Raw genomic sequence first — 115,343 nt, 5'->3', positions numbered from 1 at the left:
GTCGTGGACACGGAGGACCCGCTCTACCTGGACGCCAACACCACCGGCGCGACGCTGTCGCTCGGCGGGCCGTCCTGGTTGGACCTGCCGACGCGCTGACCACCGCGTGATGGGGACGGAGGGCGCTTCCGGGCGCCCTCCGTCGTTCCAGGGGGACTGTCGGTGTGTTAACGCTCCCGGCGCCCATGGGAACCGCCGTCACGGAACGCACCCGCGTCGCCCTGCTTGTCCTCGCTGGCGGCGTGCTGGCCCTGTTGCTGTCGCACCATCCCGCCATCCTGTCCGGGCTGCGCCTCGTACAGGGTGACGAGGGCGACGTGCGCTTCAACCACTACGTCCTGGAGCACGGCTGGCGCTTCGTGACCGGCGACCCGGCGCACGCGCGCTTCTGGGATCCGCCGATGTTCTACCCGGAGCTCAACGTCGCCGCGTACTCCGACGTACTCCTGGGCGTGGCCCCGTTCTACTGGCTGTGGCGCGCGCTGGGCCTTGGCGCGGACCTGTCGTGGCAGGCGTGGTCGCTCACCATGGCGGCGCTCAACTACGCCGCGGCGGTGTGGCTGCTGCGGCGAGGCTTTGGCCTGCGCGTCTTTCCCGCCGTGGTGGGCGCGGTGCTCTTCACGGCCGGCGCGCCGCGCATCAACCAGCTCAACCATCCGCAGCTGGAAGGACAGTTCTTCGCGCTCATCGCCGTGGGCGCGGTCATCGCGCTGACGCGGCCGGAGACGGACCGGCGGCGTGGGATGGCCTGGTCCGCGCTACTGGTGGGCGCGTTCGTGGCCCAGCTCTACGCGGGCTTCTACTGGGGCTGGTTCCTCTTCTTCTTCCTGCTGCTGGCGTTCATCGCCGGGCTCGTCTTCCGGGACACGCGCGGTCCGCTGCTGACGGCGCTGCGCCGCCACCTCCCGGCGCTCGCGGGCTTCGGAGTCTTGGGGCTGGCGCTGCTCGCGCCGCTCGTCCTGCACTCACGTCAGGCCATTGGCACGGTGGGGCTGCGCACCTTCGCGGAAGTCTCGCCCATGGTGCCGCGCTTCTGGAGCTGGTTCTTCGTGGGCCAGGACAGCTGGCTGTACGGGTGGACGAACGGCTTCTCCAAGTTCCAGCGCATGCCCGTGGCGTGGGAGCACCGCCTGGGCTTCGGCTTCGTCACCCCGGTGCTGGCTGCCATCGGCCTGTGGCAGGCGCGCTCACGGCCCGCGGTGCGACTGCTGCTCGTCGTGGCGGTGGCCACCGTGGTGCTCGCATCGCGCTACACCGGCGGCTACACGCCCTGGTGGCTCGTCTTCCACGGCGTGCCCGGTGCGGCGGCCATCCGGGCCCTGGCCCGCATTGGCATGTGGCTGCTGGTGCCCGCGGCCGTGGGGCTGGCCCTGTACCTCCAGCGGCAGTGGGACTCCGGACGCGCGGCGCTGGCGGTGGGCCTGGGCGCGCTGTGCCTCCTGGAGCAGGGACTCGCCAGTCCCGCCTATGACCGGCACGAAGCCCGCGCGGACGTGGAGGCGGTGGCCGCGCGCATCGCACCGGGCTGCGCGACCTTCTTCTACGCGCCGACGTCCGGCGAGGCCCAGGAGTGGAAGTACCAGTTGGACGCCGTGTGGGCGTCCGGCGAGCACGGCGTGCCCACGGTGAATGGCTACTCGGGCAACTACCCGCAGGGCTGGAAGCTCCAGGACAACCGTCGCTTCAACGCGGAGGCCTCGGCGCGCATCGACCGCGACCTGGAGGACTGGATGCGCTCGCGGAACCTGGCGCCCGGGAGCGTCTGCCGCATCGAGGTGCCCGCGCGGCGGTAGGACCCACCGCGCGGAACAGCCTGCGGGACTACCTGGCGATGGTGGCGTAGTCGCCCTTGAGCGCGACGCCGGTGACGAAGCTGCCGGCGTGGCACTCGATTTCGGTGGCGCTCTTGAACTCCACCTTCTTGTAGTAGCTGACGACGTTGACCACCGCGTTGGCGCCGTTCTTCTTCGCGCCCTCCTGCAGGGCGATGATCGCGGAGAGGGCGGCCCACTTGCAGGCGTAGTCGTCCGACTTGCCCACGCCGTTGGTCTTCTTGTTCGAGGTGTCGCTGCCCAGCGTCTTCAGCACGTTGGGCGTCTTCGCGCCCGCCATGAAGAACTTCACCGAGCCGTCCAGCTTCTGCTTGGCCTCGGGCAGGGCCATCACGTCCGCCAGCTTCACCTTCGTCACGGTGTCGCGCGCCAGGGCGGGGCTCGCGGCGGTCAGAGCCAGCAACAGGAGGGCTTTCTTCATGGCGGTGTCTCCAGGCATCAAGGCCAGCGGCGGAAGATCAACGATGTGTTGATGCCACCGAAGGCGAAGTTGTTGCTCATCACCAGGTCCGTCTGCAACGCACGTCCCTCACCCACGACATAGTCCAGGGGCGCGCACTTCGGATCCACTGAGTCCGCGGTCAGGTGCAGCGTGGGCGCGAACCAGTCCGAGCGCATCATCTGGATGGTCATCCACGCCTCCAGCGCGCCGCAGGCCCCCAGCGTGTGGCCCATGTAGCTCTTGAGGCTGGAGATGGCGACCTTCTCCCCGAAGACGCTCTTCGTCGCCGCGCTCTCCGCCACGTCGCCCGTGTCCGTCGCCGTGCCGTGCGCGTTGACGTAGGGGATGGCGGAAGCAGGCACGCCCGCGTCCTCCAGCGCCAGCCGCATGGCCTCCGCCATGGTGTCCGCGTTGGGCTGAGTCACGTGGCGGCCATCGCTGTTGGTGCCGTACCCCAACAGCTCCGCGTGGATGGTGGCTCCGCGAGCCTTCGCGTGCTCCAGCTCCTCCAGCACCAGCGTGCACGCGCCCTCGCCCAGCACCAGCCCGTCGCGCTCGGCGTGGAAGGGGCGGGGGGACTGGTGCGGCGCTTCGTTGTGCTTGGTGCTGGTGGCGAAGAGGGTGTCGAACACCGCCGCGCCCGTGGCGTCCAGCTCCTCCGCGCCGCCCGCGAGCATCGCCACCTGGCGGCCCAACTTGATGGCTTCATACGCGTAGCCGATGCCCTGGCTGCCGGAGGTGCATGCGCTGGACGTGGTGATGATGCGCCCGGTGACGCCGAAGAAGACGCCGATGTTCACCGCCGCCGTATGGGACATCATCCGCAGGTACGTCGTCGCGGTGATGCCCTCCGTCGTCTTGTGGGTGATCATCTTTCCGAAGTCGCCCATGTTCTCCGGCGTCCCCGCGGAGGAGCCGTAGGCAATGCCCATCTTCCCGCTCTTCACCAGGGGGCTGCCCAACAGGCCCGCGTCCTGGAGCGCCAGCTCGCTGGCCCGCGTCGCCATCAGCGCCACGCGGCCCATGGTGCGCGTCGTCTTGCGCGAGTACGCGGACGGCGGCAGCTCGAAGGGCAGGGCGGGCGCGCCCAGCCGCGTGTTCAGACCTTCGTAGGCCTTCCAGGGCTCCATCACCTGGACGGCGTTCTGGCGCGCATGCAGCCGCGCCTCGACCGTCTTCCAGTCATGGCCCAGGGGGCTCAGCGCACCGACTCCGGTGACGACTACGCGCTTCATCCGATCATCCCCCCGTTCACCGAAATCACCTGCCGCGTGATGTAGGCCGCGTCCTCGGACATGAGGAAGGCCACCGCGGCGGCGACCTCCTCGGGCTTGCCCATTCGGCGGGCGGGAATGATTTTGAGCGCCTCCTCCAGGACCTCCGGAGGCACCATCTCCGTGTCGATGAGGCCCGGCGCCACGCAGTTGACGGTGATGTCGCGCTTGGCCAGCTCCACCGCCAGCGCCTTCGTCGCGCCGATGATGCCCGCCTTGGCGGCGCTGTAGTTCACCTGGCCCCGGTTGCCCATGAGCCCGGACACGGACGACAGCGTGACGATGCGGCCCGGCTTCTTGCGGCGCACCAGGGGCATCGTGAGCGGGTTGAGCACGTTGTAGAACGCGTCCAGGTTGGTGTGGATGACGCCGTCCCACTCTTCCGCCGTCATCGCGGGGAAGGCGTTGTCGCGAGCGATGCCCGCGTTGCACACCACGCCGTAGTAGCAGCCGTGGGCCTCCACGTCCGAAAGCAGCGCGGCCTGCGTGGCGGCGCGGTCCGCCACGTCGAACTGGAGCACGCGGGACTCGCGGCCGGCCTCACGGACCTGGGCGGCCACCGCGTCCGCCTCCTCGCGCTTGCTGCGGCAGTGCACCACGACGTCGTAGCCGTCGCGGGCCAGGCGCAGCGCGATGGCGCGGCCGATGCCCCGGCTGGAGCCCGTCACCAGCACCGTCTTGTCACCCATCTGTGTTGCCCCTTCCCAGGTCCTGCCCCGGTTGCGGCTCGTAGACCGTCAGCGCCGCCGTGGCCACCTGCTCCGTCCCGATGCGCAAGGTGCAGTCGAACTGGCCCAGCCCGTTGTCCGCGGAGAACTGGCGGTGGACCTCGATGCGCAGGGTTTCGCCCAGCTTGAAGGTGGGGCGGCTGCACTCGTAGCGGCGCGTGCCCAGCAGGAAGCCCACCCGGGGCGTGCCGCCGCGCTTGCGCGCATGCCACCCGGCCCACGCGGCCACGGCCTGCGCCATGTACTCGATGCCCACCCAGCCGCCCACGACTCCGTCCGCGTAGAAGAGGCTGTCCTCGCGCACGGTGACCTCCGCGAGCAGCGAGTCCGCGTCGCCTTCCAGGACGCGGTCGAGCAGCCGCATGCGCCCCTGATGGGGCACCAGCTCCTCGACGGGCTGATCAATCACGATGCGCATCATGCGCGCTCCAGCACGAGGGCGGCGTTGCTGCCCCCGAAGGCGAACGAATTGCTCAGCACGCTCTTCACCGGGCGCCCCAGCGACTCCCCCGGCTTCACCAGCGACAGCGCCGGCAGCGAATCGTCCACGGCCCCGTCCCAGAAGTGCCCGGGCAGTTTGCCGTGCGGGTTGTCCACCAGCGTGAGGAACGCGAAGGCCGCCTCCAGCGCGCCCGCGGCCCCCAGCGTGTGGCCGGTGAGCGGCTTGGTGGAGCTGGCCTTCACGCCCGGCCCCAGCAGCGCGTGCACGGCGCGGGTCTCCATGGCGTCGTTCTGCGGCGTGGCGGTGCCGTGCAGGTTCACGTAGTCCACCTGCTCCGGCGAAAGCCCCGCGCGCTTCAGGGCCTCCTGGATGGCGGCCATGGCGCCCTTGCCGCCGGGCTCGGGCGCGGAGATGTGATGCGCGTCCGAGGACTCGCCCCATCCGGACAGGCGCACCGGCCCCGGCTCGCGCGTCATCAGGAACAGCGCCGCCGCTTCGCCGATGTTGATGCCATGGCGGTGGGCGCTCATCGGGTTGCAGCGCTCCTCGCTCACGGAGTCCAGCGAGCGGAAGCCCGCCACGGTGAAGCCGCACAGCGAATCCACGCCGCCCGTCAGCACCGCGTCCACGGTGCCCGTGCGCAGCATCCGTGCCGCGCTGGCCAGGGCCTTGGCGCTGGAGGAGCACGCGGTGGAGATGACATATGCGGGGCCCCGGGTGCCCAGCACGTGCGAGAGCGCCAGCGCTGGGGAGCCCAGCTCCTGCTGCTGCAGATGGAAGCGGGGCGGCAGCTCGCCCGTGGCCAGGTGGCCGGCGATGGCTGACTCGCTTTCACCGATGCCGGAGGTGCTGGTGCCCATCACCACCGCCACGCGCGAGGGACCGAAGCGGGCCACGGCCGCGTCAATCTCGGCGCGCACCTGCTCCAATGCCGTGAGCAGGAGCGCGTTGTTGCGGCTGTGCTGCGAAGGGGGCAGGGCGTCCTGCGCCGCGAGCGGTGCGGTGACGACGCCCAGGTGCAGCGGACGGTCCGCGTACCCGGCATGCGAGGCGACGCCGGAGACGGTGTCCGCGAACAGCGCCCGGGCCACCTCCTGCTTCCCGGAGCCCAATGCGCAGACGAGGCCCAGTTGGTTGAGGAAGACAGGAGGAGGCATGGGCTGTCACTCGTCCGCGACGTGCGATTCGATGGTGAGCTGGTAGTGCTCGGAGTGGTTGGTGAGCTGCGTGCGCCCTTCCCAGCGCGGGGTGCCATCGTAGCGCACCGACACCCATTCCCTGCCGTTCTTCGACAGGGTCCGCTGTCCCGGTCCGTCCTCCAGCGTCCAGCCCGCGGGCAGGGCGGCGCGCACGGCGTCGGCCGGCCAGTAGACGAGCTGCACGTCCCGGATGACGAGCGCGGAGTTGAACTGGGCGGGCAGGCGGGGGTCCCGCTCCTCGTCCAGGTGGCTGCCGTCCCAGCGCAGCGTGAGGATGCGGTGCCCCATGGCCAACCCGGCCAGCTGCATCTGGGCCGGGTCCACCTCCAGGAGGGCCTCCAGGGAGCGGGGGCCTCCGGGGTCCTGCTCGTGCGCGAAGACCAGCTGCTGCGCCAGGCTCACGGACGCCCCGAGGGCGGCGGGAGCCAGGCGCAGCTCCGGCAACGGCTCGCCAGGAGCGGCGGGCCGGGGCCGGGGCGTGCTGGTGCAGGCCACCAGCCCCGCGACGAGCAGGGCGGTGACTACGCCGCGCACAGCGCCTCGAGGACGGTCAGGCGCCGCTTGCTGTCCGCCACGTAGGGGTTGTTCTTGTCCCACGCGTAGCCCGCGAGGATGGCGGAGATCATCCGGCGCACGTCTTCCGACGGGTTCGGGTGGAAGATGATGTCCTGGAAGCCGCCCTCGTACCAGGACTCCACGAAGGTGCGGAAGGTGTCCACGCCGGCCTTGAGCGGCTTCGCGTAGTCGTTCTCCCAGTCCACCTTCTCCCCCGCGAACTCCCGGGCGATACAGGCGGAGGCGAGGCTCGCGGACTTGAAGGCGATGGTGACGCCCGAGGAGAACACGGGGTCCAGGAACTCGCCCGCGTTGCCCAACAGCGCGAAGCCCGGGCCCCACAGCGACTTCACGTTGGCCGCGTAGCCGGTGAGCTTGCGCGCGGGCGTGTCCCAGACGGCGTCCTTCAGGAGGTTCTGCAGCGACGGCGCCTCCTTCACGATGGCCTGGAGCCGCTCCGTGTCCGTGCCGGTGTACTGGTCCAGGAACTCCTTCTTCGCGACCACGCCCAGCGAGCAGCGGCCGTCGGAGAAGGGGATGGTCCAGTACCAGACGTGCACGTGCTCCGGGTGCGTCGTGACGCGGATCTTGTTCCGGTCGAAGGTGCCGAGCGGAACGTTGTCCACCACGTGCGTGAAGATGGCGCCGCGCACGGGGAAGTTCGACGGCGTCTCCAGGTTCAACATGCGCGGCAGCACGCGGCCGAAGCCGCTCGCGTCCAGGAGGAAGCGCGCCTTCACCTGGTACGTCTCGCCTTCAGGGGAGCGCGCCGTCACCACCGGCTGCCCGCTGGAGAAGTCCACGGTCAGCACCTCGTGGCGGAAGCGCACGGTGGCGCCCTTCTTCTCCGCGGCCTTGGCCAGGATCTCGTCGAAGCGGGCGCGCTGCACCTGGTAGGTGGTGCCCCAGCCGGGGCTGAACTTGTCGCGGAAGTCGAAGTCCGTGTACCTGCCGGCGCGCTCGAAGGCCGCGCCGTTCTTGTACTGGAAGCCGGCCTGCACCACGTCCTGGAGGAAGCCCGCCTCCTCGATGTACTCCATGCTCTGCGGCAGCAGGCTCTCGCCAATGGAGAAGCGCGGGAACTGCTCGCGCTCCAGCACGAGGACGTCACGGCCCTGCTTGCGAAGAAGACCCGCCGCGACGGAGCCCGCGGGGCCCGCGCCGATGATGAGGATGTCCGCAGTTTCAGTTTTCAATGTGTGGCTTTCCCGGGTGGTAGTCGGAAACAAGGGGTGAGGATCCAGATGGTGACCTCGCCGAGCAGCATGGCGAGGCCGAACGAGCGCAGCGCGGGCGTGGCGGAGAGGCCCAACAGCCCGAAGGAGAGGAGCGTGCTTACGCCGGCCAACGCCACCGCGAGCCACGCGGAGCCGTCACCGGGGTGCTCCAAAAGGAAGATGCCGTAGTCCACGCCCATGCCCAGCAGCAGCACCAGCCCCAGCACGGTGAACAGCTGCAGCGGCGCGCCCGCCCACCCGAAGATGGCGAGCGTCAGCAGCGTGCCCAGCACGGAGGGAACCCACGCGCGCCACGCCTGGCGCCCGAAGCGAGCCACCAACGTGAGCAACACCGCGAAGTAACCCGCGACGATGAGCCCGCCCATGATGCGGCGGTAGCGGCTGAGCAGGCCGGAAATCTCCGCCGTCTTGTCCACCCAGCGGACGCCCTCCAGGCCCTGGGCCACCTCTTCCAGACGGGGCAGCACCTTGGGGTCGTTGAGGCCGCGCAGCATGAGGACGCTGTATTGCGCCTTGCCCAGCGTCCCCAGCCACTGCTGCCGGATGACCGCCGCGGCGGGCCCGGCGAGGAATTGCTTGGGCGTGAGCGGCTCCGGGGAGAACGCGGCACGCGTGGGGGCTTCACCCGTGGATTCGCTGACGGCGGCGACCGCATGGGCCTCCGCGCGGGCGCTCAGGGCCGAGTCCTCGCGCTGCTGTGCTTCGGACGGAAGCCAATCAGACACGGCGCGGTAGCCTGCGAACACCTTCTCCGAGACCAGCGCGTCCAGCTTCGTCTTCAGCACGGCCTCGCGCGCGAGCACCTGTTCGTCGTTGTCTCCCTGCACCAGGAAGAACTGCGCCGGGCTGGGTAGTCCCAGCAGGCGTCCCAGTTCACGCTGATCCGAGATGAGGTTCGCGGGTGCGCCCTGCAGCTGGCGCAGGTCGTCCCGGGGCTCCAGCTTCCAGATGCCCACGGCCACGAGCACCGTGACGACCGCGCCGGACAGCCACCACGCCGGGGTGGACGCAATGCGCGGCCAGCGGGTGATGGACGCGGAGAAGCGCTCCGCGAAGGGCGTGATGGGCAGGGCGCCCGTGTCCAGCGAGGGGAACCAGCACACCACGGTGAGGAACGCGGCGGTGAGGCCCGCGGCGGAGAACACCGCCATCTGCCGCAGGCCCGGGAAGGGCGCCACGCCCAGCGCCAGGTATGCCACCACGCTGGTGACGAGCGCGAGCACCATGCCGGGCAGCAGCGCGCGCATCACCGGACCGCGCTCCGAAGGGGCCTTGCCCTGGCGCGCGGCGAAGTAGTGGAAGCCGTAGTCCTCCGCCACGCCCACCAGGCTGGAGCCGAAGACGAGCGTGAGCAGGTGCACCCGGTCGAACACCAGCGCGGTGACCGTGAGCGCCACCGCGCAGCCCAGCGTGAGCGACACGCCCACGAGGAGGATGGGCCGCAGCGAGCGGAAGGTGAGCCATACGAGGATGAGCACCGCCGCCAGCGACCCGAAGCCGATGGTGGACATCTCCCAGCTCGCCTGCGCCGCGGCGGCCTCCGCGTACAGCGGCACGCCCGCGGCCACCAGCCGTCCGCCGGGCACCGAGGCCTCCACCTTCGCGCGCGCCCGCTCCACCGTGGCGGTGACGCGCGAGCCGTCTCCCAGCGCGAAGGCGGACACCTTGCTCTTCCACATGAGGAGCACCCACTCGCGCTCCTCGCCGGACAGCCACATCCGTCCGTCGCGGGGCCGGGCGGACGTCTCCGCCGCGCGGGCCTGCCACCAGTCCTGCCACAGGCCCAGCGGATCCGCGTTCCAGTCCGTCAGCTGCGCGCCCGCGGGCTGATACAGCTTCATCAGCGCCGTGCCGCCCAGCTCCTCCGGCGTTGCGTGCGCCAGCCACTTGCGCTGCGCGGGCGTGAGCAACCGGTCGCGATAGGGACGGTAGAAGTCCACCGCCTGCTCCAGCGTGGAGGTGTCCACCACCGCCGGCTCCAGCAGGTCCGAGGACTCCGTGAGCACGCGCGTGGCCTCGTCCGCGGCCTTCTGCGCGGACGGCCAGTCCTTGGCGCCCACCAGCAGCACGAGCTGCCGTCCGGCTTCGTCCGCGAGCTTGCGCGTGGCGGCGTCCACCTCCGGCGCCTGCTCGTCCTCCGGCAGGAGCGCGAGCACGTCCGTGTCCAGGCTCGCGGAACGCCAGAACTGCACCTGGTGAATGCCCACGGCGAGCACCACCAGCGCCCACAGGATGGCCAGCTTATTTGCCAAGGCGTTCCGCTTCCGTGGCGTCGGGAGGAGGCGTCTGCGCGAGCTGCTCGAACGTGATGACGCTGCTGTCGCCGCGCGTCTCGTCCAACTGCACCTGCCGCACGTACCCGTCACCCTCCAGGTGGATGTGCTTGAAGACGCGCGCGAGCCCCGCGTCCGTGGGCGTCAAATCCAGCTTCCAGCCCTTGTCGCCGACCAGCGCGCCCTCGACCGTGAAGCGCTTCTGGAGCGCCGCGACGTCGCCCGACAAGAGCGCGAAGAGCAGCTCGTTCACCGCCGCCAGCGCGGGCTCCTTGGTGGAGTCCAGGTGATAGGCCGCGCCGCCCGTGGCCTGCTGCGCGCTCAGCGACTTGCGCGTGAGCGTCAGCGTGGAGGCGAACGGCGTGCGCGTGTTCCAGAGCACGCCCTGGTCGCGGGCGAGGAGGAAGTCTCCCTTGGACACGAGCGGCTTCTTGAAGCCCTGCACGGTCTTCTTCTGTTCGAACTGGCCGCGCACCAGCGGCGCGTCCACCAGGCGCGCGCGCACGTCCTTCACCAGGTCCGCGGCGTGGGCGCTCAGGGACAGCAGCGACAGCATCAACACGAGGAAGGGCTTCATCCCGGCCACACTCCCAGCTTCTTCCAGAGGACTTCCGGGCAGACGTATTCCATCTCGCCCGTCTTCAAGGACACCGCGACCTGGATGGTGTGGGCCTGGTTCACCTTGCGCCCGGTGTCCGCGTCGCGCAGCAGGTAGTCGAAGCGCAGCCGGTTCTCCCACTCGGTGATTTCGGCGCGCACGATGATGCGCTGCTTGTAGGAGATGGGGGAGACGTACTTGAGCTTCATCTCCACCACGGGCCAGCCGTACCCGGACTCGCGCATCTGCGGCCAGTCGTAGTCGTGCTTGCGCAGGATGACGGCGCGCGCCAGCTCCAGGTACTTCACGTAGTGGCCGTGCCAGACGATCTCCATCATGTCGAGATCGTGGAACGCCGGGTCGATCTCCAGCTCGCAGCTCAGGTCAGGCTTCATGCAGCCTCCACTCCCGACGGCGGATGGCGGTGATAAGGCCCTGCAGCTCACCGTCCAGCGCCCGGTCCTCCACCAGCAAGGGGATGCGTGCTTCCAGGTCCGCGTGCATCGCGGCCAGGGCGGGGCCGGGCTTCGCGTCCGCGTCAATCCGCTGACGCAGGGTGACGCCCTGGCGCGCCGCGATGAGCATGGCCGCGACGACCTGCTCCGTCAGCTCCAGCACGCGCAGGCAGTCGCGCGCGGCGATGGTGCCCATGCTCACCTTGTCCTGGTTGTGGCACTCGGTGGAGCGGGAGAAGACGGACGCGGGCATGGTCTGCTTCAGCGCTTCCGCGGTCCACGCGGAGACGCTGATCTGCGCCGCCTTGAGGCCGTGGTTGATGGCCGCGCGGGCGCCGGTGGACGCGGAGAGGTTCGCGGGCAGCCCGTGGTTGAAGCGCGGGTCCACCAGCAGCGCCAGCTGACGGTCCAGCAGGTCCGCCACGTTGGCCACCGCGGTCTTCAGCCCGTCCATGGCGAAGGCGATGTGGCCGCCGTAGAAGTGGCCGCCGTGCAGCACCCGCTCCCCGTCCGGGTCGATGAGCGGGTTGTCGTTGGCGCTGTTCAGCTCGTTCTCGATGAGCGTGCGGAAGTACGGCAGCGCGTCCTCCAGCACGCCGATGACGTGCGGCGCGCACCGCAGCGAGTACCGGTCCTGGAGCCGCTGCTCGTTGCGCGGCGGCCGGTCCGTGACCAGGTCCGCGCGCAGCCGGGCCGCCACGCGCTGCTGGCCCGCGTGGGGCTTCGCCGCGAAGAGCGTCTCGTCGTAGTGGTGCGCGTTGCCAGCGCTCGCCAGCACGTTGAAGGCAGTCAGGCGCGTGGCGAGCCGGGACACGTACTCCGCCCGCTCCCACGCCAGGCACGCCAGGGCCGTCATCACGGCGGTGCCGTTCATGATGGCCAGGCCTTCCTTCGGCCGCAGCTTGAGGGGCGCGATGCCCAGCTCCTTCAGCACTTGCGCCGCGGGCTTGCGCTCGCCCCGGTGCCACACGTCGCGCTCGCCGCAGAGCACCGCCGCCACGTAGGACAGGGGCGTCAGGTCGCCGGATGCGCCCACGGAGCCTTCCGCGGGAATCATGGGCAGCACGTCGTGTTGGAGCAGCAGCTCCAACTGGGTGAGCAGCGGCACGCCCACGCCGGAGAAGCCTTGCGACAGCGACGCCAGCCGAGTGGCCAGCACCGCGCGCGTCTCTTCCGGGGTGAGGAACCGGCCCGCGCCGATGCCGTGGTACGTGTAGAGGTGGTGCGGCAGCTCCGCGACGAGCGCGGGCGGGATGGACACCGTGACGGAGTCGCCGTAGCCGGTGGTGACGCCGTAGATGACGCCGTCCTCCGCCAGCAGCCGGTCCAGGAACGCGGCGCCCTTGGCGATGCGCTGGCGGAAGGCCGGGGCCGTGCCCAGCTCCGCGGGGCGCTCGCGGCGCGACAGGGCGCTCACGTCCTCGAGCGTCAGCCGTCCGCCGTCGAAGCGGACCGGGGTGTCAGAAAGTGGGGGGCTTCGCGGAGACATGCACCTGATCCCAGAAGGGAAAGAAGTTGAACCAGTCGTAGGGCGCGCGCTGGAGGAGCGCCGTCACCCGGGCTGCGTAGTGCTGCGCGCAGTCGGTGAGCGCCTGCTCGCGCTTGCCCCGAGGCAGCACGACGCGCTCGAAGAGGCGCTCGAAGTGGATGGTGTAGCCCTTGCCCTCATGGATGCAGCCCAGCAGGTAGAGCGGACACTTGAGCAGCGCCGCCAGTACGTAGGGGCCCACCGGAAATGGCGCCGGGTGGCCGAGGAAGTCGACGCTCACGGTCTGGGCGGAATTCACCGGGATGCGGTCGCCCGCGATGACCACGAACTCTCCGGCCTCCACGCGCTCGTTCAGCGCGACCGCGGTGGCCGGGCCCATGTCCGTGACCTCCATCAGCCGGAAGTCGTTCTCCGGGTTGAGCCGCTTGAGCAGGCGGTTGAACTGCTCCGCGTGCAGCGTGTGCACCAGGATGTTGAGCTTCACCTCGCCCCGGCGCTCCGCCATGGTGCGGCACAGCTCCAGGCAGCCCATGTGCGCGGTGACGATGATGCCGCCCTTGCCGGACTTCGCCGCCTCGTAGAGCTCCTCGCGGCCTTCGGTGCGGACGCTCTCGAAGCGGTAGCGCCCGCTCACCGCGAGCAGCTTGTCCAGCATGGTCTCCGCGAACATCAGCACGTGACGCACACTGTCGCGCCAGTGGGGCTCGTGCCCCAGGGCCCCGGTCGCGGTCTGCATCCGCTTCAGGTACTGGCGCGACGAGTGCTGCAGCACCGGCCGCCGGAGCCAGTTCACCAGCACCACCGGGTAGAGGCAGACGCGGAAGGGCCAGCGCCCCAGCAGCCGGTGGACCCAGTAGAGGATCCAGATGCCAGCCACGAAGGTGGTTTCCCCCATCTCCGCCCAGTGGCGGGACTTCATTTCGCCACCTTGTTCCAGAGGAGCACGGGCAGCCGCACCAACATCCCGAAGAAGAGCCGGGCGTGCATGCCGGAGATGCGCACGTTGTCCCAGAGCACGTCGAAGTGGGAGATGCCGTCGGTGGGGTAGCGCACCTGGGTGGGCTGGTTGAGGATGCGCATGCCGCGCCAGAACAGGCGCACCAGCACCTCCACGTCGAAGTCCATCCGCTTGCCGATCTTCACCGAGTCGATGAGCGCCACGGTGGGCTGCAGCGGATACACGCGGAAGCCGCACATGGAATCGCGGATGGCGAACGACAGCGTGTTGATCCACACCCAGATGTGCGTGGCGTAGCGGCCGTACAGCCGGCCCTTGGGCACGGACTCGTCATAGACGGGCGTGCCGCACACCATCATGTCCGGCTGCGCCTTCGCCAGCTCCAGGAAGCGCGGGATGTCGTTGGCGTTGTGCTGGCCGTCCGCGTCGATTTGCAGCGCGTGGCTGTAGCCCCGGGAGAGGGCCGCGCGCAGGCCCGCCATCATCGCGCCGCCCTTGCCCTCGTTCTGGGGCAGGCGGACCACCTCCACGTGCTCGCTGTCCTCGCGCGCCAGGCCGTCCAGCACCGCCGCGCAGCCGGGCTCGCTGCCGTCGTCCACCAGCACGCAGGGCAGCCCGTGGCTGCGCACCGCCTTCACCACCGCGCCCACGGCCTCGCCGTGGTTGTAGACCGGAATCACCGCGCAGACCTTCATCCTGCCCCTCCCCCCAACACGATGCGGCCGCTCGCGTGCGAGCCCGCGGCCGACGTCAACTTGAACCCCAGCCGCCCGGACTCCTTCGCCCAGGTGAGCTCCAGCGACAGCAGCGTGCCGGGTGGAATGACCTGCTGGAACTTCAGCGTCTCGATGCGGAGGAAGTCCGGCGGCAGCGCGAAGTGCTCGCGGCCCAGCAGCAGTGACCACTCCACCTGCACGACGCCGGGCAGGATGGGCGAGCCCGGGAAGTGCCCTTCGAAGTAGGGCGAATTCGCGGGGACCTCCACCGCCAGCAGCACGCGCTCGTCGCAGCGCTCCAGCACGCGGAACGGGGGACGCTTCGGGTCGAAGAGCGCGGTGAGCGCCGCCTCGGTGGATTTGCCCTGGGAGTTGACCGGCATGGCCTCCAGATACCGGAACCGGCGCGGCAAGGCACTGGACTCGAAATGCGGGGCCAACTTCTCGCGCAGCGCCTGGCTCAGGGACCGCCTGCCCCCCGACTCCTGGAGCCGCCAGCCTTCCGCGTCCGGAACTCCCACCACCGCCAGAATCACCCGGTGGCCTTCCGTGAGGGGCAGCACCCGGGCCTCGCGCAACAGGCCCCCGGCCACCAGGGTCCGCTCCATGGCGGAGAGCGACACGCGCTTCTCCTCCAGCTTGAGCAGCCGGTCGCGGCGCCCCAACAGCTCGAAGCCGCCGGGCACGGGCCGCGCGCGGTCCTCCGTGGTGAACCACTCGCCCGGGGGCAGGTCCAGGTGGGGGGATTGGACGCGGAGCGCGTCGTCTTCCGCGCGCACCTCCACGCCCGGCATCGTGCGCCAGGACGCGCTGTCGTCCGTGTCGCGCCTGCGCCATGCGACGCCGCCCGTCTCCGAGCTGCCGTAGACCTCCACCGGCGCCCGGCCCAAGAGGTCGCGGCAGGCCTGGAGCGCTTCGGGGGTGAGCGGCCCGCCGGAGGAGAACAGCCCGCGCAGGTTCCCGCGCACGGCCGCCCAGTCCAGCGTGGCCGGCAAGCGCTTCAGGTGCGCGGGGCTCGCCACCAACAGGCCGGGGCCGGTCTGGAGCGCGGCCAGGATGTCCTCCGGATAGGGCAGGGCATTCGCATCGAACGGGCGTCCGGACGTCAGCGGCCACAGCACCCGGAACAGCAGTCCGTAGATGTGCTGGTGAGACACGGTGGCCAGCACCGGCACGTCCCCCACGGCCTCGTCGAACAGCCGGCCCAGCGTGGCCACCTCGCTGGACAGCTGCGACAGGCGCTTGGGGATGGCGGTGGGCTCTCCGCTGGAGCCCGACGTGTAGACGACCAGCGCGGCGAGCCCGGGTGACAATGCCTGGAACGCGGCGGCGGTCCCGTCCTCGTTCATCGCGGGCGCGAGCGGCCCCTGTCCCTGGGGGGCCCGGCCCGCGAAGCCGTCCACGTGGGCCTTCAGCGCGTCCAGCGTGGCGGGGCGCGCGTCCGCGGGCAGGTAGATGCACACCCCCGCGTGCCAGGCGCCCAGGAGCGCGGCGGCGAACTCGAAGGTGTCCTCGGTGAAGAGGGCGTAGCGCTGGCCTCCGTGCGCCGCGAAGGCCGAGCGCCAGCCGGCGACCCGGGCGCGGAACGCACCGAAGTCCCGCACGCCGTCCTCGCTCCGGGCCACGGGGTGCCCGGCGGGACGGCCGTGGACGAGGAGGGTTTCGAGCGCGAGCGGCTCAGCCATGGGCGTGCCGTGCGCGCACCCGCTGCCGCACCACCCACTCGCCCGCGAACAGCAGGCCCATGAGGCCGTAGGCGATGAGGCCGTTGTAGAGCGCCCAGGTCGCGTCGCTCGCGAAGAGCGCCGTGGTGAGCGCGAGCGCGCCGTTGAGGACGAAGAAGCCGCACCACACCTGCGTCACCCGGCGCGTGTACGCCACGCCCGACGGTGGCAGGTCCTTCTCCCGAAGCCGCGCCAGTCGCTCAATCACGCTGGGTGGATACACCAGGCTGGTGAGGAATACGGTGAGGAGCACCGCGTTCACCAGCACCGGGTAGAGCTTCAGGGGCAGGGCGTTGTTGCCCAGCATGCTGGAGCCCGCGAGCACCAGGGCGCCCACCGCGGCCGCGAGCCACATCTTCTCCCGCGTGGCCACCGCGCGCACCACCGCCATGGCCGCCAGGGGCAGCGCCATCCAGCGGGGCTCGAAGTGGCCCAGGCCCAGATAGACGAGCGGGGGGTAGGCGAGGCTCAAGAGCCCCAACAGCACCGGACGCAGACGTTTCACGCCGCGGCGGAGTCGCTGCCGAGCAGACCGTACAGCGCGTCCACCACGTCCTGGATGGTCCGCACGGAGCGGAAGACTTCCGGCGGAACGCGCTGGCCCGTCACCGGCTTCAGGCGCACCAGCAGGTCGATGGCGTCGATGCTGTCGATGTCGAGGTCGTCGTGCAGACGCGCCTCCGGGACGATGCGGGACGGCTCGATGTCGAAGGTTTCCTGGAGGATGGCGCTCAGGCGCTCGAACAGCTCGTGCTTGGTCATGGGGTGAGTCCTCGCTTTGGTTTTGACGGGGGCTGCTTAGGAACGGGTGCGGTGGGTGCTGACGAAGTCCGCGAGCGCCCGAACACTGGCGAAGTGACGGCGATTCTCCTTGGAGTCGCTCGCCAGCACGACGCCATAGGACTTCTGCAACGCGAGGCCGAGCTCCAGGGCGTCAATGGAGTCCAGCCCCAGCCCTTCGACGAACAGCGGCGCCGCCGGATCGATGTCGTCCGGCTTCAGGTCCTCGAGGTTCAGCGTGTCGATGACCAGCCGCTTTATTTCCTGCTCAAGCTCCAACATGTTCCTGGCTCCCCCTGGAGAAATGGTCGTGCAGCCGGGTGGTGAGCTGGCGCGCGGCCTTCGCCGCCTCGCCCGCTTCCGCGTCCTGGGCGGACACGTGGATGTCGTCCTCCACGCGGATGACGTAGTGCATGGGCTTTTCCGGCACCTTCCACCAGGGCATGCCCTTGGTGAGGCCCCGAGGCTCGCAGCGGATGATGACCGGCGTGATGTCGCACGGGCCGCGCACCGCGATGTTGGCGGCGCCTCGCTGCAGCTGCATGTTCCCGTCGAGCGGTGTGCGCGAGCCCTCCGGGAAGATGATGAGGTTGTTGCCGGCCTTCACGGACTCGATGCAGTCCTGGACGAGCCCGGGCCCGGAGTCGTTGCTCAGGTAGCGCGTCGCCCGGATGGGGCCGCGTGTGAACGGGTTGTTCGCCAGGCTCGCCTTCACCACGCAGTCCGCGTTGGGGACCAGCGAGATGAGGAACACCACGTCGATGAGCGACGGGTGGTTGGCCAGGATGAGCAGCCCGGAGCGCGCCAGCTTCTCCACGCCTTGCAGCTCGTAGCGCAGCACGCCCAGCGCGCGCATGTAGCCGATGAAGAAGCGGAACGTGTAGTGCACCGCGAGCCGCGCCAGCCGCTGCTGCCGCTTCGGTTCGCGCACGAAGAGCGCGAGCAGCGGGAAGTAGAGGAGCCGCAGCGCCAGCCCCCCCAGGCCGAAGGTGGCGAAGGACAACCCGGTGGCGAAGATGCGCCACGGCCGGTCGAGCTTCTCAAGCATGGCGCGCCCACCGCCAACACCGGCCGTCCGTCGCGTGCTCCCACCGCGAGGCTCCGGAAACGAGGAAGCGCAGGGCGCGCAGGTCCGCCGGGAGCTCCGCCGCATCCAACGGCGCGACGGGCGCGTTCGGGGCGCTGGCCGCGCAGTCCAGGTGGATGGCGTCCGCGCCCGTGCTGGCGGAGAGGAGGCAGGCCCATGCGTGGGGAAACGCCACGTCCCGGGAGAAGTGTTCCCACGGCGTGGGCACGGGCTCTTCGTAGACGACGACCATCACCCGGGGGACGCCGTCCGACAGCAGGCCGCACGCCTCCGTGAAGGCGGCCTCCACCGTCTCTTCTCCCGCGGCGATGGCGGCGTAGGCGGACGTGTCCCCCCGAGCGATGGAGTAGAGCGCGCCGATGGCGTTGTGCACCGACAGGCTGAAGGAGGTGGGCGACAGCGGCTCCGAGCGCGCCAGCTGCGTGAGCAGCTCCACCGAGCGGCCCAGGTCGCCATAACGCGATGCGAAGATGACGGGCGCGTCCGGCGCGTCCACGTGCGCGTCATACGCAGCCTGCAACGCGATGCGGCCCAGCCGGTCCACCCGGCGGCGCATCATCGCGGGCATCGCCGCGAGCGCGGGCGTGCCTTCCGCGGGGAGCGGATGCGGGGTCGCGAGCCACGTTTCCCAGGAAGCAGGATGGACGAGCCCGGGGGCCCAGGCGGCCCAGCGCTGTACGGAGAATCCCACCATCGTGACGGAGAGGCCCCAATCGCCCCCAAAGACAACCTTTACCAAACCATTCACAGGGTGACAATTGGGCGGCCGACCCGAGCGGGCCAGACGCCGGGAGCCCGCCCTGTCGCCTGCCCTGTGTCCGTTACAACCCCAGGGTCTTGTTGATGAAAGACGCAACGCGGCCTCGGCCTTCACGTTCTTCCGGGTTTGTCCAGGGAGGTGACGCGCCCGTGTGTCGCGCGGAGCGTGAAGCGCCCCGCGAGTCATTCGAAATGGGCGGTGGAAACGGGTTGTGACGGCGGCTTGCGTGACGTGGCGGCGGGCGCGCCTATTCACGCGGCGCGTGCTTCCTTCGCGTGTTTCAGGACTCGGAGGGGAAGAGGGCGCGCAGCTCGCGGAGCGTGCGGGGGCTGGCGCCGCGGGGGCCGGTGACCCAGATGCGCTCGGGCTCCAGCGCCAGCTCACGCCAGGACACGGCGCCGCCGTCGGGCAGCAGCACCTCGCCGTCCAGGCGCACCACCGAGTGGCGCCGGGACACCGCTTCCAGGCCGAACAGCAGCCGCTCCACGTCCGACCAGCGCGCGGGGGCGAACAGCAGGTCCACGTCCGACAGCGGCCGCACGAAGGGCACGCCCGAGCGGTGCTGCCAGGCCAGCGAACCGAACACGCCCACCGTCAAATCCAGCGCGGTGCCCAGGGCGATGACGTCATCCAGGGCAGGGCCCCAGGCCGCGGGGGCGGAGGCGCGCACCTCCTGCACCGTGGGCGGCGGCAGGTGGCGCTCCACGGCGGACAGGGCCCCGTGCAGCGACAGGTGGCGGCGGTCGGGCAGGGTGAGCCCCAGCCTCAGGTCGTCCTCCTGGTCCGGCGGCTCCTGCCGGGCGACGGCGAAGGGCCGGCCCTGATCCCTCCACGCCGTGATGTGCGCGAGGACGTCCGGGACCAGGGGCGAGCGCAGGGCCTCCGCCCAGTTGGCGCCCAGGTACACCCAGTCGTGCCGCACCGGACGTTCACCGCCCATCAGCGGGCATCTCCTGCCGCCAGGGGGAAGCCGTGCCCGCTTCCGCGACGCGGGACGGGGCTGCCCCCGGGACATGCGGAAGCGGAAGCGGTGGAACTCACTCCTCGATTCATTACCCGGATTCACGCCGCCGGTGGGAGCGATCCTGCACCGCTCGGTGCCGGTTGCTCCCGGCCGCGCGAATCTCCCCGGAAATCCGGGTGGGAGCCGAGCGCACGCCTCAGGGATTCCCCTGACGCGCGGGGAGCTAGCGGGGTTTCTGGAGAATGGGGTTTACGGCGCTCACGTGCTGGCGGCGCATGTCGATGAGGATGTCGTAGTTGCGCGGCTCCGGGGCGACGGGGCCGGCGGCGAAGCGGTAGAGGCCGCTCACGTCGCGCTCGCGGGGGAAGCGCTCCTTCACCAGGGCCTTGAGCATCTCCTTGGCCACCCACTCCGCGTCCACGGAGACGGAGCCGAACTCGTCCAGATAGTGGAAGGGCGCGGTGGAGTCCGACTGCTTCGCGGTGAGGACGAAGACGCGCGGCTTCCTGTCCGGGACGACGAGGCTCGCGCCCTGCGCCATCACCGCCAGCTCCCGGCCCTGGGGCAGGGCGAACAGCTCCAGGGACTGCTCGTGCGCGAGCAGGGCGCTGAAGGCCACGAACGCGGTGAGCAGGCCCGTGGCCATGCGCGGGCCATGCCTGGGCCAGATGGTGCCCAGGTTCACCAGCGACGCGGCGAAGAACACGGCCCACACGCCCGTGAGCGCGTTGAGCGTGCGGTAGGTGGGCCACCGCTCCCCGGCGAGGAAGCTCACCGAGTACGCCACGCCCGACAGCGTCACCAGCGCCAGCAGCCAGCGCCCCACGCCTCCGAGCCCCGAGCGGCGCCCCTCCACCGCGATGCCCACGCCCAGGAGCGTCAGCGTCAGCACCACCATGGCCCAGTAGCCGTCCATATCGCCCAGCGGCGCCTCGTTGAGCGCGGACAGCGCGAGCGCGTTGGGGAACACGTGCATGAGCGCCCAGACGGTCTTGTCCACCCAGTGCTTCTCGAAGCTGAGCCGGGGCGAGGGCGGGAAGATGCCCGCCTTGAACAGCACCTGCGTGACGGCGTACGCGAGCGCCAGGCCCGCGGCCATCACCAGCAGGTGCTTGAGCATCCATCGCGCCGTGTCCTTCAGCGACACGTCGCGGTGCACCACCAGCGCCGCCGCCAGCAGCACCGCGGAGAACAGGCCGCTCACCTGATAGATGAGCGTCGCGCTTGCCATGCTCCCCACCGCGGCCACCGCGTACGGCCACCGGACGGAGGCCTCCGCTCCCGGCGGACCGATGGCGCGGCGGGCGAAGGCGAACGCGCCCAGGCCCAGCATCAGCGCCAGGGCCTGCGGCCAGCAGATGCTCCAGTTGGCGATGACCTGCGCGGACGGCGTGACCGTGAGGAACCCCGCCAGCAGCGCGGCGGAGCCCGTCCGCCAGCCCTCCTTGCGCAGCAGCAGGAACACCGCCGCCGCGAGCACTCCCAGGCCGGCCACGCCCATCAGCCGCAGTCCCACCAGCCCGTCGATGCCGTTGGCCGCCTTCGCGGACACCTCCAGCATCCAGCCGTAGAGCGGGCGGCCCTGCGACGCGCAGAAACGGAGGATCTTCCCTGGCTCCTCGCGCGCCTCGCGCAGGATGGCGTAGTCGTCACGCAGGCCATACCGGTGGATGACCGCGCTCCAATAGATGAGCCAGGGAAGCAGGAGCAGCAGGGCCACGGTGCCGGGAACCACCAGCGCGCGCGGCGGGAGACGCTTCATCAACGAGAAGACCATCGAAGTTGACGCAACGTAGCAGAAGCCTCCCACTGACTCCCGGAGCAACCGGGACACGGCAGGGTTCCAGTCACGGTGAGAAGGGCGGGGCTCCAACCACCTGGCTGTCCTCACCGAACTCCGGGCCTCGGGGCTCTCTCACGACGGTGAGCACGGGCCGCGCGTCCGCGAGCGACGGAGTGAAGAGGGAGGGCTGGTCGGGGTCCGCGAACACGGTGGCGAAGTCCTCCGGGGCCAGGCCTCGCGCGAGCCGGGCCGCGAACGAGTCCTTGAGCTGGCGCACGTAGTACTCGACGTCGTAGTCGCGCGCGTCGTCGCCCGCGGGCTCGCCTGGAGCGGGGCGCGGGGCGATTTCGCCGTCCTCGGTGAGTGCTTCCGGGAGCAGGCCCGCGCGGCCGCCGGTGGCGCGGTAGATGCGCACGCGCTCGCCCAGGGACCAGTGCTCGCGGCCGTTCGTGAGCAGCGCTTCGTACGGCAGCTCCCTGCGCTGCTTGCGCGTGGCCAGGTACTGCGAGGGGGACTTGGTCAGCCGCACCTGCGCGGAGACCTCGAAGGTGGGCACCCGGCGCCGCCGGAGCGCCATCACCGCGTCCACGTACGTGTCGCGCACGGTGCGCACGTCGCCGGCCAGCAGGTGCTGGAGGGCCCGGCGCAGGAAGTCTTCTCCATAGGGCTCCGCGCGGCTGGAGCGGAAGGCCACGCCGCGCAGCAGCAGGGGCCCGGTGTAGGGCTGGAGCGCGTAGTTCTTCGGTTCGTGCGACAGCATGGCGGCGTAGCGCCCGTCGAACTCCAGCTTCACGCGCGGCGGCAGCAGGGCCGCGACTTCGGACACCACGCGGCGCTCGTCGGTCTCCGCCCAGGTTTCTGGCACCGCGAAGTAGACGCCGTCCGTGTCGGCCTCCAGCAGTGTCACGCCCCGTTGGGCCAGCTCGCGGCACATCAGGCCCAAGAGTTCGCGTCCGCGCCGCGTCACCTCGTTGGCGGCGTGCACGTCCGAGAAGCGGGTGAGGCCCACCGCGCCCATGTAGCCGTAGGCGGAGTTGATCAGCAGCTTCATCGCCGCGGAGATGGCTTCGTATGTGTGGCGCTCCGGAGAGCCGGGCGGGGCCTTCTTCCCCTTGGCCTTCGCGTCCAGGCGCTGATCCACCAGCCGGTCCACCAGCGCGAGCAGCGCGTTCAGCCGGTCGCGCTTCGGCCCGATGCGGTACTGGCGCATCAGCGACGGGTAGAGGCTTGCCACGTCCGCCTTCACGATGTGCCGCGCGACGCCGGTGGCGAACAGGTGCAGCGCCGCGCCGCTGTGGGACGTGCCGTCGCCGGATTCGTGCCCGGGCAGCGCCGCGCCCGAGCGCACGTAGGCGCGCACCAGCAGCGGATCCAACACGCCCGTCGCCGGTCCCGCGTCCGCCAGCCGCTCGTAGCGCCGGGGGGCCATGCGCGCGAGCGCGAACGCCGCGCCGCCCATGAGGTGCGCCAGCCCCGCGGCCTCCGTCACGTCCTCGCGCGCGTAGCGGCGCACGCGCTCCGGGTCCTTCAGGAAGACCTCGTGCACGCGCGCGCCGGGGATGAGCTCGCGGTCGGGCCCGGACAGGCCCAGGTGCCGCGCCACCGCCTTGAGTCCGTGGCCGGGCAGGTCGCGGGCGGCGAAGTCGTGGCGGCGCACGGCGTCCAGCGTGTCGATGAACTCGCGGCCGGGGACGGTGTAGCGCGCGCGGCGCATGGCGTCCGCGTCACGGCCTCCGGGCCCTCGGTTCAGCGCGGCGCCCCTCGCGGACGGGCGATGGCGCAGGCCCGGCAGCCCCGCTCGGCCCAGCGCCAGCGACACGTTCAGCCGCTTCGCGCGTTGGTCCAGGAAGGGCAGGTCGAAGCCGTGCAGGTTGTGGTTCTCCACCACGTCGGGGTCGGCCTCTCGGATGCGCGCGACCAGCCGGCGCAACAGGTCCGCCTCTCCCGCGTCTCCGTCCGCCGTCACCTCCAGCGTCTCCGCTCGGCCGTCCGGATCCCTCACCGCCACGAGGAAGATGCGGTCCCTGGAGGGGTCCAGGCCGGTGGTCTCCAGGTCGAACTGGAGCCTTCGCAGGTCGTCGAAGACCAGGTCGCGAAAATATGTGCGGCCGGTGGCCACCAGGTACTGCTCCTCCGGAGGCAGCACCAGCGCCGCGGCCGGGCCCAGGTCGCGCAGGTGACCCACGCGTTGATCCAACCGCTTCGATGCGCCCTTGAGCACCGCGGACGCCAGCGCGCGGCCGTCATCCGCGCTGACGAGGAAGCGCAGCGCGCCGGGGCCCTCCAGTTCACGGAAAGTCATCGCGCCCGGCACCGGCGGCATGCCTTCCGGGCGGAGCGCGTCCCCCAGGTGCTCCAGGTCTTGAAGCGACGCGAGCAGCACCCAGGGCCGGTACCTCGCGTCCTCGCGCAGCCTCGCGTGCGTGCCCTGCTGCCGCTTCCAGATGAAGGCTCGCCCGTCCGGCTCCGCCCAGACGGACACGATGCCCGGCGTGGGGTCCCATCCCCACAACCACTCGTCCTCCAGCGGATGGGGCGGCGGGACCATGGGCGGGGACTCAAGGGACGGAAGGCGCGGCGCGCGGGCGCTGCTCCGGGCGCTCATAGGCGCGCGAGGGCCCGCTTCGCAAGGGTGGGCGGACAGGAGCGGCATGGCGCTGTCGGAAGGGCTTCGCATCGCTGGGGCTCGGCCCCAGCTTGAGGGCACCGGCTGACAGCGGTATGTCAGGATTCATCGTCATGCAGCGCACCGAGCGACTCTTCGCCCTCGCCGAGTACCTGAGGGGCCGCCGTACCGGCGTCACCGCGGAGGTGCTGGCGGAGCGCTTCAGCGTGACGGTGCGGACCATCTACCGGGACCTGGACGCGTTGCGCGCCGCGGCGCTGCCGGTGGGCGCGGAGCGGGGCCGGGGCGGTGGCTACGCGCTGGACCGGGGCTACAGCCTGCCGCCGGTGAACTTCACCGCGCGCGAGGCGGCGCTGGTGGTGGCGCTGGGGAGATTCGCCATCGACATGCGGCTGTTGCCCTTCACGGGGACGCTGGAGTCGGCGCTGGACAAGGTGCGCTCCGCGCTGTCCACGTCCGCGCAGCGGGAGCTGCTGGCCCGGCTTCGTGAGCTGACGTTCCTGGGCGTGCCGTCCCTGCCCACTCGCAAGCCCGTGCGCGAGGCCCTGGAGCGCGCGTGGTTCGAGCGCCAGCCGCTGCGCATCACCTACGTGGACAGCAACTTCCTGGAGACGGTGCGCGAGGTGCGCGTCGAGTCCGTGGTGATGGACCGGCACGAGACCCGGCTGGACGCGGTGGACCTCGCGTCCGGAGAGCGGCGCCACTTCCGGTTGGACCGCATCACGCGGGCGGAAGTGGTGGGGCCCTGAAGCGCGAAAGAGGGGCCGTGCTGCTGGCGTGGCGCCCTCCTGCGGTGGGCTTCAGCCGCGCGAGGGGAAGACGCCTTCGATCGCGATGATGAAGTTCACGCAGAGGTACGGGTTCTCGATGGGCACCGGCTGGTTGCCGCCAGCGATGCCCACGGCCTGGTGGCCCATCACCGTGCTGGGGGTCGTGACATAAGGCGCGGGGAGGGTGCCGGGGGGGACGGCCGCGAGGTACGCGCCCTCCGGGCTCTCCGTGTTGCCTTCCTGCATGCTGGCCATCAGCGGGTGGGTGTGCGCGGGCATCTGGGAGGAGAGGAGCGTCACCTGCTGCTGGCCGGCCATCTCACCCAGCGAGTGCGGCGCGAGACCGGGGCCCTGGCCGGGCTGCATGGGGAAGCGGCCGCGCAGGTCCGGCAGCGCGAACGTCGTTATCCCGTCGCCGCCGTAGGTGGTCCCCAGGATGGCGAAGAGCGCCTGGTTCTGCGCGATGGACAGCAGCGCACCGTTGCAGGGCATCCAACCCTTCGGCGCGAAGTCGCCTCCAAACATGATGATCTGCCCAATGTACGGCGTGGACATGGTGCCCCCTGGTGTGACGGCTGGTGTGTGCCAGCGAACAGACCATGGGCAGCCCCCTGATGAAAGACCGCGGCGCGTCATCAGGCAAACCAACCCAACGTGTGCGAAGCTTCACGCTCCGTGACGGCCCTTTTTCCTACGCCGCACGTCGCCGCACCGCCTGTCGTTGGGGAGGACCTGGTCCATGTCGCTTCGAGCTTTCTTGCCCATTCGTGGGGCGTTCTCGCGTTTTGGTGTGCTGTCGCTCTGCGCGACGTTGATGGTGTCCGCCTGCACGGGAGAGACGGGCGATGGGCCGGTGGGACCGGAAGGGCCTCCGGGGCCCGCGGGAGCGACAGGTCCCCAGGGGTCGGCCGGCCCACGAGGTGAGAAGGGCGCCACGGGTGAACCCGGCCTGCTGGGCCCCGAGGGTCCGCAGGGCCTGTCGGGTGCTGCTGGCGCGCCCGGTCCCCAGGGGTCTCAGGGCGTGCAGGGCCCGGCGGGCGCGACAGGTCCCCAGGGTCCCATCGGGTTGATGGGCCCCATGGGGCCGCAGGGCGCCTCGGGGCCCACCGGTCCTGCGGGAGCGAAGGGCGACACGGGCCCCGCGGGCGCGAAGGGCGACGTGGGGGCGAAGGGCGACACGGGTGCTGTCGGTCCCGCGGGTCCGACGGGAGCGAAGGGCGACACGGGAGCGAAGGGAGATACGGGCTCGGTGGGAGCCACAGGCCCTGCTGGCGCGAAGGGTGACACGGGCGCCACGGGCGCGGCAGGTCCCACTGGAGCCACGGGTGCGACCGGCGCGGTCGGACCCGCTGGCGCGACCGGCCCCGCGGGTCCGAAGGGTGACACGGGCACCACGGGCTCGGCAGGGCCCACGGGAGCGACTGGCGCGATTGGACCCGCCGGTGCGACCGGCCCTGCTGGCGCGAAGGGCGACACGGGCGCGGCAGGGCCCACGGGAGCGACTGGCGCGATTGGACCTGCCGGTGCGACCGGCCCCGCGGGTCCGAAGGGTGACACGGGCGCGGCGGGGCCCACGGGAGCGACTGGCGCGATTGGACCTGCCGGTGCGACCGGCCCCGCGGGTCCCCAGGGTTCCACGGGCGCCTCGGGGGCGCAGGGGCCGCAGGGCCCGGCGGGCACGCAGGGGCTCTACGGCGACGGTTCGGCGGGGGCGTTCAACGTGAGCGTGGGCCAGACGGTGGACCTCTCCAGTTCGACGGGCGTGTCCCAGCTGCCGTCGGGGTTCAACCTCCAGTTCAGCAACATCAACATCGCCGGGACGTTGATCCTCCCGAGTGGCACGGTGCTGCGCTCCACTGGCGACATCACGGTGAGCGGCAAGGTGACCGTGCTGCCCGGAGCGGAGGACCTGGGCGGCGGTGAGGCCCCTCCAGGCGTCGCCCGGACGGCGGCGACCACGTACAACGGTGGCGCGGGGCTGACGTCGTTCCAGGGCGCCCAGGTGCGCCGGGTGCAGTCGGCGTCAGGCGGAGCCGGTGCGCGAATCTACGCGGGGCCCAATGCCGATGGTGGCGCGGGGGGCGGCGCGCTGATGCTGGCGGCTCGCGGCAACATCCGCATCCCCGTGGGTGGGTCCATCGACGCGTTCGGTGAGGACGGTGTGAACCCGGGGACCAGCGGCGTGTCCATCGTGGGCACGGGCGGCGGCGGTGGCGGCATCGTCGTGGTCGCGGCCAAGGGAAGCATCACGCTGGGGGGGACCATCAAGGCGATGGGCGGCAAGGGCGCGAATGGCTTCAACGGCAACGGCGGCACGGGTGAAGGCGGTGGTGGCGGCGGCGGAGGTGGCATCGTCCACTTCATCTCCTCGACGACCCCCAGCGTGACGGGCTCCGTGGCGGTGGCGGGAGGCGCGGCGGGGACCAATGCGGATCCTTCGGGAGGCCCGACCACCATCGTTCCGGGCGGCGGAGGGGGCGGCAGCGGCGGGAGTGGTGGCAACGGGGGCGGAACCGTCCCGGGCACGACGTCGAACGTCAACGCCACCGTGGGCATGGGCGGCTACTTCCTCCAGACCATCGCCCCGGAACCCGAGACGCTGCTGGGGCTGTAGGCGCGGGGCCTCACGGGACCGGCGTGCTCACCTGCCGCCGGTTCATGCGTCGCCCTCTAGAGCCCGCCACTGGAGCTCCAGGTACGGCGACGCCGGGTCGCTTCCCGGCACGAGCGTGAAGCCGTGCCGGGTGTAGAGCCGCAGCGCCGGATTGTCGCGCGTGACGTGCAACCGCACCGGCACGCGCGCCCGCGCTGACTCCGCTTGAATCGCGTTCAGCAGGTGCGTGCCCAGGCCTTGTCCCCGCCGCGTGGGAAGCAGGGTCACGTCCAGGAGCAGCAGCTCCGCGGAGGTGCGCACCAGCCACTGGCGGCCCACGGGCACTCCCTCCACTTCGATGATGGCGTGGCCCTCCGGGGAATAGGTCGCCGCGTAGTGGCGGGCCTGTGCCTGGTGCTGCATGCGCAGGAACAGTTCCGCTTGCGCGGGCGGCCAGCCCCACGCGGACAGCTCCTGCTCGCGCGTGCTCGCGTAGAGCGTGAAGAGGAACGGTTCGTCCGCTGACGTGACCGTGCGCAGGCGGGGCGCGAAGGGCGGAGGTGTCGTCACGGCGGGGCATCCTACGCCTCGCGAACCTATCCGACAGTCGGACAGGCTTGGGGACGCGCGTGGGCAGGCCCCTCGACCCGGGGGGCCGAGCCGGGTGGAATGTGCACAGCATGAAGGTCGGGGGCTTCGCGCCCCTTCGCATCCAGGAGGTCCATCCGGTGGCTCCCCGTCTTCCGCAGCACGTGCGCGTCGCCATCGTGGGCGCGGGCTTCGCAGGGTTGGGCATGGCCATCCGTTTGAGGCAGGAAGGCAACGACGACTTCGTCGTCCTGGAGCGCGCGGATGACGTGGGGGGCGTCTGGCGTGACAACGTCTACCCCGGCTGCGCGTGCGACGTGCAATCGCTGCTGTATTCGTTCTCCTTCGCGCCGAACCCCGGCTGGTCGCGCGCCTACTCACCGGGCTGGGAGATCCAGGAGTACCTGCGCGACTGTGTGCGGCACTTCCAGCTCGCGCCCTTCCTACGCTTGGGGCACGCGGTCCTCCGCGCGAAGTGGGACGTGACGGCTCGGCGCTGGGTGCTGGAGACATCTCACGGCACCCTCACCGCGGACGCTCTCGTGGCGGCGGTGGGCACGTTGAGCGAGCCCGTGATTCCACCCCTGCCCGGGTTGGAGCGCTTCCGGGGCAAGGTGATGCACTCGGCGCGGTGGGATGCGGGCTACGCGCTGGCTGGGCGTCAGGTGGGGGTGGTGGGCACGGGCGCGTCGGCGGTGCAGATCGTGCCGGCCATCCAGCCGGAGGTGGGCCGGCTCGTCCTCTTCCAGCGCACGCCCGCATGGGTCTTGCCCCGGGGCGACAAACCCAACAGCGCCCTGCGAAAGGCCCTGTACCGGTGGGTGCCGGGCGCGCGGTGGCTCCTTCGTGGGGCGCTGCGCATCCTGCGCGAAAGCCTGGCCCTGGGCTTCCAGCACCCGTGGATCCTCCGGCTCGCGCAGCCCTGGGTGCTCCGGCACATGCTGAAGACGGTGAAGGATCCTTCGCTGCGCGACCGGCTCACGCCCCGGTACACGATGGGGTGCAAGCGCATCCTCGTCTCAGACGACTATCTGCCGGCCCTCACGCGCCCGAACGTGGAGGTCGTCACCGCGTCCATCTGCGAGGTGCGCGAGGACGCGGTCGTCACCGGCGATGGCGCCGTCCATCCGGTGGACACGCTCATCTTCGGCACCGGGTTCCAGGCGACGGACATGCCCATGGGGCACCACATCCACGGCCGTGACGGCCGGACGCTCGCGCAGGTGTGGGCGGGCAGCCCCCGGGCCTTCCTGGGCACCACCGTGAGCGGCTTCCCCAACCTCTTCCTGCTTCAGGGGCCCCACACCACCCTGGGCCACACCTCCGTGCTGTTGATGATGGAGGCCCAGGTGGAGCACGTGCTGGGCGCGCTGCGCTACCTGGAGGCCCGGGGCGCCGCCGCCGTGGAGCCGGATCCAGGAGCCCAGGACGCCTTCGTGCGCGACCTGGAGGCGCGACTGTCCAGCACGGTGTGGAACCAGGGGGGATGCCGGAGCTGGTACATGGATGCCTCGGGGCGAAACTCCGCCCTCTGGCCCGGCTCCACCACAGCCTTCCGCCACCGGGTGGAGCACTTCGAACCGTCGGACTACGTCACGCTTCCTCGGGCAGGTGTCCCTCGCGCGCTCCGGCGGTGAGGCGATGGCGCGGCTTCAGGAAAGCTTCGCGCGCTTCCGGGTCGCGGTCTTCCTCGCGGTGGGGGACGCGCGCTTCTTCGCCGTCGCCCTGCGGGCCGCGACGGCGGTCCGCGTCTTCTTGGCGCCGGAGCGTTTTGCGGCGGGCTTCGCGCGCTCCTGCGTCGCGTGGTAGCGCTCCAGCAGCTTCGTGCCCTTGGTGGCGAGCCGCTTCGCTCCCGCGTTGTCCTTCGGCACGGGTTCGCCCCATGCGCGAGCGGACAGGGCAAGGCGCGTGGGCTTGCCCTTGGCATCCACCATGGGCCCGCGCGGATGCGCGAAGTGGCGGCGCAGGAAGCTGCCCTTTCTGCGCATCTTCTCCGGCGTGTCCGCCTCGCCCTTCACACCGGGCTTGAGGTTCGCGCCTTCCTTCTCGTGGAACCACTCGCGGCCCGCCGCGGTGAGGCCGCCCTTCGGATCCTTCAGGCGCCGCGTGCGCGTGACGCTCTTGCGAGTGGGGGACCGGGTCGGCATCGGACGTGCTCCTCTTCGAACGGAGGTGAAGGCTTCCGCATGAGAGGTAGGTCGCCCCGGCCCCGATGGCACGACGTGACAGGCTGCCTGCTTCCTAGGGCGTGGTCTTCGCCTCCGGGGCACCAGCGAATCCGCCAGCGCACGGAGGGCGCGCGCATGCGAGTGCCAGAGGTCCTTGCCGTCGCTGAAGACCTCCAACGGCCGCTGCGGCGGTAGGCCCCGTGCCTCGAAGTTCTGACTCTCCACGTTGGTGTAGAACTCATTCGACAGGGAGACCGTCCACCCGTTGGGCAGCGGCTTGATGAGCATGTCGGAGAACGCGCCCCGCGTCGGAGTCCCTACCAGGGTGATATGGGGCAAGGCGCGCAGGGACAGCGCGAGGACCTCACCCGCGCTGACGGTGACGTCGCTCGTCACCACGTAGACCGGGCCCTCGAAGGACGGAAGGGGCCAGCGGCTCACGACGAACGCCTGGAGGGGCGCGCCCTTCGCTCCCTTTGCCTCCTTGTAGTACGCGAGCCGGGGTCTCCCGCCCGCGAAGCGGACCGCGATGTCATGGGCGACGCCATCGTAGCCACCCCGGTTGTTGCTCACGTCCAGGATGAGCGCCTCCGCTCCCTCGAAGGCCGTCATCGCTTCGTCCAGGACCGGTTGTAGCGTGGCGCGCTCCTCTGCCAGCGTGGGCGTCCTGCCCTCTACCTGGTCGATGAATCCGCCCAGGGTGAGCACGTTGAGGTAGGCGACGCGGGGGGCCGCGAAGCCCCAGAAGACGCGTTGGTTCGCTGCGACGTGCCCCTCTCCTCGCAGCACGGTCTGGAGGATGCCGTCGCGATAGGCGCGCATCCATTCCCGCTGCACCTCTTTCGGCGGACGACCCAGGGCCGAGGCCGCTTGTTCCAGCATGGCGAAGGTGCCCGTGGCGGCCGGCTCGTACTGGAGCGTCTCCACGGAGGACTCGTCCGCCAGCAGTTCCACATGCGGGTCGTTGAGCGAACGGAGTGCATCCGCGAAGAGGGTGAACAGCGCGCGGCCGTCCATGTCCGGGGTCACCCGCGAGCGCTGGGCATCCAGCCGCGCGAGCCAGTCCGGTCCGCGCTCGGGGAAATAGGCGTAGTGCTCCGCGAAGGTCGCCCGGAAGACGTCGAACACATCCAGGGCGCTCCACGCGCGGACCGCGTCGCAGCCGGCGGGAAGGGCAGGCACCCTGTCGAACCAGTAGTCCGACCGGTTCTTCTCCGCGGCGACGACCAGGGTCTTCCCGTCATGCTTCGGATATCGGAACGGAAACAGTGCCTCCACTTCCGCCGGTGTCGCTGGATCCGGATAGCACCCCGCCGCCGTCTCGTGGTGCAGGCGCAGGCCCTCCGGCGTCACCGTGAGCAGCCATCCGTACCCGCGCGAGCGCCATACTCCGTACCCGTCCGCGGCGCTGGCCTTCGACACGGCCTGCGGCGTGGCGCACGCGGCGAGCAGGCCCGTGAGGACGAGGAGAACGGCTACGCGCCGACTTCCTCCACCACCCGACACCCCACCGCGAGCGGAACGGGTGGACGCGGGGCGTGCGCTATAAACCGCGCGCGGGGTAGGGGTGGCCTGCCCGCTGATGGGAGACATCATGGGTGGAGTCGCTCGGAAGTTGGGATGGGTGGCCCTGGCGCTGGTCGGGGCCTTCTGTCTGGGCGTGGTGGCGCTGCACCGGGGAGAGTCCATCAGTGCCATCTGGCTGGTGGTCGCCTCGGTCGCGGTCTTCATGCTGGGATATCGCTTCTACGGCCGTTTCATTGCCGAAAAAGCGCTCCAGGTGGACCCCTCGCGCGCCACCCCCGCCGAGCGCCGCAACGACGGCCTGGACTACGTGCCCACGGACCGGTGGGTCGTGTTCGGCCACCACTTCGCGGCCATCGCGGGCGCGGGTCCGCTGGTGGGCCCGGTGCTCGCGGCGCAGATGGGCTACCTGCCCGGCACGCTGTGGATCCTGGCGGGCGTGGTGGTGGCCGGCGCGGTGCAGGACTTCGTGACGCTGTTCCTGTCCGTGCGCCGCGACGGCAAGTCGCTGGGCGACATGGTGCGCATGGAGTTGGGGCCCGCGGCCGGCGTGACGGCCATGGTGGGCGTGCTGATGATCATGATGATCATCCTCGCGGTGCTGGCGCTGGTCGTGGTGAAGGCGCTGACGCACAGCCCGTGGGGCACCTTCACCGTGGCGATGACCATCCCCATCGCGGTGGCCATGGGCCTGTACCTGCGCTACGTGCGGCCCGGCAAGGTGCTGGAGGTGTCCATCGTCGGCTTCGTGCTGCTGATGCTCAGCATCTGGCTGGGTGGCCAGGTCTCCGAGTCCGCGACCTGGGGCCCCTGGTTCACCTTCGACAGCCGCACGCTGGCGTGGCTGCTCATCGGCTACGGGTTCTGCGCGGCGGTGCTGCCGGTGTGGCTGTTGCTCGCGCCGCGCGACTACCTGTCCACCTTCCTCAAGATTGGCACCGTGCTGCTGCTGGCGGTGGGCATCGTGCTGGCGGCGCCGCACCTGAAGATGCCGGCGGTGACGCGGTTCGTGGACGGCTCCGGCCCGGTGTTCTCCGGCAGTCTGTTCCCGTTCCTCTTCATCACCATCGCGTGCGGCGCGGTGTCCGGGTGGCACTCGCTCATCGCGTCCGGCACCACGCCGAAGATGCTCGCCACAGAGGGCGACGCGAAGCTCGTGGGTTACGGCGCCATGTTGATGGAGGCCTTCGTGGCCATCATGGCGCTCATCGCCGCGTCGGTGCTGGAGCCGGGCGTCTACTTCGCCATGAACTCGCCGGCGGCGCTCATCGGCACCGAAGCGGCGCAGGCGGCGGCGACGCTCAGCCAGTGGGGCTTCGTCGTCACCCCGGAGGTGCTGGAGCAGACGGCGCGCGACATCGGTGAGACAACCATCCTCTCCCGCGCGGGCGGCGCGCCCACGCTGGCGGTGGGCATGGCGCAGATCCTCCACGGGCTGGTGTCCGGGAAGGGGATGATGGCCTTCTGGTACCACTACGCCATCCTCTTCGAGGCCCTCTTCATCCTCACCACCGTGGACGCCGGCACGCGCGTGGGGCGCTTCATGATTCAGGAGCTGGCGGGCCTGGTGTACGCGCCGCTCAAGCGCACCGAGTCCTGGGGCGCGAACCTGCTGGCCACCGCGCTGTGCGTGGCCGCCTGGGGCTACTTCCTCTACCAGGGCGTGGTGGATCCGCTGGGCGGCATCAACACGCTGTGGCCGCTGTTCGGCATCGCCAACCAGATGCTCGCCGCGGTGGCGCTCACGCTGGGCTGCGTGGCGCTGGTGAAGATGAAGCGCGAGCGCTACGTCTGGGTGCCCGGCATCCCCGCCGCGTGGCTGGTGCTGTGCACGCTCACCGCCGGCTTCCAGAAGGTGTTCGGCGGTGACGTGCGTGTGAGCTTCGTGGCCCACGCGCGGGCCTTCTCCCTGGCGGTGGCCGAAGGGCGTCTCATCGCCCCGGCGAAGTCCGTGGAGGAGATGGAAGCCATCATCCACAATGACTACCTGGATGCCGGCCTCACCGTGTTCTTCATGGGGGTGGTGGTGGCGACCATCCTCTTCGGCGTGCGTGCCGCGCTCCGGGCCCGAAGCTCGCCGGTGCCCACGTCGCACGAGACGCCCTACGTGGCCGCCGCCGTCCCGGTGAAGCCGTGAGGCGCGCACTCACGCAGGCGCTCCAGCGCGGCTGGCGGCAGGCCGTGCGCACCGCGCGGTCGATGATTGGCGTGCCGGATTACGACACCTACGTCGCCCACATGCGCCGTCACCATCCGGACAAAGCGGTGATGACCTACGCGGAGTTTTTCAACGACCGCCTCCAGGCCCGCTACCGCGGAGGTGGCGGCCGGTGCTGCTGAGAGGATGAGTCGTTGAGTCTTCCGGATAAAACTGCTTAGTGGGTTTTACGGGTCAAGCCCGTTCAACCCCTTCGCAGGAGTCTGCTGTGTCTCGTACCTCGACGCCGTTCCGGACGTGGGCGCTGGGCGCCGTGTTTCTCGCATCGTTGGGAGGCTGCTCGGGCCCGGAGGACGCTCCTGTCGTTGGGGAGCCGGTAGGCAAGGTGGAGGCGGCCGCGCTGTCCACGCGCGTGGTGGGCTACCTGCCGACGTGGGCGGGGGATGTGAATGCCCTGCAGTACTCGAAGCTGTCTCACATCAACTACGCGTTCGCGTTGCCCACGGCGTCCGGTGGGCTCACGGGGGTGAGCAGCTCTGACGCTCGGCTGCGCTCGCTGGTGACGCAGGCGCATGCGCAGGGTGTGAAGGTGCTCATCGCCGTAGGCGGCTGGAACGACGGCAACGACAGCGGCTTCGAGCAGATGGCGGCCAACGCGGGCACGCGCACGGCGTTCGTGAACACGGTGGTGAACTTCGTCAACGCGGCCGGGCTGGACGGCGTGGACATCGACTGGGAGTACCCGGACCCCGGCACGTCGGGGAACAACTACGCGGCGCTGATGCGCGAGCTGGGCACGGCCATGCACAGCCGGGGCAAGCTGCTCACGGCGGCGGTGGTGGCCAACGGCTACACGGGCGGCGGCGTGCAGGCGTCCGTGTTCAGCGACGTCGATTTCCTCAACATCATGGCGTACGACGGCGGGCAGCCGCATTCGACGTATGACCTGGCGGTCCAGTCGCTGAACTACTGGAAGGGGCGCGGGCTGCCGGCGTCGAAGGCGGTGCTGGGCGTGCCGTTCTACGGGCGCTCGCCGTCGAGCTACGTGGGCTATTCGGAACTCGTCGCGCGCGACTCGCAGGCGCCCTACAAGGACAACGTGGGGGACGTCTATTACAACGGCATCTCGACCATCCAGGCGAAGACGCAGCTGGGGAAGCAGAACGGCGGCGTGATGATCTGGGAGCTGTCCCAGGACACGTCCGGGAGCACGTCGCTGCTCAACGCCATCTACTCCGTGGCGCAGGGCACGGGCGGCACGGGGGCGTACCGGCTGGTGAACAAGGCCTCTGGCCGGTGCGTGGACATCAGCGGCCCCAGCACGGCGGACGGCGCTACCATCCACCAGTGGGCGTGCCACACGGGCGCGAGCCAGCAGTGGTCCATGGAGGCCACGGACAGCGGCTTCTACCGCTTCGTGTCGCGCCACAGTGGCAAGGCGCTGGACGTGAAGGACGTGAGCACGGCGGACGGCGCGGGGCTCCAGCAGTGGTCCTACGGCGGCGGGAGCAACCAGCAGTTCAAGCCGGTGGCGCTGGGCAACGGCTTCCACCGGCTGGAGGCGCGCCACAGCGGCAAGGTGCTGGACGTGACGGGCTGCCAGCAGGGCAGCGGTGACGGCACCTTGCTTCAGCAGTGGACCTGGTCCAACAACGACTGCCAGCAGTTCCGGCTGGAAGCGCTGTAGCCCCTTGGAGGGAGGCGGGACCGGCGCCGCGCCGGCCCCGTCGTGCATCGGGATCGGGGCGGATGATATAGGGGTGCCCTCGATGATTGACTCATTCGCCCGGTGGGGACACCTGCTCCGTCGTCCCATCCACCTGGGGTGGGAGCGCCTGCGCTCCCCGTATGCGACGGCGCTCGGGATGTGCTTCGCATTGCTGCTGTTGCGCTCGCACGCCCGGCTCGCGCAGGCGCACCTCTGGGCGGAAGACGGAGGGAGGTTCCTGGCGGATGTGCTCGAACACGGCCTGGGCTCCACGTTCATGCCCTACGCGGGCTATTTGCATGTCGTCCCGCGACTGCTGGCGTGGGGCGTGGCGCTCCTGCCCATCGAAGCGTTCGCGCTGGGGGTGGCGTTCGTCACCCTGGCCCTCAACGCGGCACTGTTCGCGCTCATCGCGCGGGACGGCTGCCGCTGGCTGGTGCCCCATGACGGCGTGCGGATCTTCACCGCCGTGGCGTTCTGCTTCCTGTCGGGCACCTGGGAGGTGACGGGCAACCTCGCCAACCTCCACTCCGTCCTCTTCTACGGAGTCATGCTGGTGGCGCTCCAGGACCTGGACCGCCCGCTGGGATTCGCCGACGGGCTGGTGCTGCTCGCGGTGGCCACGAGCGCGGGCGAAGGCGTGTTGCTGGCGCCGGTCTTTCTGCTGCGCGGGGTGATGCGGTGGCGCGATGGCCGGCCCCTGCGCGAAGTGGTGGTGGAGGCACTGGCGGCGGCGGTGCTGACCGTGCCGGCCGGGGTGAACGCGGTGCTCCTCCGCCAGGCCGACTTGCCCGCCGCGGACTTCTCCACCTGGCCGCTGTCCCGCATGGCGGAGCACCTCTGGATCACGTTCAACGACCGCTATGTGCTGCACCCGGTGCTGGGCGACAGAGGGGCGATGGCCTATTTCTTCTGGCCGTTCGCGGTGCGGATGGCGGTGGTGTCCGGGTTCGTCGCCGTGCTCGTCCTGGGGCTTCGCCGGTTGCCCGCGCGTCCGCGCGTGTTGCTGCTGGCCGCCTGCGCCTGCGTCTCCGTGTTGATCCCGCTCACCTGGTATGTGCGCGCCGACGCGGCTGAATTCCCCACGTTCGGCGTGCTCCGGGATCCGGACGTGATGGATGCCCGCTACATGCTGTTCGCGCTCCCGGCGGGGCTCACCCTCTGGGTGGCGGCGCTGGGGCGGATCCGGACCGTCTTCGCCGGGGGCCTGTGCGTCTGCGTGGTGGTGCTGGCCCATCCACGCTGGACCTTCGAGCCGTGGGGGCCCGAGCGCGACTGGGCCCAGACCGCCCGACGCATCCGAGAGGTCCGCGAGACGCCAGGGGCGGAGGCGAGCGTGCGCATCAATCCCAAGGGATGGGCGATGCGGATCCGAGGCGCCTCGCGCCCCGGGCCGTGATCGCGCTCAGGGCTCCTGTGCCTTCGCGAGCGCGTCGCGCAGCCTGGCGGCGAGCACCTGGAGATGCGGAGGCTTGAGGAAGGAGTAGTGGTCTCCGGGCACCGTGTGCATGTCCAGTCCGCCGGGCGCGTAGGCGGCCCAGCCGTGGTCCCAGCGGGAGGCCTCCGCTTCGAAGAGCGTGAAGGGGCCGCTGGCCGGCGGCGGTTCGTAGACCCAGCCCGCGTTCAGGTGGACCTCGAACGCGTGACGCAGCTGGTGCAGCGACTGCTCCGCGGCGAAGAGCGGCTGGCTCGCCTCTTCCAGCACCTCCATCCACCGGCTGGGTGAGAGCCCTTCGTTCGGCGGCAGCGGCTGTCCCGAGGCGCGCAGCAGGTCCTCCAGGAACAGCGCGCTCAGCCGCGCCTTCGCGTTCATGTCATCCGGGTTGCCGAAGTGCAGGCTCGCGGAGGTGTCCAGCAGCGCGAGCAACGCCACCGTCTCGCCTTCACGCCGCAGCTGGTGGGCCATCTCCCACGCGACGCTGCCGCCCATGGACCAGCCGCCCAGCAGGTAGGGGCCGTGCGGTTGGACCTCTCGCACCGCGCGCACGTACAGGGTCGCCATCTCCGGAATGGAGTCGCAAGGAGGGCCCTCGCCGTCCAGGCCGCGGGCCTGGAGTCCGTAGAACGGCTGCTCCGGTCCCAGCGCCCGCGCCAGCTCCGCGTAGGGCACGACGCTGCCGCCTACGGCATGGACGCAGAAGAAGGGGCGCACGCCCTTGCGGCCCTTCTGGAGCGCGACCCGAGGTGTCCAGGGCGCCGCGTCCCGGAGCAGGCCCGCGAGGTGTTCCACGGTGGCGTTCTGGAAGAGCGCCGCCACCGGCAGCGTCCGGCCCAGCCGGGCGTGGATGGCCGACTGCACGCGCAGCGTCAGCAGCGAGTGGCCACCCAGCTCGAAGAAGTTGTCGCGCACGCCGATGGGATGCACGCCCAGCACCTCCTCCCAGATGCGCACGAGCTGGAGCTCCAGCGGCGTGCGGGGACCCACCAGGGTTCGCGTGGGCTCGCGGCCTGCCTCCGGTGCGGGCAGCGCCTTGCGGTTCACCTTGCCCGAGGGCGTCAGCGGGAACCGCTCCATCGCGACCCAGCGCGCGGGCACCATGTATTCCGGCAGCCGCTGTCGCAGGAAGCTCCGCAGTGCTCCGACGTCCAGGGACTTCCCTCCGGCATCCACCACCCAGCCCACCAGCTGCTTCTGGCCGCTTCCGTCATCCCTCGCGTCGACGACGCAGTCGCGCACCGACGGGTGCTGCGCCAGCGCTGCTTCAATCTCTCCCAGCTCGATGCGGAAGCCGCGCACCTTGAGCTGCGCGTCACGCCGGCCCAGGTACTCCAGCGTGCCGTCCGGAAGAAGCCGCGCCCAGTCGCCCGTGCGGTACAGCCGGCCTCCGGGCGTGGCGCCGAGCGGATCCGGGATGAAGCGGTCGGCGGTGAGGCCGGGCTGGTTCAGGTAACCGCGGCAGACCTGCACGCCGCCCACGTACACCTCGCCCGTGACGCCCTGGGGCACCGGCTGGAGATTCGCGTCCAGCACGTGCACGGGCACGTTGATCAGGGGCCGGCCGATGGAGGGCAGTGCCGGCCAGATGTCCGGATCTCCCTTCAGCGACAGGGACGTCACCGCGTGGGCTTCGGATGGGCCGTAGTGGTTGTGCAGCACCGCGCCCGTGCGCTTCATGAAGCTGCGGATCGCCGGAGTCATGCGCAGCTGCTCTCCCGCGACCATGATCTCCCGGACGCGCGTGGGGAAGGTGCCCTCGCGCTCGGCCACCTCCGCCAGGTTCTGGAGTGCGACGAAGGGCATGAAGAACCGCTCGATGCCCGCACCCTCCAACAGGGCCAGCAGTTGGCTGGCATCGCGGCGGACCTCGTCGGTGAGCAGCACCAGTTCACCGCCCGCGGCCCAGGTCGCGAAGAGTTCCTGGAAGGACACGTCGAAGCTCAGCGCGGAGAACTGGAGCGTGCGTGCCCCGGGCGCCACCGCGTCCCCCAGCTGCCAGTGCAGCAGGTTCACCAGCGCCGCGTGGTGCATCGCGATGCCCTTGGGCGTGCCGGTGGAGCCGGAGGTGAAGATGACGTAGGCGAGCGCCTGCGCGTTGCCTCGGGATTCTGGCCGCGTGTCGGGTTCCCGGGCCAGGGCTTCCGTCCGCGTGTCGAGCTCCAGCACTCGCGCCGCGCTGGACCCCAGGACCTCGCGCAGCTCGTGCGAGGTGAGCAGCACCGCCGCGCCTGACGCCTGGAGCATCGCGGCGAGCCGCTCCGGCGGATAGGCCGGATCCAGGGGGACGTAGGCGCCTCCCGCCTTGAGCGTGCCCAGCACCGCCACGGGCAACTCCAGCGAGCGCCGCAGGTGGATGCCCACGCGGACATCCGTCCCCACGCCCAGGCCGCGCAGTTGGTGCGCGAGCTGGTTCGAGCGCCGCTCCAGCTCCCCGTAGGTGAGCGCCTCATCTCCGAAGCGCACCGCGATGGCGTCAGGCGTCCGCGAGGCAGTGGCTTCGAAGAACGCGTGGATGCCCGGCATGGCGGGAAAGGCCGCCGGCCGGAGCGCCCACGCCGCCAGCTGTCGCCGCTCCGCGTCCGCGAGCATGGGCAGCGTGCCCAGGGGCGCGTCCGGCGCCGCGAGCGCGCCTTCGAGCAGCCGCGTGTAGTGATCCGCGAACCGCGCCACCGTGGCCTCGTCGAAGAGGGCGGTGTTGTACTCCCAGAGGATGGACACGCCCTCCGGCGCTTCCCGCACGAAGAGGGTGAGGTCGAACTTCGCCATGCCGGGCTCGAAGGCCAGGGCGCTGACGTGGACGCCGGGCAGCTCCCAGGGCGCGCCCCCGTTCTGGAAGACGAACATGACCTGGAACAGCGGCGAGCGGCCCAGGTCCCGCGTGGGGACCAGCGCGTCCACGAGCTGTTCGAACGGCATGTCCTGGTGGGCATAGGCGCCCAGGCAGGCCTCGCGTACGCGGCCCAGGAGCGCGCGGAAGCTCTCCGCCCCAGTGGCATCCACGCGCAGGGCCAGGGTGTTGGTGAAGAAGCCGATGAGGTTCTCCACCTCGCGCTGGCCGCGCCCCGCGATGGGCGTGCCGATGACGAGGTCGTCCTGTCCGCTGTGCCGCGCGAGCAGCGCGTGAAATCCCGCGAGCAGCAACATGAAGGGCGTGACGCCCGCGTCGCGTGCCAGGGCCTGCACCGCGGCGGGAATCGAGGCGGGCAGGGGGCGCGAAAGCTGGAGGCCCTGGTAGGTCTGCACGGTCGGCCGTGGCCGGTCGGTGGGCAGCTCCAGCGTCGGCGGAGCGCCTTCCAGGTGCTGCTTCCACCACGCGCGCTGGGCCTCCAGCGTCTCGCCCGCCATCACCTGACGCTGCCACGCGGCGAAGTCCGGGTACTGCACGGACAGGGGCGGCAGGGTCAGCGATTCGCCCTGGTGACGTGCCGTGTAGAGGGCCTTCAGCTCGCGCACCAGGATGTCGATGGACCAGAAGTCACACACGATGTGGTGCATGACCATCAGCAGCGCGTGTCGCTCCGGCGCCGTGTGTACCAGGGTGGCGCGCACCAGCGGGCCGCGCTCCAGGTCGAAGGGCTTCTTCGCCTCCGCCTCCGCGCGCGAGCGCAGCAGCGCGTCCCCGTCCAGGGACTCGAGGGCGAGCGTGAACGGCCGATGCTCCACGACGTGTTGGACCGGCTGACCCTCGCCGTCGCTGAACGTGGTCCTCAAGGCCTCATGCCGTTGGATGAGCGCATCCAGCGCGCCCTCCAGCGCTGGGACGTCCAGCGAGCCGTCGAGGTGGAAGAAGAAGGGCACGTTGTACGCGCTTCCGTGGGGATCCAAGCGCGCGAGGAACCACAGGCGCTGCTGCGCGAAGGACAAGGGCCGCGGCTTGTCCCGCGACCCCGCGACGATGGGCGGCACCGGCGGACCGTGGCCTCCCTTCTGGAGCGCCTCCAGCCGCTCCGCGAACCGGGACACCGTCGGGGACTCCAGGAGCAGGCGCAGGGGCACGTCCCGCTGGAGCACGTCCCGCAGCCGCGACACCACCCGCGTGGCGAGCAGCGAGTGTCCGCCCAGCTCGAAGAAGTGGTCGTGCGCTCCCACGCGGGGCACGCCCAGCAGCGGCGCCCACAGCTCCGCCACCAGCGTCTCCCAACCCTCGCGTGGCGCCACGTAGGCGTCCGGGCCCGTCCGCGTTTCCGGCGCGGGCAGGGCCTTGCGGTCCACCTTCCCTGACGGGGTCAGCGGCATCCGCTCCAACTTCACGAACGCGGAGGGCACCATGTGCGCCGGCAGCCGCGCGGCCAGGTGGGCACGCAGGTCGCCCGCGTCCACGCGCGCGCCGGTGACGTAGGCCACGAGCCGCTTGTCGCCGGGAGCGTCCTCTCGCACGACGACGCTCGCGTCCTCCACGCCCGGCGAGGCCTTGAGCGCGGTCTCGATCTCTCCTGGCTCGATGCGGAAGCCGCGCACCTTCACCTGCGAGTCGGTCCGGCCCAGGAAGTCGAGGACGCCCTCTGGCCGCCACCGCACCCGGTCTCCCGTGCGGTACAGCCGCGCGCCCGGCGTCGTGCTGAACGGATGCGGCACGAAGCGCTCCGCGGTCTGCGCGGGCTGTTGCATGTAGCCCCACGCGAGGCCATCGCCGCCCAGGTACAGCTCGCCCGCCACGCCCACCGGCACCGGCGCGCCCATCGCGTCCAGCACATAGGCCTGCGTATGGGTGATGGGCCGGCCGATGGGAACGGGGCGCCCGTCGTCCACCGTGCCCTCCAGCGGATGAACGGTGGAGAAGGTGGTGTTCTCCGTGGGGCCATAGGCGTTGATGACGTCCCGGCCGGCCTCGCGCACCTGTCGAGCGGCCAGCGGGGACATGGCCTCGCCGCCCGTCATCACCTGCCGCACGCGCGCGAGCGCCTGGGGCTGGAACATCGCCATCTGGTTGAAGAGGGCCGTGGTGATGAACAGCGTGGTGATGCCCTGCTGCTCCAGCACCCGGGCCAGTTCCTCCAGAGACGGCTGATGCGCGGGGGAGACCACGAGCTTCGCGCCATGCAGGAGCGCGCCCCACAGCTCTAGCGTCGACGCGTCGAAGGAGATGGGCGCCAGTTGGAGGAGGACCTCGTCCGGGCCGAAGCGCGCGTACGTCGTCCCCTTCACCAGCCGCACCACGCCTCGGTGCGGGATGCACACGCCCTTGGGCCGGCCGGTGCTGCCGGACGTGTACATGACGTACGCCAGCGCGTTCGCGGGGACGGTGATGCGCGGCGCTCGGGTGGACTCGTTCGCGAAGACAGCCCACGACGGCTCCAGCGGCACCACGCGCGCCTCCAGCGCCGCGAGCTTCGCCTCCTGGCCTGGCTGGGCCAGCAGCACCGGCAGGCGCGTGTCCCGGGCCATGAAGAGCAGGCGCTCGGTGGGATAGGCCGGATCCAACGGGACGTAGGCGCCGCCCGCCTTGAGGATGGCCAGCGTGGCCACGACCATCTCCAGCGAGCGGCCAGTGCACAAGCCCACCGGCGTGCCCACGTCCACGCCCAGCACGCGCAGGTGGTGCGCCAGCTGGTTCGCGCGCGCGTCCAGTTCCGCGTACGTCAGCTGGCGGCCCTCGAACTCCACCGCGATGGCCTGGGGCCTCTCCCGGGCCTGCTCCTCGAAGAGCGAGGTGATCGACGCCTCACGCGGAGGGTCAGCGTGGGTGTCGTTCCAGGTGAACAGCAGCCGCTGGCGCTCCTCGTCGGTGAGCAGCGGGAGCCGTGCCACGGGTTCTTCCCTCCGGGCGACGGCGGCCGCGAGCAGGCGCGTGTAGTGCTCGGCCATGCGCGCGACGGTCGCTTCCTCGAAGAGGGCGGTGTTGTACTCCCAGACGAAGTCCAGGCCTTCGGCGGACGGCTGGGCGAAGAGGGTGAAGTCGAACTTCGCCATCCCCGTTTCGACGTCCATCGGCGCCACGGACACATCCGGCAGGGCGCGCGCGGCGGGGCCTCCGGCGTTCTGGAGCACGAACATCACCTGGAACAGCGGCGCGCGGCTGGGGTCGCGTTCGGACTGGAGCGAGCGCACCAGCTGCTCGAAGGGAATGTCCTGGTGGGCGAAGGCCTCCAGCGTGAGGTCGCGGACTCGGCCCACGAGGTCGCGGAAGCTCGCGTCCGGAGACGCGGTGATGCGCAGCGGCACCGTGTTGATGAAGAAGCCGACCAGCCCCTCCAACTCCTGGCGCTCGCGGCCTGCGAGAGGTGCGCCAATGACGACGTCATGCTGGCCGCTGTAGCGGGCGAGCAGGGCGTGGAAGCCCGCCAGCAGCAGCATGAAGGGGGTGGCGCCCTCCTGCTGCGCCAGCGCTTCCAGGGCTCGCGACAGCGCGGGCGACGCCTTCCGGGACAGGTGCGCGCCCTCGAAGGTCTGCACCGCCGGGCGCGGCCGGTCCGTGGGCAGGTCGAGGAAGGCCGGTGCGTCCTGGAGCCGGGCCTTCCACCACCCGAGCCGCGCCTCCACCCCCGCGCTCGCCCACGTCCGCCGCTGCCAGCGCGCGAAGTCCGCGGGCTGGAGGGACAGGGGCGGAAGCTCCGCCGCGCCGCCGCCGGTGGCCTCGCGGTAGAGCGCCGTCAGCTCGCGCTCCAACACGCCCAGCGACCAGCCGTCGCAGATGATGTGGTGGAAGGTGACGAGCAGGGCGTGCTCCCCGTCCCGCACGTGCACCAGCGTCGCGCGCACGAGCGGCCCCTGGGACAGGTCGAAGGGAAGGCGCACCTCCGCCTCCGCGCGCCGCGCCAGCTCCGCCTCCGAGGACACGCGCTCGCGCCGCAGCGGCACGTGCAGCGCCGGGGCGATGCGCTGCACCGGCTGGCCCTGGTGCTCCACGAAGGTGGTGCGCAGCGCCTCGTGACGCCGCACGAGCGCCTGGAGGCACTGCTCCAGCGCGCCGTCATCCAGCGGCCCGCTCCAGCGCGTGAACCAGGGCAGGTTGTACGAGAAGCCGTCCGGATCCATCCGGGTGAGGAACCACAGGCGCGCCTGGGCCGAGGACAGCGGCGGGACCTCGTCGCGCGGGCTCGGCACGAGCGGCGGCGCTTCAACGTCCTCCGTCGGCCTCAGCGAGGCCAGGTGGGCGGCCAGCTCTTCCACGGTGGGGTTTTCGAACAGGATCCGCACCGGCAGATCCACCTGGAGCCGGTCGCGCAGCCGCGCGGTGACCTGGGTCGCCAGGAGAGAGTGGCCGCCCCGTTCGAAGAAGTGGTCGTGCGCGCCCACGCGCGGCAGGCGCAGGAGCGCGGCGAAGACTCCCGCGACCTCCGTCTCCAGTGGCGTGCGCGGGGCCACGAAGGCCTGGGCCGAGTCCGCGTCGTCGTCCGGCGCGGGCAGGGCGCGCCGGTCCAGCTTGCCGCTGGGAGTGAGGGGGAACGCGTCCAGCAACACGAAGGCCGCGGGCACCATGTACTCCGGCAGCCGGTCGCGGAGCACCGCCTTGAGCCCGCCCGCGTCCACGTCCGCTCCGGGCTGCGTCACCACGTAGGCCACCAGGTGCTTGCCCCGCGCCGCGTCCTCCCGCGCGATGACCGCGACGTCCTTCACGCCCGGCAGCTTCGCCACCGCCGCCTCCACCTCCGGCAGCTCGATGCGATAGCCGCGGATCTTCACCTGGGCGTCGCGCCGGCCCAGGAACTCCAGGGTGCCGTCCGGCAGGTACCGCGCGAAGTCACCGGCGCGGTACATCCGAGCGCCCGGATGCGGGCTCAGCGGATCCGGCAGGAAGCGCTCCGCCGTGAGGTCCGGCCGGTGCAGGTAGCCGCGCGCGAGCCCCGCGCCGCCGATGTACAGCTCGCCAGCAACGCCCACGGGCACCGGCTCCCACCGGGCATCCAGCAGGTACGTGCGTGCGTTGGTGATGGTGCGGCCAATGGGAGGCAGGTCCGGCCAGGTGTCCGGGTTGCCTTTCAGCACGTGGGCCGTGGCCGCGTGCGTCTCCGTGGGGCCGTAGTGGTTGTCCAGCACGCACCCGTCCAGCGCGTGGAGCAGCCGCCGCAGCGCGGGCGTCATCCGGAGCTGTTCGCCCGCGGTGTTGATCTCCTTGAGCGACGTGGGCAGCAGGCCGTCCGAGTCCGCCACCTCCGCCAGGTGCTGCAAGGCGACGAACGGCAGGAAGATGCGCTCCACGCCCTGGTCGCGCATCAACGTGAGCAGGGCCCGGCCGTCGCGCCGCGTGTCCTCCGAGACGAGCACCAGCTCCCCGCCCGCGGCGAACGTGGGCAGCATCTCCTGGAAGCACACGTCGAAGCTCAGCGCGGAGAACTGGAGCGTGCGGCCCCGGGGCGCGGTGGAGCGGCGCACCTGCCACTGGATGAGATTGAAGAGCGGGCGGTGCGGCATCGCCACGCCCTTGGGCACGCCCGTGGAGCCCGACGTGAAGATGACGTAGGCCAGCGTGTCCGGTCCGCCCGCAGGAGTGGGCGCGGTGTCTGGCGTGGAGAGTTCGTCCTCCAGGAACAGCCGCTCCGCGCCGCCCTCCGGCAGCCCCGACGCCAGGGAGCGCCGCGTGACGAGCACCTTCGCGCGCGACGTCTCCAGCATCAGCGCCAGCCGCTCCGGCGGATAGGCTGGATCCAACGGGCAGTAGGCCGCGCCCGACTTGAGGATGCCCAACACGCCCACCGCCAGCTCCAGCGAGCGGTCCACGCACAGCCCCACGGCCGTGTCCGGCGTCACGCCGCGCTGGCGCAGCGCATGGGCGACGCGGTTGGCCCGCCGGTCCAGCTCCGCGTACGTGAAGCTCGCCTCTCCGAAGCGCACCGCGATGGCGTCAGGATTCCGGCGCACGCTGGCCTCGAAGAGGGCGTGCACTCCGGGATGCAGCGGCACATCCGCGCCGGTGTCGTTCCAATCCCGCACCGCGCGTTCCCGCTCGCGCGCGGTCAGGAGCGGCAGCAGGGACACGGGGGACTCCGGCTTCGCGACGGCGCCCTCCAGCAGGCGCGCGTAGTGCGCGGCCATGCGCGCCACCGTCGCCTCGTCGAAGAGGTCCGCGTTGTATTCCCAGCGCGCCTCCAGGCCGCTGGGGTCGTCGTAGAGGAAGAGGGTGATGTCGAAGCGCGCGACACCGGGCTCGAAGTCCAGCTCCGTCACGGTGAGGCCGGGCCACTTGAGCGCGGCCCACGGCGAGTTCACGTGCACGAACATCGCCTGGAACAGCGGTGAGCGGCTGGGGTCGCGCTGCGGCACGAGCAGGTCCACCAGCTGCTCGAAGGGCATGTCCGGATGCGCATACGCGCCCAGGCACACCTCGCGCACGCGGCCGAGCAGCGCGAGGAACGTCGGGTCGCCGGACGTGTCCAGCCGCAGCGCCAGCGTATTGGCGAAGAAGCCGATGAGCCGCTCCACCTCCCGCCGCCCGCGCCCCGCCACGGGCGTTCCCACCACCAGGTCCTCCTGGCCGCTGTAGCGCGACAGCAGCACCTGGAACGCCGCCAGCAGCGCCATGTACGGCGTGACGGCCGCCTTGCGGCTCAGCTCGCGGATGCCCGTGGCCAGGGCTTGCGGCATGGGCAGGCGGTACACCGCGCCCCGGGACGTCTGGCGCGGCGGACGAGGCCGGTCCGTGGGCAGCTCCAGCGCGGGAGGCGCGCCCGAAAGCCGCTCCTTCCACCAAGTGCGCTCGGCCTCCAGGAAGTCACCGGCGAGCGTCTGGCGCTGCCAGTGCGCGAAGTCCGCGTACTGCGCCGGCAGCTCCGGCAGCCGGTGCGGTTCGTTCCGGGTGGCGGCGGCATGGAGCGCGCTCAGTTCGTTCGCCATCCACCCCAGCGACACCGCGTCGCAGACGATGTGGTGCGTGACGAAGAGCAGCGCGTGCTCCTCCGGCGACAGCCGCACCAGCGTGGTCCGCACCAACGGCCCGCGCGCCAGGTCGAACGGCCTGCGCGCCTCTTCTTCCGCGTGCTCGCGCAGGGCCTGCTCCCGGCCGCTCAGGTCCTCCCGCCGGAGCGTCAGCGTCAGTGAAGGGGCGATGCGCTGCACCGGCTGGCCGTCCACGGCGGCGAAGGTGGTGCGCAGCGCTTCGTGCCGGTCCACGACGCCCTGGAGGGCCCGCTCCAGCGCGTCCGCGTCCAGCGCGCCCTTCAGCCGCACGAAGAAGTAGACGTTGTACGTGGCGCTCGTGCCCTCCATCTGCGCCAGGAACCACAGGCGCTGCTGCATGAAGGACAGCGGCAGCGCCTCCGTCCTGGGGACGAGGGGCAGCGGGACACGCTTCTTGCCCGGGGCAACCGGCGAGGAGGTCGTCATGGTGAAGGCCCTGTCAGGTCTCGTAGGCAGCGAAGCCGCGCGAGCGCAGCGTGCGCAGCAGGACGGTGAAGAGGAGGAACCCGAACGCCGCTCCCCCCATGACGGGCCGGACGCCCAGCCGGTCCGCGAGCGCGCCTTGCGACCACACGCCCACCGTGAAGCCGACGAAGAGCAGCATGGAGTTGAGGCTGGCGATGCGCGCCTGCAACTCGCCGGACACGCGCGCTTGGCACAGCGTGGCCAGCCCCGTGAGCGTCAGCATGTACAGCGCCCCCAGCGCCAGCACCGCCACCGTCGCCATGCCCAGCGACGGGGACAGCCAGTACGCCGCCGCCGCCGGACCGATGAGCAACAGGCTCACCTCGAGAAGCCGCCCCCGTCCCATCCAGTCCGCCAGCGTGCCCGCGCTCAGCGCCGCCAGGAACGCCCCCGCGCCCTGCGCCGTCACCAGCATCGACGTGGCGCCCGCGTCCTGGCCGAACACCCGGATGGCCATGACGGGTGCCAGCGCTGTGAACGGGGCGATGCACACGGCGATGGCCAGCGTCCCGCCCATGGCCATGAGCAGCGCCTCGTCCGCCCGCGCCACCTGGAAGCCTCGCGCGATGCCCGCCCACAGCCCTTCGGTCGAAGCAGGCTTCACGGCGGCCGGAGCCCCCCGCACGCCCAGCAGCGACAGCATCACCGCGCCGAAGGAGAACGTGTTGAGCAGCAGCACCCAGCCGATGTCCGTGTGCGCGATGAGCAGCGCCGCCAGCGCCGGGCCGCAGATGCGCCCCAGGTTGGCCTGGGCCGAGTTGAGGCTCAGCGCGCTGTGCAGGTCCTCCTTCGGCACGGAGACGGCGATGAGCGCGGAGAACGCCGGCATGAACAGCGTCACCGCGCAGCCGTTGAGGAACGAGATGACCGCCACCCAGCGCACCGTCAGCCCGCCGGTGAAGGCCAGCGCCGCCAGCGTCCCCGCGAGCACCATCTGCACCAGCGCCCCAATCCCCACCGCGCGGCGCCGGTCGAACCGGTCCCCCAGCGCGCCTCCCAGCGGCGACAAGAGGATGGACGGCAGCCACGTCAGCGCCGCCACTCCGCCCGTCCACTCCGCCCGGCCCGTGACCTTCGTCACGTACACGCCCAGCGCCAGCACCTCCATCCACGTGCCGATGTTGGACAGCGCCGCGCCCCCCCACAGGAAGGCGAAGTCACGGTGCTTCAACGCGCGCAGCGAAGACAGGCGGGACGGAGGAGGCGTGGACACACTCGCTTTCTAATTCACCGAGAGCGCCGGGTGTTCGCGGACTTCCAGTCTGGTTGGTTTGAATGGAGTTCCGGCGGAAACGTGCAGTCCTGCTTCAGTTCCGCCGGGGCAGGCGCAAGATGAAGGTGGAGCCCTCACCCAGGGTGGAGCGGACGGAGAGCGAGCCGCCGTGCAGCTTCGCGAGGGCCGCGGCGATGAAGAGGCCCAGGCCGTGGCCGCGCCCGCGGTCCTCGTCCGCGCGCTGGAAGCGGTCGAAGACGTGGGGCAGGGCGTTGGCGGGAATGCCCACGCCCCAGTCGCGGACGTGGACGAGGACGAGGCCCGGGTTGAGCGTCACGCCCAGCTCGACGTGGCGCGACGTGCCGCTGTACTTCACCGCGTTGGACAGCAGGTTGTTGAGCACCTGGCGCAGCCGCTCCGTGTCCAGCATCAACGACTCCACCGCATCCAGGGCGTGCAGGGAGAAGTCCATCTCCGGTTGCAGCTCGCGCCACTCCTGGACGAGCTCCTGGAGGAAGAGCGTCAGCTCCGTGGGGGCCAGCTTCAGCTCCAGCTTCCCGTCCGCCAGCCGGGAGGCGTCCAGGATGGACGTCACCAGCCCGTTCATCCGGTCCAGCTGGCGCAGGACGGCCTCCGCGGAGCGGCGCTCGTCGTCGACGCCGCGCTTCAGCACCTTGCGCAGCAGCAGCTGCGTGTTGAGCCGCGCGGAGCTGAGCGGCGTCTTCAGCTCGTGCGCCACCCAGTTGATCATCTCCTCGCGGGCCAGGCTCAGCGCGTTGGAGGGCTCGCGCGCGGTGGGAGCCGCTTCGGGGTGGCTTTCCGCGCGGTACTGGAGCGCGGTGCTCACCGCCTGCTCGAAGGTGGACAGGTCCACCGGCTTCGCGAGGAAGGTCTGGGCGGCTTCACGCCCCTGCGGACGCGCCGCGCTCAGGAGCAGGAAGGGCACGTCCGACAGGGAGGACTCGGCGCGCATGGCATGCAAGAGCTGCATGCCCGTCCTGCGCGGCATCATGTGGTCGCTGACCACCAGGTCCGGCGTCTCCGTGCGCGCCAGCAGCAGGGCCTCCTCGCCGTTGTGCGCGCGCACAACGCGGTGGCCCATGTCCTCCACGACCTCGGAGAAGACCTCCAGGAGCGCCTCTTCATCCTCCGCGATGAGGACCAGGCTCATTCACCCACCCCTCCAATGGTGGTGCCCAGCGGCCGGGCCTGTCCGGTGAGCAGGCCCATGGCGGAGCGCAGCGGGGCGAGCACCTTCAGTCCCGTGTTGTTGATCTGGAACTCGCGCAGGTCCGCGGTGTATTCGCTGTCGCGCATCTTGAGCACGGACAACAGGCGGTGCATCTGGCCGTGCAGCTCCACGTAGCGCAGGAGCAGCAGGTTCTCTCCCAGGCTGGCGACGGGCGCGTCGTTGAAGTCCAGCTCCGTGCCGACGATCTTCGACACCTCGCGGGTGAACAAGCTGGTGACCCCCCGCATGCGCAGCTGCATCGCGAGCGCCGCCAGGAAGGTGCGCCGCCGGGCGGGGTCCAGGATGGACAGCTCCAGCTCCGTGAGCCCGTCCAGCACCAGCCGCTGGACGCCGAGCGCGTCCACCTGCTCCAACAGGTCCCGGACGATCGCGTCCGCCTCCAACTCCATGGGCGGCAGGTGGCGCAGCGTCAGCCGGCCATCGTCCAGGAGGGGGGCCACGTCCAGCCCCACGCGCAGGGCGCGGGCCCGGAGCATGGCCGGAGCATCGAAGAAGGAGACGTAGAGCGCCTTCTGGCCCTGGCGCGCGCCAGCCGCGGCGAAGTGCATGGCCACCAGCGTCTTGCCAATGCCCATGCTCCCCGCCAGCATCGTGGTGCTGAGCTCCGGAATCCCCCCATTCATCAGCGCGTCCATCTCCGGCAGGCCGAAGCCCAGGCGCTTGAGCGTGGGCGGCTCGTCCCGGACCTCCAGGGGCACGGCCTCCAGGCGCGGGATGAACTCCACGCCGCTCTCGCGCATGAGCATGGTGTGCTCGCCGGACAGGTGGGGCCGGCCTCGCAGCTTCACCACCTCCACCCGGCGCACCCGGCGGGAGCCATGGGGCTGGACGGACAGCGACAGGATGCCGTCCACCGTGGTGGCCTCCGGCAGCGCCATCAGCCGATCCAATGGATACTCCGTGGTGAACAGGCCAATGCAGTTGCTGGCGGCCAGGCCGATGCCCAGCTCGTAGAGGAACTCGCGCAGCCGCGCTTCGTCCTGCCACAGGTCGCGGATGGAGCGCAGCCCGTCGATGAAGAGCATCGCCGCGCCGCGCTCGCGCACCGTCTGCAGCAGCAGCTCCCGGGCCTCCTTCGCGCCCCGCTTGAGCGCCGAGTAGGCGCTGATGAGGAAGAACGTCTCGCCCAGCACCTCCGGCTGGAAGAAGGCGAAGCCGGACAGGGCCTCCATCAGCTTGTCGTGGGGCTCCGAGGTGACGGTGGCCACCACCACGGGAAGGCCGCGCGCCGCGGCCGCGAAGGCCACCTGGCTGCACAGCACCGTCTTCCCCGAACCGGGCGTGCCGGTGACGATGAAGGACTGGCGAGCGGGGATGCCCCCACCCAGGATGACGTCGAAGCTGGGAATGCCGCTCTGGAAAAGAGGAGTCTTACTGGGCATGCCGGGTTCCGTCGGAGAGGGTCAATGCGCGAAGCTTCCGTCTTCTGGAAGCACGCGCCGGGACAAGGTGCGCACGGGAGGGGAACCGGGCATGTCCAAAGCCCCTCCGCTGTCCCCTTCGCATAGCCGACGCGCCCCGGATGGGGTTGGCTTCGTGAACTCGCGCCTCCCATCTGTCGGCTACACGTCAACACCTCCGGCCGCCAGGCGGGCGTCAGCGCGACGGCGCGGGCTGCTCGTCCGGTGCGCTGGCACGGGCGGTGAAACCCCGGAAGAGCAGCAACGACACCACGAGCCCCACCGCGCACACCGCGGAGACGTAGTACGCGGGCGCGAGCGGGCTCTCTTTCAGGGCCAGCGTCACGGCGAGCGGCGTGAGGCCACCGAACAGCGCGTACGCCACGTTGTAGGAGAACGACAGGCCGGAGAAGCGCACCGCCGGAGGGAAGGCCTGCACCATCACCGCGGGCACCACGCCGGCCACGCCCACGCAGAACCCCACGCCCGCGTAGAGCGGCACCAGGTGCTCCGGCGCGCTCGCCACGCCCCGGTAGAACAGCTGCGCGGCGACGAGCAGCATCCCCGAGCCGATGGCCATGGCCCGCGTGGGACCCAGCCGGTCCGCGAGCAGCCCGTAACAGATGCACCCCACCGTGAGCGTGAGCGTGGCCACGCTGTTGGCCGCCAGCGCCTTCGCGGGCGGGATGTCGTGCAACTGCTGCATCAGCGTGGGCGTCATCAGGATGACCACCACGATGCCCGCGGTGAGCACCCAGGTGAACAGCATGGAGACGACGACGGCGGGCGCGTGGCCCCGGAGCGCGGCCTTGAGCGGCAGCTCGCGCACCAGCGCCTTCTTCTGGCGCATCTCCTCGAAGACGGGCGTCTCCTGGAGCCAGCGGCGCAGGAACACGGCGAAGAAGCCGAACACGCCGCCCACCACGAAGGGCACGCGCCAGCCGTACGCCAGCACCTGCTCCGGCGTGAAGACGGTGTTGACCGCGGTGGCCACCAGCGAGCCCAACAGGATGCCCAGCGTGAGCCCGGAGGTGAGCGTCCCGCACGCCAGGCCTACGCGGCGCTCTGGCACGTGCTCGGAGACGAACACCCACGCGCCCGGCACCTCGCCGCCCACCGCCGCCCCCTGCAACAGCCGCAGCGTGAGCAGCAGCAGCGGCGCCGCGTACCCGGCCGTGGCGAACGTGGGCAACAGGCCCATGCACAGCGTGGGCACCGACATCAGGAAGACGCTCAACGTGAACATCCGCTTGCGCCCGGTCCGGTCCCCGAAGTGCGCCATCACGATGCCGCCCAACGGCCGCGCCAGGTAGCCCGCCGCGAACAGCCCGAACGTCTGCAACTGCCGCAGCCAGTCCGCCGTCTCCGGAGGGAAGAACAGCTTCCCCATCACCGCCGTGAAGAACACGAAGATGATGAAGTCATAGAACTCCAGCGCGCCCCCCAGCGCCGCCAGCCCCAGGGTGCGGATGTCCCGGGCGGATAGCGGACGGGGAGCGGCCAGCGGGGACGAGGCGTCGGAGGGGGAGGTCGCCATGCGCGGAGGACCGGGAGGATATGCCGGGACACCCGCCCGTCGCCCATCCGTCACGTTGTTAAAGTGTATTCACCGCAAAACCTGTTGACACGGTGTGCGAAACTTGTGGGGAGGTCTCGGCATAGGTATCTTCCCGGAATTGCGAGTTCCGTCCTGGGAGTACAATTTGGACAGGGTTGATGCCGTGACGCCTTCGCCGGCCGCACCCGGGGTGGACAGCCTCTTCGGGAAGTACCGAATGGTGCAGCGGCTCGCCACGGGCGGGATGGCGCACCTGTTCCTGGCGACCATCGACGGGCCGGACGGCTTCTCCAAGGCATGTGTCATCAAGCGCATCCTGCCGGAGTACGCGAACCTGGAGCCCTTCGCGCGGATGTTCGCGGACGAGGCGAAGGTGGCGGCGCTGCTCACGCACCCGAACATCGTGCAGGTGTTCGACTTCGGGAAGATCGACGGTCAGTACTACCTGGCGATGGAGTGGATCCAGGGCCAGTCGCTGGACCGCATCATGCGGCACGCGGCGGCGGCCAACATCCCGCTGGGGCCGCGGGTGACGGTGGACGTGGGCCTGGCCATGTCGGACGCGCTCACGTACGCGCACGCGAAGACGCTGTCGGACGGGACGCCGCTGAAGCTGGTGCACCGGGACATCACGCCGGGCAACGTGCTGGTGTCTCGCGACGGCATCGTGAAGCTGGCGGACTTCGGCATCGTGAAGAGCTCCGTGAACCTGGAGCGCACGGTGGCCGGGGTGGTGAAGGGCAAGTACGCGTACATGTCCCCGGAGCAGATCACCAACCGGGAGTTGGATCACCGCTCGGACCTGTATTCGCTGGGCATCGTGCTCTACGAGGCGTCCACCGGGCGCCGGCTGTTCAAGCGCGACTCGATGGAGGCCACCATCATGGCCGCGTCGGCGGGAGACGTGCCGCCGCCGTCGCACGTGGCTCCGGGCTTCTCGCCGGACCTGGAGCGCATCCTGCTCAAGTGCCTGGCGAAGGACCCCGCGCAGCGCTACCAGACGGCGCGCGAGCTGCACGACGACCTGGAGCGCTACCGCACGGCGCAGCACTGGACGTCCGGCGGCCGGGAGCTGGCGGCGCTGATGGCCACGCTCTTTCCTCCGGACGCCACGGGTCGCGTGTCCACGGCGCTGGCGGTGCCGGGGTCCATGGCGGGCTCGTCGCCGGGAGTATCCGCGGATGCTTCGGGCATGGGCTCCACGCGCATGCCCAGCGGCATCTCCGGCCCGTCGCCCTTCGCGCCGCTGGAACACGCGGTGGAGCTGCGCGAGCCCAGCGCGCTGGTGCCCACGGGCATGCTGCCCCGGAGCACCGGGACGGGCTCCACCACGGGCGTCCTCCCGTCGCCGGAAGCGGCCTCGGCCGGGGCGTTCCCCTGGGGGCTGGCCGCGGCGGCGGGTGTCGCGCTGGCGGGCAGCGCGGTGTTCTGGCTGTTCATCGCGTGAAGGGCGGGCGCACCGTGTCGTCGTGGGAAGTGGGACTTTGAACGTGAAGAATCAGAAGACCTGGGTCGCCGTCATCCTGCTGGGCACCGTGGCCGTGAACGCCGGGGCGTACCTGGTGGTCCGCTCGCGCAAGGCCGCGCAGCCCGAGCCCGTCGCCACGCGCCCTCCCGACCCCACGCCTGTCGTGGCGCCACCTCGGACCGTGGCGTCCGTGTCCCCGCCCAAGGAGGACGCGCACGCGGGGCTCGTGCGGGCGCTGCGCGCGTCGGGCCTGGCCGCGCTGGAGGACCGCGACTACGAGCGCGCGGTCGCGCAGTTCACGGAGGCGCTCAAGCTGCGCCCGGATGAGGGGGACAGCGACCTGACGCGCCTGTTGGGCATCGCCACCGACCTGCGCTCGCGTGAGCAGACGCGGACCGCGCCCACGCCGCGTGAGCCGACGCCCAACCGCACGCCGCCCCGCACGCGCCTCGGGAAGCGGGGCGCCCGCGAGCAGCCGGTCGCCCAGGCCGCTCCTCAGGAAGATGCGAAGGGCGGGCTCCTGCTGGTGACGTCCACGCCGCCGGGGCTGGTGGTGATGGTGGATGGCAGGGCGGTGGACATGACACCGGCGCGGCTGCCGGTGTCCGCGGGCGCGCACCGCGTGGTGCTCGCGCAGGGCGACCGCCGCCTGTACGAGGAGACGGTGGAGGTGGACGCGGACTCGGTGCGCTCGCTCAACCGCGACCTCTCCGCGGAACTGACGCCGTCCACGCCGAAGCCGGCCGTGGCCCAGGTGGCGGCCGTGGCTCCGGCCTCGCCCCCGGCCGCGGGTGGTCCCGTGGCGTCCCCGCGCGACCCGGAGCCCACGAAGCCGCCCGAGCCTTCCGTGGCGAAGGCCGCCGTGGCGCAGCGGGGCGACCTGGAGGTGACGTCGCCGGGGCTCTACGGCGAGGTGTGGATCAACGGCCGGCCGTATGGCTTTCCGCCCATCTCCGCGCAGGCCCTGCCTTCCGGCCCCGCGAAGGTGGAGGTCCGCGTCAACGGCGAGGTGAAGCGGCGCATGACCGTGGAGGTCGAGCCGGGCCGCAGCACCCGCGTGCGCGTGAAGTGAACAAGGCCTACGCCCGCATTCGACGCAGTGCGCGTAATCCCAGAACTTTCGGACCCCGTTGAAGTCGCTACACTCTGTTTCACGTGAGGCCTGTCTCCCCCCGGGACGGGCTCGCGTCTCCCAACTTCGAGAAGGTTGTTTCGTATGGGCTTCACCAGGCACGGGCGTCGTGTGTGTGTATGGTTTGCGTTGCTGGGCGCGGGCACGGGCTTCGCGCAGACGGCGCCGGAGCCCACCCTGGACCCCGGGGAGATGCCCTCCGCCCAGGAGCAGCTGGACGAAGAGCCGGAGGTGCACAGCCAGGTGGCGTCGTTCGCCATCACGAAGCTGCATGACTCGCCGGCCGTGGTGACGGCCATCACCGCGGACGAAATCAGGGCCTCTGGCGCGCGCGACCTGATGGACGTGCTGTTGCAGGTGCCCGGCTTCTTCTTCGGCGTGGACGTGTCCGGCACGGTGGGGCCGGGCTTCCGGGGCCTGTGGGGCCAGGAAGGCAAGGTGCTGCTCATCATCGACGGCAAGGAGATGAACGAGCAGCTCTACTCCACGATGCAGCTGGGCCACGAGTTCCCAGTGGAGCTGATTGAGCGCATCGAGGTCGTGCGCGGCCCCGGCTCCGTCATCTACGGCGGCAACGCGGAGCTGGCCGTCATCAACGTCATCACCCGGGGCATCCAGGGCAGCACGGACGCGCTGGTGGTGGGCACCTACGGGCAGCTGGCGCACGGCCTGGGCCGCCGCAGCCTCACGGTGTCCGGCCGCAAGGTGTTTGAAAGCGCGCCGGGCCTGAGCGCGTTCGCGTCCGCTTCGCTGGGGCAGGGGCAGCGCAGCGGCGCCGTGTTCGACGACTTCTACGGCGACTCCGCGAGCATGAACGGCGCGTCGGCGATGGACCCCACGGTGGTGCAGGCCGGCGTGGGCTACCGGGACCTCCAGCTGAGCATCCTGTACCAGCGCCAGGACACCACGTCGGTGGTCTCCGTGGACGAGGTGCTGCCCACGCCCGCGAACACCGACTTCGAGTCGTTCCACGCCGAGCTGAGCGACCGCTTCCGGCCCACGGACCGGATTGAAATCATCCCCCGGCTGAACCTCACCCTGGGCGAGTCCTACCGGGACTCGGACGAGTCGTCTGACTTCTTCTACGACAAGCGCTACCGGCGCCTGCGCGGCCGGGCCCTGGCGCGCTGGGCGGCGTTCGACTTCCTCCAGCTCACGGGCGGCGTGGACCTGGCGTTCGACCAGGGGCAGCTGCGAGGCCCGGCGGGCATCGGCCAGCAGGAGCCCTTCAACGGCGACGAGGACGAGGTCTCCTACCGCAACGTGGCGGCCTTCATGGAGGTGTACTCGGACAACCCCATCGCCACGGTGGTGGCGGGCGCGCGCTTCGAGGACCACAGCGCCTTTGGCAGCTCGTTCGTGCCGCGCCTGGTGTTGCTCAAGTCCTTCGGGCCGGTGAGCGGCAAGGCGCTCTACAGCCGCGCCTTCCGAGCGCCGGGCATCGAGAACATCTCCCTGGGCGACGACGTCCGGCCGGAGCGCACCACGGTGTACGAACTGGAGGCCACCGTGCGCCTGGGCGAGGGCCAGAGCTTCAGCGCCAACGCCTTCGACGTGGGCGTGACGGACCCCATCATCTATTCGTATGACCCGGTCACGGCGTCGGAGGCGTACCGCAACCTGGGCCGCCTGGGCAGCCGGGGCATCGAGCTGGACTACCGGCTGCGCGGGTCCTGGGGCCGCGCGCAGGCGGGCTATTCGTTCTACCGGCCGGGCGGGCGCAACGACGTGGAGGACTACCTGGTGCCCGGCCAGCCCAAGGCCTTCACCGGGCTGCCCACGCACAAGGTGACGCTGACGGGCACGGCGAAGGTGCTGCCGTGGCTGTCCGTCAGCCCCACCGCCGTGCTGGTGGGCCAGCGCTTCGCCGTGGGGGCGCCGGACGAGGAGGGCGTGTCGGAGGTCCAGACGCTGTCGCCCCGGCTGCTGCTCAACCTCTTCGTGCGCGCGGAGAACGTTGGGACGAAGGGCCTGGAGATTGGCGCGGGCGTCTACAACCTGCTGGGCAGCGACTTCCGGGTGGCCCAGCCCTACAACGGCGGACACGCGCCCCTTCCGGTGTTCAGCCGAGAGTTCATGGTGAAGCTGACCTACCTCTTCGAGCCGTCCTACGACGACGAGTAGCCTGGCCGTCGGCCGGGACGCATCCGACGTTGCGCAAGGGCGTGGCGGGGCGTAGGGAATCCGCCTGCCATGTCCGAGAACACCCAGCTCCTCGAAGCCGTCCGGAAAGAAGCCAAGCCGGGACTCTGGTCCAGGGGCGTCAGCCTCGCGCGTGACGGCGCGGTGGCGCTCCAGTCGCGCACGGCCTCGGAGATCGAGCTGCGCGTGAAGGTGGCGGGCCGGGCCGTGGCCTTCACCGTCGTCCTCTACCCGGGCGACGAGGCGTGGGAGTGCGACTGCCCCAGCCCGGTGGACCCGTGCGAGCACGTGGTCGCGGCGGCCATCTCCCTGGACAAGGCGGAGAAGCAGGACGCGCCGCTGGAGGCGGTGTCCGAGCGCTGGTCGCGCGTGGTGTACCGCTTCACGCGAGTGGAGGGAGGGCTGCAGCTGCACCGGGTCCTCGCGCACGCGGACGGCACGGAGGAGCCGCTGGAGGACCTCACGGGGCGCCTGGCGAAGCCCCAGGCCGGCGTCACGTTGCAGGTGGAGCAGGTGGACCTGGTGATGGAGCGCCTGTTGGAGCGGCGCACCCGGGGGCCGCTGCTCGCGGAGAAGCTGGACGCGCTGCTGCGAGCCCTGGAGCCCGCGCGTAACGTGCTGCTGGATGGCCGGCCGGTGGCGGTGTCCGGAGAGGTGCTGCCCCCGCGCGCGAAGGTGGAGGACAAGGGCCAGCAGTGGGTCATCACCATCACGAGGGATCCGCGCATCACGGAGGTGGTGAGCCCCGGCGTCGCGCTGACGGCGGAGTCCCTGGTGCGCCTGGGCGAGACGGCGATGACGGGCGCGTGGCTCCAGCACCTGCCGCTCGTGCGCACGTATTCGCCGGAGCAGCTGGGCGAGCTGTCCGCGAAGATTCTCCCGGAGCTGGCGCGGCGCATGCCGGTGGACATGCGGAGCCGCCGCCTGCCGTCGGTGGACCGCGACCTGAAGCCGCGCATCCTCCTGGAGTTGAACCAGCTCACGCAGGGCCTGTCGGTGCTGCCCACGCTGGTGTACGGCGCGCCGCCGACGGTGCGCATCGACAACGGGCGCATGGTGTACCTGCGCGGCGCGGTGCCGCTGCGTGACGAGGCCGCGGAGCAGAAGCTGATCCACCAGCTGCGCGACGAGTTGAACCTGGTGCCCGGCCGCCGGCTCACGGTGCAGGGCCCGGAGATGATGCGGTTCGCGGACAAGCTGCGGAAGTTCCGGGGCGACCTGGGCGGCGACGCGGCGGGCATCGTCAGCCCGGACATGCGCCTCAAGCCGTCCCTGCGCGTGGACGGCGGCGCGTCCGGCACGGGCGTGCCGGAGGTGCGCTTCACGCTGGAGTTCGAGGTGGAGGGCGGCAAGGGCGGCGCGCGCACGGTGGACGCGGCGGCGGTGGTGCGGGCGTGGACGGAGGGGCTGGGGCTGGTGCCGCTGGACGGAGGCGGCTGGGCGCCGCTGCCGCGCGCGTGGCTGGACAAGAACGGGCAGCGCGTCGCGGCCCTGCTGGCCGCGCGCCAGGAGGACGGCCGCGTCGCGAACCACGCGCTGCCGGAGCTGACCCAGCTGTGCGAGTCATTGGACCAGCCGCCGCCTCCGGGGTTGGACAAGCTGGCCCCGCTGGTGGAGGGCTTCGAGAAGCTGCCGCCGCCGGTGTTGCCCGCGGAGCTCAACGCCACGCTGCGCGCGTATCAGCAGCAGGGCGTGAGCTGGCTGTCGTTCCTGAAGGGCGCGGGGCTGGGCGGCATCCTCGCGGACGACATGGGTCTGGGAAAGACGCTCCAGACCATCTGCATCCTGGGCCCCAAGTCGCTGGTGGTGTGCCCCACGAGCGTGCTGCCCAACTGGGTGGCGGAGCTGCAGCGCTTCCGGCCGTCGTTGAAGGTCTGCGTGTACCACGGCCCCGGCCGCAAGCTGGACCCCGCGGCGGACATCACGCTCACCACGTACGCGCTGTTGCGCCTGGACGCGGCGGTGCTGGGAGCGCCCACGTGGGAGGCGGTGGTGCTGGACGAGGCCCAGGCCATCAAGAACCCGGAGAGCCAGGTGTCGCGCGCGGCGTTCGGGCTCAAGGCGAACCTGCGGCTGGCGCTCAGCGGCACGCCACTGGAGAACCGCCTGGATGAACTGTGGAGCCTGATGCACTTCACCAACCCGGGTCTGTTGGGAGGCCGCCGCCAGTTCGAGGAGAAGACGGCGCAGCCCATCGCGGACGGCAAGCCCGGAGCGGCGGAAGGCCTGCGTCGCCGCATCCGCCCGTTCATCCTGCGCCGCCTCAAGAAGGACGTGGCGCCGGAGCTGCCGCCGCGCACCGACTCCGTGATGCACGTGCAGTTGGATGAGCGCGAGCGCTCCGTCTACGACGCGGTGATGGCCGCGACGCGCGCGGAGGTGGTGGCGCTGCTCAACGAGGGCGGCAGCGTGCTCAAGGCGCTGGAGGCATTGCTCCGCCTGCGACAGGCGGCCTGCCATTCCGCGCTGGTGCCGGGGCAGCACGCGAAGACGTCCTCCAAGGTGCAGACGTTGGTGGACGCGCTGGAGACGGCGGTGGCGGAGGGCCACAAGGCGCTGGTCTTCTCACAGTGGACGTCGCTGTTGGACCTCATCGAGCCGGGGCTCAAGGGAGCGGGCATCGGCTTCGAGCGGCTGGACGGAGCGACGGCGAACCGAGGCGAGGTGACGTCGCGCTTCCAGGGCCAGGACGGCGCGCCGGTGCTGCTCATGTCGTTGAAGGCCGGAGGCACGGGCCTGAACCTCACGGCGGCGGACCACGTGTTCCTGATGGACCCGTGGTGGAACCCGGCGGTGGAGGCGCAGGCCGCGGACCGAGCGCACCGCATCGGGCAGGAGCGGCCGGTGATGGTCTATCGGCTCGTGTCCCAGGGCACGGTGGAGGAGAAGATTTTGGGCCTCCAGGAGAAGAAGCGCGCCCTGTTCGAAGCCGCGCTCAGCGAAGCCTCGGGCGCCGCCGCCATCACCCGGGAGGATTTGCTCCAGCTGTTCGCATGAGCCCTGCCTGGGCCAGCAGCTCGCGCACCCGGCGCGCCAGTGCAATGTGCTCGGGGTTGGCCACGGTGAATCGTTCGGGGGTCAGGATGATCAACGACCCCCTGTCCTCCACTGGCTCAATGCGCACGGGGGCGGGCAGTGGCGGCACCGTGCCCCGGTGATGGGAGAGGTATGTCACCCAGCCAAGCCACATATCGGCCTTGCCGTCCGCGTCATCCAGCTCCCGATGGGGGCGGGACATGGCCACGGCCCAATCCGGTTCCCAGGCCAGTGCCATGCTGCGCACCACCTCGGTCAGCACGGAAGCCGTCAATATTCGCTCCGCGTTTGCCCCCTTGGCCGGTAGCGACAGGACGCACGAATTGGCAATGCGGAACTCAGCGTAGCTCCCGCACTTCATATTGACGGAGGCGAAGTCCTGGCCGGTGCCGTCGTTGTAGGCCCCGACGCGGAAGCCCAGATCTTCGATAGGAGGCCCGCCGGGCTCCCGATTCACACCGCGCCGGAATGCTTCCGTCAAAGCAGGGAGGGAAGGTGGCGTCAGCGGAGTTTGGCGGCCCTTGCCGCGAGGCTTGGGGATCTTGTTCCAGTTCGCGAGCAGGGGAGCGCATGCGGCCAGCATGTTGAAGAAGGCCGCCGCACGCTGGGCACACGCTTCGGGGGACTCTCGTCGCGGTCCCCAATAAGCACCGGCGTAGTAGGTCTCGGGGCGGGTCCCGGTTTCAGCGTGGGTTGTCATGGCGGCAGCTCTCAAGGGCTCAGCGTGCGCGCTGGGGGCGCACGCAGGGCCGGTCTGGGCTAGTTCGTACTGAGCTCATCCTGGGGCACCTGGGGGCAACGAGGGCGCCGCATGCCCAGTTCGACCATCAGCTCCTCGTGGGCTCGCTTCGCCATCTTGTGCAGCTCCGCCACTGCTTCCTTCTTGCCGTAGGCGGCTCCTTCTCCCAACCATCGGCGCAGGTCCGCCGCCAGTTCGCGCGCCGTCTGGTAGCGGTCGTCGGGCCTGGGCTGGAGGAGCCTGCGCAGCGTCACGTGCAACCCCTGAGGAAGCGGCTTCGTCAACGCCTCCAGATCCGCCTGCGTGTAGGTCGCCGCGCGCCAGATGGCATCCGCGACCATGGGCGGGGTTCCCGCGAGCTGGGCCCGCTTGATGGCATGTCGAACGCGCCTGCTCTGCCGGACCGAGAGCGCGCCCTTCACCTCGTCGGTCAAGTCATCCGAGGCATCCAGGAGGTTCCTCCCCGTCGCGAGTTCAAGCAGGACGTTGCCCAGCGCGAAGAGGTCTGAACGCGCATCCACGCAGCCTGTCAGGAGCATTTCCGGGGAGGAGTAGAACGCATCTCCCTGAGGCCGGCGCACCGTGGACGAAACGCGGCCGGGCAGATCCGACAGGGCGAGCCCGAAGTCGGAGACCTGCACGCCGCCGTTCCAGTCGACGAAGAGGTTCTCCACGTCGAGCGCCCGGTGGACGATGTGCAGGGGGCGTCCCTGTTCATCCTGCGCCTCGTGGGCGTGCTCCAGGGCCTCGGCGACGCGGGCCCCGACATGGAGTGTGAAGAGGGCCGAGAACCGGCGCCCGCATTCCCCGACGAGCGTCAGCAGGTTGCTGATGCTGTTCCCCGACGGATGCTCGGTGATGACGTACCAGCACCCCTCCGCCTTGTGCAGCCCATGGACGCGAAGGATGCCTGGATGGTCGAGGTACGTCGCGAGGCGCACCTGCTCCTCGAGCTTCGCCCTCGCACGCTTGATGCGGGGCATCTCCCTCAGCTGCGGAACGCCCAATGCCTTGAGCAGCACCTTGCCTCGGATGCTGCCCTCGGAAGTGCGCCGCCGGGCCACCAGGAGGCTCAATCCGTGGTGGACCTCTCCCAGGTCTTCGCGGAACTCGTACTGGAAGCCGTCCCTCGTGAAGAGAATGGCTCCGCGTGGGAGCCTGAACTCACTTGCCGACATGCTCTGTCCTCCCCTTCGCGCAGGCCTCCGAAGGCCGACGCGTCATGGACGACGTTACCCAAGGGATGGGAGGAAACGGAACGACCCTGGGAGGTCATGTCCCGCTTGAGGAGGAGCGGCCCCAAATCGAGCACCTACCCAACACGTCACTCCGGATCCGCTCAGGGCCAGCGGTACACAACAAACCCCGCAGCCCGATTGAACGCCTTCACCTTGCCGTCCTTGAACGCTTCGGCATACGTCTCCACCACGAAGCAGATGGGGTACTCGTCCTGGCCCGGGAGCTTCACGCGGTCATACCGGACGACGAGTGCCGGTCCATCCGAACGCCCCATCTTCTCGGAGAGGTAATAGGCCTTGCCATAGAAGCGTGTCCCAGTAGGGGCGACCGCCGCCTGCCGGTCGCTGTTGTGGCCTTTCGGGACCACCCCCACCACCTCCTCGCCAGCGGTGAACCACACCTCCTCTTCAGGTTGGCGGTCGTCCATTCGGATCGTGAAGTTGTCGTACTTCTTCCAATGGAGCTGCTGCGTCATGGCTTCAAAGGCCCCCGCCGGGCAGGTGAAGGACTCGGGCCGGATCTGGGCTCCCGGGCATCCCGCCGCCAGCGCGGCAACGAGCGACAACGACGCACACTCGACGGCGGCAATGGCCTTCTTCGTCATGCGAGGTGTGCGTCCTGGGGGCGTCGTTTGAGGGGGCGGCGTCTTCACGGTTGAACCTTCCTTGGGCGCATCAGCAGTGGACAGCCCCGGAGCTGTCGCGGGCGGGGGACCAGGGGTGGACATAGCAGGCGGTGGTGGCTTGGGCGTTGTGGAACGGGGCGCTGCCGGGTTGCCCGAGATATCCGAAGAGGAGCGCCAGAAGAGCGCGACGGCGACAAGCGGGACGACGCTGGCAAGCACCGCGCCCCACCGTCCCCAGCCACGTGGGCGCGCAACCCGGGCGACGTGCCGCTTGAGCGGCTGGGGCGTGGAGGGCATCGCCAGCGCCGCGGGGGGCGGCACACCGTGACGCTGTTCAGCTGGCGGATGCCCCGGTACGTCGTATTCGGCACCGGGATTGGCGCGGAGTTCCGCCAGTTCGCGGCGCAGCGCCTCGGTGTCGACCGGGCGCCGCTTGGGGTCCAGGGCCAGCATGCTCTCAATGAGATCGCTCACGGCCTCTGGAATTCGCGCATTCGCCAGGCGGGGCGACGGCGGAGGCATGGCCGCATTGTTCAAGTCGAAGCGCGGACGAAACTCCGTCGGTCGCGGGTCCGTCAGCAGCTCATGCAGCATGACGCCGACGGCGAAGATCTCGTCGGATACCTGGAAGGCATAGCGGGCCCGACGCTCGTCCTTGTTCTCACGCAGGAACCTGAATTGCTCGGGCGCGCGGTAGCGGTCCGTGCCCGGCGGCAGGCCTCCATCCGTCAGGTCTTCGGCATGCGTGTAGGTCGCGCAACTGAAGTCGATGATGACAGGCTCGCCGTCGCTCTTGCGGAGCAGCACGTTGGACAGCTTCAGGTCCCGATGCAGGATGCCCCGGCCGTGCATGTACGCCAGCGCACTGGCGAGCTTCTCGAAGACGCCGAGAACTTCGCGCACAGTGGGGTGCTTGCGCTCGGCCCACTCCGCGAGCGTCCAGCCCTCCACGTAGTCGAGCGCGAGGTAGAGGTTGCCACTCTCGGCGAGGCCATGCCCCCGCGCCCGGATGATGTTGGGGTGCTCCAGCATGAGCAGCGCCGTCAACTCCCGCAGCGTCCGGGCATGGGTCTGCTTGAGGTCGCCGCTGGTCTCCCGGTGCTGCGCCAACTTGATGGCACGGTGCCTGCCGTTCTTTTCCCCCAGGAAGACGCGGGCAAAGCCTCCGGCCCCAAGGGGTCTGGCCACCTGCCATCCGTCAATCGATGAACCCGGAGTCGGGTTGAGCAGCGTCGCGCTCATTGAGCTTCTCCTGCGACGGGCTGCGGAAAGCGCACGCCCGGAATCGTGAAACGACGTCCCCCGTCCCCACGCATCTCCAGGGTGAAGACGAGGTCCGCTTGCGCCTCTGGAAGTTCCACAACCGCGAGCACGCGCCCGGTCTCCCCCGGAAGAATGGGCCCCGGCTTCTCCGTCACGAGCCGGGCCCGTAGGGGCGCGCCCACCCGCCCCACGAACGTCGCCTCTCGTGGAGTCCATGCGGGTTGATCAAGACGGTTCAGGATCTTCACGTCCGCCAGAATCCAACCGGTGCCCCGAAAAGCGACGAACGATTCCAGTGCAAGCCCCTGCACAGCGGTTCTCTTGCCTTGCCAGCTGGACGTTGTGACGCCCTCATTGTCCACGAGGCCGAGCAACACGAAGTCTTCGGGCTTCGGCGCCGGGGCTTGGGCGGGCTGGCAGGCCGTATTGAGCGGCTCCGGGCGCTGCACGTCGATCCGAGAGTCCACTTCGGCAGGGTCGGTCACGAGCACGAAGGCAGCCCGTGTCTGCACCTGGCCGTCAGCGAAGAAGACCCCGATCTCCTGTCGCTCGCCCTTGCCGAGGTCGGCCACGGGCTGAACGATGACGGAGCGCTCTCCGGCATCCAGGACGCGGATCCGGGACTCATCAAAGGTCAGGGTTTTCTTCTGGATGGGCGAAGTGAAGAGGAACAACGTCGGCGTGTCCCCCGCCACATGGACGATGGGCAACGGATCGGCCGACGTGCTCGCGATGGTCACAGCGCGCCTACGCTCAGCGCGTGTCCTCGTGGCCTGTTGGGCCTGCGCGGCGGCTCCCCAGGCGAGCATGAGTGTCAGGGGAAGAGCCAATCTCAAGGGTTGGAGCAAGGATGCGTGACCTCCCACATGGGGACGCTACCATCGCCAACCTCCGCGCAGGGGTGCTCTCTACGTGAGTCCGCCTGACCCAACGGGACACGGCGATGGATCCGGCGCCAAGGGGAGCGCTTCACGACAGCGGCGTTGAACGGGCCCTCTGTCTGGACTCGCGCCAGCTCGTGGTCCGGACCGGCCAAGCCTTGCCGGAAGCCACCATGCTGCCTGCACGCCATCACCCGCGAGGATCTGCTCCAGCTCTTCGCATGAGCCCAGCCCGGGCCAGCAACTCGCGCACCCTCCGCGCCAGCGCGACGTGCTCGGGGTTCGCCACGGTGAAGCGCTCGGGAGTCAGGATGATCAGCGTGCCCTTGTCCTCCACCGGCTCGATGCGCACGGGGGCGGGCAGGGGGGGCACCGTGCCCAGGTGGCGGGAGAGGTACGTCACCCAGCCGAGCCAGATGTCGGACTCGCCCTCCGCATCCTGCAGGTCCCGATGCGCGTGGGACATGGCCACTGCCCAGTCGGGTTCCCAGGCCAGCGCCATGCTGCGAGCCACGTCCGTCAGCATCGAGGCCGTGATGAGGCGCTCCGCGCTCTCTCCTTTCGATGGGAGAGACAGGACGCAGACGTTGTTGTTTCGCTCATAGGCTCCGCAGTGCGTGCTGACGGACACCAGTTCCCCAGGCGGGCCATCGTTGTATGCGCTGAGCACCAAGCCCAGGCGCTCGATGGGGGGCCCGCCCGGCTCGCGGTTGACGCCACGCCGGAACGCTTCCGTCAGGGTGGGCAGGTCAGGAGGCATGAGGGGCGTCTTGCGCCCCTTCCCGCGAGGTTTGGGAATCTTGTTCCAGTTCGCCAGCAGGGGTTCGCATGCGGCCAGCAGGTTGAAAAAGGCCGCCGCACGCTGGGCACACTCCTCGGGGGACTCTCGTCTCGGACCCCAGTAGGCACCTGCGTAGTAGGTCTCGGGGCGGGTCCCGGAATTAGCGAGGGTTGTCATGCGATGATTCTCTCAGGGAGGCAACGAGCGCACTGGGGTTGGGATGACGACAATCTGCGTCACGGATTTGCCCCTCAGCAACTCCCGAATGGAGTCTGCCGCATGCTTCTCGGCGACGTGCCATTCAATCCGGATCCCCATTCCACGGACGGCATCGACCTGCCGCCGCCCTTGGGTCGCGAGTTCCTCGGCCTTGCCCGAAGAAATGAACCAATCCTTGGGGGAGAGGTCCTCATTGAAGAACGCCGCGTAGCCGGGCCCCTTGGCGTCCAGGAGCACGTCATCCCTGAACCCATCGAACTTGATGCCTCCGTCCTTCGTACTCGTGCCGCCGACCCAATACGCCTCGTCCGCCGTGTGCCCGGTGATCTGCTCCTGGTAGGCCCGGGCTCGCGGAGACATCGACTCGTGGGCGGGTGCCCACTGCCCGGGCCCCTTGGACGGAGCGGCGCCACTGCCCGTCGCGTTCGCGCGCTGGAGGATGATGGCCGCCCCGGGCCCACCGCGCAGCACCGCCGCCGCGCGTCCTGCTGGCACTGAGACCCGTTCCAGCGCCAGTGCCCCCTCCGCCGACAGTGAGAGCACCGGCACCGAGACTTCCGCGCCGAGCGTCATCCCCTTCAGCGTCCGCGAAGTCGCCGAGGCCGCGCCCCCGGTGAGGAGCAAGCCTGTCGTCAGCCGCGACACTTCGCGGATCTGCTCGCCACGGGTCATGGACTGGAAGCGTTCCCAGTACATGGGAGTGGACGCGATGAGCGCCGCCACGCCCGCTGGCAGGTGGCTCAATCCCGCGATGCTGTCCACGGGACGCGTGAGCAACTGGCCCAGCGCGTGGTACAGCTCCACGAAGGCGTCCTCGGCTCCGTCCAGCGTGCGGCTGATGACGTCCGCGTCGTCGTACACCTCGGCCAGGGGCCGCCAGTCCGAAGCCTGGAGCTGTGCGTCCAGCGCTCGGAAGGCACCGCCCTTGCCGCTGTAGAAGCGACCCAGCTCGAAGCCATGCGCGCGGAAGGCGCCATCCCTCCACTCAACCGCCGCGACCTTCTGCTGGGTGTTCCCGGTGAGTGCCCAGGCCAGGTAACCGTCGGGGCGTAATACCGCGATCCGTTCCCGGGCAAAGCGCTCCGCCCGCCGGGACAACTCCTGCCGTGTGACCGCGCGTCCCCCCATCACCTCGCGCAGGATGAAGCCCGCGGCCATCCGGGGCGGGAAGGTGCTCAACGTGACGGGCTTGCCCAGAAGCACTCCCATCAGTCGCGTTGCTTGCGTGGGCGTCAGCTCGCCTGCCAGGGGGCGTTCGTCTCGCGCCTCCAGCCCCGCGTTCGTCAGCAACTGCTCCCATGCGTCCGGCTGTTCGTCGTCATGACGGGTGACCTCCGCCAAGGCCACCGCGCGGACAGGGCTTGCCCCCGTCGCCAGTTCGCGCTCGGCCCTGCGGCGGTACAACGGCTGAGCTGCCTTGAAAGGCGCAACGCTCGACGCCGGAGCGGATGCGCGCGGCGCCTCATCGCTCGACGCGCGCACGCCAGGGGATGCGGCGGCCGTGTGAGGTGTGTAACTCAGCGAATCTCCATGCCTGGGAGGCGCCGAGGCGCAGCCGGTGACAAGGAGGGCCACGCACGCAAGCAGGACGTCAGCGCGCATTGTCCGCCCCCAGGCCCACCCGCGGTGACCCATTGCTCGCGCCTCCTGACGGCACACCGGTCTGGCGTGCGGAGCCCGGTCATAACCGCCGGGTCCGACAACCCGGCCAGGCAGGAGTCGAGCTGTTCCTTGGCGCGATCAGGTCGCGAACGTCACCGCCACCTTCGCGGCCTCCGGGTCACTGAATCGCAGGAGCTCCTCTCCCTCCTGCACCAGTGCGTCGCGGACGGGCTTCTTCAGCGCGTCAAAGGCATTGCAGACCAACGTCGCGGTGCCCTTCGTGCGCTCGGTGGTCCAGACGCCAGCGGTGCGCCCGTCCACCAGGAACACGTTCAGCACGCGCAGGTTCTTCGTGGACAACAGCGCACGGTGCTCCTCCGGCACCACGCGGGTCCGGTCCGCGTGGGAGAGGATGAGGTTGTCGAAGTCCGGCAGGAAGCGCACCGGCGCGGGCGTCTCTTCGGGTGGGCGCGGGGCCTTGGGCAAATCAAAGAGGACGCGCTTCTTCTCGTCGCGGAACTCCACCAGCTTGCCGCGCACCTTCTCGAAGGCGTCCTTCAGCGGCTTGATGCCAGACCAGCTCTGCATGTCCGCCACGGTGGCGGGACCGAAGGCGGCCAGGTAGCGCAAGACCAGCGGTGACGCGTCGTCGTCCGTGGAGAGCTTCTCGCCCAGCCACGACTCCGCCAGCGTGAAGCCGGAGTTGCCGGGCCAGCCCCACTCCAGCCCCTCCTCGGGCACCTGCACGAGCGGCAATCCCAGCCGCGTGGCGAAGCCCATGGCCCGCTCATCGCCGTCCACGTGGTGTTTCATCAGGTGCGCGCGCACCTCCTCGAAGGTGCGGGGCTTCTCCTGGAGGAAGGGCTTCGCGGTGGCCAGCAGCGCGGGCAGGTCCAGCGCAGCGGCGCGCTCCTTCAGCACGGAGCGCATGGCCGCGTTGAGCAGGGGCTGGAAGAGGCCGCGGTAGCGCAGGTAGTCCTTCGCGGTCATCAAATGCAGCGTGCCGCGCATCATCGTGCCGCGCGCCAGCTCCCGCTTCAGCGCCAGCTTCGTGAGGGCGTCGCGCTGGAAGCCCTGGAGGCGCGACCAGAGGGCCAGATACGGCGGGCGCGCGAGCTGCGCCTGGAGCCCCACCAGATGCTCGATGGCGCGCGGCACGGTCATCTTCTCGCGCGTGAGCAGCAACTGGCGCGCGAGCGTGGCGCGGTTGAGGGCCTGACGGGACAGCACTTCGGTGGGCATGCTCCCGAGCATACCCAGCGGCTTTCAGCGCGTGAGGGCCGGAATCACCTTCTCGCCGAACGCCTCGATGAAGCCGTCCTGCTCGCGGTTGACGTTGTGCAGGTACAGCCGGTCGAAACCCAGGCGCAGGTCCTCGCCCAGCCAGTCCATGTGCTGCTGGAGGCTGCTGGAGACTCGCAGCGGGCCATCCAGGTCGTGCGGCTGCACCACGTTCGCGGCCTCCTGGAACTGCGCGGGCGTGCGCAGGTCCGTGAGGACGCTGTTGGTGAAGATGTTGGACGCCCACTGGTTGTACGCCCCTTCACGTGCGAGCTCGTCGTCCTTCGCGTAGGACAGCTGCACCTTGAGGAACAGGGGCTTGCCCTCGCCGCCGCCTTCTCGGAAGGCATCCACCACCTTGCGCAGCTCCTCCGGGGGCCGCGCGGTCGTGATGAGGCCGTCCGCCCATCCCGCCACCCATCCCGCCGTCTTCGGCGTCACGGCCGCGCCCACCAGCAGGGGCATGTCCTTGGGGCGCGTGTAGAGCTTCGCCTCCTCCACGGTGACGAGCCCCCGGTGCGTCACCGTCTCGCCGCGGAAGAGGGCGCGCATGATGTCCACGCACTCCTTCAGGCGCGCGTTGCGCAGGTCCTTCGCGGGCCAGCCCGTGCCGGTGATGGCCTCGTTGAGGTACTGGCCACTGCCGAGCGCCATCCACGCACGGCCGGGATACATCTCGTCCAGGGTGCCCAGCGCCTGCGCGACGATGGCCGGGTGGTAGCGCTGGCCCGGCGCGGTGACGGAGCCGAAGGACAGCCCGGTGGTCGCGAGCGCCGCGCCCATGAACGCCCACGCGAAGCCGCTCTGCCCCTGCGCCTCCGTCCACGGGTGGAAGTGGTCCGAGTTGAGCGCGGCCTGGAAGCCCGCGCCTTCCGCCTTCTGACAGAGGCGCAGGAGCTCACTGGGCGGGAACTGTTCGTGTGACGCGTGGTAGCCGATGAGGGGCATGGATGCGTCCACCCTGGAGCCGGATCAGCCCGGCCGCGAGGCCCGCCTTCGCGCGAGTGTTGGCTGAACGAAGCCTGGCGGCCCCCGGGTGTGGGGTTCCTCACGGCGCGCGGGAGTCGCCGGATGCCACCCGGGAACGGAGGGCTAAAGGGAACGGGATGATTGAAGACCTCTGGTACAAGAACGCGGTCGTCTACTGCCTCGACGTCGAGACGTTCATGGACGGTAACGGCGACGGCGTGGGGGACTTCACGGGCCTGCGCCGCAAGCTGGACTACCTGGCGGGCCTGGGCATCACGTGTCTGTGGCTGTTGCCCTTCCAGCCCACGCCCAACCGAGACAACGGCTACGACATCAGCGACTACTACGGCGTGGATCCGCGCCTGGGGGACCTGGGCGACTTCGTGGCCTTTACCCACGAGGCGAAGCTGCACGGCATCCGCGTCATCATCGACCTGGTGGTGAACCACACGTCGGATCAACACCCGTGGTTCCAGGCCGCGCGCAAGGACCCGGACAGCCGCTACCGCGACTACTACGTCTGGTCGAAGAAGCGACCCAAGGACGCCAACAAGGGCATGGTCTTCCCGGGCGTGCAGCCCTCCACGTGGACGTACGACAAGGAGGCACGCCTCTGGTACTTCCACCGCTTCTTCGACTTCCAGCCCGACCTCAACGTGGCAAACCCGGAGGTGCGCGAGCAGATCCTCAAGGTGATGGGGTACTGGCTGGAGTTGGGTGTGTCCGGCTTCCGGGTGGACGCGGTGCCCTTCCTCGTCGAACTGAAGGGCGTGAAGAACCCGGACGTGAAGAACCCCTACAAGCTTCTGGAGGAGATGCGCGAATTCCTCTCATGGCGCAAAGGCGACGCCATCCTGCTCGCGGAGGCCAACGTCACCATGAACGAGGTGGTGGAGTTCTTCGGCGACAACGACCGCATGCAGATGGTGTTCAACTTCCTGGCGAACCAGAACTTCTACCTGGCGCTCACGCGAGGGGACGTGACGCCGCTGGTGCAGGCCCTGAAGTCAGCTCCCAAACTGCCGCACACGGCTCAGTGGGCGAACTTCCTGCGCAACCATGACGAGCTGGACCTGGGGCGCCTGTCGGACGAGGACCGGCTGGAGGTCTTCGAGGCTCTGGGGCCGGACAAGGGCATGCAGCTGTATGACCGGGGCCTGCGCCGCCGGTTCGCGTCGATGCTGGACGGCGACCGCCGCCGCATCGAAGTGGCCTACAGTTTGATGTTCTCACTGCCGGGGACTCCAGTGCTCTGGTACGGCGACGAGCTGGGCATGGGGGAGAACCTGTCACTCGTGGAGCGGCAGTCGGTGCGCACGCCCATGCAGTGGAGCCCGGAGCCGCACGGCGGCTTCACGTTGGCGGAGGCGCCGGTGAAGCCCCTGGTGTCGGAGGGGCCGTTCGGCTTCCGGCAGGTGAACGTGGCGCAGCAGCGCCGCGACCCGGCCTCACAGCTCAACTGGACCGAGCGCATCATCCGCGCGCGCAAGGAGTGCCCGGAGCTGGGGTGGGGGGCGTGGAAGGTGCTGCGCACGGGCAACAAGGGCGTGCTGGCCATCCGGTACGAATGGAAGGGCAACGCGATGGTGGTGCTGCACAACCTGTCCGCCCGGCCTTGCACGGTGAAGCTGGATCCGGGCGGCGAGGAGCCGTGCACGCTGTTCAACGTGCTCAGCGAGGACCACTCCGAGCCCGTGGACGGACAGCGCCACGGGCTCACGCTGGAGGGCTACGGCTACCGGTGGTCCCGCGTGGGGTTGGAGAACCCCGCGCGCAAGCACCGGACGGAGCCGCTGCCCTAGAACATGTTGGCGATGTCCTTCACCGGCTGCGGGGCGGCCTCGGTGCTGCCCAGCGCGCCCATGACGCCTCCGAAGATCATCCCGGCCGGGTTGGCGCGGCCCTTGGTGATGGAGCCGATGACGCCCTCCGCGGCGCCCTTCAGGGTGTTGACGTAGCCCTTCGCGGCGCCCTCGAGGACGCCCTTGAAGCCGCCCTCCGAGTTGCCCACGCCCGTCAGGACGTTGCTGACTCCCGGCAGGAACCAGAGGGCCTTGCCGGCCTCGCCCGCGGCCCACTGGAAGTTGTCCTTGTTGCTGCCGTCCGCCTTGACGTGGGTGTCCTTCGTGGTCGGCAGCTGGTGCTCGCCCAGGAAGGAGTAGCCCTTCTCGGCGAAGTCCTTGACCATGCCGGCCTCCGTGCCGTGGCGCGCGTCGCCGTCCTTGGTGATGCCCTCGATGTTGCCGTCACCTACGCCGCCCTTGACCTTGCTATCCCGGTCCCCGCCCGTGGAGGCCTTGGCGCTGTCGATGAACTCCAGCACCTTGGCCAGCCGGTAGACGCCGTCGGCGTTCTGCTTCGGATCCTTCAGGTCCAGCTTGGGGTCGACACCCGTCTGCTTGCACAGCTGGTCGAACTTGATGTCCTTCTGGCGGCCCAGGTTCTTCAGCGCGGGCGTGTCGTCGACAATCTGCGCGGCGGAACGGTTGTCCCCGGCCGGGCGCTTGTCATTGGCGCTGGGGACGCCGTTGGAGGCCTGCTGCGGAGCAGGATCCGGCGCCTGGGTCGCGGCCGGAGCCGGCGCCAGGTTCTGGAGCTCCGGGGGGAGTCCCCGAGGGGCGAAGGCGGCCGGGGCGCTGAGCATGTCCGACGCACCCTCCATCGCGGACATCCCGCGCGGCTGCCGCCGGTTGATGATCGCGGGCTCGAACGAGTCCACCTGGCTGAAGCCCCGCGCCGGCATGCTCCGGGAGGCGTCCGCGACAGGCCCCGCGGAGAGCTGGGCCTTCGGGCTGACGAGCGCGGACTCCGCGGTGGTGGGGCGCAGCAGGGAGGAGGAGCGGGCCGTGGCCTTGAGGTCGATCATGGTTATCACCTTGGGTCTGAGCAGCGACGTGCCCTGACCTCATTGCAGCGCGCGTGCCGACAAGGTGAACCGCGCAACCCCTGGACTTCACAGGCATGGGGACGCCGTGGCAGGTGGCCAGCCGGTGACTCCAGTCACCAGGAGGATGGCGCCAGTCACCGGCCGGCGCGGGTGCGAGGGCGCAATCCACGGGGACTCGCGGTAAGTGAGGCCACCTTCATGACGCCTTCTGCTTCGGATCCGTCGCCTCCGTCTCTTGTCGCGCCGAAATGCGCGTTCGCGTTCGTCGTGCTGTACGCCTGCTACGAAGCGCCGGAGGGGATTGGCGGACGGTTGCTGGGGAACGCCGTGGTGGCAGCGGTGATGATGACGCTCTTCCACGCGGTGGCCTGGGGAGTGGGGCGGTGGCTGGGCTACCGCAACGGCTTCCATGCGTATGCGTTGGAGTGGCGGGGCTCCGCGCTCGCGCGGGCGTTGGCGGTGATGCTGGTGCTCAAGCCGCTGTCCGTGCTGGTGGGAGTGGCGGTGGGCGTGATGCGCGTGCAGCCCCTGGAGAAGCCGTTGATGGGCACGGCGCTGCTGGTGGCGGCATTGGGCATCGTGGTGTCCACGTTCGTGCCGTCGGTGGCGGAGGACATCGTGGCGCGAGGCTTCTGGTATCGCGCGTGGCCGGTGGCGGGGCAGGGCGTGGGCTACGTGGCCCTGTCCGCGGGTGTGTTCGTGCTCACGCACGTGTACCGGTTGGGAAACGGGCCGCTGGAGTGGCTGATGTTGTTCTGCACGGGGCTCGCATACGCGGCGGCGGTGGCCCGCACGGGCTCGCTGTGGGGCGCCGTGGGGCTGCACTGGGGATGGAACCTGGCGAACGCCTTGCTGGACCTGCAACTGGACGTCAACGCGGTGGGGCAGGGCGGCCGTGTCCTGTCCACCGTGACGGGGCTGGTGGCGCTGGGGCTGGTGGTGCTGCTGCCGAAGCGACGGGGCTCCACGGTGTAGGTGGCGGGTTCTGGAGCTTCGGGTTACAGACCGGGGGAGGAGGATCGCGATGCCCGCTCCCCTGACGCGGCGCCCGGAGACGAAGTCGTTCAGCATCGAGGACCTGCTCGACCGCGTGCGGCGCGGCGAGGTGCGCATCCCCGACTTCCAGCGCCCCCTGCGGTGGACCGCGGAGGACGTGCGAGACCTGCTGGACAGCGTGTACCGGGGCTATCCCATCGGGACCCTGTTGTTCTGGCGCCGGGAAGCCCCCGCCGCCAATGTCAGCTTCGGACCCGTGCGCATCGACGCACCCTCCACCAGCCAGGGCCTGTGGGCCGTGGATGGACAGCAGCGCGTGACGGCGCTCGCGGGCGTGCTGCTGCATCCGGCGTATGGCGACGAGGCCGGACGCGATGACTTCCACCTGTACTTCGACCTGGAGACGGGGGAGCTGCATGCACCTCCGGATGCGGGGGCACCACCACCGCACTGGCTCCCGATGAACGAGGTGCTGGACAGCGAGTCGCTGCTCCACTGGCTCAACCGCTACCCGGGCCGGGAGGCACACCCGGAGCACCTGCGCGCCGCCATCCGCCTGGGCAAGGCCATCCGTGAGTACCAGGTGCCCGCGTACGTCGTGGACACGGCGGACGAGAAGGTCCTCCGCATCATCTTCAAGCGCCTCAACACCGCGGGCCGTCCGCTCACGGATGAAGAGGTGTTCAATGCGCTGTACGTGGGCTCGCGCTCGCTCAGCCTGGAGTCGGTGACCGAGGGGCTGCGGGAGCTGGGCTTCGGGAGCATCCCGGAGTCACTGCTGCTGCGCGCCGTGCTGGCCGTGCGCGGCCTGGACTTCACGCGGGGCTACCAGGAACAGCTCAACCAGGACGACGAGCTCACGGAGACCGTCCGCCGCACGGACCGGGCGCTCCGGGACGCCATCGTGTTCCTCAAGCGCGACGCGTTCATCCCGCACCTCAAGCTGCTGCCCGCGCCCGAGAACTCGCTGGTCCTGCTGACGCGGTTCTTCCAGCTGCACCCGGAGCCGACACCGCGTTCGCGGGAGCTGTTGTCGCGTTGGATCTGGCGCCACATCGTCTTCGGCGGCTGGGAGCTGAAGCCCCCGGAGGCCCTCCAGGTCTTCGCGGCCATCCGCTCCGACGAGGAGCGCTCCCTCCAGACGCTGCTGGCGCAGGTGCCGCCGCCGCTCATCCGATGGTGGATGGAGACGGGCATGCCCGTCATTCCCCACTCCATCGCGCGGCCCCCGCTGGTCCTGCGCATCGCGATGCTGTCCCTCCAGCCGCGCCACCTGCTGACGGGCGCGGTGCTGGACCCCGGAGAGCTGCTGGAGCAGCAGGGCGAGGGCTTCCAGCCCATCCTTCCCGCGGGTGACCCCCGGTGGACCACGCAGCGGGTCTTTGACCGGAGGACGGTCCGGCGCCTGATGGAAGGGACCTTCAACTTCCTCTTCCATCCTCCGGTGCCGGGGCACTCCCTCTCCCAGATGCTCGAAGCGCAGCCGCCTCCGAGCGAGGACATCCTCCACAGCCATGGGCTCAGCCCGCAGGCCATGGAGTCCTTGCGGCGCAACGATGGCGCGTTCCTCCACCTGCGCCAGATGGTCCTGGAGCCCGTCCTGCGCCAGTTCATGGAGGCGCGCACGCGCTGGGACGACTCAGACCGGCCTTCGCTCCAGTCGATGATCATCGACGACGATGAGGACTGACATGGACCCCACGCTCCCTGTGTCCACCACGGGCATCCTCGACGTCCTCATTGGCGACGTGCACGTCGGCACGCTCACGCTGCTCGCGGACGAGCGCATCGAATTCAGCCTCTCCGAGGACTACCGCCAGCGCTACCCGCGCCCCGTCCTGGGCCAGTTCTTCGAGGACGACCTGTCACGCCGCCACACCAGCCGCATGCGGCTGCCACCGTTCTTCTCCAACCTCCTGCCCGAAGGCCCGCTGCGCGACCTCATCTCCGAACGCCAGCACATCGCCCGGCAGCGTGAGTTCTTCTTCATCGCCCACCTGGGCGCGGACCTCTCTGGCGCCGTCATCGTCCGCCCCGCGGGCGAGCTCGCCGGCCACGACGCGCCGCTCGCCGAAGCTCCCGCCGAACCCGTTTCGGACGGTGAGCCGCTGCGCTTCTCGCTCGCGGGCGTGCAGCTCAAGTTCTCCATGCTCCGGCGCGACCGGGGCATGACGCTGCCCATGGGCGGCCTGGGCGGAGACTGGATCGTCAAGCTCCCGGACAACCGCTACGACCGCGTGCCGGAGAACGAGCTGTCCGTGATGACGTGGGCGCGCGCCACCGGCATCGACGTGCCGGAGCTCCAGTTGCTCCCGGTCGCTGACCTGCACGGCCTCCCGGAGGGCATCACCCTGCGCGAGGACCTGGCCTACGCCATCCGACGCTTCGACCGGCCGTCCCCCGGCCGCCGCGTGCACATGGAGGACCTGGCGCAGGTGCTGGGGCTGTACTCCGATGAGAAGTACAAGAAGTACAACTACGAGACCATCGCCAACGTGCTGCTCAAGGTCGCGGGCCTGGACGCGCTCCAGGAGTTCCTGCGGCGGTTGGTGTTCATCATCGCGTGCGGCAACGGCGACGCGCACCACAAGAACTGGTCCCTCTACTACCCGGACGGCACGCGCCCCACGCTGTCTCCCGCGTACGACTTCGTCTCCACCATCCAGTACATGCCGCAGGACCAGCTCGCGCTGAACCTGGCGAAGTCCAAGCGCTTCGAGGACGTGTCGCTCCAGAGCTTCGAGCGCCTGGCGCGCAAGCTGGGCCTGAGCGACGAGGACGTCCTCCCGGTGGTGAAGGGGGCCGTGGAGGTCGCGCTCGATACGTGGACCACGCTGCGCGCGGACCTGCCCATGCCGGAGCTCTTCAAGCAGCGCATCGAGGAGCACTGGAAGCGCGTCCCGCTGCTCCAGGGCAACGTGAAGCGCAGCTCCGGCGAGCTGCGCCAGACGGTCAACGCCTTCTTCACCCTCTACAACGAGTTGCCCCGCCTGGGCCCCGGCAGCGACGCCTGCACCCGGGAAGCGCTGCGGCGCCTGTCCCCGCTGCCGCCCTCGCCGCGCGTGCTGGACCTGGGCGCGGGCACCGGACGGCAGTCGCTGGTGCTCGCGCGGGAACTGGGCACGCGCGTCACCGCCGTGGACCTGCACCGGCCCTATCTTGACCGGCTGGAGCGCGAGGCCCGCGAGCAGGGGCTGTCGGACGCCATCGTCACGCGTCAGGAGGACATGAGCGCGCTGTCGCTACCGCCCGGCTCCGTCGACCTGCTCTGGTCCGAGGGCGCCATCTACCTGATGGGCTTCGAGCAGGGCCTGCGCCAGTGGCGGCCGTTGCTCGCGCCCGGTGGACAGGTGGCCGTCACCGAGTGCACCTGGCTCACCGACGTCCGTCCTCCGGAGGCGGTGCGCTTCTGGTCCGCCGGGTACCCGTCCATGGGCACCATCGCCCAGAACCGCGCCAGCGCGGAGGCCGCGGGCTTCACGGTGCTGGACACCTTCACGCTGCCCGCGTCCGCGTGGTGGGACGAGTACTACACGCCGCTCCTCCAGCGCATCGACCGGCTGCGCCCCACCGCGGACGCGGCCCTGCGCGAGGTCATCGCGGCGGCGGAACAGGAAGTGAACCTGTACCGCCGCCACGGGGACAGCTACGGCTACGTCTTCTACCTGCTGCGTTCGCGCGAGGCCTGACGCCGCTTAGCGGCGGCTGTTCAGGTAGTCCGCGTGCCACGCGGCGGGCAGCACGGCCAGCACGTCCGAGGAGACGGGCGGGTGCTTCTCACGCGCCAGGTCCGTCTGCATGCGCGCGTCGCCCACCAGGAAGCCGTTGGCGATGAGCGTGTGCTCCTTCGCGCCCACGTCCAGCAGCTCCGTGTCCGTGCCCAGGGTCAGGTTGTAGACCTGGCCCTTGAAGGGCACGCGCTCCACGGAGGCCAGCGTCGCCTCGCCGTTCTTCGTCAGCAGCACGTCGCCCACCGCGAGCTCGCCCGCCGTCACGACGCCGCGGGTGCGGCTGACCATGGGGTGGGTATTGGTGACGAGCACGTCCTGGCCCTTGCCCGCCTTCAGGCGGACCATCGGCTGGGACTCGGTGCCCTTCGTCACGGTGGTGACGGTGAGGGCGCGGCCGTCCGCGTTCGACAGCACGCGGTCACCGACCTTCACGGACTCCACGGGGACGGACTGGCCGTCCGCGCGCAGCACGCGCGTGCCCGCCGCGAGGCAGCTGTTCTTGAAGTCCAGCACCGCCAGCCGGCGGAATCCCACGCGCGTCACCGGGCTGAAGCCGCCACCGGAGCGGGGGCACGTCGCGTTCACCGTGGTGAAGGCCTGCATCGCCACGTCCTGCTCGTGGGCCAGGCAGTCCGTGCCCAGGTCCATCAGCCCGTTGAAGGGAATGCTGGACGCGTCCAGGCCCGTGCCCAGCGGCAGGCTGCCCGTGAGCACCACCGTGCCCGGCGTGGTCGCGGCGACGTTGTTCACCTTGCAGCGACCGCCCGCGCTCAGGAGGACGATGTTCACCTCGCTCTTCACCGTCGTCACGGTGCAGTTGGCCGGCAGGCCCGTCACGTACGTGCCCCGCGCCGGCAGGTACAGCTTGGCCGCGTTGAACGCGCCCGGCGTGGGCCAGTAGGCCGTCGTGTCCGGCACCCACTTCTTCGCGGTCACGGACTGCTGGGCATTCACCGCCGCCACGCCCGTGTAGCCGCCGGCGAAGGCGGTGATGTTGCCGGCCGCGTCCTTCTTCGCCAGCGTGTAGTCGCAATCCAGCGCGCCCGTCGCGGAGCCGCGCTCCAGGCAGGTGCGGATGGCGTTGCCCGGCAGGCCCGTGCCGATGAGCTCGCGCGGGTGGTCGAAGTTCAGACCCGGCGGCAGCAGCAGCACCGTGGTGTCCGCGGTGGAGTAGAAGGTCTCCATCCGGCCGCTGGCCTCGTCATAGGCCATGCCCACCGAGTCGTAATACAGGACCCGGTCCGGACCCGCGTCCAGCACCACGTTCAGCGGATCCGTCTCCAGCGTCTTGGCCAGGTAGTCCTCCGTGGCCGTCGTGGCCAGCAGCTGGAAGTCCTGGCGGTCCGGCGTCGTGGAGTACGCGTTGAAGTCCACGTAGGAGTAGTCCGCCCCGCCCGCGCAGGTGAGGTAGCCCGAGCCCTGGAACGTCGTCTCCCCGTTGCCGTGAGCAATCTCCTCCAGCGGCAGCAGGTGGCCGCACCACTCGGGGGTGGTGGTCTGCGCCTTCACGCCGGAGGCCTTCTGGGCCAGCACGTGTTCGCGCTGCCGCGAGAGGCTGGAGAACAGGCGCGGGGAGTTGGCCGGGGTGTTGCCCGCCGCCTCCAGGCGCTTCATCAGGAAGGCGTACTGATCCGCGTCGCCCAGGTCGAGCGGCATCTGGGTGCCATCCGCGTGCTGCTGCTTCCACTGCGCGTACAGCTTCGACATCTTCAGCGAATCGTGGGCCCGGTCCTGGCGCACGGCGGCCGTCGGCGCTTCGCGCGTGGGCTCGGCCGTGCAGCCGGCCATGAGGGGAGTCGAGAACACCATCGCCGTCAGGGCGAGGCGCTTCCAGCTGGGGGTGACGGGGAGCATCGGGGAACTCCGCGAACCGGACGCCTCCTCACCATGAGTGTTGGCTCGGTTCACATTGAGTATGTATCCAGTAGTTCCTGATGTCCCACGAAATCAGGTTGGAGTCTGTGACATCCGCGTGCCTGTGATTGTGCGGGCGGGGACGACAGGGATTGAGACATCTCGGGTCACAGCTGGGCGGGGATGTAGCGCGGGAGGGTGCGAACGGAGAGGATGGACGGCCCATGCCGGCCCCCGCCCCCCGAGCCGTCCCCGCCGGGGACACGCCCACCGACGCCTCGCTGACGCTGCTGCGCATCCCCGGCACGACGCAGGCGGAGGTGGACACATACTGGCTCACGCGCGTGTACCAGGGCGGCCGGCTGCCCCAGCTCACCCTGCGCGCGGTGCTCCTGGGCGCGGGGTTGGGCGTGCTCACCTGCGCCACCAACCTCTACGCGGGCCTGAAGACGGGCGTGGCGTTCGGTGTGGCCGTCACCGCCGCGCTGCTCGCGTCCGCGACGCATGGGGCGCTCCGGCGCTTGAGCCCCCGCGTCGCCGGGAGCCCGTTGTCCCTGCTGGAACTGGGATGCGCGCAGACGGTGGCGTCGTCGGCGGGATACGCGACGGGCGGCGCGCTCGTGTCGGTGCAGGGGGCGTGGTTGTTGACGACGGGGCACCACCTGCCCGGGATGACGCTGCTGGCGTGGACGTTCCTGTTGTCCGCGCTGGGCGTCCTGTTCGCGGTGCCGTTCAAGCGGCAGCTGGTGGACCGGGAGCAGCTTCCGTTCGCGTCCGGGACGGCCGCGGCGGCGACGGCTCGCGCGCTGCATTCGGGAGGGGAGGCGGCGGGGCCGCGGCTGCGCATGCTGGGCGTGGGTGGGCTGATCGCGGGCGTGTTGACGCTCGCGCGCGATGGCTTCGGGCGCTTGCCCTATGCGTATGCGTTTCCCGGGACGCTGGGTGGCGTGTCGCTGGAGCGGTTGGGGTTCGCGCTGGAGACGGGGTTGATGCCGGTGGGCGGCGGCGCGCTTCTGGGCGTGCGCGTCACCGCGTCCATGTGGCTGGGGGCGCTCTTCGTCCATGGCGTTGTCGCGCCCCGGTTGATGGCGGCGGGCGTGGTGGCTCCGGATGGGGACTTCCTCGCGTGGGCGCTGTGGCCGGGCGCGGCGGCGCTCACCACCGCGTCGCTGTTGCAGTTCGCGCTCCAGGCCCGCGTGTGGGGCCGGGCGCTGCGGGGGCTGCGCGGGCAGCGTCAGGCGCCGCATCCCATTGAAGCGCTCCAGGTGCCCGGGCGGTGGTGGGTGGCGGGGATGCTGGTGCTGACGCCCGCGACGGTGGCGCTGGCGCGGGTGGGCTTCGACGTGCCGGTGCCGCACGCGCTGCTCGCGGTGGCGCTGTCGTTCGTGCTGTGTCTCATCTCCTGCCGTGTCACGGGGGAGACGGACATGAGCCCCGTGGGCGCGCTGGGGCAGGTGACGCAGCTGACGTATGGCGTGCTGCTGCCCGGGGATGTGCGCGCGAACCTGGCGACGGCGGGCATCACGGTCAACGCGGCGTCCTCCTCCGCGGACCTGCTCACGGACCAGAAGGCGGGACACCTGCTGGGCGCGGATCCTCGCCGCGTGTTCCTGGCGCAGCTGTTGGGGTGCGTCGTGGGGGCGCTGGTGGTGGTGCCGCTGTTCTACCTGCTGGTGCCGGACCCCTCCGTGCTGGGTTCGGAGCGCTTCCCGGCGCCGGCCGCGACGATGACGGCGGGTGTGGCGCAGGTGCTGGCGTCAGGGCTGGATGCCGTCTCGGCGGACCTGCGGCTCGCCATGGCCTGGGCGGCGGGCGCGGCGGCCGTCCTTACGCTGGGGGAGCAGGCGCTGCCGGAGCGGTTCCGCCGCTGGACGCCCTCGGCGGTAGGGGTGGGGCTGGCGTGTCTGCTGCCTGCCTCCACCTGCCTGGGGTTCTTCCTGGGCGGGCTGGGGTGGGAGCTGGCCCGGAGGTGGAGGCCCGCGTCGGAAGGGCCGGGCGTGACGCTGGCGGCCGGGCTCATCGCGGGCGAGGGGCTGGTGGGGGTGGGCATCGTGCTGGCGCGGGCGCTCTGGTAGCCTCCGGGCATCCGCATGCGCTGTCCGGTCTGCCACCGCCGCCTCGCGCCGGGCGCGGCGTGTCCCGTGAATGGCGTCGCCGCCGGGTCCGGTCTCCCCCTGGAGCCGCTGGCGATTCCCGACGTCCCCGGCCTGTCCGGTGCCGCCCTGTTGGGAGTGGGGGGCTTCGCCCACGTCTTCACCGCGGCGCGCGAGTCGGACGGCCGCGAGGTGGCGCTCAAGGTGGGACTGGGGCCGCACCATGCGCGCTTCGCCCACGAGGCGGAGGCGCTCCGGCGCGTCGGGCCGCCCACGGTTCCTGAAGTGCTGGAAGAGGGGCGGGTGGGAGGCCGGCCCTTCCTGGTGCAGGAGCTGTTGCGAGGGCAGACGCTCGCGGCGTGGATGGCGGCGCTGCCGGGGACGGGCGCGGCGTCCGTGGCGCGGGTGCGGGAGTTGCTGACGGGGCTGTGTCAGGCTGTGGCGCGCGTGCACGCGGTGGGAGTCGCGCACCGGGACCTCAAGCCGGAGAACATCTTCCTGCGCGAAGGTGGCGCGCTGAGTCTGCTGGACTTCGGGCTCGCGCGATGGATGGACGCGGGGCCGGCGGAGGCGGCGGGCAACCGCGCGGGCACGACGGTCTACATGTCGCCGGAGCAGTGCCTGGACGCGCGCGAGGCGGGTCCGGCGGCGGACATCTACGCGTTGGGCGTCCTGCTCTTCGAGTTGCTCACGGGGACGCCGCCGTTCCACGGCACTCCGGACGAGGTGCGCGAAGGCCACGTGAGCCAGCGTCCGCCGCGCGTGTCGGAGCGGGCGCAGGTTCCGGGGGCGCTGGACGCGGTGGTGGCGCGGTGTCTGGCCAAGGAGCCGGCGGAACGGTACGCGAGCGCGGAGGAGTTGCTGGCCGCGTTCGAGGCCGCGTGCGTGGAAGGGCCTTCGCTGTCCGGTGTCGTCGGGGCGAGGGATGCGCGGTCGGCGCAGGCGCTGGTGACGTTCGCGGGCGCGCGTCCGGTGGCGGTGCTGGGGCTGCGCACGGCCGCGTCGGTGGAAGGGCTGGCGGCCACGCTGGAGCCGTTCGGCGGAGTGCTGGCACGGGTCGCGGCGGGCGGCTACGTACTCGTCTTTTGCGAGTCGTTGTCGGCGGAGGCGAACGTGCGCGCGGGAGCGCTCGCGGCACGGCGGTTGGTGGAGTCCGGAGAGGCCTCCGCGGTCCTGCACGTCGCGGTGCTGTACGTGCATCCCGGCACCACGTTGCCGCGCATCGCGGGTGCCGCGCTGGAGCGGCCGGAGACGTGGTGGGGGAGGGCACTCGCGCAGGGCGAAGTGCGGGTGACACCGGAGGCGGTCGCGAGGCTGGAGCCCGGGTGGATCGAGCCCGTCACGCAGCCCGACGACATCGAAGCCTCGCTCGGGATTCGTGATCCTGGCGCGCGGGAGGAACAGTCGCCCGAGAGCATCGGATCCACGGCAGGGCCGTGGAACGCAGGCGACGCGCGCCCTGCGGTGCGGGAGTCCGCAATCCGCGAGTCCACTTCGTCGCAAGCGGTCGCGGAGAGTCCACGCGCGGCGTCACCAGGATCCGGGGACACCGAGCGCGAGAACGGCGCGGTCTTCCGTCTGCGCCTCCACGACGAGGACGGAGCTCGCGCTGACGGTGAGCCTCCTCCGTTCGTGGGCCGCGACGCGCTGCTGGACGCACTGGTCGCGGACGCGGCGCGGAGCCTGTCGTCCTCGGCACCGGGCCTGGGCGTGCTCACCGGCGAGGTGGGGCATGGCAAGTCACGGTTGCTCAAGGCGCTCGCGCTCCAGTTGGAGTCCACGGGCCACGCCCGGGTCGTCCGCCTGCGCGCTCCTCCTCCGGATGCGTCGCTGTCCAACGCCCTGCTGGATTCACTGCGCGCCGTCGCGGGCCGTCCGTCCGCGGAGCCCCGCATCCTGGCCGAGGCCCTCGTTGCCCAGGCATGTGAAGCCCCGCTCGTGCTGTTGCTGGACGATGCCCACCTCGCGGATCCCCTGAGCCTGGATGTGCTCGAGCGCGCCACGCTCGAAGGACCGCGGGCGTCCCTTTGGATCTGCGTCGCCGGACGTCCTTCGCTGCTGGGCCTGCGGCCCCACCTGGGAGAGCGCAGCGCCCACGTCTCACGCCACACGCTGCCGCCCCTGCCTCCGGAAGCCAGCCGTGCGGTGCTCGTCCACCTGCTGCGTCCGGCGGAGCACATCCCCGAACCCGTGCTCGCGCGCCTGGAACTCCTGGCGCAGGGCGTGCCCCTGTCCCTCGTCGAACTGGCTCGCGCGCTCCGAGCCGCCGGGGCCTTGCGTTCGGCGCCGGGGGGCGGATGGTACGTCGCGCCGGATGCGCTGTTGGATGTCTCCGTCACGCCGCTGTTCGAACGGCTGGCTCCACGCGTGCTCGCGGGCCTTCCGGAAGCCCACCGTGTTCTCGCGCGGCTGTGCGCGGTGCTCGGCACGGAGGTGGACGTCGCACGCGTCGACTCGGCTCTGCGCCACCTGACCGCGGGACCGGAGCTGTCGCGCGCCGCCGCGCTGGACGCGGGCGCAGGCCTACAGCGACTGACCCGCGCGGGCCTCCTGCGTCCCACCAGCCCGGGCCGCTTCGCCTTCCGCCACCCGCTGCTGCGCGAGGCCCTGGAGGCCCTGCTGCCTCCCGCGCCCCGCCGCGCACTGCACGCCGCCGCACTCAAGGCCAGCGTGGGCGACGATGTGGCCGAACGCCGCCGCCGTGCGCACCACGCGGCCGTCTGCGGCGCCCACCTGGAGGCCTCGCGCGACTACCTGTCGCTGGCGGAGGAGGCTCGCTCCGGTCACCTGCCCGTGGAAGCAGAGCAGCACTACACGCGCGCGCTCGCGCTCCTTCCGGAATCAGATGACGCGCGCCGGGCCCAGGCGCTCGCGGGACGAGGCAAGGTCCGTCACCGCCTCCAGCGCTTCCGGGAAAGCCTCGCGGACCTGTCCGCCGCGCGCGCTCTTGCCCGCATCCGGGGCGACGCCGCGCTCGAAGTGGATCTGCTGCTGGAGGAAGCCACCGCGCGCGACTGGATGGAGGACTCGGATGGCTCCGCCGTCTGCACGCGCGAAGCACTCGACGCCATCGAGCCCCTGGACGCGCCGCGCCTGTCCCTTCGCTGCGGCCTGGCCCGGGGCCGCCTTCATGTGCGTCAGGGCGAGTGGGCCGCCGCGGCCCGCGTGCTCACCTCCACCGCCGAAGGCTCCGAACGCGCCCGGGACCACGAGACGCTGGTCGTGTCGCTGGCCCTGCTGGGCTCCGCGCTCACCTTCCTGGACCGCGCGCCAGAAGCCGCCGAACGCTTCGACGAAGCCCTGGAGCGCTGCGAGGCCGCGGGCGACGGACTGCACAAGGCCGCCGTGCTGTGCAACCGCGTCCTCTTGTGGCTCCGCCAGGGCGACGTGTCCCGCATGGAAGCGGACCTGCGTCGCGCCATGGCGCTGGGCCGCGAATTGGCCCACGCGCAGATGGAGCGCTGGTCCACCTTCAACCTGGCGGAGGTCCTCTACATGCAGGGCCGCCTGGACGAAGCGCTCCCCCTCGCGCAGCGAGCGCATGAGTTGGGCGTGCGCTTCTTCCGCGAACACCCCGTGCCCGTGGACGCGCTGCTCATCGCCCGCATCCAGGCCGCCGCGGGAGACGAGGCAGCGGCGGCCCGCCAGCTCGCCTGGATTTCGGAGCGCTGTCCGCCGGAATCCCTGCCGCCCACCGCCATCATGCGGAGGCTGGTGGAGCTCCAGGTCCATCAACAGACCGCCGGCGCCTTCCAAGCGACGGACTGGGCCGCGCTCCACACCGAAGCGGACGCGCTGGCCTCACCGGATGAGAAGGCGGAGATCCTCCTTCAGGCCACCGCCATCGCGCGCCGCACGGGCGCCATGGAAGAAGCCCTCGCGTGGCTCGAACGCGCCGGCCCTGTCGTGGCGGAAGCCCCGCTGTGGTCTACGCGTTTCCACGCATTGCGTGCCGCGCTCGTACCCTCAGCGCTGTAACGGGAATCGTTACACGGTGCCGCGCACGTAACCTTTCACGCTACAGGGAGACAAGAAGGCCGCGCCTGGGGTTTCCTTCCCTTCCTGTTTCCGAATCCTACCCAAGGAGTGTTCGCGCGATGGCCTCCTCCGTCCTCCGAGTCCCCTGGTGTTTCCTGTTGCTGGCCCTGACCGGCTGCGAACCCGCGCTCCCGGAAGACACCCTTGTCAGCGCCGATTCCGACGTCGAGCTCGGCACGAGCAAGGCGGACATCCGCATCGCCAACTCGCTCACGACGCGGGAGCTGGTGCTCAACGCCATCGCCGCGAACCATGACGCCAACGCGGCCCTGTCCACGAACTCGCTGGAGTCCCTCTTCGACCCGGACGTGATGAGCCCTGGCATGGGCACCGCGCTCGTCAACAACCAGCTCCGCGACCCCTACGCGCAGCGCTTCATGGCGTACCTGGTGAGCTGTGCGTTGGGCGAGGGGGAGACGCTCGAATACCTCAACCCCTTCCAACCCTCCGGCTCTCAGCGCAGTGAATGGGCCGGCTCCGCGGGCCTCTGTCCGTGGTGGCGCACGCAGGCGCCGGGAGACGCGTGCCTCCGGCGCGTGACGGCGTGCCTCCTATCGCGCAACAACGGCCTGGGCTACCGCGTGGAGTTGTCCATGCGCGGGGAAATCCATGAGCCTGTCCTCTCCATCGCGCAGCCGTTCGCGCTGGACGCATGGACGGTACCGCTCGACCACGTGCCGACCACGACCGCGTCCGTGAACAGCGCAGTGCCGTGCGACGAACAGACGGTGGGCGCGGAGCGGAACTGCGGCTGGAAGATGCACTCGGTGGGGTGGTGCCCGGCGGGGCAGACCATCTCCGTGGGCGCGGGCGGCCCGGCGGTCTGCCCGTCCGGGACGCCGCTGGGCTCCAGCGGCGAAGCACGCATGGTGCTGCGCGTGTGCCGGGGCATCGCCGGCTGCGACAAGACGGACGCGCGCCACGTGGAGTCCAGCCAGGGGTGCGTGCCGGAGTCCACGGACCCCTCGTCCTCCACGGACACGGACCCCTCCGTGAACTTCACCTGCCCTGTGTCGGGTGGGTACTTCACGGTGATGACCGCGCCCTGGGACAGCGACGCGGAGGGCACTGCGACCGTGGGCGTCTCGGCGGGAGTGCAGGCGCCGCTCTCCGAGCGCGCCGTGTACCGGGTCCGCGAGGGCGCCTTCTACGGCAACCTCTTCGGCAGGGACGCGCTCCGTGACGACATCAACGTGACGGTGACGTTGGTGGCGGGGCAGAAGGACCGCTACACCATCAACCGTCCGAAGGGCCGCCAGTCGAAGCCCGTCTTCAAGGACCTCTACTCCTGCTACGACCCGGGCTGGGTGTACGGCCGGGCGTACGCGACCTACCGCGTGTGCGCGCTGCCGGGCACGGAAGAGGACTGCGCGGCCACCGTGACGGGGCCGTGCTGGAGCACCACCCCGAACACGCCCTACCAGTGCAAGACGCAGGACGGCTCGCTGCTGTCGGGCGACGGCGACTTCGAGGCCTGCATGGACACGTCCAACCAGGTCTGGGAGGAGCCCGTCACCGTCTTCCTCAACGGCGCGTGCGACCTGGTGGATGATCAGCATCTGCAGCTGTGCAAGCGCTGGACGGAGCCCCCGCCGCCCCAGGAGACCTCACGGGGCAAGCGCTAGCCCATGGCGGGCAATGGCGAGGAGGCCCTCTACGGCGAGGAGCTTCGGCCCGGAGCGCTCGTGGGCGAGTGGGTCGTGGACCGCGTCCAGGTCCACGGCCCCGTGTCCGCGCTGTACCGGGCGCGGCACGCGCAATCCGGCGTGCCCGCGGCGCTGAAGGTGCTGCACCCGCAAGTGGCCGCGGCGGCGGTGGCGCTGCGGCGCTTCCGGCGTGAAGCCGCCACGCTGCAGCGGCTGCGCCATCCGCACATCGTCACGGTGCTGGGGTACGGCGAGCTGTCGGACGGCCGGCCCTTCATCGCCATGGAGTGGTTGGAGGGGCAGGACCTGGCGGCGGAGCTGGCCACGCGCGGGCCCCTGTCCCCGCGCGAGGTGTTGGAGGTGATGGAGCAGGTGGGCGCGGCGCTGCGGGTGGCGCACGCGGCGGGCGTGGTGCACCGCGACCTGAAGGTGCAGAACGTGGTGCGGCTCGCCCCGGGGCGCGGCGGCCCCGCCGTGAAGCTGGTGGACTTCGGCGTGGCGAAGGGGCTGGTGCCGGGCGCTCCGGGCAGTTCGTCGCTCACGCACACCGGCGTGGTGCTGGGCACGCCGCTGTCCATGGCGCCGGAGCAGATCCGCGGCGAGGTGCCGGACGCGCGCACGGACCTGTACGCCGCGGGCGTGCTGCTCTTCCAACTGCTCACGGGCATGCCGCCCTTCCAGGGCACCACGCGCCACGAGGTGGAGCAGCAGCACCTGCACGCGCCGCCGCCACGCCCCGGAGAGCACGCGCCGGTGTCCGCCGCGCTGGACGCGGTGGTGCTGCGGTGTCTGCGCAAGGCGCGCGAAGAGCGCCACCCGGACGTGGACGCGCTCCTGGAAGACCTGCGGGGCGCGGTGCTGGGAGGCGCGGCACCGGTGGCCGTCCCTCGCGCGGTGGGGCTGTACGTGGAGGCCCGGCTGACGGGAGAACCGGACCCCGCGGCGATGGAGGACCTGGACGCGGGCCTGGAGCGCGCGAGCACGCTGGCGCGCGAGGCCGGCATGGAGGTGCGGGTGATGGGCGGTGCGTGCCTGCTCGCCGTGGCCAGCCTCCCGGACGACGTGCGACGCGAACGGGAGCTGCGGGCGCGGGTGCTGGACGTGGGGCTCGCGCTGACGGGGAAGGGCACCTCCACCGCGCGCCTGCACGTCACCGTGCACGTGGACCGGCTGACGTCGCGGGAAGAGGCTCACGGCTGGACGGAAGCCAGTGCCTCCGCCTGGGACGCGGCGGGTGGGGAAGGGGGCCTGCTCCACCTGCCCGGCTGGGTGCGGGATGACGGAGCAGCGGCCACGCCCATCGTCACCGGTCCGGCGCTGCGGGGACTGGAGGCGGACTTCGTCGTCAGTCCCGTGCCGGATGCCCCCGAGCGTTGGCGGCTCTCCTCCCGGCGCTGAAGCCGCCTACGGCTTGATGCCGTGCCTGCGCAGCAGCCGGTAGAAGTGCACGCGGTCCATGCCGGCGGTGACGGCGGCCTGGGCCACCTTGCCCTGGTGTTTCTCCAGGAGCGCCCGCAGGTATCTCCGCTCGAAGTCGTCCACCACGCGCCGGCGCTGCTCCGCGTACGGCCGCGACAGGTCCAGCTCCAGCGGGCTGCCCTCCGGGCGAGAGTCCTCCTCCGCCAGCGGCAGCGCGTCCTCGAACACCAGGCAGCGCTCCAGGTGGTTGCGCAGTTCGCGCACGTTGCCCGGCCACGCCGCGTGCCTCAGCCGCGACAGGAACTCCGGCGTGCGCAGCGCGCCCGTGCGCTCCGGGTCCGCGCCCAGCGACGCCAGGATGCCCGACACCAGCATGGACAGGTCCTCCGGCCGCTGGCGCAGGGACGGCATGGCGATGCGCAGCACCGCGAGCCGGAAGAACAGGTCGGAGCGGAAGCGGCCCGCGTTCACCTCCGCGCGCAGGTCGCGGTGCGTGGCAGCGATGAGCCGCACGTCCACCGGCTGGTACGTGTTGCTGCCCACCCGGCGGATCTCCCGGTTCTCCAGCACGCGCAAGAGCTTGGGCTGCAACTCCGGGGGAAGCTCGCCAATCTCGTCCAGGAAGACGGTGCCGCCGTCGGCCTCCTCGAAGACGCCCGCGCGCCGGCTCACCGCGCCGGTGAAGGAGCCCTTCTCGTGGCCGAACAGCTCGCTCTCCAGGATGTGCGCGGGGATGGCGCCGCAGTCCACCACCAGGAACGCCGCGTCCTTGCGCCGGCTGGCCTGGTGGATGGCGAGCGCCGCCTGGCTCTTGCCCGTGCCCGTCTCTCCCTCCAGCAGCACCGTGACGTCGCGCGCGGAGGCCCGCTCCATCATCGCGAAGCAGCCGCGCATGGCCACGGACGTGCCCACCAGCGTGCCGAAGCGCGTCAACTCCGACAGGGGCAGCCGGTTGCTCTCCGCGCTGAAGTCGAACCGCAGCACCACGCGGCCCAGGCGCAGCAGGCTGCCGCTGCGCAGGATGCCCTCGACCACCTGCACGCCGTCCACGATGACGCCGTTGAGGCTGTCCAGGTCCTTCACCTGCGGGCCCTTGGGCCCGATGCGCACCTCGCAGTGGAAGCGCGACACGGTGGAGTCCTCCACCGCGAAGTCGTTGAGCGGATGCGAGCCCACCGAACAGGTGTCCGCCGTGGACTCCCACACCATGCCCGCGCCCGGGCCCTCCACCACGGACAGGCGGAAGCGGCGCACCGTGGGCAGGTCCCCCGGACGGCGGGCCTGCTCGTACGGCAGCGTCACGTGGAGCGCGGCCTCCTGCCCCTCCTCGTCCAGGTGGGCGCCCTTGTCCTTCGACTCCCCGGGGGTCCCGTCGACGCGGGTTCGATCCGACACAGACATGCACCTGAAACTACCACGTCCGGGCCACACGGGGCGGGGCAGCCGGGTGTCCGGCAGGACACAGACGCGGTGCGCGCACGCAAAGCGTCAGCTCAGCGTCACGTCCAGGAACATCATCAGCACGAAGCCCACCATCAGCCCGGCGGTGGCCTCCTTCGCGTACTCCTGGCGGTGGCTTTCGGGGATCATCTCGTCGCTGACGACGTACAGCATGGAGCCGCCCGCGAACGCGAGCGCCCACGGCAGCACGCCTGAAGCGAACGACGTGGCGAAGAAGCCCACCAGCGCGGCCGCGCCCTCCACCAGCCCCGTGTAGAGCGCCACCAGCACCGCCTGCTTGCGGCTGTACGCCACGCCCATCAGCGCCAGCGCCACGACGAAACCCTCCGGGATGTCCTGCAGGCCAATCCCCACGAGGATGGGCACGGCGATGGTCATGGAGCGGCTGCCCACGCCGGTGCCCACCGCCAGGCCCTCCGGGAAGTTGTGCAGCGCGATGGCCAGCACGAACAGCCAGATGCGCTTCAGGTTCGCCGCCTGCGCGTTGCCCTCCTGGCCCTTGATGAAGTGCTCGTGGGGGATGAAGCGGTTGCACAGGTGCAGGAACAGGCCGCCCACCAGCATGCTGCCCCCCACGACCAGTGCGGGGACGAAGCGCGACGTGGTGCGCTCCTCCGCCAGGTGGATGGCGGGCACGACGAGCGAGAAGGCCGTGGCCGCGAGCATCACGCCCGCGCTGAAGCCCATCAGCACGTCCTTGGTGCGCTGGGAGATGCCGCCCATGGCCAGGGCGGGCACGGCGCCCAGGCTGGTGGAGAGGACGGTGACGGCGCTGCCAACGAGCGCCAGTGCGAGGGTGGACGAGCCGAAACCGCTGTCGAACATGGCCCCCTCAACCTGCCGCTCACCCCGCCGCCCGGCCACCTTTTCGGCGGGGCCGGGCGTGAAGGATGCCCGCCATGGAACAGCCGTTCCCCAGCGGACGCACTCAGGGCGACAAGCGCTGCTTCTCCCGCAGGATGAGGTGCCACTCCTGGAGGTTACGCTGGAGCGCGGACAGCCACGCGTCGATTTCTGGATCCAGGCGCTTGTCCACGCCGCGCAGGGACTCCAGGAGCGGCCGGGCGCCGGACTGGCCCAGCCGCGCCAGTCCCTCCAATGCCGACTTGCGCACCGCGAGGTCGCTGTCGCTCCGGTACAGCGAGGTGAGCGAACGGCGAGCGCCCGCGGACTCAGAGCCCGGTACGCCGCCCAGCGCCTTCGCCGCCGCCGCGCGCAGGCCCGCGTTCTCCGAGCTCAGCTGTTGGGTGAGCTTGCGCACCACCTCCGGGCTTGCGGCCTCCATGGAGACCTCGCCCAGCAGGCGCGTGGCCAGCGCCGGGTCGTCCGTGGCCGAGGCGACCTTCACCGCCGCTTCCGCCAGCTCCGGGTTGTGGCCGAAGTAGATGCCCGCGCTCTCCGTCACCAGGTTCTCCACCACCGCCTGGCGCACCTCCGGCGCGCTGTCGCGCACGAGCTGCTCGTAGGTGACGACGTCGCCGTTCTTCGCCATGAACTCCACCGACGGCGAGCCCTGGAGCGCGCGCACCGACGCGGCGCGCAGGCCGGGGTCCGCGTCCTGGCTCGCGCGGGAGAGCAGCGGCTGGAGCAGCTCCGGCTTCTGCGCGTTGCTCGCCTTGGTGGCCAGCGCCGCGCCCACGGCCTCCAGCACGGCGGGGTCGCGCTCCTGGCTCACGGCCCGGCCCAGGGCCTCCGGCGGCATGGCGATGGCGGCCTCCTTCAAACGCAGGCGTGCGTATTTGCGGTACGCGGGCGAGCCCGTCTTCATGGCCACGCGCACCTCGTCCAGCATGCCCTCCACCGTGCAGGCCGTCCGGGTGGGGACGGCAACGGGCGCGCCCTGCGCCAGGGCCAGTCCTGGCAGGAGCGACAGCCAGAGCACTCGGGCCTTCATCGTTCGCGAGCCCATCAGTGCGGCGCTCCTTCCTCGACCACGCAGTCGTGGTGTTCCTTCTTGCCCATCCAGATGCGCGCGAAGTCCGTGGTGCCGGTGGCGTACAGCGCCTTGAAGTCCAGGTAGTCCTGCCGCAGGCGCGGGTCCTTGCGCGCGAACTCCTCCACCAGGGGCAGTGCGTCCGCGCCGGCCGCGCGCACCGCGAAGCGCAGGAAGGCCCAGCGCACGCACAGGTCATGTTCGCCGTCGAAGGCAGCGCGGTACGCGGCCAGGGCCTTCTGCGGGTCCTCGGTGACGGCGAGCCGGAAGGCGGCCATCTCGCGCACGTCGCGGTCCTTGTCGGTGCGCATCACCTTCGCCAGCGCGTCGATGGAGTCCGAGTCGAGCAGCGGGTCGGAGTACGAAGGCATCTCCAGCGCGAGCAGCCGCACCGCCGAGTCATCCGACGTGGTGCCGATGTCCAGCAGGTCCTTCCAATACGGCGCATACGTGCCGGTGCGCTCGTAGTCCTCCTTCATCACCCGGCCCAGCGTGCGCGTGGCCGTCCACGCGGCGGAGTCGGCGGAGTCATCCATCGCGATGGCCTTGAGCCGGCCGCGCGTCTCCGGCGTGAAGCGGTGCTGCGTCTCCAGTGCGTCCAACGCGGAGGCGCGGTCCGGTGTGGCCAGCGTCTTGTCCTCGGCCACCGACACCAGCTTCTCCGTGACGCGCGGGTGGCGCACGGCGGGCGAGGCCTTGAGGGCCTCCAGGTAGATGGCCGGCTCCGGTGGCGCGGCGTTCACCGCCCACGCCACCAACTGCAGCGCGCGGTCCGGATCATTGCCCACCAGCTCCGTCAGGCGCTCCTGGAGGTAGGCCACCAGCGCGGTGTCGCGCGCCTGGATGGCGGCGGCCACGGCGGCGTGCAGCGACTCCATCGTCGCGGACCTGTCCAACACGGCCAGCCCGTCCCAGCACCCGGGCATGGGGATCTCCTCGCGAGGTCCAGCGCGCGCGGCGGGCGGAGGCTCCCCGGTGGCGCCATTCCCGGCGGAGGCCGTGGGCACGGAAGGAATCGCCGCGACAGGCAGCGAAGGACCGGCGTCATCGCTCCCAGCCGAGCCCCGCCACCACACGACGCCCAGGGCGACGAGGAGGACGAGGCCAGCGAGCGCGACCTTGAAGAGGGGACGGGAGGTCATGTCGAAGGGAGCTCACGCGGAAGAGGAACGACGGGCGCACGCGCGCCGGACGTCGGAGACGTGAAGCCGGGCAGGGGACGTGCGGCCCCTGCCCGAGGACACCTGCACGCTTTGGCTACAGCGTGGGAACGCCCAGCCGGTTGGTGCAGTTGGCGTTGGTGCCGCACGTGGTGCCGACGCTGGTGTACCAGGCCGACTTGCGCGTGCCGTACTGCCGGTTGTCCGCGTGCACGTGCGGGCCGGTGGCGCTGCCCGTGCCGCCCACGAGCCCCAGCGCGCAGCGGTCGCACGTCTTCGTGCCAGAGCTGACGTTGGCGTAGAAGTGCAGCTGGCGGAAGTCCCAGCCGTTCGCGCCGGACACGACGTAGTAGTTGCCCGCGCCGCCGTTGCAGGTGGAGCCGTAGCAGGCCGCCGCGCAGCCGCCGTAGTAGTAATAGTAGTAGTTGCCCACCAGCATGCCCCGGTGGTTCCACTCGCCGCAGGATCCGTTGCCGATATCCAGCGCCGTGTGGCTGCTCCCGGTGCAGTTGTAATAGGTGGTCGAGTTCACGTAGGCCGCCGGGTCACAGATGGGGCCGTTCGCCGTGGCCGCCACTCCTGGACCAGCCCACGCCGCGGCGGCCAAGGCCACCCCGGCGGACAGCAACGTCTTCAGCTTCATGCGGTGCTCCCTCCCGTCATCCGCCCCCCGTTTCCCCGCGAATGGGGCAGGGGCGGTGAAGCTGTAATACACGAAATCCTTGAAACCATCTCGCGAATCGGGAATTGAGAAACACAACGATTCCAGAGGCTTCCGTGCCGCGCCGTGTCGTTCCGGGCCGGGCGACGCAACTGGCGGCAAACGTTCACGACAATCTGGAATGTCGGCGTTCTGCCGACCCTGGCGCCCCGTCGCCCGGACCCCTGGCCAGGTGTCTCCGTCACCTGGGAGAAGCGACATGACCACGATTGGCAAGCCCGGCTCGCGCACGACGTCCCCTGTCAGCACCCCGCAGCCGAAGACGCCCGCCACGCCGGCGAAGCCCAACGCGGTGAAGGCCGCCGTCACGCAGCGGATGTCGGACGGCTTCGACTCCGGGCCCCGCGCGGGTTCACGTCCTCCGCTGTCGGAGGTCCGCACCACCGAGACGGCGGTGAAGAAGGACAAGGACGGCGGCGGCTTCCTGGGCGGTATCGCGTCGGGCATCGGTTCGGCCCTCGACAAGGTCGCCAAGGGCGTGGCGAAGGCTCTCGCGCCGCAGGTGAGCACGAACGCGGATGGGCGCACGGTGGTGGACCTGGGCGCGGGCAACAACACCGCGAAGGTGACGCAGAACAAGAACGGCGGGCTCACCATCACGTCCGGCAGCGACACGGTGAACCTCACCGCCGAACAGTCCAAGGGCGTCATCATCAACGGCGGCGCCGGCAACGACTCCATCACCGTGGACGCGAGCGTCACGCAGGACATCACCCTGGACGGCGGTGACGGTGACGACAAGCTCACGGGCGGCGCGGGCAGTGACACGCTCATCGGCGGCGCGGGCAACGACACCATCATCGGTGGCGAGGGCAAGGACACGCTGAAGGGCATGGACGGCGACGACTACCTGGAGGGCGGCGCGGGCGATGACCGCATCATGGGTGGCGAGGGCCGCGACGTGATGTACGGCCTGGACGGCAACGACTATCTGTCCGGAGGCAAGGGCCGGGACTACATCGACGCGGGCGCGGGCAACGACCGGGCCTATGGCGGCGAGGGCGACGACCAGGTCATCGGCGGGCGCGGCGACGACACTCTGAGCGGCGGCGCGGGCAACGACGCGGTGGCGGGCGGCGCGGGCAAGGACACGGTCCGTGGCGGCACGGGCACGGACAAGCTCTACGTGGAGGAGGGCGAGACCACCGCCGACGCGGCCGAGGGCGAGCGTGAAATCGTCGACATGACGGACGCGGACCAGCGGGGCTCCTCCGTCTCCGTGACGGGCAGCGCGGAGTTCCAGGCGCGCGTGCAGTCGGACCTGGACGCGATGCGCTCGCTGCCTTCGGGCCAGGACCTGCTGCGCACGCTGGACGACAGCGGCAAGAAGACGGTCATCCGCGAGACGTCCAGCGGCAACAGCGCGGGCGGCACGAACTTCAACGACGGCTTCATGAACGCGGACGGCACGCCGGGCAAGGGCACGGACTCGCAGGTGAACTACAACACCACGCGCATCTCGCTGGGCAGCGAGGAGTGGATGAACCGCCCGCCCGTCGTGGGCCTGTTCCACGAGCTGGTGCACGCGTCGGACATGAACAACGGCACGCTGGCGCTGGGCTCCAAGGACGGCACGCGCAACCTGGAGACCTCCGCGGTGGGCCTGCCCATCGACCTGGACCAGGACCCGTCCACGCCGGACGTGGTGCAGGGCGGACGTCCCGGAGAGAACGTCCTGCGCGACGATCTGAACCTGCCGACCCGCCCGCGCTACTAGGATTCGGGGGATGAAGACCTTCCGCCGCGCTGGTGCCATCATGGCGCTGGCAATCATCATGGGCTGTGCGCGGGCGCCGGAGCGGCCCGCGCCCCCAGCAGCGGATCCAGGAGGACAGCGCGTGGCCCAGGCGGATGTGGAGCTGAAGGTGGAGTCGGTGGCGCGCGAGGCGGACACGCTCGCCGTCACCTACGCGGTGCACAACCGGACGCAGAAGGCCGTGCTGCTCACGGACGGCCTGTGGGACGTGGGCTTCAGTGGCCACCTCACGTTGGCGCCCGAGCGGGCCTACGTGGACCTGTCCGGCGGCAAGGTGGTGCTGTCGCGGATGTTGCTGCCGGTGCCGGAAGACCTGGCGGTGGAGGCACCGGAGGTGCCCGCGGTCAGCCGCGTGGAGCCGGGAGCCACGGCGAATCGCCGCGTGGTGGTGCCGCTGCCCCTGCGCACCGCGCTGCCCTACGCCACGGGCCCGGAGGAGACGCGCGAGCTGTCCACCGTGCGCGAGGTGTCCCTGCGCGTGGGCTACCTGCCGGACGCGGACGCGGTGACGCTGAGCGAAGGGAAGGACGCGCAGGGCACGCCCATCCAGACGCCCCGGTACGGGCCGGCGGTGACGGCGCAGCGGGTGTTGGACAGCGGACCCCTGCCGGTGACGGACGCGAAGTAGGGAGCCCGGGCCCTGGCGGCGGCGGACGAGCGCGATGACGGCTCCGGGCCCGTCATCGTCACCGAGGACGAGGACGGACGCCGCTCTCTGCGCTTCGGCGACGGGGGGGCGCGCCAGAGCGTGGTGTGGCCTGGCGAACCGCTGCGGCTGGAGTTGCCGTACACCCGCATGGCGATGGTGGCGCTGGCGTTCGTGCCCCAGCCGGAGAACATCCTCGCCATCGGGTTGGGGGGCGGCTCCATCCCCATGTTCCTGCACGCGGTGCTGCCGGACACGCACATCGACGTGGTGGAGCTGGATGCGGCGGTGGTGGACGCCGCGAAGGAGTACTGCGGCTTCCAGGAGGACGCGCTCCTGCGCGCGCACGTGGGGGACGGGCGGGCCTTCATCGAAGCGGACGGGCCGCCCTACGACCTCATCTTCCTGGATGCGTACGGGGCGGATCAGATTCCCGGGCACCTGGCCACGCGCGAGTTCCTGGGCGCGGTGCGTTCACGGCTGACGCGGGGCGGGGCGGTGGCGAGCAACGTCTGGGAGTCCGCGGGGAACCCGCACTACGAAGCGATGGTGCGCACCTACCAGGTGAGCTTCCACGGCCTGTCCATCTTCGAGGTGCCCACCACGACCAACCGCGTCCTGGTGGGGCTGGAAGGCCCGTCGCGGCTGACGCGCGAGGCGCTGGTGGAGCGGGCCCGCAAGGTGGAGCGTGAGCGGAAGCTGCCGTTCAGGTTGAGCACCCTGGTGGCGCAGCGCTACCGGCCCCTGACGCGGCGGCTGGGGCGGGGGCGGGTGCTGACGGACGCGGGGCTGGGGTCCGGCGGCCTCATCCTGGAGGAGTGAGGCCGCTCTGCTGGCCAGTGAGCACGGCCCCGCCCGGCCGCGACTGAATCGGGGGGCGGCGCTGCTAATCTTGAAGGCTCGGTACGTCAGCATCCTTTCGGGAGACGCGATGAACGGCGCGAACGACGGACGACCCGGCCAGCCCTCTGCTTCCCCCGAGGACGAGGCGTCGCTGGCGGACGGAGAATCCGATGCCGCGGGCCTGGAGGCCCGTCCGAAGTCGAAGCCCATCTACGTGTTGGAGGGCAACACGCTGAAGACGCGGCTGACGCGCGAGCTGGGCATCCACTATCCCTTCGTCGGAGCGGGCATGGCGTTCGTGTCCCTGCCGCCGCTGGTGGTGGCGGTGTCGGAAGCGGGCGGCCTGGGAATGTTGGGCACGGCGCCGGAGCCGCCGGGCGTGCTGGAGGCGCGGCTGAAGGCCATCCAGGCGGGCACGCAGCGCCCCTACGGCGTGGACTTCATCGTGGACCGGCTGGAGCCGCACGGCTTCACGACGCGGGACCACATGGACACGTGCATCGCGGCGAAGGTGCCGGTGGTGGTGTTCCACTGGACGTTGCCGCCGCTCGAATGGATTCAAGCGCTGCAGGCCGCGGGGACGCGGGTCTGGGTGCAGGCAGGCACGGTGGAGCTGGCGAGGCAGGCGTTGGATGCCGGGGTGCAGGGGCTCATCGCCCAGGGGAGGCAGGCGGGCGGGCGCAACCTGGGCAGCACGCCGACGTTGGTGTTGCTGAAGGAGTTCCGGAAGCTGACGGACGCGGTGCCGGTGCTGGCGGCGGGAGGCATCGCGGACGGCTTCAGCGCTGCACGCGCGCTGCATCACGGCGCGGACGGCGTCTGGGTGGGCACGCGGCTGGTGGCGTCGGTGGAGGCGTACGCGCACCCGCTCTACAAGGAGCGGCTGGTGGATGGGGACGCGGGAGACACGGCGCTGACGACGTTGTTCGGGCCGGAGTGGCCGGGCAAGCGCATGCGGGTGATCCGCAACCGCGTGGTGCGCGAGTGGGCGGGGCGCGAGTCGAGCGTGCCGCCGCCGACGGAGTCGGACGCCATCGGGACGACGCGGCTGTTCCCGGGCGTGCTGGACGTGCAGTACGTGATGCCGAAGTTCAGCTCCTTCCTGCCCACGCCGGACACGCAGGGGGACCTGGAGGAGATGAGCCTGCCGGCGGGAGGCGCGAGCATGGCGCGCATCGACACCGTGCAGCCCGCCGGGCAGATCGTCGTGGAGATGATGGAGCGGGCCCGGCGGTTGTTGGAGTCGCCGGAGGGGCTGGATGAGGCGGACGAGGAGGACCGGGGTTAGCGCGGGGGGAAGCGCTGTTTGAGGCGATCTTCCCAGTCGTCCAGCGCGGAATGGGCCCCCGCGTAGTCCTTTGCGGTGCGCGCGTATTGCGCGGACTGCGCGATCGTTTGCAGTGACTCCTTCATCACCTTTGCTTCTGGTGCGCCCGCGCTTCTGCGGAACAACTCCATCCGGAGCCGCTGGATGCGCTGAAAGAGTTCCTTCTTCGCCTGTGGGGGCTTCGGAGGCGTGGGGTTCACACCCGCGTCGGTCCCAGCGTCCGTGGCCGAGTCGGTCCCCTGGATGCCCGCGTCGGCCCCCAGGATGACCCCATGAGTCTCATCGGTGCCCGCGTCAGTCCCATGGGTGCCCGCGTCAGTCCCATGGGGGCTCACATTGGTTGCGGGTTCGATAGGAGCAGAAGGCACTGAGCGGAGCCGGACGACGCCGGCCCCCACACTCAGCAGCACCAGCGCTCCGAGCAATGCCCAGCCGATGCCCGGCGGTTGGCGAATGGCCTTGAGCGCTTCCTGCGTGCTGGGTGTATGGCTGTCACCCGCTGGGACAGGGATCTCGGTCTTCGTAAGGGATGGCGCGCGAGGAGACGAGCGCAGTGGGATGCGCTTCAGTTGCTCACGCACGGCTTCGGCGGAAGGCGGCCGTGACGCGGGATGCTTCGCGAGGAGCTGGAGTACCAGGGCGTCTACTTCGTGCGGCAGTCCTGGGAGTCGCGACGAAGGCAGCGGCGGCGACTCCTCCAGGTGTGCGAACATCACCTTGACCGACTCGCCCTGGAAGGGGCGCATGCCGGTGAGCAACTGGAACATCAGCACGCCCACCGCGTAGAGGTCGGTCGCCGGCCCCACGGTGTCTCCGCGGATCTGCTCGGGCGCCATGAACTCCGGCGTGCCGATGACCATGTCATCCGCCGTCAGTGGCTTGTCGCGCGACTCCATCAACTTCGCGATGCCGAAGTCGACCAGCTTCACGGCGGCCGGAGTCACGGGGGTTTCGACAATGAAGACGTTGGGTGGCTTCAGGTCGCGGTGCACCACGCCTGCGCGGTGCGCGGCGCCGAGCGCGGAGAGCATTTGGTCCATGACCCAGACGACGGACTCCAGGTCCATGGGGCGCTTCGAGCGGACGAAATCGGAGAGCGCCCGTCCCTGGAGCAACTCCATGATGACGTAGGGGCGCTCATCCGGGAGCGTGCCAAAGCCGAAGATGTCGATGATGCCTGGATGCCGGACGGCATTGACCGCGCGGGCCTCCACCAGCAAGCGCTGCACCTGCTGCTGCGACACCATCTCGATGCGCATGACCTTGATGGCGACCTGCTTGCCAATCAGCGGGTGTACGGCCCGGTACACCACGCCCATGCCGCCCGCGCCGATGCGCTCCTGGATGACGAACTCTCCCAACTGCGCACCCAACAACGGATCCGGAGGCGCACTGGCCCGCGATGGGGACCGAATGTTCTGGGTGGTATCGCTTTGAGGGGATGGGCTTTTCATGGGGCGCTGGCGCGCGAACCATAGGCACGCGCTTCCAAGGCGTTCAAACATCCGCTGTTCAGCGGAGCACGATGCGGAGGATCTCCTGGGACAGTGAGATCCACAGGGTCGTGTCTGACATCGCTTGGGGTGAGGAAATGATCAGAGGGGGTAGAGAGCCTTCAGCTGCTCGATCCACTTGTCCATTTCTTGTTGGAGCGTCATGCGCTCAGTGCCGGTCAGCTCCTGGCAGGCGCGCTTATGGAAGTTCTGGAGCTGCGATTCCAGATCCGAAGCGCCACCCGCTCCCGCTGTCCGGCGTCGGAACTCACGCTGGAACTGCTCCACTCGGTTCGCAAGCTGCTCCTCTTTGGGCGTCGTTCTTCGCAGTTCCGGCTGGGGACTGGAGGGGGGCGGTCGCGACGGCGGCTCCGGAGCAGGCGCAGGGACAGGTTGTGGCTTGGGCGGCCCGACCAGGGCTGGTGCGACGGCGACCGGCGCTTCGGCGGAAAATCCCCGCCATTGCACGAAGCGCTTCTCCCATTCGTCGGCACCCGTGCTGACGTCGGTTCTTTCGGTGGCGGTGCTGGCCTTGGCGGCCTGGCGTATGAGCCACATCAGATCGTCTTGAAGCTCCTTGGGTGGATTTCCCTTCGGGCTCGGAGCACGGAGCTTGTTGAACAGTTTGGTCAGCCGGTCCGACAGGCGCTTCTGGGGAGCACTATCCCTGGGCAGCTCGGGCATCGCGTCATGGGACGCGGCGCTCGCTGATGCAACGGGAACAGGCGGTGGTGGCGTCGTCTGGGGCGAAGCGGTTGGCGTCACGAAGGCCTGGCCTTCCGATGCTGTGACATCGGTCACCGAGGACTTGCCCTGGGCCTCGATGGGCGGCTCTGGAGTCACCGCGGGGATGGACTCCGGCAATGGCGATGAGGCGCCCTTGGGCTTGTAAGCGATTTTTACCGTGCGAGAGGGCTGGCGAGGTGACCCTTCCTCTTCGAATTCGGGCGGAGCCGCTTCAGTCTCAACAGCAGGCGCTTCCGGCTCCTTGGAGGGCGTGGGTGTAGTTGTGGCCCCAGACTGGGGAGTTTTCGAAGGAGGCTGCTCGACGCGAACTTCCTTCGTGGGCTCGGGTTCAGGTCTGGGCGCCATCTGCGTGGTGACTGCTTCAGCCGGAGCAACCGGGTGGCTCAGCCACCACGCTCCAGTCCCCATGCCCACGAGCAACGCCGCGCCTCCCAGCATCCATCCCCGGCTGGGCATACGCCGGAGGGTCTGGAGCGTCTCCGTCCCCGAATCTTCCACATCCGCGACCACGACAGGCGCACGGGTGGCGACACGGGCCACGGCAGGCTTGGGCACAGGGGCCGGGCGCTGCGTGGACGCCTTAGGCTTCAGCCCCGGGGGCCTCGCGAAGGTCTGGGTGCGGGACTCCGTAGGCACCCGCAGGAGCTGCTGCTGCACGGCCTCGGCGGATGGGGGGCGCAGGGCGGGGTCCTTCGCCAGCAACTGGAGCACCAGCGTGTCGAGCTCCGGAGGAATCCCCTCCGCGCGCGAGGACGGGAGCGGAGGGACCTTATCGACCTGGGCGAACAGCACCTGGACGGGATCGCCCTGGAAGGGCCGCACACCCGTGAGCATCTGGAACGCCATGATGCCCAATGCGTAGAGGTCCGTCGCCGGGCCCACCGTGCCGCCGCGGATCTGCTCCGGGGCCATGAACTCGGGCGTGCCCAGCACGGAGCCGTCCATGGTCGTCGGGCTCTCCCTGTTCTCCACCAGCTTGGCAATGCCGAAGTCGACCAGCTTGATCGTGGGCGCGGCGTTCGGCGGCTCCACCATGAATACGTTCGCCGGCTTCAGGTCCCGGTGCACCACTCCCGCCCGGTGCGCCGCCCCCAGGGCGCCGAGAGTCTGATCCAACATCCAGAGGACGGTGGGCACGTCCAACCGCTTCTGGTCGGACATCAGCTCGGAGAGAGGCCGTCCCTCCAGCAACTCCATCACGATGTAGGGGCGCCCATCCGGGAGCTTGCCGAAGCCGAAGATGTCGATGATGCCCGGGTGCCGGATGGCATTCACCGCACGGGCTTCCACGAGCAGTCGCTCGTGCACCCGCGGGGAGACCAGCTCCGCGCGCAACACCTTGATGGCGGCCTGCTTCCCAATGAGGGAATGGGTGGCTCGATAGACGACCCCCATCCCTCCTTCGCCGATCCGCTCCTCGACGGTGAAGTCACCGATCTGTGACGAAAGCAGCGGATCCACGAGAGGCGTGGTCTCCGACGATGCGGTCTTCCGCATCGTGCGCGTCGCCCCGTCGGGATTGGAATGACGGTGGGTTTTCATGAGGGGAGTTCGCGCGGACCATAGCCGCGCATTTCCCCTGATTCCAAACAACCCACCCTCATGGGTCGGGGGATGGCGGGTCGCGAATGACTGCCATGATGAAATCCATACCCGCCAGGGATTAGTTCCCGCTCGCTTCGGACTTCACGCCTCGGCCTGCTGCCGCCACATGCGCGGGTCAGCGCGCAGGGAAGCGCTGTCCAAGGCGGTGCTCCCAGTCGTTCAGCTCCTGCTTGATCTTGGCCAGCTCCTTGCGGGTCTTCGCCGTGGAGATGCTGTTCAGGATCATCACCTGCTCTTCGACGATGTCCTCCGGAAGGTCATGGCCTCCGTTCCGGGCCCGCATCTTCGCCACGATCGTCTTGATCCGCCCGAGCAGGTCATCCTTCTGGATGCTCACGGAAGGAAGGGGATTCATCTGCGGTTGCACGGGCGGCGGACTGGACGCTGGCAAGGTGGCGACCGTCGTAGGCTCCTCGGGAGGCACCGGTTTGAGCTCCGGGGCGGGCGCCGGCGGCTGCGTCTGTGCTTCCGAGCGGGAGTCCTGCTGAAGCTGGGGCTGCGCGGGCTCCGGCCGTGGTGGCACCTTGGCGACGTGGGCGGGAGGGGGCTCGGGAGTGACCGCTGGCACGGAAGCGGGCGTCCGGTGCTGGATGATGGCGGCCCCCATCCCCAGGAGCAGCACCGCTCCCGCCAACCCCCACCGCAGGCCAGGTGATGGGCGGATGGCATTGAGCGCATCCTGTGTCGTGGAGTGCGTCACGGTGTCTCCCGCGACGGGTGTTGTCGTCGGCGTGGCATCAGGCTTCGGAAGCGACGGGGCCCGGGGCACGGAGCGCAGGGGGACGCGCTTCAACCGCTCGCGCACGGCCTCGGCGGAGGGAGGGCGCCGCGTGGACTCTTTCTGCAGCAACTGCAGGACCAGCGAGTCCAGTTCCGGCGGGAGCCCGGGCACGCGCGAAGAGGGCGCGGGAGAGCGTTCCTCCATGTGCGCGAACATCACTTGAACCGAGTCCCCCTGGAACGGGCGCACGCCGGTGAGCAACTGGAACATCATCACGCCCACTGCGTAGAGATCCGTCGCGGGGCTGACGTCGCCGCCACTTCGGATCTGCTCCGGTGCCATGTACTCCGGTGTCCCGATGACGGAACCGTCGGCCGTGAGCGGGGTGTCGTGCGACTCCAGGAGTTTCGCGATGCCGAAGTCGACCAGCTTCACGGAAGCCGGCGCCTGCGCGGTCTCCACGACGAAGACATTCGCGGGCTTCAGGTCCCGGTGCACGACCCCCGCCCGGTGCGCGGCCTCCAGCGCGGCCAGCATCTGGTCCATGACCCAGACGACGCTCTCGAGTTCCATGGGCCGCTTCGTACGGACGAAGTCCGACAGCGGTCTTCCCTGGAGCAACTCCATGGTGACGTAGGGCCGATCATCCGGGAGCGTGCCGAAGCCGAAGATGTCGATGATGCCCGGATGCCGGATGGCATTGACCGCGCGGGCCTCCACGAGCAGGCGCTGCACCAGCGGCTCGGACACGAGCTCCATCCGCAGGACCTTGATGGCGGCCTGCTTGCCAATCAGCGGGTGCACGGCGCGGTACACGACGCCCATGCCGCCCGCGCCAATGCGCTGCTGAATGACGAACTCACCCACCCGCGTGCCCAGCAATGGATCCGGGGCTGCGCTGGACCGTGACGCCGGCTGGGCGGATTGCCCGGTGTCGCTTCGAGAAGAAGAGGGGTTTTTCATGGGGGCGCTGGCGCGCGAACCATAGCCATGCGCTCCCAATGCTTTCAAACACCCCCCTGATTCGCATTCCCGATGCGGCGGATCTCTTGGATCCGCATGACCCATGGGGTCGTGCCTGACTTCTCGATGATCAGCGCGGGAGCCGCGCGTTCAGCTGCTCCTGCCACGAATCCAGCGACTGGTTCACGGCCATGCGAGCGGTGGCGGTCTCGGCCTTCGCGGCCTCTGTGTAGAGGCCCACCAGTTTCCGCGCGAGGTCCGGAGCAACGTCCTGGCCCTTCGTGCGTTTGCGCAGCTCCGCGACCAGCCTGTCCAACCGCTGTGCCAATCGCTGCTCAGGCCCACTGGTCCGGGGCAGGGTGGGCAGCGAGGGCAGCAGGAGTGGCGGGACCTTGGGCATCTCCGGGACGACGACCACGGGCGGTGCGTCATGCAAGGCGATGCGCTGCGTCAGCTCCTTCTCGATGCCATCCAGCGCCACGTGGATCCGCGCACGCTCGGCCTCCGTCGTCGCGTCCGCGGCGGCCCGGTACTGGTGGATCAGCTTGCCGCGCAATGCTCCGTCCTCGTCCACGTCCTTCGCCCGCGCCCGCTGTTGCTTGAACAAACCAAACAACCGCCGCGCCAGCTTCTTCTCCGACGCCGTCGTGAGTGGCAGCGAAGGCAGTCCTGACTTCACCTCCGTCTCCGGCGCCTCTTCCTCGGGCGCCTCCGGCTCGGCCTCGGTCTCGGGCTCGGCCTTCACGACCGTCTCCGGCGCGGGTGGCACCACCGGCTCCAACTCCTTCACCACGGGCGGGACCGGCATGGGCAGACGCTGCTCCACCGTGGGCGGCGTCTCCGCGGGCCGGGTCATCCACCACAGGCCCGTGCCCAGCAGCGCCACCCCCGCGACCGCCACCGCCGCGAGCGGTGCCACCTTCCGGCGATCCGCGAGCATCACCGCGAGCCCCGGCGGCTGGGGCGCCGTCGGAGACGTGGGCTCCTCCCGCTTCGGCTCCACGGACACGGAAGGGCCCAGCGCGCCCGGAGGCCGCTCCAGCGACAGCGCCTTCAACCTGTGCCGCACCTCCTCCGCGGAGGCAGGCCGCTTCGCCGGATCCTTCTCCAGCAACTGGAGCAGCAGCGCGTCGAGTTCCGGCGGCAGGCCCTCCACCTTCGACGAGGGCGGCGGCGGTGTCTGTTCGACGTGCGCGAACATCACCTGCACGTTGTCACCCTGGAAGGGCCGCTCGCCGGTGAACATCTGGAATGCCATCACGCCCAGCGCATACAGGTCCGTGGCCGGGCCGACCGCGCCTCCGCGGACCTGCTCCGGCGCCATGAAGTCCGGTGTCCCCAACACGGACCCGTCCGCGTTCGTCAGTCCCTCGTGCGACTGCAGCACCTTGGCGATGCCGAAGTCGACCAGCTTGAGCATGGGCGCCGCGTCCGGCCGCTCCGCCATGAACACGTTCGCCGGCTTCAGGTCCCGGTGCACCACTCCCGCCCGGTGCGCTGCCCCCAGCGGCGAGAGGATCTGATCCAACATCCAGACCGCTGTCCCCACGTCCAGCCGGCCTCGCGCGCGCAGCACGGCCGCGAGCGACTGGCCCTGGAGCAGCTCCATCACCACGTACGGCCGCCCGTCCGGCAACGACCCGAAGTTGAAGATGTCCAGGATGCCCGGGTGACGGATGGCGTTGACCGACCGCGCCTCCACCAGCAACCGCTGCGCCTGCTCTGGAGACATCAACTCCGCGCGCAACACCTTGATGGCGGCCTGCTTGCCAATGATGGGGTGCTCCGCCCGGTACACCACCCCCATCCCACCCGCGCCAATGCGCTCCTGGATGATGAACTCACCCAGCTGCGCCCCCAGCAGCGGATCCGCCTTCGGCGCAGTGGATGCCATCGCCACCGGCACCTCCCGTTCCGTCAGCGCCCGGTGTGCCCCCGTCTCCGGAATTCTTCGCGTCTTCATTGAAAAGCTCGTTTTGCGGTGACAGTACCGTGAGCCCGGGATGCCGTCGCGTGCCCTGTGGGCTTGCCGGTTGTTTGCTCGTCCGCCAGTCGACGCGGAGTCCCCGGTACTTCCAGTGAGCCGGTCCTTTTCCTCCATGACGCCGCCCGCTACGGCCCGTCATGGGGATGTTGAGGGCTCGGGACTTCCGTGGATCCCCTGGACGTAATGCTCAGCGGGGGAAGCGTGTCGTCAACCGCTCCTGCCACGCATCCAAGGCCTGATGCACGGTCATGCGCTCGGTGGCGGTCGTGGCGTTCGCCGCGGACTTGTAGATGTCTACCAGCTGCTTCGTGAGCTCCGGCGCGACGTCCTGGTTCTGCGTGCGCTTGAGCAGCTCCGCGACCAGCTTGTCCATGCGCTGGGCCAGCTTCTGCTCGGAGGCATTGCCCTGGGGCAGGGTGGGGAGTTTGGGAATCACGAGCGCCGGAACCTTGGGCGGCTCCGGGGGCGCGACAACGACGACGGGCGCCGGGGGTGCGTCGTGCAGTGCGATGCGCTGGGTCAGGTCCTTCTCGATGTCATCCAGCGCGACATGGATGCGCGCACGCTCGGAGTCCGTCGCGTCCGTGGCGGCCCGGTACTGCTGGAGCAGCTTGCCGCGCAGCGCTCCCTCCGCATCCACGTCCTTCGCCCGCGCCAGCAGGAGTTTGAACAGACCTGCGAGCCGCTGCTCCATCTTCTTCTCGGAGGCAGTTCCCGCTGGCAATGGTGGCAACTTCGTGGACTTCGCCAGGGTCGCTGTCGCGGTCTCTTCCTCTACAGGCGCTTCTTCCGCGATGACCTCGGGCGGCTCCTCGACAGGGGCCTGCGTCGCAGTGACTGGCGGCGGCTCCACCGGAGGCGTGGGCTTCGCTTCCACCGTCACCGGCTCGGAAGGTCGCGGCGGCGCAATCACCTGCGTCTGCGTCCCCCACCAGTACCCCAACCCCAGCAGCGCCACACCGGCAACCGCCGCCACCGCGATGGACACCGCGTTCCGGCGCCCTGGAGGCACGGTGGTCGTGGGCACCTGCGGCACGGCCCGCGACTCCACGCTCGACGGCGGTGGCGCCTCCGGCTCCACGCTCACGGAAGGCACGGGCGGTCGCGCCAACCCCCGGAGCTTCATCCGCACGGCCGTCGCGGTCGCGGGCCGCTTCGCGGGCTCCTTCTCCATCAACTGCGACACCAGGTCATCGAGCTCCGGCGGAATCCCCTCCACCCGCGACGACACCCGGGGAGGGACCTGCTCCACGTGCGCGAACATCACCTGCACGTTGTCACCCTGGAACGGCCGGGTGCCCGTGAGCATGTGGAACGCCATGACCCCCAGCGCGTACAGGTCCGCGGCCGGGCCCACCTCTCCTCCGCGGATCTGCTCCGGGGCCATGAAGTCCGGCGTCCCCACCGTGGAGCGGTCCGCCCGCGCCAGCGCGTCATGCTCCTGCATCACCTTGGCGATGCCGAAGTCGACCAGCTTGATCATCGGCGCCGCGTCCGGCTGCTCCATCAGGAACACGTTCGCGGGCTTCAGGTCCCGGTGCACCACTCCCGCCCGGTGCGCGGCGCCCAGCGCGGCCAGGACCTGATCCAACACCCAGGCCGTGGTCCCCACGTCCATCCGGTCCTGCTCGCGCATCCGGTCCGCGAGCGACTGGCCCTGGAGCAACTCCATCACCACGTACGGCCGGCAGTCCGGCAGCGTCCCGAAGTTGAAGATGTCCAGCACGCCCGGATGCCGGATGGCGTTCACCGCCCGCGCCTCCACCAGCAGCCGCTGCTCCTGCTCCGGGGACACCAGCTCCGCGCGCATCACCTTGATGGCCGCGTGCTTGCCAATCAGCGGGTGCTCCGCCCGGTAGACGACCCCCATCCCTCCCGCGCCCACGCGCTCCCGGATGACGAACTCGCCAATCGTCGACCCCACCAGCGGATCCACAGAGGGCGCGGTCGCCGTCGGCGCCGCCGGGACCTCCTCGTCCGTCACCACCTCTGGTGACCCCGCTTCTGGCAATCGTCCGCGTTCATGGGAAAGGTCGTTCCGCGCCGATGGTACCGGGCCATGGCCATGACGTCGCGCGTCCAAGCGAGCCATCAGCCCGCTCGCCCGCCAACCTATCCGCGCTGATCATGGAATCCAGTTCTCCAGAGCGAAAAATGCTGATCCGCGGAGGGGGGCCGGCCTCAAGGAAACGGGGGTGACCCGTTGTAGAATCAGGTCCGTCCTTCACCTGGACGTTCCCGGGTCGCGCTTCCGGATCCCTGCTCCCCAGGGACCGCACCCGAGGGGGAACATGGCACCGGCATACGACGCCCTGGTCATCGGCACCGGGTTTGGCGGCGCGGTGGCGGCCTGTCGGCTCGCGCAGGCGGGTTTGACCGTGCGCGTGCTCGAACGTGGCCTGCGCTACCCGAAGGGGAGCTTCCCTCGCGACTTCGAGGACCCTCGCAACGGCTGGCTGTGGCAGCACCGGCAGGGGCTCTTCGACATCAAGCTCCTCAAGGGGATGAGCGTGGTGCAGGCCGCGGGGTACGGCGGCGGCTCGCTCATCTACGCCAACGTGCACCTGCGCCCGCCGCCGGACGTGTTCGCGTCCGGGTGGCCTGAGGGCTACAGCCGGGAGTCGTTGGATCCGTACTACGACCTGGTCGCGCACATGCTGGACGTGCAGCCCATCACCGCCGCCGCGCGCGGGCTGCCGCCCAAGACGAAGCGGATGCAGGAGGTGGCGAAGAAGCTGGGCCGCGAGGCGCAGTTCTTCTACCCGAACCTCGCCGTGCGCTTCGCCCCCGCGGGCGAGCCCCTGCCCAACAAGTTCGGCGTGCTCCAGGAGGGCTGCAACTACTGCGGCGAGTGCGACATCGGCTGCAACCGCCGCGCGAAGAACACCCTGGACCTGAACTACCTGGCCGTCGCCGAACAGCGGGGCGCGGAGGTCACCACCCAGGCGGAGGTCACCCGCATCGAGCCCCTGTCGCCGGGCTACCGCGTCACCTTCACCGACCACGCCAGCGCCGGCATGCAGCGCACCGTGGAGGCCCGCCGCGTCTTCCTGTGCGCGGGCGCGGTGAACTCCACGGAGCTGCTGCTGCGCAACCGCGACGTGCACGGCACGCTGCCGGACCTGAGCGCGCGGCTGGGGACGCGCTACTCCGCCAACGGGGACTTCCTCGCCTTCGCCTTCGACACGAAGGAGCCGTGGGACCCCGCGGTGGGCCCCACCATCACCACCGGCATGGTGGTGGATGAAGGACAGGGCAAGGACAAGACCTGGTTCCTCTTCCAGGAGGGCGGGCATCCGGCGCAGGCCGCGGGGCTGATGGTGGCCATGGACCCGGACCGCGCCATGACGCTCCCTGCGGACCTGCTCCAGCGCGAGCTGGTGAAGGTGCTGCGCACGCGCTCCAAGGAGATGGCCGCCATCGAGAACGAGCGCGGCCGCTTCCAGGCCGTGTTCCTGGCCATGGGCCGGGACAAGTCCAACGGCCGGCTGACGCTGTCGCCCATCACGCGCGAGCTCCAGGTGCAGTGGGACGTGCCCGCGAACCTGCCGCTGTACCGCACGCAGGAGCAGCTCTGCGAGGACGTGGCCCGAGCGCTGGGCACGCGCGCCGCCTACAACCCGCTGTGGGAGCGGCTGCACCTGCCGGTGTCCGTGCACAACCTGGGCGGCTGCGCGATGGCGGAGGAGCCCGCGTACGGCGTCCTCAAGCCCGACGGCCAGGTGCACGGCTATCCCGGCCTGTACGTCATGGACGGCGCGGCGCTGCCGGTGGGCGTGGGCGTCAACCCGTCCTCCACCATCGCCGCGGTGGCGGAGCTCAACGTGGAGCGGGCCATCCGCGAGGCGAAGGACGCGCCGGGCTGGGTGGCGCCGGAGCGCGCGCCCATGAAGGCCACGCCCGCGTACCCGCCTCGCGTCAGCCTGCGGATGATGCCGGAGGTGGAGACGGTGGCCTCGCCGGTGGTGCCCGGAACGGATCCGCTGGGTGACGTGGTGATTCCGCCCGGAGGCACGGTGGTGTCCCCCACGCCGGTGGTGGGCCTGCGCTTCACGGAGCGGATGAAGGGCTTCCTCCAGCCGAACCACCCGTCGCCGGAGGACTTCGCCGGAGCTGCTCGGGCGGGCCAGCGCGGCGGGCAGACGGCGGAGTTCGTCGTCACCATCACGCTGCCCAACCTGGACCGCTTCCTCGCGCAGGAGTCACACGGCGGCATCGTGCAGGGCACGCTGCACGTGCGCGGCTTCACGCCGCCCGGGGGCGCGCCGGTGGAGAACGGCGTCTTCAACCTCTTCGTGGGCACGGAGCGCTTCTACGAGCGGCGCATGCTGTACCTGCTGCCCTTCACTGGCGTGGATGGCCAGCCGTACCTCCTGGATGGCTACAAGGAGGTCAACGACGACGCGGGCTTCGACGTGTGGAGCGACACGTCCACGCTCTACACCGTGCTGCGCAAGGGGCACGAGCGCACCAGCCCCATCGTCGCCACCGGCATCATCCGGCTGCACCTGCCGGACTTCCTCCAGCAGCTCACCACGTTCTCCGTGCTGGGAACGTCCTCGCCGCTGAAGCAGGCGGACGCGATGCGGCGCTTCGGCGGCATGTTCATGGGCACGCTCTGGGACGTCTTCGCCCGCGCGAAGTTCGACTAGGGGGGAACAACACCATGGGCATGGCGAAGAAGTACGACGTGGTGGTGGTGGGCTCCGGCTTCGGCGGTTCCATCACCGCGCTCCGGTTGGCGCAGGCGGGCAGGTCCGTGGCGGTGCTGGAGCGGGGCCGCCGGTACAACCCGGGCCAGTTCCCCCGGGACGTCACGCGCGCGGACGAGCTGCTCTGGCGCAATCCCATCCGCTCGGAAGCGCGCGGGCTCTATGACGTGCGCTTCCTGTCCGGCATCGGCACGGTGACGGCGAGCGGCGTGGGCGGCGGGTCGCTCGTGTACGCGAACATCCACGTGCGGCCGGACCCCATCGTCTTCGACCACCCGCGCTGGCCCCGGGGCTTCAGCCGCGAGGCGTTGGACACGTATTACGACAAGGTGGCGCACGAGCTGGACGTGAAGCCGTTCCCCGCGTCCGACCCGTTGCGCAAGCGCGACCTGTTCCAACAGGCGGCCCGGCGCATGGGCCGCCAGACGTTCGACCCGGACCAGGCGGTGTCCTGGACGGATCCCTCCGCTCCGGGCCGCAAGGCGTGTCAGCGCTGCGCGGAGTGCGAGTTCGGCTGCCAGTCCGGCGCGAAGAACACGCTGGACCTCACCTACCTGGCGCGAGCGGAGAAGCTGGGCGCCACGGTGTGGCCGGGCCTCTCCGTGTCCCACGTGCAGCGCGTGGCGGGCGGCTACCGGGTGCACTTCAAGGACCTGGCCACCGGTGAGAAGACGTCCGTGGAGGGCAGCCGCGTGGTGCTGTCCGCCGGGGCGCTGGGCACGGTGGAGATATTGCTGCGCAGCCGCGACCGGGCCCGCACGCTGCCGCTGGTGAGCGATTGGCTGGGCCGCGGCTACTCCGGCAACGGCGACTTCCTGGGCTCGCTGCACGGCAGCCGCGAGGAGATCCTCCCGTGGGAGGGGCCGGACGTGGCCACGGTGATGCGCTTCTTCGACGCCGCGCCGCGCTTCACCATGGTGACGGCCACGTTCAACCGGCCGGCGACGGCGGTGCTCGCGGGGCTGGGGCAGCCGCAGCTGGGCCTGCTGGGCGGCATGGGGGCCCCGCTGTGGCCGAAGCTATGGCCGCTGTTGCACGGCGCGTTCGCCAAGGGGTTGTTCAGCAAGCCGCTGGGCACCGGCGTGGATCCGGCGCGCACGAGCAACCTGTTCGCCATTGGCCAGGACAATGCCAACGGACACATGGTGCTCAAGGGCGACCGGCTGGACATCGAGTGGGACTACGCGAACGAGAACGTGGCGCTGGTGAATCGCATGACGTCCGCGATGCATGAGCTGGCCTCGCAGTACGGCGGGACGTTCGCGCCGCTTGTCACGTGGGAGCTGTTCCGCCGGCCGTTCACGGTGCACTCGCTGGGCGGGGCGCACCTGGCGGAGTCGCCGGGCCGAGGCGTCGTGTCGACGGAGGGCGAAGTGTTCAACTACCCCGGACTGTACGTGGCGGATGGCTCCGTCATCCCCACGTCCATCGGTTTCCATCCGGTGATGACCATCAGCGCGGTGGCCGAGCGCATCGCGGAGGCGGTGGCCCATGGCTTTTGATTACCGAAGCAGCGCGGCGGTGTCGCGGACGTTGTCCCAGGATGTCTCGCTCCAGGGCCTGCCGGTGGCGGAGCGGTACGACTTCCTCGCGGGCGACGGCGTGCCCCTCAAGCTCACCCGCTACGTGGGCGGCACGAAGGGGCCGGTGCTGCTGGTGCACGGCGCGGGCGTGTGGAGCGGCATGTTCATGCTGCCCACGCTGAAGGAGAACTTCGTCCAGTACCTGGTGCGCCACGGCTACGACACGTGGCTCCTGGACTGGCGCGCCAGCGTGCAACTGCCCCTGCGTCAGTTCACGCTGGACGACGCGGCGGACCACGACATGCCGACGGCGGTGCGGCGCATCCGCGAAATCACCGGCGCGGAGTCGGTGCAGGCGGTGGTGCACTGCGCGGGGTCCGCGGCGTTCTTCATGTCCATGGCCGCAGGCCACCTGCAGGACGTGCGCACCGTGGTGGCGTCGCAGGTGGCGCTGCACCACCACACGCCGGCCTCCACGCGCTTCAAGGCGCTCCTGCGGGTGCCGGAGTTGCTGGACGCGGGGCTGGATTCGCTCACGCCGGATGACGCATCCCGCACGCCGTTGTTCCAGGCGGCCTTCACGAAGGTGGCGGGCTTCCTGCGGATGGAGTGTGACAGTCCGGTGTGCCACCGGCTGTCGTTCATGTACGGCCGGCTGTACCGGCACGCGCGCCTCAACCAGGAGACGCACGCGCGGCTGGAGGAGCAGTTCGGCAAGTGCAACCTGCTGACATTCCGCCACCTGGGGCAGATGTCGCGCGGCGGTCACGCGGTGAAGTTCGACTACGGCCGCGCGGAGAACCTGCGGCGCTACGGGCAGGCGCGGCCGCCGGACTACCTGGACCCGGAGCCCTTCCAGCGGCCCATCACGTTCGTCTCCAGCGAGCAGAACCGCACGTACCTGCCGTCCTCCACGGAGCGCACCTTCCAGTGGCTGCGCGAGGCGAACGGCGCGCGCTGGTACCAGCGCCGCATGCTGCCGGGCTACGGCCACCTGGACACCTTCATGGGCAGCACCGCCGCGGAGGACACGTATCCGGTGCTGCGCGAGGCGCTGGAGTTCCAGCCCCGCTGACGGCAAGCGGCCGTCCAGGGGAGCAGGAGGCGGGGCGACCGGTCGCCGACGATGGCGGCCCCTTCGCGGGTGCTTACCGTTGGGCCGACGTTGGAAGTCTCTTCCCTCGCTCGGCTTACGTGGAGGCCCGGATGAAAGCGGTCGTGCTCAAAGGCTATGGGGACGTGAATGTGCTCGCGGTGCAGGAGATGCCCGAGCCGAAGGTGGGGCCGGGCGAGGTGAAGGTCCGCGTCACCGCCGCGGGCATCAACCCGGTGGACTGGAAGATCCGCCGAGGGGACATGAAGGGGCGGATGGACCTGAAGTTCCCCACCATCCTCGGACGCGACGTGGCCGGTGAGGTCGTGGAGGTGGGCACGGGCGTGGAGTCCTTCGAACCGGGCGACCGCGTGATGGGCCTGGTGAACGCCGGCTACGCGGAGACGGTGGTCGCGCCCACGGAGGCCTGGGCGAAGGTGCCCGACAACCTGAACCTGCGGGACGCCGCCGCGCTGCCGCTGGTGACGCTGACGGGTACGCAGCTCATCGAGGAGCACGTGCGGCCCTCGCAGGGGGAGACGGTGCTCGTCACTGGCGCGCTGGGCGCGGTGGGGCGCTCGGCCGTCTTCGCTGCGCGGGCGCGGGGCGCGAAGATCTGGGCGGGCGTGCGGAAGACGCAGGTGGAGGAGGCCCGGAAGCTGGGCGTGGACGGCGTCGTCGCGCTGGATGATCCGAAGGACATCGCGAAGCTGCCCACGCTGGACGCGGTGGCGGACACGGTGGGTGGTGAGGCCGTGGCGGCGGTGCTCGACAAGGTGAAGCACGGTGGGACCGTGGGCAGCGTTCTCGGGGAGCCGAAGGGCGCGAAGGAGAAGGGCCTCGTCGTGCGCAGCTTCATGGCCCACCCGGACGCGCGCCGGCTCGAGCAGATCGCAGTGAGCGCGGCGAAGGGGGATCTGGTGATTCCCATCAGCCGGACCTTCAAGCTGGACGACGCGCGCGAAGCCCAGAAGGTCGCGGAGCAGGGCGGCATGGGCAAGGTGCTGCTCGTCAACTGACGCGGAAGTTCAGAACGGGGCGGCGCGGGTGAAGGACACGCGCTGCCCCGTCGCCGGATGCTCGAAGGACAGCGTTTCGGCGTGCAGGTGCAGGCGGAGGCCCGCGTGTCCGTACAGCGGGTCTCCCACGATGGGCGCGCCCAGGCCCTGCGGGTGCGCCGCGTGGACGCGGAGTTGGTGCGTGCGGCCCGTGCGTGGATGGAAGGCCACGCGCGTGTGGCTCTCCGCGCGGTGGAGGACCTCCCAGTCGGTGACCGCGGGCTTGCCGTGGATGGGGTCGACGATCTGCCGGGGACGGTCATCCAGGTCCACACGGAGGGGCAGGGTGATGGTGCCCGCGTCGCCGTGCACGGGACCGTCGATGAGCGCCACGTAGCGCTTGGCCACGTCGCGGTGGAGGAACTGGCGTTGAAGGGACGCGTGCGTGCGGCTGTCCAGCGCGGCGACGAGCAACCCGGATGTGTCCAGGTCCAGCCGGTGCGCGAGCAGTGGTCCCGTGGCGTTGGGGTATCGCGCGCGCAGGCGGGTGAGCACCGAGTCCAGGAGGGATGCATCCCGGCCTGGCACGGACAGCAGGCCACAGGGCTTGTCGATGACGACGAGCCACGCGTCCTCGAAGACGATGGAGAGGTCCGGCGTGGGCGCGGGCGGTGGGACGAAGACGCGCGGGGCGGAGACCTCCAGGCCCTCCAGCATGAACGGGAGCAGGGGACCGCACTTGTCCCGGCACGCCGGATAGAAGGCGCCCTGGATGCGGCCACCGGACGCGGGAGGCGTGCCCCACCAGAACTCCGCGAGCGCCACGGGCTGGAGTCCGTGCGCGAAGGCGTAAGCGAGAAGCTTCGCACCCGCGCAGTCACCAGCACCGGACGGGGGCTCCGCACCACCGTAGAGCGAACGGAGGGGGCGGGTTTCGCCTCGGGCGTTGGTGATGGCGTAGGTGTCGTGGAACTGCTTCATGAAGCCGCGTGAGACGATGCGCCGCAGGCGGTCCAGCGCG

At 70.4% G+C, this 115,343-nt stretch carries 80 protein-coding genes (2 of these 80 running past the window's edge); 29 read left to right on the top strand and 51 right to left on the bottom strand.

Annotated features, from left to right (window positions below):
- Positions 1 to 99, top strand: partial view of a CocE/NonD family hydrolase gene (locus tag GTZ93_RS25835; RefSeq protein WP_257979173.1) — the 3' end only. The gene continues 1,422 nt to the left of window position 1, outside the view; 99 of the gene's 1,521 nt are visible here — the last part of the coding sequence; its start codon lies beyond the left edge, outside the window; its stop codon occupies positions 97 to 99.
- A gap of 86 nt (positions 100 to 185) precedes the next feature.
- Positions 186 to 1,793 (top strand): hypothetical protein, encoded by a 1,608-nt coding sequence (locus GTZ93_RS25830; protein ID WP_139918527.1) that lies wholly within the window; start codon positions 186 to 188, stop codon positions 1,791 to 1,793.
- Between the two features lie 28 nt (positions 1,794 to 1,821).
- On the opposite strand, the gene GTZ93_RS25825 is transcribed toward GTZ93_RS25830, so the two are convergent.
- From GTZ93_RS25825 to GTZ93_RS25720, 22 genes are all read right to left on the bottom strand, one after another.
- Positions 1,822 to 2,253, bottom strand: a complete 432-nt coding sequence (locus GTZ93_RS25825; protein WP_139918525.1) for an excinuclease ATPase subunit — start codon at positions 2,251 to 2,253, stop codon at positions 1,822 to 1,824.
- A 17-nt stretch (positions 2,254 to 2,270) separates the two neighbouring features.
- The gene (locus tag GTZ93_RS25820; protein WP_139918523.1) at positions 2,271 to 3,509 is read right to left on the bottom strand and encodes a beta-ketoacyl-ACP synthase; all 1,239 of its coding nucleotides are present in this window, start codon (positions 3,507 to 3,509) and stop codon (positions 2,271 to 2,273) included.
- Positions 3,506 to 4,237, bottom strand: coding sequence for a 3-oxoacyl-ACP reductase FabG (gene fabG, locus GTZ93_RS25815; protein WP_139918521.1), 732 nt, complete (start codon positions 4,235 to 4,237; stop codon positions 3,506 to 3,508). Before fabG ends, GTZ93_RS25820 begins: the two co-directional genes overlap by 4 nt.
- Positions 4,230 to 4,697, bottom strand: coding sequence for an ApeP family dehydratase (locus tag GTZ93_RS25810; protein ID WP_014398653.1), 468 nt, complete (start codon positions 4,695 to 4,697; stop codon positions 4,230 to 4,232). The genes fabG and GTZ93_RS25810 overlap by 8 nt, the downstream gene beginning before the upstream one ends.
- A complete protein-coding gene (locus GTZ93_RS25805; RefSeq protein WP_139918519.1) occupies positions 4,694 to 5,875 on the bottom strand; it encodes a beta-ketoacyl-ACP synthase in 1,182 nt (393 codons plus the stop codon). The genes GTZ93_RS25810 and GTZ93_RS25805 overlap by 4 nt, the downstream gene beginning before the upstream one ends.
- A 6-nt stretch (positions 5,876 to 5,881) precedes the next feature.
- On the bottom strand, positions 5,882 to 6,451 hold the full coding sequence (locus GTZ93_RS25800; protein WP_139918517.1) for a DUF3261 domain-containing protein: 570 nt from the start codon (positions 6,449 to 6,451) through the stop codon (positions 5,882 to 5,884).
- Entirely contained in the window at positions 6,439 to 7,668 is a 1,230-nt protein-coding gene (locus tag GTZ93_RS25795) for an NAD(P)/FAD-dependent oxidoreductase (protein WP_139918515.1), read from the bottom strand. Before GTZ93_RS25795 ends, GTZ93_RS25800 begins: the two co-directional genes overlap by 13 nt.
- A complete protein-coding gene (locus GTZ93_RS25790; RefSeq protein WP_139918513.1) occupies positions 7,665 to 9,962 on the bottom strand; it encodes an MMPL family transporter in 2,298 nt (765 codons plus the stop codon). The genes GTZ93_RS25795 and GTZ93_RS25790 overlap by 4 nt, the downstream gene beginning before the upstream one ends.
- Positions 9,952 to 10,560, bottom strand: a complete 609-nt coding sequence (locus GTZ93_RS25785) for an outer membrane lipoprotein carrier protein LolA (RefSeq protein WP_139918511.1) — start codon at positions 10,558 to 10,560, stop codon at positions 9,952 to 9,954. The genes GTZ93_RS25790 and GTZ93_RS25785 overlap by 11 nt, the downstream gene beginning before the upstream one ends.
- The gene (locus GTZ93_RS25780) at positions 10,557 to 10,976 is read right to left on the bottom strand and encodes an acyl-CoA thioesterase (RefSeq protein ID WP_120563610.1); all 420 of its coding nucleotides are present in this window, start codon (positions 10,974 to 10,976) and stop codon (positions 10,557 to 10,559) included. Before GTZ93_RS25780 ends, GTZ93_RS25785 begins: the two co-directional genes overlap by 4 nt.
- A complete protein-coding gene (locus tag GTZ93_RS25775) occupies positions 10,966 to 12,525 on the bottom strand; it encodes an HAL/PAL/TAL family ammonia-lyase (protein ID WP_139918510.1) in 1,560 nt (519 codons plus the stop codon). Before GTZ93_RS25775 ends, GTZ93_RS25780 begins: the two co-directional genes overlap by 11 nt.
- Positions 12,497 to 13,444 carry an LpxL/LpxP family acyltransferase gene (locus GTZ93_RS25770; protein ID WP_139918508.1) on the bottom strand — a complete coding sequence of 316 codons (948 nt, stop codon included), beginning with the start codon at positions 13,442 to 13,444 and terminating at the stop codon, positions 12,497 to 12,499. Before GTZ93_RS25770 ends, GTZ93_RS25775 begins: the two co-directional genes overlap by 29 nt.
- Positions 13,441 to 14,178: a glycosyltransferase family 2 protein gene (locus tag GTZ93_RS25765; RefSeq protein ID WP_121753799.1), complete on the bottom strand. Its 738-nt coding sequence runs from the start codon at positions 14,176 to 14,178 to the stop codon at positions 13,441 to 13,443. Before GTZ93_RS25765 ends, GTZ93_RS25770 begins: the two co-directional genes overlap by 4 nt.
- Positions 14,175 to 15,884 (bottom strand): AMP-binding protein, encoded by a 1,710-nt coding sequence (locus tag GTZ93_RS25760; protein ID WP_139918506.1) that lies wholly within the window; start codon positions 15,882 to 15,884, stop codon positions 14,175 to 14,177. Before GTZ93_RS25760 ends, GTZ93_RS25765 begins: the two co-directional genes overlap by 4 nt.
- A complete protein-coding gene (locus tag GTZ93_RS25755) occupies positions 15,877 to 16,428 on the bottom strand; it encodes a COG4648 family protein (RefSeq protein WP_120575940.1) in 552 nt (183 codons plus the stop codon). Before GTZ93_RS25755 ends, GTZ93_RS25760 begins: the two co-directional genes overlap by 8 nt.
- Positions 16,425 to 16,685 carry an acyl carrier protein gene (locus GTZ93_RS25750; protein WP_120563604.1) on the bottom strand — a complete coding sequence of 87 codons (261 nt, stop codon included), beginning with the start codon at positions 16,683 to 16,685 and terminating at the stop codon, positions 16,425 to 16,427. The genes GTZ93_RS25755 and GTZ93_RS25750 overlap by 4 nt, the downstream gene beginning before the upstream one ends.
- Before the next feature lie 36 nt (positions 16,686 to 16,721).
- On the bottom strand, positions 16,722 to 16,985 hold the full coding sequence (locus tag GTZ93_RS25745; RefSeq protein WP_014398640.1) for a phosphopantetheine-binding protein: 264 nt from the start codon (positions 16,983 to 16,985) through the stop codon (positions 16,722 to 16,724).
- Positions 16,972 to 17,751, bottom strand: coding sequence for a lysophospholipid acyltransferase family protein (locus tag GTZ93_RS25740; RefSeq protein WP_139918504.1), 780 nt, complete (start codon positions 17,749 to 17,751; stop codon positions 16,972 to 16,974). Before GTZ93_RS25740 ends, GTZ93_RS25745 begins: the two co-directional genes overlap by 14 nt.
- Positions 17,744 to 18,484, bottom strand: coding sequence for a beta-ketoacyl synthase chain length factor (locus tag GTZ93_RS25735; protein ID WP_167548382.1), 741 nt, complete (start codon positions 18,482 to 18,484; stop codon positions 17,744 to 17,746). The genes GTZ93_RS25740 and GTZ93_RS25735 overlap by 8 nt, the downstream gene beginning before the upstream one ends.
- A 346-nt stretch (positions 18,485 to 18,830) precedes the next feature.
- Positions 18,831 to 19,490, bottom strand: a complete 660-nt coding sequence (mdcG, locus tag GTZ93_RS25730) for a malonate decarboxylase holo-[acyl-carrier-protein] synthase (protein WP_161663052.1) — start codon at positions 19,488 to 19,490, stop codon at positions 18,831 to 18,833.
- Positions 19,491 to 19,737: 247 nt separating this feature from the next.
- Positions 19,738 to 21,276 (bottom strand): hypothetical protein, encoded by a 1,539-nt coding sequence (locus GTZ93_RS25725; RefSeq protein ID WP_167548410.1) that lies wholly within the window; start codon positions 21,274 to 21,276, stop codon positions 19,738 to 19,740.
- A gap of 85 nt (positions 21,277 to 21,361) precedes the next feature.
- On the bottom strand, positions 21,362 to 23,845 hold the full coding sequence (locus GTZ93_RS25720) for a ribonuclease H-like domain-containing protein (protein WP_139918498.1): 2,484 nt from the start codon (positions 23,843 to 23,845) through the stop codon (positions 21,362 to 21,364).
- Between the two features lie 191 nt (positions 23,846 to 24,036).
- On the opposite strand from GTZ93_RS25720, the gene GTZ93_RS25715 reads away from it, so the two are divergent.
- Positions 24,037 to 24,672, top strand: a complete 636-nt coding sequence (locus GTZ93_RS25715) for a helix-turn-helix transcriptional regulator (RefSeq protein WP_120599904.1) — start codon at positions 24,037 to 24,039, stop codon at positions 24,670 to 24,672.
- Positions 24,673 to 24,723: 51 nt separating this feature from the next.
- Here the strand turns inward: GTZ93_RS25715 and GTZ93_RS25710 are convergent, their stop codons facing one another.
- Positions 24,724 to 25,248 (bottom strand): phage tail protein, encoded by a 525-nt coding sequence (locus tag GTZ93_RS25710; protein ID WP_161663051.1) that lies wholly within the window; start codon positions 25,246 to 25,248, stop codon positions 24,724 to 24,726.
- A gap of 184 nt (positions 25,249 to 25,432) precedes the next feature.
- Here GTZ93_RS25710 and GTZ93_RS25705 point away from each other — a divergent pair, with 184 nt between their 5' ends.
- Positions 25,433 to 27,307, top strand: coding sequence for a collagen-like domain-containing protein (locus tag GTZ93_RS25705; RefSeq protein ID WP_161663050.1), 1,875 nt, complete (start codon positions 25,433 to 25,435; stop codon positions 27,305 to 27,307).
- A 42-nt stretch (positions 27,308 to 27,349) separates the two neighbouring features.
- On the opposite strand, the gene GTZ93_RS25700 is transcribed toward GTZ93_RS25705, so the two are convergent.
- Entirely contained in the window at positions 27,350 to 27,856 is a 507-nt protein-coding gene (locus tag GTZ93_RS25700; protein WP_257979048.1) for a GNAT family N-acetyltransferase, read from the bottom strand.
- Positions 27,857 to 27,966: 110 nt separating this feature from the next.
- On the opposite strand from GTZ93_RS25700, the gene GTZ93_RS25695 reads away from it, so the two are divergent.
- On the top strand, positions 27,967 to 29,511 hold the full coding sequence (locus tag GTZ93_RS25695; protein ID WP_167548381.1) for a flavin-containing monooxygenase: 1,545 nt from the start codon (positions 27,967 to 27,969) through the stop codon (positions 29,509 to 29,511).
- A gap of 15 nt (positions 29,512 to 29,526) precedes the next feature.
- On the opposite strand, the gene GTZ93_RS25685 is transcribed toward GTZ93_RS25695, so the two are convergent.
- Entirely contained in the window at positions 29,527 to 31,638 is a 2,112-nt protein-coding gene (locus GTZ93_RS25685) for a DUF6321 domain-containing protein (protein WP_180946020.1), read from the bottom strand.
- On the opposite strand from GTZ93_RS25685, the gene GTZ93_RS25680 reads away from it, so the two are divergent.
- From GTZ93_RS25680 to GTZ93_RS25665, 4 genes are all read left to right on the top strand, one after another.
- On the top strand, positions 31,637 to 33,703 hold the full coding sequence (locus GTZ93_RS25680; protein WP_139916269.1) for a carbon starvation CstA family protein: 2,067 nt from the start codon (positions 31,637 to 31,639) through the stop codon (positions 33,701 to 33,703). The genes GTZ93_RS25685 and GTZ93_RS25680 overlap by 2 nt on opposite strands.
- Positions 33,700 to 33,906, top strand: coding sequence for a YbdD/YjiX family protein (locus GTZ93_RS25675; protein ID WP_120577622.1), 207 nt, complete (start codon positions 33,700 to 33,702; stop codon positions 33,904 to 33,906). The genes GTZ93_RS25680 and GTZ93_RS25675 overlap by 4 nt, the downstream gene beginning before the upstream one ends.
- 86 nt (positions 33,907 to 33,992) lie before the next feature.
- A complete protein-coding gene (locus GTZ93_RS25670; protein WP_139916268.1) occupies positions 33,993 to 35,411 on the top strand; it encodes an RICIN domain-containing protein in 1,419 nt (472 codons plus the stop codon).
- 82 nt (positions 35,412 to 35,493) lie between these two features.
- Positions 35,494 to 36,831: a hypothetical protein gene (locus GTZ93_RS25665; protein WP_161663049.1), complete on the top strand. Its 1,338-nt coding sequence runs from the start codon at positions 35,494 to 35,496 to the stop codon at positions 36,829 to 36,831.
- A gap of 6 nt (positions 36,832 to 36,837) precedes the next feature.
- On the opposite strand, the gene GTZ93_RS25660 is transcribed toward GTZ93_RS25665, so the two are convergent.
- The 5 genes from GTZ93_RS25660 to GTZ93_RS25640 form a co-directional block, all read right to left on the bottom strand.
- The gene (locus GTZ93_RS25660; protein ID WP_139916267.1) at positions 36,838 to 47,130 is read right to left on the bottom strand and encodes a non-ribosomal peptide synthetase; all 10,293 of its coding nucleotides are present in this window, start codon (positions 47,128 to 47,130) and stop codon (positions 36,838 to 36,840) included.
- 13 nt (positions 47,131 to 47,143) lie between these two features.
- A complete protein-coding gene (locus GTZ93_RS25655; RefSeq protein WP_139916266.1) occupies positions 47,144 to 48,382 on the bottom strand; it encodes an MFS transporter in 1,239 nt (412 codons plus the stop codon).
- Between the two features lie 94 nt (positions 48,383 to 48,476).
- The gene (locus GTZ93_RS25650) at positions 48,477 to 49,553 is read right to left on the bottom strand and encodes an ATP-binding response regulator (protein WP_139916265.1); all 1,077 of its coding nucleotides are present in this window, start codon (positions 49,551 to 49,553) and stop codon (positions 48,477 to 48,479) included.
- Positions 49,550 to 51,016: an ATPase domain-containing protein gene (locus GTZ93_RS25645; RefSeq protein ID WP_139916264.1), complete on the bottom strand. Its 1,467-nt coding sequence runs from the start codon at positions 51,014 to 51,016 to the stop codon at positions 49,550 to 49,552. The genes GTZ93_RS25650 and GTZ93_RS25645 overlap by 4 nt, the downstream gene beginning before the upstream one ends.
- 214 nt (positions 51,017 to 51,230) lie before the next feature.
- Positions 51,231 to 52,571, bottom strand: a complete 1,341-nt coding sequence (locus GTZ93_RS25640) for an MFS transporter (protein WP_139916263.1) — start codon at positions 52,569 to 52,571, stop codon at positions 51,231 to 51,233.
- Between the two features lie 184 nt (positions 52,572 to 52,755).
- On the opposite strand from GTZ93_RS25640, the gene GTZ93_RS25635 reads away from it, so the two are divergent.
- The 4 genes from GTZ93_RS25635 to GTZ93_RS25620 all read left to right on the top strand — a co-directional run bounded on the left by GTZ93_RS25635 (position 52,756) and on the right by GTZ93_RS25620 (position 60,331).
- A complete protein-coding gene (locus tag GTZ93_RS25635) occupies positions 52,756 to 54,039 on the top strand; it encodes a serine/threonine protein kinase (RefSeq protein ID WP_257979047.1) in 1,284 nt (427 codons plus the stop codon).
- 43 nt (positions 54,040 to 54,082) lie between these two features.
- Positions 54,083 to 55,132, top strand: a complete 1,050-nt coding sequence (locus tag GTZ93_RS25630) for a PEGA domain-containing protein (RefSeq protein WP_139916261.1) — start codon at positions 54,083 to 54,085, stop codon at positions 55,130 to 55,132.
- A gap of 171 nt (positions 55,133 to 55,303) precedes the next feature.
- The gene (locus GTZ93_RS25625) at positions 55,304 to 57,316 is read left to right on the top strand and encodes a TonB-dependent receptor plug domain-containing protein (RefSeq protein WP_257979046.1); all 2,013 of its coding nucleotides are present in this window, start codon (positions 55,304 to 55,306) and stop codon (positions 57,314 to 57,316) included.
- Positions 57,317 to 57,385: 69 nt separating this feature from the next.
- Positions 57,386 to 60,331 (top strand): DEAD/DEAH box helicase, encoded by a 2,946-nt coding sequence (locus GTZ93_RS25620; RefSeq protein ID WP_139916259.1) that lies wholly within the window; start codon positions 57,386 to 57,388, stop codon positions 60,329 to 60,331.
- Here the strand turns inward: GTZ93_RS25620 and GTZ93_RS25615 are convergent.
- The 8 genes from GTZ93_RS25615 to GTZ93_RS25580 form a co-directional block, all read right to left on the bottom strand.
- Entirely contained in the window at positions 60,297 to 61,070 is a 774-nt protein-coding gene (locus GTZ93_RS25615; protein WP_139916258.1) for an immunity 52 family protein, read from the bottom strand. The genes GTZ93_RS25620 and GTZ93_RS25615 overlap by 35 nt on opposite strands.
- Before the next feature lie 59 nt (positions 61,071 to 61,129).
- On the bottom strand, positions 61,130 to 62,287 hold the full coding sequence (locus GTZ93_RS25610; RefSeq protein ID WP_139916257.1) for a serine/threonine protein kinase: 1,158 nt from the start codon (positions 62,285 to 62,287) through the stop codon (positions 61,130 to 61,132).
- Positions 62,288 to 62,448: 161 nt separating this feature from the next.
- A complete protein-coding gene (locus tag GTZ93_RS25605; protein WP_139916256.1) occupies positions 62,449 to 64,215 on the bottom strand; it encodes a serine/threonine protein kinase in 1,767 nt (588 codons plus the stop codon).
- Entirely contained in the window at positions 64,212 to 65,084 is an 873-nt protein-coding gene (locus GTZ93_RS25600) for a DUF2381 family protein (protein ID WP_139916255.1), read from the bottom strand. Before GTZ93_RS25600 ends, GTZ93_RS25605 begins: the two co-directional genes overlap by 4 nt.
- A gap of 223 nt (positions 65,085 to 65,307) precedes the next feature.
- On the bottom strand, positions 65,308 to 66,075 hold the full coding sequence (locus tag GTZ93_RS25595) for an immunity 52 family protein (RefSeq protein WP_167548379.1): 768 nt from the start codon (positions 66,073 to 66,075) through the stop codon (positions 65,308 to 65,310).
- Between the two features lie 12 nt (positions 66,076 to 66,087).
- On the bottom strand, positions 66,088 to 67,521 hold the full coding sequence (locus GTZ93_RS25590; protein ID WP_257979383.1) for a restriction endonuclease fold toxin 5 domain-containing protein: 1,434 nt from the start codon (positions 67,519 to 67,521) through the stop codon (positions 66,088 to 66,090).
- Positions 67,522 to 67,857: 336 nt separating this feature from the next.
- On the bottom strand, positions 67,858 to 68,961 hold the full coding sequence (locus GTZ93_RS25585) for a winged helix DNA-binding domain-containing protein (protein ID WP_139920962.1): 1,104 nt from the start codon (positions 68,959 to 68,961) through the stop codon (positions 67,858 to 67,860).
- Positions 68,962 to 68,985: 24 nt separating this feature from the next.
- A complete protein-coding gene (locus tag GTZ93_RS25580; protein WP_139920960.1) occupies positions 68,986 to 69,948 on the bottom strand; it encodes a TIGR03885 family FMN-dependent LLM class oxidoreductase in 963 nt (320 codons plus the stop codon).
- Between the two features lie 158 nt (positions 69,949 to 70,106).
- Here GTZ93_RS25580 and GTZ93_RS25575 point away from each other — a divergent pair, with 158 nt between their 5' ends.
- Complete coding sequence (locus GTZ93_RS25575) at positions 70,107 to 71,771, top strand: alpha-amylase family protein (protein ID WP_139920959.1); 1,665 nt, start codon at positions 70,107 to 70,109, stop codon at positions 71,769 to 71,771.
- On the opposite strand, the gene GTZ93_RS25570 is transcribed toward GTZ93_RS25575, so the two are convergent.
- Entirely contained in the window at positions 71,768 to 72,835 is a 1,068-nt protein-coding gene (locus GTZ93_RS25570; protein WP_139920957.1) for a hypothetical protein, read from the bottom strand. The genes GTZ93_RS25575 and GTZ93_RS25570 overlap by 4 nt on opposite strands.
- A gap of 219 nt (positions 72,836 to 73,054) precedes the next feature.
- Between GTZ93_RS25570 and GTZ93_RS25565 the strand changes: the two genes are divergently transcribed.
- The 3 genes from GTZ93_RS25565 to GTZ93_RS42930 are packed head-to-tail and all read left to right on the top strand — an operon-like array spanning position 73,055 to position 77,541.
- Positions 73,055 to 73,831 (top strand): CPBP family intramembrane glutamic endopeptidase, encoded by a 777-nt coding sequence (locus GTZ93_RS25565; RefSeq protein ID WP_139920955.1) that lies wholly within the window; start codon positions 73,055 to 73,057, stop codon positions 73,829 to 73,831.
- A gap of 49 nt (positions 73,832 to 73,880) precedes the next feature.
- Entirely contained in the window at positions 73,881 to 75,542 is a 1,662-nt protein-coding gene (locus GTZ93_RS25560; RefSeq protein ID WP_139920953.1) for a DUF262 domain-containing protein, read from the top strand.
- A 1-nt stretch (position 75,543) separates the two neighbouring features.
- Entirely contained in the window at positions 75,544 to 77,541 is a 1,998-nt protein-coding gene (locus tag GTZ93_RS42930; RefSeq protein WP_257979382.1) for a HipA domain-containing protein, read from the top strand.
- A gap of 6 nt (positions 77,542 to 77,547) precedes the next feature.
- On the opposite strand, the gene GTZ93_RS25550 is transcribed toward GTZ93_RS42930, so the two are convergent.
- Positions 77,548 to 79,437, bottom strand: a complete 1,890-nt coding sequence (locus tag GTZ93_RS25550) for a Hint domain-containing protein (protein WP_139920951.1) — start codon at positions 79,435 to 79,437, stop codon at positions 77,548 to 77,550.
- A gap of 224 nt (positions 79,438 to 79,661) precedes the next feature.
- Between GTZ93_RS25550 and GTZ93_RS25545 the strand changes: the two genes are divergently transcribed.
- The 4 genes from GTZ93_RS25545 (at position 79,662) to GTZ93_RS25530 (ending at position 88,612) form a co-directional block, all read left to right on the top strand.
- Positions 79,662 to 81,512 (top strand): OPT family oligopeptide transporter, encoded by a 1,851-nt coding sequence (locus GTZ93_RS25545; protein WP_161663047.1) that lies wholly within the window; start codon positions 79,662 to 79,664, stop codon positions 81,510 to 81,512.
- Between the two features lie 15 nt (positions 81,513 to 81,527).
- Positions 81,528 to 85,508, top strand: coding sequence for a serine/threonine-protein kinase (locus tag GTZ93_RS25540; protein WP_139920512.1), 3,981 nt, complete (start codon positions 81,528 to 81,530; stop codon positions 85,506 to 85,508).
- A gap of 119 nt (positions 85,509 to 85,627) precedes the next feature.
- Positions 85,628 to 87,193, top strand: a complete 1,566-nt coding sequence (locus tag GTZ93_RS25535) for a hypothetical protein (RefSeq protein ID WP_139920510.1) — start codon at positions 85,628 to 85,630, stop codon at positions 87,191 to 87,193.
- Positions 87,194 to 87,196: 3 nt separating this feature from the next.
- Positions 87,197 to 88,612 (top strand): serine/threonine-protein kinase, encoded by a 1,416-nt coding sequence (locus GTZ93_RS25530; protein ID WP_139920508.1) that lies wholly within the window; start codon positions 87,197 to 87,199, stop codon positions 88,610 to 88,612.
- 6 nt (positions 88,613 to 88,618) lie between these two features.
- On the opposite strand, the gene GTZ93_RS25525 is transcribed toward GTZ93_RS25530, so the two are convergent.
- The 5 genes from GTZ93_RS25525 to GTZ93_RS25505 all read right to left on the bottom strand — a co-directional run bounded on the left by GTZ93_RS25525 (position 88,619) and on the right by GTZ93_RS25505 (position 93,830).
- Positions 88,619 to 90,034: a sigma 54-interacting transcriptional regulator gene (locus GTZ93_RS25525; RefSeq protein WP_370457135.1), complete on the bottom strand. Its 1,416-nt coding sequence runs from the start codon at positions 90,032 to 90,034 to the stop codon at positions 88,619 to 88,621.
- Positions 90,035 to 90,121: 87 nt separating this feature from the next.
- Positions 90,122 to 90,919 carry a ZIP family metal transporter gene (locus GTZ93_RS25520; protein ID WP_139920507.1) on the bottom strand — a complete coding sequence of 266 codons (798 nt, stop codon included), beginning with the start codon at positions 90,917 to 90,919 and terminating at the stop codon, positions 90,122 to 90,124.
- A gap of 103 nt (positions 90,920 to 91,022) precedes the next feature.
- Complete coding sequence (locus tag GTZ93_RS25515) at positions 91,023 to 92,003, bottom strand: HEAT repeat domain-containing protein (RefSeq protein WP_139920505.1); 981 nt, start codon at positions 92,001 to 92,003, stop codon at positions 91,023 to 91,025.
- On the bottom strand, positions 92,003 to 93,169 hold the full coding sequence (locus tag GTZ93_RS25510) for a HEAT repeat domain-containing protein (protein ID WP_139920503.1): 1,167 nt from the start codon (positions 93,167 to 93,169) through the stop codon (positions 92,003 to 92,005). The genes GTZ93_RS25515 and GTZ93_RS25510 overlap by 1 nt, the downstream gene beginning before the upstream one ends.
- 115 nt (positions 93,170 to 93,284) lie before the next feature.
- A complete protein-coding gene (locus tag GTZ93_RS25505; protein WP_120580071.1) occupies positions 93,285 to 93,830 on the bottom strand; it encodes a M23 family metallopeptidase in 546 nt (181 codons plus the stop codon).
- A gap of 277 nt (positions 93,831 to 94,107) precedes the next feature.
- On the opposite strand from GTZ93_RS25505, the gene GTZ93_RS25500 reads away from it, so the two are divergent.
- The 4 genes from GTZ93_RS25500 (at position 94,108) to GTZ93_RS25485 (ending at position 98,441) form a co-directional block, all read left to right on the top strand.
- Complete coding sequence (locus GTZ93_RS25500) at positions 94,108 to 95,625, top strand: M91 family zinc metallopeptidase (protein WP_139920501.1); 1,518 nt, start codon at positions 94,108 to 94,110, stop codon at positions 95,623 to 95,625.
- Positions 95,626 to 95,635: 10 nt separating this feature from the next.
- Positions 95,636 to 96,292 (top strand): hypothetical protein, encoded by a 657-nt coding sequence (locus GTZ93_RS25495; RefSeq protein WP_139920499.1) that lies wholly within the window; start codon positions 95,636 to 95,638, stop codon positions 96,290 to 96,292.
- A gap of 120 nt (positions 96,293 to 96,412) precedes the next feature.
- Positions 96,413 to 97,132, top strand: a complete 720-nt coding sequence (locus GTZ93_RS25490; RefSeq protein ID WP_315967363.1) for a spermidine synthase — start codon at positions 96,413 to 96,415, stop codon at positions 97,130 to 97,132.
- A 109-nt stretch (positions 97,133 to 97,241) separates the two neighbouring features.
- A complete protein-coding gene (locus GTZ93_RS25485; protein ID WP_139915958.1) occupies positions 97,242 to 98,441 on the top strand; it encodes an NAD(P)H-dependent flavin oxidoreductase in 1,200 nt (399 codons plus the stop codon).
- Here GTZ93_RS25485 and GTZ93_RS25480 read toward each other — a convergent pair.
- From GTZ93_RS25480 to GTZ93_RS25460, 5 genes are all read right to left on the bottom strand, one after another.
- The gene (locus GTZ93_RS25480; RefSeq protein WP_257979009.1) at positions 98,438 to 99,853 is read right to left on the bottom strand and encodes a serine/threonine-protein kinase; all 1,416 of its coding nucleotides are present in this window, start codon (positions 99,851 to 99,853) and stop codon (positions 98,438 to 98,440) included. The two genes, GTZ93_RS25485 and GTZ93_RS25480, sit on opposite strands and share 4 nt — an antisense overlap.
- Before the next feature lie 222 nt (positions 99,854 to 100,075).
- Positions 100,076 to 102,217, bottom strand: coding sequence for a serine/threonine-protein kinase (locus GTZ93_RS25475; protein WP_161663046.1), 2,142 nt, complete (start codon positions 102,215 to 102,217; stop codon positions 100,076 to 100,078).
- Positions 102,218 to 102,440: 223 nt separating this feature from the next.
- On the bottom strand, positions 102,441 to 103,913 hold the full coding sequence (locus GTZ93_RS25470) for a serine/threonine-protein kinase (protein ID WP_315967360.1): 1,473 nt from the start codon (positions 103,911 to 103,913) through the stop codon (positions 102,441 to 102,443).
- A gap of 226 nt (positions 103,914 to 104,139) precedes the next feature.
- Complete coding sequence (locus GTZ93_RS25465; protein ID WP_139915954.1) at positions 104,140 to 105,972, bottom strand: serine/threonine-protein kinase; 1,833 nt, start codon at positions 105,970 to 105,972, stop codon at positions 104,140 to 104,142.
- A 211-nt stretch (positions 105,973 to 106,183) separates the two neighbouring features.
- Positions 106,184 to 108,007 carry a serine/threonine-protein kinase gene (locus GTZ93_RS25460; protein WP_257979007.1) on the bottom strand — a complete coding sequence of 608 codons (1,824 nt, stop codon included), beginning with the start codon at positions 108,005 to 108,007 and terminating at the stop codon, positions 106,184 to 106,186.
- Between the two features lie 280 nt (positions 108,008 to 108,287).
- Between GTZ93_RS25460 and GTZ93_RS25455 the strand changes: the two genes are divergently transcribed.
- The 4 genes from GTZ93_RS25455 (at position 108,288) to GTZ93_RS25440 (ending at position 114,343) form a co-directional block, all read left to right on the top strand.
- The gene (locus GTZ93_RS25455; RefSeq protein ID WP_139915953.1) at positions 108,288 to 110,648 is read left to right on the top strand and encodes a GMC oxidoreductase; all 2,361 of its coding nucleotides are present in this window, start codon (positions 108,288 to 108,290) and stop codon (positions 110,646 to 110,648) included.
- Positions 110,649 to 110,662: 14 nt separating this feature from the next.
- Positions 110,663 to 112,210, top strand: coding sequence for an FAD-dependent oxidoreductase (locus GTZ93_RS25450; protein ID WP_219629045.1), 1,548 nt, complete (start codon positions 110,663 to 110,665; stop codon positions 112,208 to 112,210).
- The gene (locus GTZ93_RS25445) at positions 112,200 to 113,306 is read left to right on the top strand and encodes an alpha/beta fold hydrolase (protein ID WP_139915952.1); all 1,107 of its coding nucleotides are present in this window, start codon (positions 112,200 to 112,202) and stop codon (positions 113,304 to 113,306) included. Before GTZ93_RS25450 ends, GTZ93_RS25445 begins: the two co-directional genes overlap by 11 nt.
- A 131-nt stretch (positions 113,307 to 113,437) precedes the next feature.
- The gene (locus tag GTZ93_RS25440; RefSeq protein WP_139915951.1) at positions 113,438 to 114,343 is read left to right on the top strand and encodes an NADP-dependent oxidoreductase; all 906 of its coding nucleotides are present in this window, start codon (positions 113,438 to 113,440) and stop codon (positions 114,341 to 114,343) included.
- Between the two features lie 9 nt (positions 114,344 to 114,352).
- On the opposite strand, the gene GTZ93_RS25435 is transcribed toward GTZ93_RS25440, so the two are convergent.
- Positions 114,353 to 115,343 carry the 3' portion of an RluA family pseudouridine synthase gene (locus GTZ93_RS25435; RefSeq protein ID WP_315967359.1) on the bottom strand. The gene runs 689 nt beyond the window's last position, so the window shows 991 of its 1,680 coding nt (coding positions 690–1,680); its start codon lies off the right edge, out of view — the gene reads right to left on this strand; the stop codon is at positions 114,353 to 114,355.

This window comes from Corallococcus exiguus (genome assembly GCF_009909105.1).
GTDB lineage: Bacteria > Myxococcota > Myxococcia > Myxococcales > Myxococcaceae > Corallococcus > Corallococcus exiguus.
The sequence above is the reverse complement of the archived record's forward strand: the minus strand, read 5'-3'. Positions and strand labels throughout refer to the sequence as shown.

Coding starts and splice junctions, on each gene's coding strand:
- GTZ93_RS25760 (WP_139918506.1), bottom strand. CDS start 15,884: ATGGCTGAGCCGCTCGCGCTCGAAACCCTCCTCGTCCACGGCCGTCCC.
- GTZ93_RS25650 (WP_139916265.1), bottom strand. CDS start 49,553: ATGAGCCTGGTCCTCATCGCGGAGGATGAAGAGGCGCTCCTGGAGGTC.
- GTZ93_RS25485 (WP_139915958.1), top strand. CDS start 97,242: ATGAACGGCGCGAACGACGGACGACCCGGCCAGCCCTCTGCTTCCCCC.
- GTZ93_RS25465 (WP_139915954.1), bottom strand. CDS start 105,972: ATGAAGACGCGAAGAATTCCGGAGACGGGGGCACACCGGGCGCTGACG.
- GTZ93_RS25540 (WP_139920512.1), top strand. CDS start 81,528: ATGCGCTGTCCGGTCTGCCACCGCCGCCTCGCGCCGGGCGCGGCGTGT.
- GTZ93_RS25695 (WP_167548381.1), top strand. CDS start 27,967: ATGAAGGTCGGGGGCTTCGCGCCCCTTCGCATCCAGGAGGTCCATCCG.
- GTZ93_RS25610 (WP_139916257.1), bottom strand. CDS start 62,287: ATGTCGGCAAGTGAGTTCAGGCTCCCACGCGGAGCCATTCTCTTCACG.
- GTZ93_RS25620 (WP_139916259.1), top strand. CDS start 57,386: ATGTCCGAGAACACCCAGCTCCTCGAAGCCGTCCGGAAAGAAGCCAAG.
- GTZ93_RS25720 (WP_139918498.1), bottom strand. CDS start 23,845: ATGGTCCCGCCGCCCCATCCGCTGGAGGACGAGTGGTTGTGGGGATGG.
- GTZ93_RS25615 (WP_139916258.1), bottom strand. CDS start 61,070: ATGACAACCCACGCTGAAACCGGGACCCGCCCCGAGACCTACTACGCC.
- GTZ93_RS25715 (WP_120599904.1), top strand. CDS start 24,037: ATGCAGCGCACCGAGCGACTCTTCGCCCTCGCCGAGTACCTGAGGGGC.
- GTZ93_RS25740 (WP_139918504.1), bottom strand. CDS start 17,751: ATGCTTGAGAAGCTCGACCGGCCGTGGCGCATCTTCGCCACCGGGTTG.
- GTZ93_RS25665 (WP_161663049.1), top strand. CDS start 35,494: ATGATTGACTCATTCGCCCGGTGGGGACACCTGCTCCGTCGTCCCATC.
- GTZ93_RS25770 (WP_139918508.1), bottom strand. CDS start 13,444: ATGAAGTCCCGCCACTGGGCGGAGATGGGGGAAACCACCTTCGTGGCT.
- GTZ93_RS25510 (WP_139920503.1), bottom strand. CDS start 93,169: ATGACCTCCCGTCCCCTCTTCAAGGTCGCGCTCGCTGGCCTCGTCCTC.
- GTZ93_RS25725 (WP_167548410.1), bottom strand. CDS start 21,276: ATGAAGCGTCTCCCGCCGCGCGCGCTGGTGGTTCCCGGCACCGTGGCC.
- GTZ93_RS25500 (WP_139920501.1), top strand. CDS start 94,108: ATGACCACGATTGGCAAGCCCGGCTCGCGCACGACGTCCCCTGTCAGC.
- GTZ93_RS25810 (WP_014398653.1), bottom strand. CDS start 4,697: ATGATGCGCATCGTGATTGATCAGCCCGTCGAGGAGCTGGTGCCCCAT.
- GTZ93_RS25475 (WP_161663046.1), bottom strand. CDS start 102,217: ATGCGGAAGACCGCATCGTCGGAGACCACGCCTCTCGTGGATCCGCTG.
- GTZ93_RS25660 (WP_139916267.1), bottom strand. CDS start 47,130: ATGACGACCTCCTCGCCGGTTGCCCCGGGCAAGAAGCGTGTCCCGCTG.
- GTZ93_RS25455 (WP_139915953.1), top strand. CDS start 108,288: ATGGCACCGGCATACGACGCCCTGGTCATCGGCACCGGGTTTGGCGGC.
- GTZ93_RS25805 (WP_139918519.1), bottom strand. CDS start 5,875: ATGCCTCCTCCTGTCTTCCTCAACCAACTGGGCCTCGTCTGCGCATTG.
- GTZ93_RS25820 (WP_139918523.1), bottom strand. CDS start 3,509: ATGAAGCGCGTAGTCGTCACCGGAGTCGGTGCGCTGAGCCCCCTGGGC.
- GTZ93_RS25705 (WP_161663050.1), top strand. CDS start 25,433: ATGTCGCTTCGAGCTTTCTTGCCCATTCGTGGGGCGTTCTCGCGTTTT.
- mdcG (WP_161663052.1), bottom strand. CDS start 19,490: ATGGGCGGTGAACGTCCGGTGCGGCACGACTGGGTGTACCTGGGCGCC.
- GTZ93_RS25575 (WP_139920959.1), top strand. CDS start 70,107: ATGATTGAAGACCTCTGGTACAAGAACGCGGTCGTCTACTGCCTCGAC.
- GTZ93_RS25780 (WP_120563610.1), bottom strand. CDS start 10,976: ATGAAGCCTGACCTGAGCTGCGAGCTGGAGATCGACCCGGCGTTCCAC.
- GTZ93_RS25735 (WP_167548382.1), bottom strand. CDS start 18,484: ATGGTGGGATTCTCCGTACAGCGCTGGGCCGCCTGGGCCCCCGGGCTC.
- GTZ93_RS25450 (WP_219629045.1), top strand. CDS start 110,663: ATGGGCATGGCGAAGAAGTACGACGTGGTGGTGGTGGGCTCCGGCTTC.
- fabG (WP_139918521.1), bottom strand. CDS start 4,237: ATGGGTGACAAGACGGTGCTGGTGACGGGCTCCAGCCGGGGCATCGGC.
- GTZ93_RS25440 (WP_139915951.1), top strand. CDS start 113,438: ATGAAAGCGGTCGTGCTCAAAGGCTATGGGGACGTGAATGTGCTCGCG.
- GTZ93_RS25525 (WP_370457135.1), bottom strand. CDS start 90,034: ATGTCTGTGTCGGATCGAACCCGCGTCGACGGGACCCCCGGGGAGTCG.
- GTZ93_RS25535 (WP_139920510.1), top strand. CDS start 85,628: ATGGCCTCCTCCGTCCTCCGAGTCCCCTGGTGTTTCCTGTTGCTGGCC.
- GTZ93_RS25570 (WP_139920957.1), bottom strand. CDS start 72,835: ATGATCGACCTCAAGGCCACGGCCCGCTCCTCCTCCCTGCTGCGCCCC.
- GTZ93_RS25680 (WP_139916269.1), top strand. CDS start 31,637: ATGGGTGGAGTCGCTCGGAAGTTGGGATGGGTGGCCCTGGCGCTGGTC.
- GTZ93_RS25645 (WP_139916264.1), bottom strand. CDS start 51,016: ATGCCCAGTAAGACTCCTCTTTTCCAGAGCGGCATTCCCAGCTTCGAC.
- GTZ93_RS25605 (WP_139916256.1), bottom strand. CDS start 64,215: ATGAGCGCGACGCTGCTCAACCCGACTCCGGGTTCATCGATTGACGGA.
- GTZ93_RS25545 (WP_161663047.1), top strand. CDS start 79,662: ATGCCGGCCCCCGCCCCCCGAGCCGTCCCCGCCGGGGACACGCCCACC.
- GTZ93_RS25710 (WP_161663051.1), bottom strand. CDS start 25,248: ATGTCCACGCCGTACATTGGGCAGATCATCATGTTTGGAGGCGACTTC.
- GTZ93_RS25520 (WP_139920507.1), bottom strand. CDS start 90,919: ATGTTCGACAGCGGTTTCGGCTCGTCCACCCTCGCACTGGCGCTCGTT.
- GTZ93_RS25640 (WP_139916263.1), bottom strand. CDS start 52,571: ATGGCGACCTCCCCCTCCGACGCCTCGTCCCCGCTGGCCGCTCCCCGT.
- GTZ93_RS25750 (WP_120563604.1), bottom strand. CDS start 16,685: ATGACCAAGCACGAGCTGTTCGAGCGCCTGAGCGCCATCCTCCAGGAA.
- GTZ93_RS42930 (WP_257979382.1), top strand. CDS start 75,544: ATGGACCCCACGCTCCCTGTGTCCACCACGGGCATCCTCGACGTCCTC.
- GTZ93_RS25765 (WP_121753799.1), bottom strand. CDS start 14,178: ATGAAGGTCTGCGCGGTGATTCCGGTCTACAACCACGGCGAGGCCGTG.
- GTZ93_RS25530 (WP_139920508.1), top strand. CDS start 87,197: ATGGCGGGCAATGGCGAGGAGGCCCTCTACGGCGAGGAGCTTCGGCCC.
- GTZ93_RS25550 (WP_139920951.1), bottom strand. CDS start 79,437: ATGCTCCCCGTCACCCCCAGCTGGAAGCGCCTCGCCCTGACGGCGATG.
- GTZ93_RS25830 (WP_139918527.1), top strand. CDS start 186: ATGGGAACCGCCGTCACGGAACGCACCCGCGTCGCCCTGCTTGTCCTC.
- GTZ93_RS25745 (WP_014398640.1), bottom strand. CDS start 16,985: ATGTTGGAGCTTGAGCAGGAAATAAAGCGGCTGGTCATCGACACGCTG.
- GTZ93_RS25685 (WP_180946020.1), bottom strand. CDS start 31,638: ATGATGTCTCCCATCAGCGGGCAGGCCACCCCTACCCCGCGCGCGGTT.
- GTZ93_RS25560 (WP_139920953.1), top strand. CDS start 73,881: ATGCCCGCTCCCCTGACGCGGCGCCCGGAGACGAAGTCGTTCAGCATC.
- GTZ93_RS25515 (WP_139920505.1), bottom strand. CDS start 92,003: ATGGGCTCGCGAACGATGAAGGCCCGAGTGCTCTGGCTGTCGCTCCTG.
- GTZ93_RS25785 (WP_139918511.1), bottom strand. CDS start 10,560: ATGAAGCCCTTCCTCGTGTTGATGCTGTCGCTGCTGTCCCTGAGCGCC.
- GTZ93_RS25580 (WP_139920960.1), bottom strand. CDS start 69,948: ATGCCCCTCATCGGCTACCACGCGTCACACGAACAGTTCCCGCCCAGT.
- GTZ93_RS25775 (WP_139918510.1), bottom strand. CDS start 12,525: ATGTCTCCGCGAAGCCCCCCACTTTCTGACACCCCGGTCCGCTTCGAC.
- GTZ93_RS25445 (WP_139915952.1), top strand. CDS start 112,200: ATGGCTTTTGATTACCGAAGCAGCGCGGCGGTGTCGCGGACGTTGTCC.
- GTZ93_RS25585 (WP_139920962.1), bottom strand. CDS start 68,961: ATGCCCACCGAAGTGCTGTCCCGTCAGGCCCTCAACCGCGCCACGCTC.
- GTZ93_RS25565 (WP_139920955.1), top strand. CDS start 73,055: ATGACGCCTTCTGCTTCGGATCCGTCGCCTCCGTCTCTTGTCGCGCCG.
- GTZ93_RS25825 (WP_139918525.1), bottom strand. CDS start 2,253: ATGAAGAAAGCCCTCCTGTTGCTGGCTCTGACCGCCGCGAGCCCCGCC.
- GTZ93_RS25595 (WP_167548379.1), bottom strand. CDS start 66,075: ATGACAACCCTCGCTAATTCCGGGACCCGCCCCGAGACCTACTACGCA.
- GTZ93_RS25505 (WP_120580071.1), bottom strand. CDS start 93,830: ATGAAGCTGAAGACGTTGCTGTCCGCCGGGGTGGCCTTGGCCGCCGCG.
- GTZ93_RS25495 (WP_139920499.1), top strand. CDS start 95,636: ATGAAGACCTTCCGCCGCGCTGGTGCCATCATGGCGCTGGCAATCATC.